This window comes from Streptomyces sp. NPDC087859 (assembly GCF_044742595.1).
GTDB classification, from domain to species: Bacteria; Actinomycetota; Actinomycetes; order Streptomycetales; family Streptomycetaceae; genus Streptomyces; species Streptomyces canus_F.
The window spans coordinates 509,440-621,741 of record NZ_JBIUUU010000002.1; the positions used below are offsets into that span (position 1 = coordinate 509,440).

The 112,302-nt window shown below is 69.6% G+C and carries 110 protein-coding genes, 1 tRNA gene and 1 pseudogene (2 of these 112 cut by a window edge); 67 read left to right on the forward strand and 45 right to left on the reverse strand.

Going from position 1 to position 112,302, the window contains the following annotated elements; genetic code table 11:
- On the forward strand, positions 1-561 hold the 3' portion of the coding sequence (locus ACIOHP_RS06235) for a tryptophan 2,3-dioxygenase family protein (protein WP_361550483.1). Its footprint begins 279 nt before the window's first position; 561 of the gene's 840 nt are visible here — the last part of the coding sequence; its start codon lies beyond the left edge, outside the window; it ends in the stop codon at positions 559-561.
- Complete coding sequence (kynU, locus tag ACIOHP_RS06240; RefSeq protein WP_401883839.1) at positions 554-1,765, forward strand: kynureninase; 1,212 nt, start codon at positions 554-556, stop codon at positions 1,763-1,765. The genes ACIOHP_RS06235 and kynU overlap by 8 nt, the downstream gene beginning before the upstream one ends.
- Positions 1,766-1,840: 75 nt before the next feature.
- Here the strand turns inward: kynU and ACIOHP_RS06245 are convergent, their stop codons facing one another.
- A complete protein-coding gene (locus tag ACIOHP_RS06245; protein ID WP_401883840.1) occupies positions 1,841-2,449 on the reverse strand; it encodes a TetR/AcrR family transcriptional regulator in 609 nt (202 codons plus the stop codon).
- Positions 2,450-2,647: 198 nt separating this feature from the next.
- Between ACIOHP_RS06245 and ACIOHP_RS06250 the strand changes: the two genes are divergently transcribed.
- From ACIOHP_RS06250 to ACIOHP_RS06290, 9 genes are all read left to right on the forward strand, one after another.
- Complete coding sequence (locus ACIOHP_RS06250; protein ID WP_401883842.1) at positions 2,648-3,547, forward strand: alpha/beta hydrolase; 900 nt, start codon at positions 2,648-2,650, stop codon at positions 3,545-3,547.
- 338 nt (positions 3,548-3,885) lie between these two features.
- Positions 3,886-4,875 carry an alpha/beta hydrolase gene (locus ACIOHP_RS06255; RefSeq protein ID WP_401883844.1) on the forward strand — a complete coding sequence of 330 codons (990 nt, stop codon included), beginning with the start codon at positions 3,886-3,888 and terminating at the stop codon, positions 4,873-4,875.
- Positions 4,868-6,112, forward strand: a complete 1,245-nt coding sequence (locus ACIOHP_RS06260; protein WP_401883846.1) for an acyltransferase — start codon at positions 4,868-4,870, stop codon at positions 6,110-6,112. Before ACIOHP_RS06255 ends, ACIOHP_RS06260 begins: the two co-directional genes overlap by 8 nt.
- Positions 6,105-7,442: a sensor histidine kinase gene (locus ACIOHP_RS06265; RefSeq protein ID WP_401883848.1), complete on the forward strand. Its 1,338-nt coding sequence runs from the start codon at positions 6,105-6,107 to the stop codon at positions 7,440-7,442. The genes ACIOHP_RS06260 and ACIOHP_RS06265 overlap by 8 nt, the downstream gene beginning before the upstream one ends.
- On the forward strand, positions 7,439-8,113 hold the full coding sequence (locus ACIOHP_RS06270; protein ID WP_361550473.1) for a response regulator transcription factor: 675 nt from the start codon (positions 7,439-7,441) through the stop codon (positions 8,111-8,113). Before ACIOHP_RS06265 ends, ACIOHP_RS06270 begins: the two co-directional genes overlap by 4 nt.
- 123 nt (positions 8,114-8,236) lie before the next feature.
- A complete protein-coding gene (locus tag ACIOHP_RS06275) occupies positions 8,237-9,577 on the forward strand; it encodes a sensor histidine kinase (RefSeq protein ID WP_401883851.1) in 1,341 nt (446 codons plus the stop codon).
- Complete coding sequence (locus ACIOHP_RS06280) at positions 9,574-10,248, forward strand: response regulator transcription factor (protein WP_361484311.1); 675 nt, start codon at positions 9,574-9,576, stop codon at positions 10,246-10,248. The genes ACIOHP_RS06275 and ACIOHP_RS06280 overlap by 4 nt, the downstream gene beginning before the upstream one ends.
- Positions 10,249-10,312: 64 nt before the next feature.
- Positions 10,313-10,750 carry a VOC family protein gene (locus tag ACIOHP_RS06285; protein WP_401883853.1) on the forward strand — a complete coding sequence of 146 codons (438 nt, stop codon included), beginning with the start codon at positions 10,313-10,315 and terminating at the stop codon, positions 10,748-10,750.
- An 82-nt stretch (positions 10,751-10,832) separates the two neighbouring features.
- Complete coding sequence (locus ACIOHP_RS06290; RefSeq protein ID WP_401883855.1) at positions 10,833-12,035, forward strand: cytochrome P450; 1,203 nt, start codon at positions 10,833-10,835, stop codon at positions 12,033-12,035.
- On the opposite strand, the gene ACIOHP_RS06295 is transcribed toward ACIOHP_RS06290, so the two are convergent.
- The 3 genes from ACIOHP_RS06295 to ACIOHP_RS06305 all read right to left on the reverse strand — a co-directional run bounded on the left by ACIOHP_RS06295 (position 12,018) and on the right by ACIOHP_RS06305 (position 14,830).
- Entirely contained in the window at positions 12,018-12,293 is a 276-nt protein-coding gene (locus ACIOHP_RS06295; RefSeq protein ID WP_401883857.1) for a hypothetical protein, read from the reverse strand. The genes ACIOHP_RS06290 and ACIOHP_RS06295 overlap by 18 nt on opposite strands.
- A 72-nt stretch (positions 12,294-12,365) precedes the next feature.
- Positions 12,366-13,934 carry an ABC transporter permease gene (locus ACIOHP_RS06300; RefSeq protein WP_361550463.1) on the reverse strand — a complete coding sequence of 523 codons (1,569 nt, stop codon included), beginning with the start codon at positions 13,932-13,934 and terminating at the stop codon, positions 12,366-12,368.
- Entirely contained in the window at positions 13,931-14,830 is a 900-nt protein-coding gene (locus tag ACIOHP_RS06305; protein ID WP_401883859.1) for an ATP-binding cassette domain-containing protein, read from the reverse strand. The genes ACIOHP_RS06300 and ACIOHP_RS06305 overlap by 4 nt, the downstream gene beginning before the upstream one ends.
- Before the next feature lie 73 nt (positions 14,831-14,903).
- Here ACIOHP_RS06305 and ACIOHP_RS06310 point away from each other — a divergent pair, with 73 nt between their 5' ends.
- Entirely contained in the window at positions 14,904-15,401 is a 498-nt protein-coding gene (locus ACIOHP_RS06310; protein ID WP_401883861.1) for a GbsR/MarR family transcriptional regulator, read from the forward strand.
- Here the strand turns inward: ACIOHP_RS06310 and ACIOHP_RS06315 are convergent, their stop codons facing one another.
- Entirely contained in the window at positions 15,402-16,910 is a 1,509-nt protein-coding gene (locus ACIOHP_RS06315; RefSeq protein WP_401883863.1) for an APC family permease, read from the reverse strand.
- A gap of 160 nt (positions 16,911-17,070) precedes the next feature.
- On the opposite strand from ACIOHP_RS06315, the gene ACIOHP_RS06320 reads away from it, so the two are divergent.
- Together ACIOHP_RS06320 and eutC are read left to right on the forward strand one after the other, a co-directional pair.
- The gene (locus tag ACIOHP_RS06320; protein ID WP_361550455.1) at positions 17,071-18,450 is read left to right on the forward strand and encodes an ethanolamine ammonia-lyase subunit EutB; all 1,380 of its coding nucleotides are present in this window, start codon (positions 17,071-17,073) and stop codon (positions 18,448-18,450) included.
- Positions 18,447-19,190: an ethanolamine ammonia-lyase subunit EutC gene (gene eutC, locus ACIOHP_RS06325; protein ID WP_361550453.1), complete on the forward strand. Its 744-nt coding sequence runs from the start codon at positions 18,447-18,449 to the stop codon at positions 19,188-19,190. Before ACIOHP_RS06320 ends, eutC begins: the two co-directional genes overlap by 4 nt.
- Here eutC and ACIOHP_RS06330 read toward each other — a convergent pair.
- Positions 19,187-19,603 carry a DUF6086 family protein gene (locus ACIOHP_RS06330; protein ID WP_361550451.1) on the reverse strand — a complete coding sequence of 139 codons (417 nt, stop codon included), beginning with the start codon at positions 19,601-19,603 and terminating at the stop codon, positions 19,187-19,189. The two genes, eutC and ACIOHP_RS06330, sit on opposite strands and share 4 nt — an antisense overlap.
- 82 nt (positions 19,604-19,685) lie before the next feature.
- Entirely contained in the window at positions 19,686-20,558 is an 873-nt protein-coding gene (locus ACIOHP_RS06335) for a diacylglycerol kinase (protein WP_361550449.1), read from the reverse strand.
- A 210-nt stretch (positions 20,559-20,768) separates the two neighbouring features.
- Here ACIOHP_RS06335 and ACIOHP_RS06340 point away from each other — a divergent pair, with 210 nt between their 5' ends.
- From ACIOHP_RS06340 to ACIOHP_RS06355, 4 genes are all read left to right on the forward strand, one after another.
- Entirely contained in the window at positions 20,769-22,052 is a 1,284-nt protein-coding gene (locus ACIOHP_RS06340; protein WP_327718394.1) for an adenylosuccinate synthase, read from the forward strand.
- A 138-nt stretch (positions 22,053-22,190) separates the two neighbouring features.
- Positions 22,191-23,999: a bifunctional metallophosphatase/5'-nucleotidase gene (locus ACIOHP_RS06345; RefSeq protein WP_401883865.1), complete on the forward strand. Its 1,809-nt coding sequence runs from the start codon at positions 22,191-22,193 to the stop codon at positions 23,997-23,999.
- Between the two features lie 23 nt (positions 24,000-24,022).
- Complete coding sequence (locus ACIOHP_RS06350; RefSeq protein ID WP_401883866.1) at positions 24,023-24,865, forward strand: sigma-70 family RNA polymerase sigma factor; 843 nt, start codon at positions 24,023-24,025, stop codon at positions 24,863-24,865.
- A 125-nt stretch (positions 24,866-24,990) separates the two neighbouring features.
- A complete protein-coding gene (locus ACIOHP_RS06355) occupies positions 24,991-25,284 on the forward strand; it encodes a hypothetical protein (protein WP_361550441.1) in 294 nt (97 codons plus the stop codon).
- Positions 25,285-25,295: 11 nt separating this feature from the next.
- On the opposite strand, the gene ACIOHP_RS06360 is transcribed toward ACIOHP_RS06355, so the two are convergent.
- The 3 genes from ACIOHP_RS06360 to ACIOHP_RS06370 form a co-directional block, all read right to left on the reverse strand.
- Positions 25,296-25,946: a hypothetical protein gene (locus ACIOHP_RS06360; RefSeq protein WP_361484343.1), complete on the reverse strand. Its 651-nt coding sequence runs from the start codon at positions 25,944-25,946 to the stop codon at positions 25,296-25,298.
- 144 nt (positions 25,947-26,090) lie between these two features.
- Positions 26,091-26,795: a GntR family transcriptional regulator gene (locus ACIOHP_RS06365; RefSeq protein WP_361550439.1), complete on the reverse strand. Its 705-nt coding sequence runs from the start codon at positions 26,793-26,795 to the stop codon at positions 26,091-26,093.
- Between the two features lie 122 nt (positions 26,796-26,917).
- Positions 26,918-28,273 carry an aspartate aminotransferase family protein gene (locus ACIOHP_RS06370; protein ID WP_401883869.1) on the reverse strand — a complete coding sequence of 452 codons (1,356 nt, stop codon included), beginning with the start codon at positions 28,271-28,273 and terminating at the stop codon, positions 26,918-26,920.
- Positions 28,274-28,442: 169 nt separating this feature from the next.
- On the opposite strand from ACIOHP_RS06370, the gene ACIOHP_RS06375 reads away from it, so the two are divergent.
- From ACIOHP_RS06375 to ACIOHP_RS06390, 4 genes are all read left to right on the forward strand, one after another.
- A complete protein-coding gene (locus tag ACIOHP_RS06375) occupies positions 28,443-29,042 on the forward strand; it encodes a type 1 glutamine amidotransferase family protein (protein ID WP_401883871.1) in 600 nt (199 codons plus the stop codon).
- Positions 29,039-29,518: a MarR family transcriptional regulator gene (locus ACIOHP_RS06380; RefSeq protein WP_361550433.1), complete on the forward strand. Its 480-nt coding sequence runs from the start codon at positions 29,039-29,041 to the stop codon at positions 29,516-29,518. Before ACIOHP_RS06375 ends, ACIOHP_RS06380 begins: the two co-directional genes overlap by 4 nt.
- Positions 29,519-29,607: 89 nt before the next feature.
- Positions 29,608-31,602 (forward strand): protein kinase, encoded by a 1,995-nt coding sequence (locus ACIOHP_RS06385; protein WP_401883873.1) that lies wholly within the window; start codon positions 29,608-29,610, stop codon positions 31,600-31,602.
- Positions 31,603-31,726: 124 nt separating this feature from the next.
- On the forward strand, positions 31,727-33,172 hold the full coding sequence (locus ACIOHP_RS06390) for a M28 family metallopeptidase (RefSeq protein ID WP_401883875.1): 1,446 nt from the start codon (positions 31,727-31,729) through the stop codon (positions 33,170-33,172).
- Here ACIOHP_RS06390 and ACIOHP_RS06395 read toward each other — a convergent pair.
- A complete protein-coding gene (locus tag ACIOHP_RS06395; protein WP_361550427.1) occupies positions 33,169-33,774 on the reverse strand; it encodes a response regulator transcription factor in 606 nt (201 codons plus the stop codon). The two genes, ACIOHP_RS06390 and ACIOHP_RS06395, sit on opposite strands and share 4 nt — an antisense overlap.
- The gene (locus ACIOHP_RS06400) at positions 33,771-34,946 is read right to left on the reverse strand and encodes a sensor histidine kinase (RefSeq protein ID WP_401883877.1); all 1,176 of its coding nucleotides are present in this window, start codon (positions 34,944-34,946) and stop codon (positions 33,771-33,773) included. Before ACIOHP_RS06400 ends, ACIOHP_RS06395 begins: the two co-directional genes overlap by 4 nt.
- 136 nt (positions 34,947-35,082) lie before the next feature.
- On the opposite strand from ACIOHP_RS06400, the gene ACIOHP_RS06405 reads away from it, so the two are divergent.
- Together ACIOHP_RS06405 and ACIOHP_RS06410 are read left to right on the forward strand one after the other, a co-directional pair.
- Positions 35,083-35,487, forward strand: a complete 405-nt coding sequence (locus ACIOHP_RS06405) for a hypothetical protein (protein WP_361550423.1) — start codon at positions 35,083-35,085, stop codon at positions 35,485-35,487.
- A complete protein-coding gene (locus ACIOHP_RS06410; RefSeq protein WP_401883879.1) occupies positions 35,484-36,035 on the forward strand; it encodes a hypothetical protein in 552 nt (183 codons plus the stop codon). Before ACIOHP_RS06405 ends, ACIOHP_RS06410 begins: the two co-directional genes overlap by 4 nt.
- A 97-nt stretch (positions 36,036-36,132) precedes the next feature.
- Here the strand turns inward: ACIOHP_RS06410 and ACIOHP_RS06415 are convergent, their stop codons facing one another.
- The gene (locus ACIOHP_RS06415) at positions 36,133-36,885 is read right to left on the reverse strand and encodes an SLATT domain-containing protein (RefSeq protein ID WP_307027950.1); all 753 of its coding nucleotides are present in this window, start codon (positions 36,883-36,885) and stop codon (positions 36,133-36,135) included.
- Positions 36,886-37,141: 256 nt separating this feature from the next.
- On the opposite strand from ACIOHP_RS06415, the gene ACIOHP_RS06420 reads away from it, so the two are divergent.
- The 3 genes from ACIOHP_RS06420 to ACIOHP_RS06430 are packed head-to-tail and all read left to right on the forward strand — an operon-like array spanning position 37,142 to position 38,790.
- On the forward strand, positions 37,142-37,480 hold the full coding sequence (locus tag ACIOHP_RS06420) for a YbaB/EbfC family nucleoid-associated protein (RefSeq protein ID WP_361484364.1): 339 nt from the start codon (positions 37,142-37,144) through the stop codon (positions 37,478-37,480).
- A gap of 58 nt (positions 37,481-37,538) precedes the next feature.
- Positions 37,539-38,138 (forward strand): recombination mediator RecR, encoded by a 600-nt coding sequence (recR, locus tag ACIOHP_RS06425; protein WP_266824222.1) that lies wholly within the window; start codon positions 37,539-37,541, stop codon positions 38,136-38,138.
- Positions 38,131-38,790 carry a DUF5063 domain-containing protein gene (locus ACIOHP_RS06430; RefSeq protein WP_361484366.1) on the forward strand — a complete coding sequence of 220 codons (660 nt, stop codon included), beginning with the start codon at positions 38,131-38,133 and terminating at the stop codon, positions 38,788-38,790. The genes recR and ACIOHP_RS06430 overlap by 8 nt, the downstream gene beginning before the upstream one ends.
- Positions 38,791-38,832: 42 nt before the next feature.
- On the opposite strand, the gene ACIOHP_RS06435 is transcribed toward ACIOHP_RS06430, so the two are convergent.
- The gene (locus tag ACIOHP_RS06435) at positions 38,833-39,552 is read right to left on the reverse strand and encodes a TSUP family transporter (protein WP_401883883.1); all 720 of its coding nucleotides are present in this window, start codon (positions 39,550-39,552) and stop codon (positions 38,833-38,835) included.
- A 143-nt stretch (positions 39,553-39,695) separates the two neighbouring features.
- Here ACIOHP_RS06435 and ACIOHP_RS06440 point away from each other — a divergent pair, with 143 nt between their 5' ends.
- The gene (locus tag ACIOHP_RS06440) at positions 39,696-39,878 is read left to right on the forward strand and encodes a hypothetical protein (RefSeq protein ID WP_361550416.1); all 183 of its coding nucleotides are present in this window, start codon (positions 39,696-39,698) and stop codon (positions 39,876-39,878) included.
- Positions 39,879-40,038: 160 nt separating this feature from the next.
- Positions 40,039-40,545, forward strand: coding sequence for an SgcJ/EcaC family oxidoreductase (locus ACIOHP_RS06445; protein WP_401883885.1), 507 nt, complete (start codon positions 40,039-40,041; stop codon positions 40,543-40,545).
- Here ACIOHP_RS06445 and ACIOHP_RS06450 read toward each other — a convergent pair.
- The 4 genes and pseudogenes from ACIOHP_RS06450 to ACIOHP_RS06465 all read right to left on the reverse strand — a co-directional run bounded on the left by ACIOHP_RS06450 (position 40,511) and on the right by ACIOHP_RS06465 (position 43,680).
- The gene (locus ACIOHP_RS06450) at positions 40,511-41,899 is read right to left on the reverse strand and encodes a sensor histidine kinase (RefSeq protein ID WP_401883887.1); all 1,389 of its coding nucleotides are present in this window, start codon (positions 41,897-41,899) and stop codon (positions 40,511-40,513) included. The two genes, ACIOHP_RS06445 and ACIOHP_RS06450, sit on opposite strands and share 35 nt — an antisense overlap.
- Entirely contained in the window at positions 41,896-42,585 is a 690-nt protein-coding gene (locus ACIOHP_RS06455; protein WP_361550410.1) for a response regulator transcription factor, read from the reverse strand. The genes ACIOHP_RS06450 and ACIOHP_RS06455 overlap by 4 nt, the downstream gene beginning before the upstream one ends.
- Before the next feature lie 23 nt (positions 42,586-42,608).
- Positions 42,609-43,304 (reverse strand): hypothetical protein, encoded by a 696-nt coding sequence (locus ACIOHP_RS06460; protein WP_401883889.1) that lies wholly within the window; start codon positions 43,302-43,304, stop codon positions 42,609-42,611.
- 20 nt (positions 43,305-43,324) lie between these two features.
- A pseudogene (locus tag ACIOHP_RS06465) lies at positions 43,325-43,680 on the reverse strand (tRNA-dependent cyclodipeptide synthase).
- Between the two features lie 380 nt (positions 43,681-44,060).
- On the opposite strand from ACIOHP_RS06465, the gene ACIOHP_RS06470 reads away from it, so the two are divergent.
- From ACIOHP_RS06470 to ACIOHP_RS06485, 4 genes are all read left to right on the forward strand, one after another.
- Positions 44,061-45,338, forward strand: coding sequence for an aspartate kinase (locus ACIOHP_RS06470; RefSeq protein ID WP_266824190.1), 1,278 nt, complete (start codon positions 44,061-44,063; stop codon positions 45,336-45,338).
- Entirely contained in the window at positions 45,338-46,402 is a 1,065-nt protein-coding gene (locus ACIOHP_RS06475; protein ID WP_361550403.1) for an aspartate-semialdehyde dehydrogenase, read from the forward strand. Before ACIOHP_RS06470 ends, ACIOHP_RS06475 begins: the two co-directional genes overlap by 1 nt.
- A 406-nt stretch (positions 46,403-46,808) precedes the next feature.
- Positions 46,809-47,486 carry a SigE family RNA polymerase sigma factor gene (locus tag ACIOHP_RS06480; RefSeq protein WP_095046635.1) on the forward strand — a complete coding sequence of 226 codons (678 nt, stop codon included), beginning with the start codon at positions 46,809-46,811 and terminating at the stop codon, positions 47,484-47,486.
- 125 nt (positions 47,487-47,611) lie between these two features.
- On the forward strand, positions 47,612-48,652 hold the full coding sequence (locus ACIOHP_RS06485) for a hypothetical protein (protein ID WP_401884130.1): 1,041 nt from the start codon (positions 47,612-47,614) through the stop codon (positions 48,650-48,652).
- A 48-nt stretch (positions 48,653-48,700) separates the two neighbouring features.
- Here ACIOHP_RS06485 and ACIOHP_RS06490 read toward each other — a convergent pair whose 3' ends face one another.
- Positions 48,701-49,492, reverse strand: coding sequence for an SURF1 family protein (locus ACIOHP_RS06490; RefSeq protein ID WP_401883892.1), 792 nt, complete (start codon positions 49,490-49,492; stop codon positions 48,701-48,703).
- A gap of 43 nt (positions 49,493-49,535) precedes the next feature.
- Positions 49,536-49,910, reverse strand: coding sequence for a nuclear transport factor 2 family protein (locus tag ACIOHP_RS06495; protein WP_401883894.1), 375 nt, complete (start codon positions 49,908-49,910; stop codon positions 49,536-49,538).
- 109 nt (positions 49,911-50,019) lie between these two features.
- Between ACIOHP_RS06495 and ACIOHP_RS06500 the strand changes: the two genes are divergently transcribed.
- Positions 50,020-51,843, forward strand: a complete 1,824-nt coding sequence (locus tag ACIOHP_RS06500) for a S9 family peptidase (protein WP_401883896.1) — start codon at positions 50,020-50,022, stop codon at positions 51,841-51,843.
- Positions 51,844-52,054: 211 nt separating this feature from the next.
- On the opposite strand, the gene ACIOHP_RS06505 is transcribed toward ACIOHP_RS06500, so the two are convergent.
- Positions 52,055-53,962, reverse strand: a complete 1,908-nt coding sequence (locus ACIOHP_RS06505; protein ID WP_401884132.1) for an NAD-binding protein — start codon at positions 53,960-53,962, stop codon at positions 52,055-52,057.
- A gap of 178 nt (positions 53,963-54,140) precedes the next feature.
- Here ACIOHP_RS06505 and ACIOHP_RS06510 point away from each other — a divergent pair, with 178 nt between their 5' ends.
- Together ACIOHP_RS06510 and ACIOHP_RS06515 are read left to right on the forward strand one after the other, a co-directional pair.
- Positions 54,141-55,235, forward strand: coding sequence for a permease (locus ACIOHP_RS06510; protein WP_401883898.1), 1,095 nt, complete (start codon positions 54,141-54,143; stop codon positions 55,233-55,235).
- The gene (locus ACIOHP_RS06515) at positions 55,232-55,933 is read left to right on the forward strand and encodes a TIGR03943 family putative permease subunit (RefSeq protein WP_361550391.1); all 702 of its coding nucleotides are present in this window, start codon (positions 55,232-55,234) and stop codon (positions 55,931-55,933) included. The genes ACIOHP_RS06510 and ACIOHP_RS06515 overlap by 4 nt, the downstream gene beginning before the upstream one ends.
- Before the next feature lie 21 nt (positions 55,934-55,954).
- On the opposite strand, the gene ACIOHP_RS06520 is transcribed toward ACIOHP_RS06515, so the two are convergent.
- Positions 55,955-56,800, reverse strand: a complete 846-nt coding sequence (locus ACIOHP_RS06520) for a helix-turn-helix domain-containing protein (RefSeq protein WP_401883900.1) — start codon at positions 56,798-56,800, stop codon at positions 55,955-55,957.
- Between the two features lie 99 nt (positions 56,801-56,899).
- Here ACIOHP_RS06520 and ACIOHP_RS06525 point away from each other — a divergent pair, with 99 nt between their 5' ends.
- Positions 56,900-57,667, forward strand: coding sequence for an NAD(P)H-dependent oxidoreductase (locus ACIOHP_RS06525; protein ID WP_401883902.1), 768 nt, complete (start codon positions 56,900-56,902; stop codon positions 57,665-57,667).
- Positions 57,668-57,686: 19 nt separating this feature from the next.
- Here ACIOHP_RS06525 and ACIOHP_RS06530 read toward each other — a convergent pair whose 3' ends face one another.
- Positions 57,687-57,971, reverse strand: a complete 285-nt coding sequence (locus ACIOHP_RS06530; RefSeq protein WP_307027915.1) for a zinc-ribbon domain-containing protein — start codon at positions 57,969-57,971, stop codon at positions 57,687-57,689.
- A gap of 902 nt (positions 57,972-58,873) precedes the next feature.
- Positions 58,874-60,907 (reverse strand): WD40 repeat domain-containing protein, encoded by a 2,034-nt coding sequence (locus tag ACIOHP_RS06535; RefSeq protein ID WP_401884134.1) that lies wholly within the window; start codon positions 60,905-60,907, stop codon positions 58,874-58,876.
- A gap of 623 nt (positions 60,908-61,530) precedes the next feature.
- Between ACIOHP_RS06535 and ACIOHP_RS06540 the strand changes: the two genes are divergently transcribed.
- The 6 genes from ACIOHP_RS06540 (at position 61,531) to ACIOHP_RS06565 (ending at position 69,625) form a co-directional block, all read left to right on the forward strand.
- Positions 61,531-61,752 carry a hypothetical protein gene (locus ACIOHP_RS06540; RefSeq protein WP_401883904.1) on the forward strand — a complete coding sequence of 74 codons (222 nt, stop codon included), beginning with the start codon at positions 61,531-61,533 and terminating at the stop codon, positions 61,750-61,752.
- Positions 61,753-62,447: 695 nt separating this feature from the next.
- Positions 62,448-63,752, forward strand: coding sequence for a DNA cytosine methyltransferase (locus ACIOHP_RS06545; protein ID WP_401883905.1), 1,305 nt, complete (start codon positions 62,448-62,450; stop codon positions 63,750-63,752).
- Between the two features lie 137 nt (positions 63,753-63,889).
- Positions 63,890-64,531, forward strand: coding sequence for a very short patch repair endonuclease (locus ACIOHP_RS06550; protein ID WP_401883906.1), 642 nt, complete (start codon positions 63,890-63,892; stop codon positions 64,529-64,531).
- A gap of 426 nt (positions 64,532-64,957) precedes the next feature.
- On the forward strand, positions 64,958-67,294 hold the full coding sequence (locus ACIOHP_RS06555; protein ID WP_401883908.1) for an ATP-binding protein: 2,337 nt from the start codon (positions 64,958-64,960) through the stop codon (positions 67,292-67,294).
- Positions 67,295-67,304: 10 nt separating this feature from the next.
- The gene (locus tag ACIOHP_RS06560; protein ID WP_401883910.1) at positions 67,305-68,957 is read left to right on the forward strand and encodes a DEAD/DEAH box helicase; all 1,653 of its coding nucleotides are present in this window, start codon (positions 67,305-67,307) and stop codon (positions 68,955-68,957) included.
- Between the two features lie 11 nt (positions 68,958-68,968).
- Positions 68,969-69,625 carry a hypothetical protein gene (locus tag ACIOHP_RS06565; protein ID WP_401883912.1) on the forward strand — a complete coding sequence of 219 codons (657 nt, stop codon included), beginning with the start codon at positions 68,969-68,971 and terminating at the stop codon, positions 69,623-69,625.
- A 735-nt stretch (positions 69,626-70,360) separates the two neighbouring features.
- Here ACIOHP_RS06565 and ACIOHP_RS06570 read toward each other — a convergent pair.
- Positions 70,361-72,013: an HNH endonuclease family protein gene (locus tag ACIOHP_RS06570; protein ID WP_401883914.1), complete on the reverse strand. Its 1,653-nt coding sequence runs from the start codon at positions 72,011-72,013 to the stop codon at positions 70,361-70,363.
- A 674-nt stretch (positions 72,014-72,687) separates the two neighbouring features.
- On the opposite strand from ACIOHP_RS06570, the gene ACIOHP_RS06575 reads away from it, so the two are divergent.
- Entirely contained in the window at positions 72,688-74,031 is a 1,344-nt protein-coding gene (locus ACIOHP_RS06575) for a Fic family protein (RefSeq protein WP_401883916.1), read from the forward strand.
- A gap of 208 nt (positions 74,032-74,239) precedes the next feature.
- Here ACIOHP_RS06575 and ACIOHP_RS06580 read toward each other — a convergent pair whose 3' ends face one another.
- The 4 genes from ACIOHP_RS06580 to ACIOHP_RS06595 all read right to left on the reverse strand — a co-directional run bounded on the left by ACIOHP_RS06580 (position 74,240) and on the right by ACIOHP_RS06595 (position 76,088).
- The gene (locus ACIOHP_RS06580) at positions 74,240-74,761 is read right to left on the reverse strand and encodes a hypothetical protein (protein ID WP_401883917.1); all 522 of its coding nucleotides are present in this window, start codon (positions 74,759-74,761) and stop codon (positions 74,240-74,242) included.
- Between the two features lie 64 nt (positions 74,762-74,825).
- Entirely contained in the window at positions 74,826-75,206 is a 381-nt protein-coding gene (locus ACIOHP_RS06585; protein WP_401884136.1) for a hypothetical protein, read from the reverse strand.
- Entirely contained in the window at positions 75,206-75,634 is a 429-nt protein-coding gene (locus ACIOHP_RS06590) for an ATP-binding protein (RefSeq protein ID WP_046260705.1), read from the reverse strand. The genes ACIOHP_RS06585 and ACIOHP_RS06590 overlap by 1 nt, the downstream gene beginning before the upstream one ends.
- Positions 75,635-75,680: 46 nt before the next feature.
- On the reverse strand, positions 75,681-76,088 hold the full coding sequence (locus tag ACIOHP_RS06595; protein ID WP_361554245.1) for an NUDIX hydrolase: 408 nt from the start codon (positions 76,086-76,088) through the stop codon (positions 75,681-75,683).
- 107 nt (positions 76,089-76,195) lie between these two features.
- On the opposite strand from ACIOHP_RS06595, the gene ACIOHP_RS06600 reads away from it, so the two are divergent.
- The 10 genes from ACIOHP_RS06600 (at position 76,196) to xerC (ending at position 83,101) form a co-directional block, all read left to right on the forward strand.
- Positions 76,196-76,984, forward strand: coding sequence for a GntR family transcriptional regulator (locus ACIOHP_RS06600; RefSeq protein WP_401883920.1), 789 nt, complete (start codon positions 76,196-76,198; stop codon positions 76,982-76,984).
- 168 nt (positions 76,985-77,152) lie between these two features.
- Positions 77,153-77,512, forward strand: coding sequence for a hypothetical protein (locus ACIOHP_RS06605; protein ID WP_046260708.1), 360 nt, complete (start codon positions 77,153-77,155; stop codon positions 77,510-77,512).
- A complete protein-coding gene (locus ACIOHP_RS06610) occupies positions 77,512-78,888 on the forward strand; it encodes an FtsK/SpoIIIE domain-containing protein (protein WP_401883922.1) in 1,377 nt (458 codons plus the stop codon). The genes ACIOHP_RS06605 and ACIOHP_RS06610 overlap by 1 nt, the downstream gene beginning before the upstream one ends.
- Positions 78,889-78,973: 85 nt before the next feature.
- Positions 78,974-79,597 (forward strand): DUF2637 domain-containing protein, encoded by a 624-nt coding sequence (locus ACIOHP_RS06615; protein WP_401883924.1) that lies wholly within the window; start codon positions 78,974-78,976, stop codon positions 79,595-79,597.
- A gap of 12 nt (positions 79,598-79,609) precedes the next feature.
- Positions 79,610-79,801, forward strand: coding sequence for a mobile element transfer protein (locus ACIOHP_RS06620; RefSeq protein WP_401883926.1), 192 nt, complete (start codon positions 79,610-79,612; stop codon positions 79,799-79,801).
- A gap of 15 nt (positions 79,802-79,816) precedes the next feature.
- Positions 79,817-80,011 (forward strand): hypothetical protein, encoded by a 195-nt coding sequence (locus ACIOHP_RS06625; protein ID WP_055523542.1) that lies wholly within the window; start codon positions 79,817-79,819, stop codon positions 80,009-80,011.
- Between the two features lie 25 nt (positions 80,012-80,036).
- A complete protein-coding gene (locus ACIOHP_RS06630; RefSeq protein WP_401883928.1) occupies positions 80,037-80,282 on the forward strand; it encodes a SpdD protein in 246 nt (81 codons plus the stop codon).
- 142 nt (positions 80,283-80,424) lie between these two features.
- Positions 80,425-81,750: a replication initiator gene (locus ACIOHP_RS06635; RefSeq protein WP_401884138.1), complete on the forward strand. Its 1,326-nt coding sequence runs from the start codon at positions 80,425-80,427 to the stop codon at positions 81,748-81,750.
- Positions 81,747-81,935: a helix-turn-helix domain-containing protein gene (locus tag ACIOHP_RS06640; RefSeq protein ID WP_093721939.1), complete on the forward strand. Its 189-nt coding sequence runs from the start codon at positions 81,747-81,749 to the stop codon at positions 81,933-81,935. Before ACIOHP_RS06635 ends, ACIOHP_RS06640 begins: the two co-directional genes overlap by 4 nt.
- Positions 81,935-83,101 (forward strand): tyrosine recombinase XerC, encoded by a 1,167-nt coding sequence (xerC, locus tag ACIOHP_RS06645; protein ID WP_401883931.1) that lies wholly within the window; start codon positions 81,935-81,937, stop codon positions 83,099-83,101. Before ACIOHP_RS06640 ends, xerC begins: the two co-directional genes overlap by 1 nt.
- Positions 83,102-83,180: 79 nt before the next feature.
- Here xerC and ACIOHP_RS06650 read toward each other — a convergent pair.
- The 3 genes from ACIOHP_RS06650 to ACIOHP_RS06660 all read right to left on the reverse strand — a co-directional run bounded on the left by ACIOHP_RS06650 (position 83,181) and on the right by ACIOHP_RS06660 (position 85,164).
- A tRNA-Pro gene (locus tag ACIOHP_RS06650) sits at positions 83,181-83,254 on the reverse strand.
- 42 nt (positions 83,255-83,296) lie between these two features.
- The gene (locus ACIOHP_RS06655; protein ID WP_401883933.1) at positions 83,297-84,094 is read right to left on the reverse strand and encodes a Pr6Pr family membrane protein; all 798 of its coding nucleotides are present in this window, start codon (positions 84,092-84,094) and stop codon (positions 83,297-83,299) included.
- A gap of 143 nt (positions 84,095-84,237) precedes the next feature.
- Complete coding sequence (locus tag ACIOHP_RS06660) at positions 84,238-85,164, reverse strand: metallophosphoesterase (protein WP_401883935.1); 927 nt, start codon at positions 85,162-85,164, stop codon at positions 84,238-84,240.
- Between the two features lie 109 nt (positions 85,165-85,273).
- On the opposite strand from ACIOHP_RS06660, the gene ACIOHP_RS06665 reads away from it, so the two are divergent.
- Positions 85,274-85,741, forward strand: a complete 468-nt coding sequence (locus ACIOHP_RS06665; protein ID WP_361552965.1) for a GatB/YqeY domain-containing protein — start codon at positions 85,274-85,276, stop codon at positions 85,739-85,741.
- A gap of 84 nt (positions 85,742-85,825) precedes the next feature.
- Here ACIOHP_RS06665 and ACIOHP_RS06670 read toward each other — a convergent pair whose 3' ends face one another.
- The gene (locus ACIOHP_RS06670) at positions 85,826-88,099 is read right to left on the reverse strand and encodes a transglycosylase domain-containing protein (protein ID WP_401883937.1); all 2,274 of its coding nucleotides are present in this window, start codon (positions 88,097-88,099) and stop codon (positions 85,826-85,828) included.
- A 493-nt stretch (positions 88,100-88,592) separates the two neighbouring features.
- Here ACIOHP_RS06670 and wblA point away from each other — a divergent pair, with 493 nt between their 5' ends.
- Entirely contained in the window at positions 88,593-88,931 is a 339-nt protein-coding gene (wblA, locus tag ACIOHP_RS06675) for a transcriptional regulator WblA (protein ID WP_063757766.1), read from the forward strand.
- 33 nt (positions 88,932-88,964) lie between these two features.
- Here wblA and ACIOHP_RS06680 read toward each other — a convergent pair whose 3' ends face one another.
- Together ACIOHP_RS06680 and ACIOHP_RS06685 are read right to left on the reverse strand one after the other, a co-directional pair.
- Positions 88,965-90,281: an ArsA family ATPase gene (locus tag ACIOHP_RS06680; RefSeq protein WP_401883939.1), complete on the reverse strand. Its 1,317-nt coding sequence runs from the start codon at positions 90,279-90,281 to the stop codon at positions 88,965-88,967.
- On the reverse strand, positions 90,278-91,255 hold the full coding sequence (locus ACIOHP_RS06685) for an ArsA-related P-loop ATPase (protein WP_361552956.1): 978 nt from the start codon (positions 91,253-91,255) through the stop codon (positions 90,278-90,280). The genes ACIOHP_RS06680 and ACIOHP_RS06685 overlap by 4 nt, the downstream gene beginning before the upstream one ends.
- A gap of 95 nt (positions 91,256-91,350) precedes the next feature.
- Between ACIOHP_RS06685 and ACIOHP_RS06690 the strand changes: the two genes are divergently transcribed.
- From ACIOHP_RS06690 to ACIOHP_RS06705, 4 genes are read left to right on the forward strand one after another with little or no spacing between them, the layout of a single operon-like run.
- On the forward strand, positions 91,351-91,509 hold the full coding sequence (locus ACIOHP_RS06690) for a DUF4177 domain-containing protein (protein ID WP_003967454.1): 159 nt from the start codon (positions 91,351-91,353) through the stop codon (positions 91,507-91,509).
- Positions 91,506-91,973, forward strand: a complete 468-nt coding sequence (locus ACIOHP_RS06695; RefSeq protein ID WP_046260287.1) for a RidA family protein — start codon at positions 91,506-91,508, stop codon at positions 91,971-91,973. Before ACIOHP_RS06690 ends, ACIOHP_RS06695 begins: the two co-directional genes overlap by 4 nt.
- Positions 91,974-92,027: 54 nt before the next feature.
- The gene (locus tag ACIOHP_RS06700) at positions 92,028-92,897 is read left to right on the forward strand and encodes an NUDIX hydrolase (RefSeq protein WP_401883942.1); all 870 of its coding nucleotides are present in this window, start codon (positions 92,028-92,030) and stop codon (positions 92,895-92,897) included.
- The gene (locus ACIOHP_RS06705) at positions 92,894-93,724 is read left to right on the forward strand and encodes an MBL fold metallo-hydrolase (RefSeq protein WP_361552950.1); all 831 of its coding nucleotides are present in this window, start codon (positions 92,894-92,896) and stop codon (positions 93,722-93,724) included. Before ACIOHP_RS06700 ends, ACIOHP_RS06705 begins: the two co-directional genes overlap by 4 nt.
- 36 nt (positions 93,725-93,760) lie before the next feature.
- Here ACIOHP_RS06705 and ACIOHP_RS06710 read toward each other — a convergent pair whose 3' ends face one another.
- The gene (locus ACIOHP_RS06710) at positions 93,761-94,582 is read right to left on the reverse strand and encodes a nucleotidyltransferase domain-containing protein (protein ID WP_401883944.1); all 822 of its coding nucleotides are present in this window, start codon (positions 94,580-94,582) and stop codon (positions 93,761-93,763) included.
- A 235-nt stretch (positions 94,583-94,817) separates the two neighbouring features.
- A complete protein-coding gene (locus tag ACIOHP_RS06715) occupies positions 94,818-95,492 on the reverse strand; it encodes a Crp/Fnr family transcriptional regulator (protein ID WP_266824125.1) in 675 nt (224 codons plus the stop codon).
- Positions 95,493-95,768: 276 nt separating this feature from the next.
- Between ACIOHP_RS06715 and nth the strand changes: the two genes are divergently transcribed.
- The 3 genes from nth (at position 95,769) to ACIOHP_RS06730 (ending at position 98,742) form a co-directional block, all read left to right on the forward strand.
- Complete coding sequence (gene nth / locus ACIOHP_RS06720; RefSeq protein WP_401883946.1) at positions 95,769-96,713, forward strand: endonuclease III; 945 nt, start codon at positions 95,769-95,771, stop codon at positions 96,711-96,713.
- Between the two features lie 91 nt (positions 96,714-96,804).
- Positions 96,805-97,494, forward strand: coding sequence for a CoA pyrophosphatase (locus tag ACIOHP_RS06725; protein ID WP_361552943.1), 690 nt, complete (start codon positions 96,805-96,807; stop codon positions 97,492-97,494).
- 48 nt (positions 97,495-97,542) lie between these two features.
- Positions 97,543-98,742, forward strand: a complete 1,200-nt coding sequence (locus ACIOHP_RS06730; protein ID WP_361484420.1) for a MarP family serine protease — start codon at positions 97,543-97,545, stop codon at positions 98,740-98,742.
- Between the two features lie 20 nt (positions 98,743-98,762).
- Here the strand turns inward: ACIOHP_RS06730 and ACIOHP_RS06735 are convergent, their stop codons facing one another.
- The 5 genes from ACIOHP_RS06735 to acs all read right to left on the reverse strand — a co-directional run bounded on the left by ACIOHP_RS06735 (position 98,763) and on the right by acs (position 104,112).
- The gene (locus tag ACIOHP_RS06735; protein ID WP_361552940.1) at positions 98,763-98,945 is read right to left on the reverse strand and encodes a hypothetical protein; all 183 of its coding nucleotides are present in this window, start codon (positions 98,943-98,945) and stop codon (positions 98,763-98,765) included.
- A gap of 127 nt (positions 98,946-99,072) precedes the next feature.
- Entirely contained in the window at positions 99,073-99,999 is a 927-nt protein-coding gene (locus ACIOHP_RS06740) for an alpha/beta fold hydrolase (RefSeq protein ID WP_401883949.1), read from the reverse strand.
- The gene (locus ACIOHP_RS06745) at positions 99,996-100,484 is read right to left on the reverse strand and encodes a phage holin family protein (RefSeq protein ID WP_361552934.1); all 489 of its coding nucleotides are present in this window, start codon (positions 100,482-100,484) and stop codon (positions 99,996-99,998) included. The genes ACIOHP_RS06740 and ACIOHP_RS06745 overlap by 4 nt, the downstream gene beginning before the upstream one ends.
- Positions 100,485-100,560: 76 nt before the next feature.
- The gene (gene nhaA / locus ACIOHP_RS06750; RefSeq protein ID WP_401883951.1) at positions 100,561-101,997 is read right to left on the reverse strand and encodes a Na+/H+ antiporter NhaA; all 1,437 of its coding nucleotides are present in this window, start codon (positions 101,995-101,997) and stop codon (positions 100,561-100,563) included.
- Between the two features lie 156 nt (positions 101,998-102,153).
- Entirely contained in the window at positions 102,154-104,112 is a 1,959-nt protein-coding gene (gene acs / locus ACIOHP_RS06755) for an acetate--CoA ligase (RefSeq protein ID WP_401883953.1), read from the reverse strand.
- Between the two features lie 245 nt (positions 104,113-104,357).
- Here acs and ACIOHP_RS06760 point away from each other — a divergent pair, with 245 nt between their 5' ends.
- Both ACIOHP_RS06760 and ACIOHP_RS06765 read left to right on the forward strand, forming a co-directional pair.
- Positions 104,358-104,954, forward strand: a complete 597-nt coding sequence (locus ACIOHP_RS06760; RefSeq protein WP_401883955.1) for an RNA polymerase sigma factor — start codon at positions 104,358-104,360, stop codon at positions 104,952-104,954.
- Positions 104,951-105,538: a hypothetical protein gene (locus tag ACIOHP_RS06765; RefSeq protein ID WP_401883957.1), complete on the forward strand. Its 588-nt coding sequence runs from the start codon at positions 104,951-104,953 to the stop codon at positions 105,536-105,538. Before ACIOHP_RS06760 ends, ACIOHP_RS06765 begins: the two co-directional genes overlap by 4 nt.
- Positions 105,539-105,587: 49 nt before the next feature.
- Here the strand turns inward: ACIOHP_RS06765 and ACIOHP_RS06770 are convergent, their stop codons facing one another.
- The gene (locus ACIOHP_RS06770; RefSeq protein WP_401883959.1) at positions 105,588-108,041 is read right to left on the reverse strand and encodes a bifunctional SulP family inorganic anion transporter/carbonic anhydrase; all 2,454 of its coding nucleotides are present in this window, start codon (positions 108,039-108,041) and stop codon (positions 105,588-105,590) included.
- Positions 108,042-108,339: 298 nt separating this feature from the next.
- Between ACIOHP_RS06770 and ACIOHP_RS06775 the strand changes: the two genes are divergently transcribed.
- Positions 108,340-109,608 (forward strand): hypothetical protein, encoded by a 1,269-nt coding sequence (locus tag ACIOHP_RS06775; protein ID WP_401883961.1) that lies wholly within the window; start codon positions 108,340-108,342, stop codon positions 109,606-109,608.
- A 46-nt stretch (positions 109,609-109,654) separates the two neighbouring features.
- Here ACIOHP_RS06775 and ACIOHP_RS06780 read toward each other — a convergent pair whose 3' ends face one another.
- Positions 109,655-110,635, reverse strand: coding sequence for an ATP-binding protein (locus ACIOHP_RS06780; protein ID WP_401883963.1), 981 nt, complete (start codon positions 110,633-110,635; stop codon positions 109,655-109,657).
- Positions 110,636-110,736: 101 nt separating this feature from the next.
- Here ACIOHP_RS06780 and ACIOHP_RS06785 point away from each other — a divergent pair, with 101 nt between their 5' ends.
- Complete coding sequence (locus tag ACIOHP_RS06785; RefSeq protein ID WP_361552910.1) at positions 110,737-111,561, forward strand: oxidoreductase; 825 nt, start codon at positions 110,737-110,739, stop codon at positions 111,559-111,561.
- Between the two features lie 364 nt (positions 111,562-111,925).
- On the opposite strand, the gene ACIOHP_RS06790 is transcribed toward ACIOHP_RS06785, so the two are convergent.
- Positions 111,926-112,302, reverse strand: the end of a protein-coding gene (locus ACIOHP_RS06790; protein WP_361484442.1) for an HAD family hydrolase. The gene runs 457 nt beyond the window's last position; 377 of the gene's 834 nt are visible here — the last part of the coding sequence; its start codon lies off the right edge, out of view; the stop codon is at positions 111,926-111,928.

Sequence of the window (112,302 nt, forward strand, 5' to 3'; positions counted from 1 at the left end):
GAGGCCCTGAACGCCTCCTGGAGGCCGCTCGGACAGCTCACGCCGGCCCAGTTCAACTCCTACCGGGCCGCCCTCGGCGAGGGCTCCGGCTTCCAGTCCGCGATGTACCGCCGGATGGAGTTCCTGCTCGGCGAGAAGTCCGCGTCCATGCTGGTGCCCCACCGTGGCGCGCCGCGTGTGCACGCGGAGCTGGAGAAGGCGCTGCACGAGCCGAGCCTGTACGACGAGGTGCTGCGGCTGATGGCGCGGCGCGGACACGGCATTCCGCAGCCGGTGCTCAGCCGTGACGTGTCGCGGCGGTACGAGCCGTCGGCCGAGGTCGAGGCGGCCTGGACCGCCGTCTACTCCGGTGACGCCACGGACGAGGTCGCCCGGCTGGGCGAGGCGCTGACCGATGTCGCCGAGCTGGTGTGGCGCTGGCGCAACGACCACCTGGTGGCCACGCGGCGTGCGATGGGCGCCAAGGCGGGCACGGGCGGTTCGGCCGGGGTGGCCTGGCTGGAGAAGCGCGCGCAGAAGAACGTGTTCCCCGAGCTGTGGACGGCGCGGTCCCATGTCTGAACTCATCGCGCGCGCCGAGAAGGCGGACGCCGCCGACGAACTGGCGCCCCTGCGTGCGCAGTTCGTGCTCGACACTGTGTCTGATCATGCGGCTGACGCCGCGGGGGTGTACCTGGACGGGAACTCGCTCGGTGCGCTGCCCGCCGCCGTCCCGGGGCGGGTCGAGGACGTCGTACGACGGCAGTGGGGTGCGTTGCGCATCCGGTCCTGGGACGAGAGCGGCTGGTGGACCGCGCCCGAGCGGATCGGCGATCTGATCGCCCCGCTGGTGGGGGCGGCGGCCGGGCAGATCGTGGTCGGTGACTCCACAAGTGTCAACGTCTTCAAGGCACTTGTCGCGGCGGTCAGGATGGCGGGGCCCGGCCGGGACGAGATCGTGGTCGACGCGACCACCTTCCCCACCGACGGGTACATCGCCGAGTCCGCGGCCCGGATGACCGGGTGCACACTGCGGCCCGTGACACCGGCCGAGGTGCCGGGGGTGCTGGGCGAGCGTACGGCGGCCGTGCTGCTCAACCACGTCGACTACCGCACGGGCCGGCTGCACGACCTGCCCGCACTGACGGCGGTCGTGCACGCCGCCGGTGCCCTGGTGGTCTGGGACCTGTGCCACAGCGCGGGCGCGCTGCCGGTGGGGCTGGACGAGCACGGGGTCGACCTGGCGGTCGGCTGCACCTACAAGTACCTGAACGGCGGGCCCGGTTCACCGGCGTACCTCTATGTGCGCTCCGGTCTCCAGGACCGTTTCGACTCCCCGCTGCCCGGCTGGAACTCCCACGCGGAGCCCTTCGGGATGCGGCCCGACTACGAGGCGGCGCCGGGTGCGCTGCGCGGGCGGGTCGGGACGCCGGACATCCTGTCGATGCTGGCGCTGGAGGCGGCCCTCGAGGTGTGGGACGGCGTCTCGGTCGAGGCGGTGCGCGCCAAGTCCCTCGCGCTGACGGACTTCTTCCTGGAGTGCGTCGCCGCGTATGTGCCCGAGGGGCGGGTGGAGTCGGTGACTCCGGCGGCCCACGCGGAGCGCGGCAGTCAGGTGGCGTTGCGCTGCGACGACGCCGGGGACGTGATGAAGCGGCTGATCGAGCGGGGTGTGGTCGGCGACTTCCGGTCCCCGGACGTGCTGCGGTTCGGGTTCACACCGCTGTACGTCGGGTTCGCGGACGTGGAGCGGGCGGCCCGGGTGCTGGGCGAGGTCGTGGCCTGAGGGAGTGCTGTCGCGGTTCGGCGGCCGCCGGTTGAGCGCCGGGTCGCGACAGCCTGCCGGTGCGGGGCACGCCGGTCACCTGGCGGTGGCGTACACCCCCGCCAGGGCCGCCGCGTGGGCCGCTCGGGCGGCGCGGTCGGCCGCTGCCGGGTCCGGGGGTGTTCCGGTGGTCAGCAGCGCGTAGTAGAGCGGTGCCGACACCGCTCGTACGACGGCCCCCGCGTCGGTGTCCTGCGGCAACTCCCCGCGCTGTACGCCCTGTTCGACGCAGGGGGCCCACTCCGCGACCCGGACGTCGTAGAAGCGGCGCAGGGCCTGTGCCGTACGTTCGTCGCAGGCGGCCGCCGCGATCACCGCGCGGAACAGGGCGCCCTGGCGGGGGTCGGCGAGCGTGCGCTGCACCAGGCGGGAGTTGGCCTGGAGGTCACCCAGTACGGACCCGGTCTCCTCGCGCGGCAGCGACTGCTCGGCCATGTCGGCGAGCAGATCGGCGACCAGCGCGGTGACGGAGCCCCACCGCCGGTACACGGTGGTCTTGCCGACCTCGGCCCGGCGGGCGACGTCCGCGAGATCGAGATGCGCGAATCCCCGCTCGGCGAGCACGTCACCGGCCGCCCTCAGCACGGCCGCGCGGACACGTGCGGTACGCCCTCCGGGACGCAGGGTGCCGGGCTCGGCGGACATAACGGCCTCCTTGGTGCGCGCTGGGCTTCCGGCGCCAGAGTAACGACACAGCAGAACCGTTTACCCCTCACCGAGCGTGACATCCGCGTTGTCCGTGCACGTCACCGGCCTGGTACCGTCCCCGCCAACGGCCGAGTTCTCTCCAGGTCCGCCACATCCGTCTCGTCCAAATACGTTACGTCGCTGAGAGGTTGGAGCATGCCGGACGACTCCGCAGCAGCCCGCGCCGCCGCCGAGGAGGAGTCGGCCTTCTCCCACCCGCCCGTCGACCCCGACGTCAGCGCGGCGTACGGGGACCACCCCGACCAGGTGATCGACTTCTACACACCGAAGGGTGACGTCAGCCTGGCGCCGCTCGTGATCGTGCTGCACGGGGGTGCGTGGCGCGCTCCGTACGACCGGCGCCACATCACCCCGTTCGCGGACTTCCTGACGCGGCGGGGATTCGCGGTGGCCAACGTCGAGTACCGCAGGGGCGCGGTGCTGCCGGGGCAGGGCGGGCCCGGGCAGGACACGGGGTCCGGCGCGGGGCCTGTCGCGGGGCGGTGGCCGGACACGTTCGACGATGTCGCGGCGGCGCTGGACGCGCTTCCCGATCTCGTACGGCAGCTCCTGCCGCAGGCCGATCCGCGGCGCATGGTGATCACCGGGCACTCGGCGGGCGGTCACCTGGCGCTGTGGGCGGCGTCGCGTCATGTGCTGCCCGCGGACGCCCCGTGGCGCACGGACCGGCCCACGCCGCTGCGGGGCGTGGTGGCGCTGGCTCCGATCGCGGACTTCACGGTCGCCGGGAAGCTGGACGTGTGCGGAGGTGCCGCACTGCAACTCCTCGGCGGCGAGGCGCACTTCGGGGAGCGCCAACCGTATGCGGACCCCGCGCTGCTGCTGCCGACCGGCATCGCGACGACGCTCGTCCAAGGGCGTACGGACGTGGTGGTGCCGGAGGCCGTCGCCGAGGCGTACGCGGACGCGGCGGCGAAGGCGGGGGAGGTGGTGGGGGTGACGTTGCTGGAGGATGTCGGTCACTTCCCGCTGATCGATCCGGCGGCGGACGCGTGTGCGGTGGTCGTGGAGGAGATCGCGCAGCTGGCGTGGTGACGGTGCCCGGCCCTGTGACGGCACCTGCGGCGGTGCGGAGCCGGGGCTGACCCGGCGCTGAACCGGCGCCTCTGATACCCGTAGTACCTGAGAGCTACCTCGCGAATTGGCTCCCCGGCGTGACGTGGACGACGTGGTCGGATCCGTAACTTCCCCACCAGACAAGCCCGATGGACGGGCGGACTGGGAGGGAGGCGGCCGTGGGGTTCGCGACGGGGGTCAGGGCAGCGGCGGCGAGGGGGGCCGCACGGGTCCGACGCGGCGGCGGGCGGGCACGGCCGCGCAGCGATGAGCCGTCGCCGCCGCGCACCTCGACGGCGCCGGCGTCGGTGTCTGCGGTGTCAGCGAGCGCCCCCGCCCCCGCCCGGTCCCCACACCGCCGCACCCACCGATGGCGCCGAGCCACCCTCGCCGCCCTCATCACCGGCGCCGTGGTGCTCCCTCTCTCCGCCGCCACCCGGGCCGAGATCCCGGCCCCGGCCCCCGCGACCCTCGCCCCCCTGACGGCAACCACCCTGGACGAGGCCTACTCGGCCAACCGCGCCAACGCCGCGGAGGCGTCCCGCATGGCCGCGGCCCACGGCGACGACGCGAGGGCGGCCGCCGACCGAGCCCTGGCGGCCCCCTCCCGGCACTTCCTCCACTTCGACGGCCGGGGCTCCGGCCGGGCCACGGAGGTCTTCGGCGACCTCGCCCACGCGGACCACATCGCCGTCCTCGTCCCCGGCTCCGACACCTCCCTCGACACCTACGACCGCTTCCGCGGGGCCGCGGCCGCCCTCCACGAGCAGCTGACCCGCACCGACTCCCGCACGGCCGTCATCGCCTGGCTCGGCTACGAAACCCCGGCCACGATCAGCCCGACCGTCACCACCACCGGCCGAGCCGACCAGGCCGCCCCTCACCTGCGCGGATTCCTGCGCCAACTCCACGGCATAGCCGGCCGGAAGGCCACCGTCTCCCTCCTCTGCCACAGCTACGGCTCGGTCGTCTGCGCCCGAGCCGCCACCGGCCTGGGCGCGACCGACCTGGTCCTCCTCGGCAGCCCCGGCACCGGCGCCGACGACGCCGCGGCCCTGCACACCCGCGCCCGCGTCTGGGCGGCACGCGGCAGCGACGACTGGGTGGCCGAGGTCCCGCACGTCAGGACCGACCTGTTCGGCATCACGGTCGGCTTCGGCACCGACCCCGTGTCCCCGGCCTTCGGCGCGCAGGTGTTCGCCGCGGGCGACGGCGGCCACAGCGACTACTTCACCCCGGGCTCGGTCTCCCTGACCAACCTCGCCCGGATCGTCCTGGGACACACCTCGGAGGTGACCCGTGCGTGACACGACCCCACGCCCCACCAGCGGCATACGACAAGGCTGGGCGGCCGTACGCGAGGGCGCCGCCCGCGTCGACGAGGCCACGCCCGCCGGCCGCGACCGTGCGGTGGACGCCCTGCGCGCCTTCGCGATCCTCGGCGTGGTCCTCGGCCACTGGCTGGTGACCGCCCTGGTCGCCGACGGCCGCGCCCTGCACACCGCGAGCCCGCTCCAGCACCTGCCCTGGCTCGCCCCCATCTCCTGGGCCTTCCAGACACTCGCGGTGTTCTTCCTGGTCGGCGGCCATGTGGCGACCAAGAGCCACACCTCCGCACGGGCGCGCGGCACGACATACGGCGAGTGGCTGACCGCCCGGCTGTCCCGGCTGTTCAAACCGGTCGCAGCCGTCCTCACCCTGTGGACGGTGATCGCCGCCGGCCTCCTGCTCACCGGCGCGGAGTTCGGGACGGTCCACACCCTGGTGAAGCTGGCCCTGTCGCCCCTGTGGTTCCTCGTCGTGTTCGCCGCGCTCACGGCGGCGACCCCCTGGCTGACCCGGCTGAGCCCCCTGTGGCCGCTGGCCGTCGTCCTCCACGTCGACCTGCTCCGCTTCGGCCTCGGCGGCCCGTCCTGGCTCGGCTGGGTCAATGTGGCGGCGGGCTGGCTCGTCCCGTACACCCTCGGCGCGGCCTGGACCCGCGGCGAACTGGACCGCCGACGCTCGGGCTGGATCCTGCTGACCGGCGGCGCGGTGGCGACCGCGGCCCTGGTCGCCTGGGCCGGGTACCCGGCATCGATGGTCGGCGTCCCCGGCGCCCCGGTCTCCAACCTGAACCCGCCCACGCTGGCCGCCGTCACCTTCGGCCTGGCCCAGTGCGGTCTGGCCCTGCTGCTGCGCGACCGGCTGCGGCGGGCGATGCGCCGCCCGACGGCCTGGGCGGCCATCGCCCTGGTGAACCTCTCCGCGATGACGATCTTCCTCTGGCACCAGACGGCCCTGATGGCGACCACGGCCACCGGCCTCCTCGCCGGCCGCCTGCCCGGACTGCACACCGTCCCGGACGGCCTCGGCTGGGTCGCCGCCCGCCTCGCCTGGCTCCCGGTGTTCGCCCTTGTCCTCACCGTCTGCTGGACCGCGTTCCGCTCCTGCGAACAGGGGGGCCGCCGGAGCCGGACGCCGCGGATGGCGAGCAGCTCACGGGTGGTCCGGGCACACCGTCCGTCCGACCGGGAGACATCGGTGGGGGTGACCCGTGTCTAGGGTGGGGCGCGTGACGGAAACGGGGATCCAGCACGTGGTCATGGGCCGTGTGCTGCGTTGGCTGCGCCTGCTACGCGAAGACCTGTGGACCACCCGCCCGGATCCGCTGCCCCCGTCGGTGTGGCTGCGCTGGCTGCCGCACGGTCTGCTCATCCTGGCCGCGTTCGGCGTCACGGCCGGCGCGCTGGGCCAGCTCCAGGACAGCGCCGGACAGGCCTTCGGGTGGGCCTTCGTCGTCGCACTCGGCCAGGGCGGCGCGGTGGTCCTCGCGATGTGGCAGCCGATCCCGGCGTGGTGGCTGTCCCTGACGGCCACCGTGACGGGAGCCATCGCCGTGCACGGCGAACTCGGCGGGCCGGCGAAAGGCTTCACCTGGCCCTGGACGGCGGCCGGGATCATCGCCCACCTGCTCGTGCTCCTGCTGCTCGCCCTGCGCGTCCGCACCCGGGTCGCCGCGGAGGCGCTGGCCCTGACCGCACTGGCCACCTACGCCCTGCAGGGCGTGTGGGGCGGCGCGCACTATGAGTCCACCGGGGTCCTCGCGGTCGCCCTGTCCCTGGTCGTCGTGGTGCTCGGCATCGCCCTGCGGGGCCGCCGCGAGGCCCGTCAGGAGCTCGTCGAGCAGACCACCCTCACCACCGAGGAGCGGGCCCGGCGCACCCTACTGGAGGAGCGCAGCCGGATCGCCCGCGAACTGCACGACGTGGTCGCCCACCACATGTCGGTGATCTCCATCCAGGCCCAGGTCGCCCCCCACCTGGTCGAGAACCCGTCCGAGGAGCTCAAGGAGAACCTCGCCGGCATCCGGCAGAACGCGCTGGAGGCGCTCACCGAACTCCGCCGCGTCCTGGGCGTCCTGCGCTCCGAGCACCCCGACTCCCCGGACCCCGTCGAGCCCGGCACCGGCACCGCCCCGCACACCCCGCAGCCCACCCTCGACCGGCTCGACGCGCTGGTGGAGAACACCAGGGCGGCCGGACTGCGCGTCGAGGTCGACGTGCGGGGCGAGACCCGCACGCTGCCGCCCGGCCTGGAGCTGTCGGCGTACCGGATCGTGCAGGAGGCGCTCAGCAATGTCCTGCGGCACGCACCCGGCGCGGTCGCCCATGTCGAACTCCGGTACACCGCCTACGGGTTGATCGTGGAGGTCGTCAACTCACCGCCAACACGGTCCGCGGCGCCGTCAGCCGGCGCCGGGCACGGGCTGCTCGGCATGCGGGAACGGGTCGGGATGCTCGATGGTTCCATGACGGCACACCCTCTTCCGGACGGCGGCTACAAGGTGTTCGCGTTCCTCCCGACCGGCGATCTCAAGGACGGCACCGTATGACGAGCAGCCCCATCCGCGTACTCATCGCCGACGACCAGCAGATGGTCCGGCAGGGCTTCACCGTGCTGCTCAACACCCAGCCGGACATCGACGTGGTCGGCCAGGCGGTCGACGGCCTGGACGCCGTGGCGAGGGTCGCCGAACTCGCCCCGGACGTCGTGCTCATGGACATCCGCATGCCCGAGCTCGGCGGCATCGAGGCCACCCGCCGCATCACCCGGGCGACCCCGGAGATAAGGGTGCTCGTGCTGACCACCTTCGACCTCGACGAGTACGTCTACGAGGCACTGCGCGCCGGCGCCTCCGGCTTCCTCCTCAAGGACGCCTCCGCGGACCAGCTGGCCGAGGCGGTCCGGGTGGTGGCGGCCGGCGACGCCCTCCTCGCGCCCGGCATCACCCGGCGCCTGATCACCGAGTTCTCCCGCCTCGGCGACCGCCCCCGCAGCCCGCTCAAGGAACGCGTCGGCGACCTCACCGAACGCGAGACCGAGGTCCTGGCGCTCATCGCGGCGGGCCTGTCGAACGCGGAGATCGCCGAGCGGCTGGTGGTGGCGGAGCAGACGGTGAAGACCCATGTGGGGCGGATCCTGGTGAAGCTGGGGCTGCGGGACCGCACCCAGGCGGCGGTGTTCGCGTACGAGTCGGGGCTGGTGCGGCCTTCGGGGTACTGAGCGCCCGCCGGCGGGCCGTCCTGGCCACGGGCCGGGCAGGACCCGTAGTACCTGAGACGGATCCCGAAGGACCCCTCTCACTGGTGACGACCGCGGCCCCCGCCTCCGCCTACGGTGCTGTATGTGACCGAGACGACCCACATGCAGACACCGCCACCGGGGGACGGGGCCAAGCCGCGCAGCCCGGAGTACCGGCTGGCCGCGAACGCCCTGCGCGGGCTGCGGCAGGACCTGTTCCACGACGCCTTCGCCTACCGGCCGCTGCCCCGGATGCGGGTCGACGGGCCGCTGACCCGGCGGCTGCCCGGCCGCCTGCGCGAGTACGTGGTCTGGACACCGCACGCCGTGATCGCCACGGGCGCCGTGATCACGCTGCTCATGGCCACGGTGGACTCCGGCGACGCGGCCCTCCTGCTCGGTCCGCTCGCCGTGCTCCCGATCCTGCTGAGCATGCTCCGGCCGGTCGGAGCGTTCTGGCTGTCCATGGCCGCCACTCCGGTCAGCCAGTTCTTCGGCAACACCTATGACGGCTATCCCTGGCTGCCCGCCAGCTTCGTCTGCCACCTGACCGTGCTGACGGTCGTGGCCATACGCACCAGACCGCGCACGGCCGCGTATCTGTGGGCCGTCACCGCGGCGTACGGCTTCGTGGCGGACGTGGCCTTCGGACCAGGCTTCTACTACGGCGACGACACCGCCCCCATGCTGGTCTTCTCCGCACTGGTCCTGCTCGTCGTCGCCGTCTGGCACACCCGCAGGGAGGCCCGGCAGGAGGTGACCGCGCAGCAGACGGTGACCGCGCAGGAGCGCTCCAAGCGGACCCTGCTGGAGGAGCGCACCACCATCGCCCGCGAACTGCACGACGTGGTCGCCCACCACATGTCGGTCGTCGCCATCCAGGCCGAGGCCGCGCCCTACCGGGTGGAGAACCCGCCGCCGGAGCTGGAGCGGGCCTTCGCGACGATCCGGGAGAACGCGGTGGCGGCGCTCACCGAACTCCGCCGCGTCCTGGGCGTGGTCCGCGCCGAGGACTACGAGGCCCCGGACGCCCCCCAGCCCACCCTCGCCGACCTCGACGTGCTGCTCGCCAATGTGCGGGACACCGGCCTGAGCGTGGAGAAGACGGTGACCGGGGCGGTGCGTGAACTGCCGCCGGGCGTGGAGCTGTCGGCGTACCGCATAGTCCAGGAGGCCCTGAGCAACACCCTGCGTCACGCGCCCGGCGCGAGCGCCCGGGTGGAGATCGGCTATGTCCTGGGCGGTCTGGGCCTGCGCATAGTCAACGACCCGCCGCCCGCGCGGGCGCTGCTGAAGCCCTCGCCCGGCGCCGGGCATGGCATCACGGGCATGCGGGAGCGGGTGTCGATGCTCAACGGCGAGATGACGGCGGTCCCGACGGACGACGGAGGTTACGAGGTGACGGTGTTCCTCCCCGTCGCCCTGGCGAGCGAAGGTGAGGCATGAGGCAGGGCACCATCCGCGTGCTGATCGCGGACGACCAGATGATGGTGCGCGAGGGTTTCTCCGTCCTGCTCAACGCGATGCCGGACATCGAGGTCGTCGGCGAGGCGGTCAACGGCCGCGAGGCGGTGGACCGGGTCCGTGAACTCGCCCCGGACGTCGTGCTGATGGACATCCGCATGCCCGAGCTGAACGGTATCGAGGCGACGAGAGAGATCGTCGCGGCGGACGGTGCGGCGAAGGTGCTGGTGCTGACGACGTTCGACCTGGACGAGTACGTGTACCAGGCGCTTCGGGCGGGCGCCTCGGGCTTCCTGCTGAAGGACGCCTCGGCCCGTCAACTGGCGGACGGTGTGCGGGTGGTGGCCTCCGGCGAGGCCCTGCTGGCGCCCTCGGTCACCAAGCGCCTGATCACGGAGTTCTCGAAGCTCTCCGACTCCCCCCGGCTGATGTCCTCCGCCCACGCGGCGTACGGCGAACTCACCGAGCGCGAGACGGAGGTCCTGGTCCTGATCGCCCAGGGGCTGTCGAACGCGGAGATAGCCGAGCGCCTGGTGGTCGCGGAGTCCACGATCAAGACCCACGTCAGTCGGGTCCTGGTCAAGCTCGGGCTGAGGGACCGCACCCAGGCGGCGGTCTTCGCGTACGAGGCCCGCCTGGTGACGCCGGGCTAGCCGGATCCGCCGGTCACCGCGATGCGGCCTGTCACGGGCGGGCGGAGGTCCTTACCCTCCAGGTATGGAACAGAGAGTCACTCTCATCACCCTCGGTGTCTCCGATCTCGGCCGGGCCAAGGCCTTCTACGAGGCTCTCGGGTGGCGGGGGCAGGAGGTCCAGGAGACCGTCTTCTTCCAGGCCGGCGGGCTGGGTCTGGTGCTGTGGGGGAGGGACGAGCTCGCGGAGGACTGCGGGCTGGAGGCCGGTTCACCGGGCGGTTTCGGAGGGATCGTCCTCGCACACAACGTGCGGTCCGAGACGGAGGTCGACGAACTGCTCGCCGCGGTGGAGCGAGCCGGCGGGACGGTGACCAAAGCCGCCGCCGTGAACGCCATCGGGTTCTACTCCAGCGCCTTCACCGACCCGGACGGCCACGCCTGGGAGGTCGCGCACAACCCGGGCTTCCCGCTCGCCGAGGACGGCACGGTCACCCTGCCGGACTTCGGCACCGGCGACTGATCGTCCCCGTCCGCCTCGCCGTGCCGGTGATCCGCTGAGACACCCCTGGTCAGGAGGGGGGCCGTCGGTCTAACGTCCGTCCATGGCAGCCTTCGACCCGTGGGACCCGGCGTTCCTCGCCGACCCGTACCCCTCCTACGCCGACCTGCGCGGCAAGGGCCGCGTGCACTTCTACGAGCCCACGCGGCAGTGGCTCGTCCCGCACCACGCCGATGTGTCGGCGCTGCTGCGCGAGCGACGGCTCGGGCGGACCTATCAGCACCGGTTCTCGCACGAGGACTTCGGGCGGACGGCGCCTCCCGCCGAGCACGAGCCGTTCCACACACTCAACGACCACGGAATGCTCGACCTGGAACCGCCGGACCACACCCGGATCCGGCGGCTGGTGTCGAAGGCGTTCACACCCCGGACGGTGGAGCAGCTCAAGCCGTACGTGAGCCGGCTGGCCGGTGAGCTGGTGGACCAGCTGGTGCAGAAGGGCGGCGGCGATCTCCTCACCGATGTCGCCGAGCCGCTCCCGGTCGCCGTCATCGCCGAGATGCTGGGCATCCCGGAGGCCGACCGGGCGCCGCTGCGCCCCTGGTCGGCGGACATCTGCGGGATGTACGAGCTCAACCCGCCGCAGGACGTGGCGGCGCGGGCCGTGCGGGCCTCGGTCGAGTTCTCCGGGTATCTGCGGGAGCTGATCGCCGAGCGGCGCGAGAACCCCGGCGACGATCTGATCTCCGGGCTCATCGCCGCCCACGACGAGGACGACCGGCTCACCGAGCAGGAGATGATCTCGACCTGTGTCCTGCTGCTCAACGCGGGGCACGAGGCCACGGTCAACGCCACCGTCAACGGCTGGTACGCCCTCTTCCGCAACCCCGACCAGCTCGCGGCCCTCCGCGCGGACCACACCCTGGTCCCGTCCGCGATCGAGGAGCTCATGCGCTACGACACCCCGCTCCAGCTCTTCGAGCGCTGGGTGCTGGACGACATCGAGATCGACGGGACCACCATCCCGAGGGGCGCGGAGATCGCGATGCTCTTCGGCTCCGCCAACCACGACCCGGCTGTCTTCCAGGCCCCCGAGAAGCTCGACCTGGCCCGCAAGGACAACCCGCACATCTCCTTCAGCGCCGGTATCCACTACTGCATCGGTGCCCCGCTGGCCCGTATCGAGCTGGCGGCGTCGATGACGGCACTGCTGGAGAAGGCGCCGGCGCTCGCCCTCGCGGCCGAGCCGGAGCGGAAGCCGAACTTCGTGATCAGGGGGCTGGAGGGGCTAGCCGTGGAGGTCTGACCGCCGGCCCACCAGATACGCGATCACGAGGGAGACAAGCGCCGGCGGGAGCGCTCCGGCGAGGGCGACGAGGGGGAGCTCGACGAGGACGGCGCCGTAGTCGGTGCCCTCGCCCTCGAAGCCGCCGCCCATATGACGTGCGGTGCGGGGCGAGGCGGCCCACACCAGGGTCGCCACCAGCGCGCCCACCGCCGACAGCAGACAGCCACCGCACGTCACCGCGTTCCGTCGATCCCGGGGTTCCGGCCGCTGTCCCATGCCCGCAGGGACGCGCCCGCTCCTCCCGCGGTTCTCACAGGAGGAGCGCGCGGCCCCCGCCACCCCGCCCCGTCACGTCGTCATGTCCCGCCTCCGCAGCCCCGCCAGCCCGGCGGCCACCAGCACCACCGCCAGCCCGACCAGCACCAGCACAGGGCCCCAGCTCATCTCCCCGCCCGGCAACTTCGGCAGATGCCCGAACGGCGACACATCCAGCACCGCCTGCGGAGCGTCCAGCGCCGGTCCGACCCAGCCGATGAGCAGGACCGCGCCCGCGACGCCCCAGGCCGCCGGTGCCAGGCGCGGCAGCAGCCCGTACAGCGCGACCGCCAGTCCGCCGATCACCCACACCGCGGCCACCTGGACCAGGCACGCCCCGAGGATGGGCCCGACCTGTCTGCCGTAGCCCACGGCGAAGCCCAGACCGGTGAGCAGCATGATCAGCACCACCCCGCCGAAGGCCACGGTCAGGTGGCCGGCGGCCCACCGCATCCGGCCCACCGCGTTCGCCAGCACCGGCTCCGCACGGCCCGAGGTCTCCTCGCCGTGCAGCCGCAGCACCGAACCGACCACGTACAGGGCCGCGATCAGACCCATCATGCCGACCATCGAGGCCAGGAACGCGTCCGTCAGACCGCTCTGGCCGCCCATCCGCTCGAAGACCTCGCGGGCGCCGGCGTTGTCGCCGACCAGGTCGGCCACGCCGTCCGTCAGACCGCCGTAGACGACGCCGACGACGAAGAAGGCGAGACTCCAGCCGTACACACCGCCCCGCTGCAACCGCCAGGCCAGCGCGCCCGCACTGCCCAGACGGCCCACAGCCGGTCCCGGGCGGGTCGGCAGGAAGCTCATGCCCAGGTCCCGGCGGCCCGCCAACCCGTAGGCCACCGCGCCCTGCACGGCCACCGCCGCGGCGAACAGCGCGAGCACCCACCAGCGTTCGCCGGCGTACGGGCGCAGGTTCTCCAGCCAGCCCAGCGGGGAGAGCCAGGTCAGCACCGAACTGCCGTCGTCCGTCGCCGAGTCGCCCGCCGCCCGCAGGACGAAGGCCGCACCCAGCACCCCGGCCGTCAGGCCCCGGGCCAGCCGCGCGCTCTCCGTCAGCTGCGCGACGATCGCGGCCATCGTGGCGAAGACCATACCGACGCAGGCGATCCCGAGACCGAGGGCCAGGGCCCCGGTGAAGCCCTGTCCGGCCAGGCCCGCCGTCACCAGCAGCGCCAGTACGGCGTTCGCGACCCCCGCCGCCAGCAGCGCCGCCGTCAGGGACGCCCTGCGGCCCACCACCCCGGACGCCACCAGCTCCTGGCGGCCGCTCTCCTCCTCGTCCCGGGTGTGCCGTACGACGACCAGCAGGCTCGTCACGGCCGCGAGCAGCCCCGCGTAGACGCCGACGCGCCACGCCGTCAGGGCGCCCAGCGAGGTGTCGAAGACCGGTCCGATCAGCGCCCGGAAGGAGGCGTTGGTCGCCACCTGGTGGACGAGGTCGGAGCGTTCCGCCGGGGTGCCGTACAGGTTCTTCAGGCTGCTCGGCATGGAGAGCACCATCAGCGCGTTCACCGCGACCCAGACCGGGACCATCACCCGGTCGCGGCGCAGGGAGAAGCGCAGCAGCACGCCCGTGCCCGCGAGGGTGCTCATCGGGCCGTCGCCTCTTCCTCCTGGTAGTGGCGCAGGAACAGTTCCTCCAGCGTGGGCGGGGTCGAGGTCAGGGACCGTACGCCGGACTCGCTCAACGACCGCAGTACGGCGTCGAGTCTGTCGGTGTCGACCTGGAACCGGACGCGATGGCCCTGGACGTCGAGGTCGTGGACGCCCGGCAGCTGAGCCAACCCGTTGGGCGGGCCCGCGAGTTCGGCCGTCACGCTGGTGCGGGTGAGGTGGCGCAGCTCGGTCAGGGAGCCCGACTCCACCGTGCGCCCGCGCCGGATGATGCTGACCCGGTCGCACAACTCCTCGACCTCGCTCAGGATGTGGGACGAGAGCAGGACGGTCCGTCCACGGTCCCGCTCCTCCTCCACGCACCGCTGGAAGACCTCCTCCATCAGCGGGTCGAGGCCCGACGTCGGCTCGTCCAGGATCAGCAGGTCCACGTCCGAGGCGAACGCGGCGACGAGGGCGACCTTCTGGCGGTTGCCCTTGGAGTAGGTGCGGCCCTTCTTGGTGGGGTCCAGCTCGAAGCGTTCGAGCAGCTCGGCGCGGCGCCCGGTGTCGAGGCCGCCGCGCAGCCGGCCGTACAGGTCGATGACCTCGCCGCCGGACAGGTTGCGCCACAGGGTGACGTCGCCGGGGACGTACGCGATCCGGCGGTGCACCTCGACCGCGTCCGCCCACGGGTCCCGGCCGAGCACCTGCGCGGCGCCCGAGTCGGCGCGCAGCAGGCCCAGCAGGACGCGGATGGTGGTCGACTTGCCGGAGCCGTTGGGGCCCAGGAAGCCGTGGACCTCGCCGGTCTCGACGTCCAGGTCGAGTCCGTCCAGTGCGTGCGTCTTGCCGAAGGACTTGTGGAGCCCCGAGACGCTGATTGCCTTGGTCATGTTTCCGAACGTACGCTTCTTTCAGAAATTTGTGAAGTTAAGGAAGTGTATGAAGCCCGGATAGGATGACGGCATGACGGAAACAGCTGGTGGTGGGCGGGACGCGGAGGCGGTCTCGAAGTTCGTCGAGTCCTTCGCGGCGCAGCTCGTCGAGGCCGGGATGCAGCGCATGGCGGCGCGGGTCTTCGCCGCGCTCCTCTCCTCCGACGAGGGCGTCATGACCTCCGCCGAGCTGGGCGAACAGCTCCGGATCAGCCCCGCGGCCGTCTCCGGGGCGGTGCGCTACCTGGCCCAGACGCACATGGTGTCCCGCGAGCGGGAGCCCGGTTCACGCCGGGAGCGCTACCGGGTGCACGGGGACCAGTGGTACGAGGCCCTGACCAACCGCGAGGCCGTCCTCAAACGCTGGGAAGGCGCCCTCCGCGAGGGCGTCAGCAGCCTCGGCGCCGACACCCCCGCGGGACGCCGCATGGCCGAGACGCTCGCCTTCTTCGAGTTCGTCGACGGCGAGGTCGCGGCCATGATGGAGCGGTGGCGGGCGCACCGCCAACAGATCTTCGGCGAGCAGTAGTTACCGCTCCTTCGTCTCCTCCAGCACCGTCCGTCCCAGCAGCAGATACCGCTCCGGTGACCGCCGCTTCAGATACTGCGCGTATCCGATCCCGCCCGCCGCGACCAGTGCCACCAGCCAGGGCGTCGCCTTCAGTACCAGTGAGCCGGACTCGGTGCCCGCCGCCGCGCCCATGTTGGACACCAGCAGCGCGACCACCGCGAGCATCGCGGCGCCGCCGAGGAGCGGGGCGGTGAAGGTGCGGAACCAGTGCCGGCTCTCGGGGTGGTGCTTGCGGAAGTAGGCCAGCACCGCGAAGGAGCAGACGGCCTGCACGACGAGGATCGCCATGGTGCCGAGGATGGCGAGCAGGACGTACGTACCGGTGTACGGGTCCTTGCCCGCCGCCCAGAACGCGATCAGCAGCAGGGCGGTCACCAGGGTCTGGACCAGGCCCGCGATGTGCGGGGAGCCGTGCCGGGCGTGGGTGCGGCCGAGGGTGTTCTTCAGGGAGGGGAGGACGCCCTCGCGGCCCAGCGCGTACATGTAGCGGGCGGCACAGTTGTGGAAGGCCATGCCGCAGGCGAGCGAGCCGGTGATCATCAGCCACTGCATGACGTCGACCGCCCAGTGGCCCACGTACTGCTCGGTGGGGCCGAAGAAGAGGGCGAGGGGGTTCTCGGTGGCGACCTTCACGGCGTTCGCCTCGCCGGTGCCGGTGATCGCCATCCACGAGACGAAGACGTAGAAGACGCCGACGCCGAGGACCGAGATCATCGTCGCCTTGGGGATGATCTTCTTCGGGTTGCGGGACTCCTCGCCGTACATCGCCGTCGACTCGAAGCCGACCCACGACCAGAAGGCGAAGAACAGTCCGAGCCCGGCGCTGGTGCCGTGGAAGGCGTTGACCGGGTTGACCGGGTCGAGGCTGAAGCCGTCCGGGCCGCCGCCGTGCAGCGCCACGGAGATCGCCATGGCCGCGAGGATCGTCACCTCGGTCGCGAGGAGGACGACGAGCAGCTTCTCGGCGACCGAGACGCCGAACCAGGTGCCGGTCGCGTTGACCGCGAGCATCAGTGCCGCGAACGCCCACCAGGGGACGGAGACCCCCGTCTGGTCCTTGAGCGTCTCCGTCGCGAAGGTCGAGAAGATGCCGATCAGCGCCGGCTCGAAGACGACGTAGGCGAAGGTCGCGAGGAGTCCCGAGGCGAGGCCGATCGTGCGGCCGAGGCCGTAGGAGATGAAGCCGTAGAAGGCTCCGGTGGAGGTGATGTGCTTCGCCATCGACGTGAAGCCGACGGAAAAGATTGCCAGGACGACCATTGCGACGAGGTAGCTCGCCGGGGCGCCGATGCCGTTGCCCGCCGACACCATGAACGGCACGTTGCCCGTCATCGCGGTGATCGGCGCGGCGGTCGCCACGGCCATGAAGACCACGCCGAGCAGCCCGATGGCATTGGGCTTCAACCGGTGGACGGTGCCGCCCTCGTCTGTCCGTGCCGCCGGGGCGACTCCCTCGTCCACTGCCATCGAGATGGCCCCTCTCCTACCGGTGTGCTGGTGTGCTCGACCGGAACTCTGTAGGCGAAATGAGTCGGCCAAGGGTCTCGGGGCGTTAAATGTTTGTCAACCAGACCTTTAGAAATCTGACGCAATCTGTCGGCAACACACGGCTCGTACGGTCCCCGGCATGAGCTACACGTCCACCCTCGGCGGCGAACGCCACCGCTTCGACTCCCTCGCCCGCCTCCTCGCCGCCGCGAGCCCGGAGCGTTCCGGCGACCATCTCGCCGGGCTCGCGGCGACCAGCGCACGGCAACGGGTCGCGGCACGCTGGGCGTTGGCCGAGGTGCCGCTCACGACGTTCCTGACCGAGCCGCTGATCCCGTACGAGAGCGACGACGTGACCCGGCTGATCCTGGACACGCACGACACGGCGGCCTTCGCGCCGGTGGCCGGGCTGACGGTGGGGGAGTTCAGGGAGTGGCTGCTGACGGCCGACTCCCCCGCACTCACGGCCGTGGCTCCCGGGCTCACGCCCGAGATGGTGGCGGCCGTCTCCAAGCTCATGGGGAACGCCGATCTGGTGGCGGTCGCGCGGAAGGTGCGGGTCGTCACGGGGTTCCGGTCCACGATCGGGCTGCCCGGGCGGCTCGCGACCCGTCTGCAGCCCAACCACCCGACCGACGACCCGGCGGGCGTGGCGGCGGCCCTGCTGGACGGGCTGCTGCTGGGATCGGGAGACGCCGTCATCGGCATCAACCCGGCGACGGACAGCCCGAAGGCGGTACGGGAGCTGCTGGAGCTGCTGGACGGCGTCATCCAGCGGTACGCGATCCCGACCCAGTCCTGCGTGCTGTGCCACGTCACCACGAGCGTGGACCTCATGGAGCGCGGCGCCCCGGTGGACCTGGTCTTCCAGTCGATCGCGGGAACGCAGGCGGCGAACGCGTCCTTCGGCGTGACCCTGGGCCTGCTCGACGAGGCGTACGAGGCCGCCCTCAAGCTGGAGCGGGGCACGGTCGGCCGGAACGTCATGTACTTCGAGACCGGCCAGGGCGCCGCGCTCTCCGCCGACGCGCACCACGGGGTGGACCAGCAGACGGTCGAGGCGAGGGCGTACGCGGTGGCACGGCGCTACGACCCGTTGCTGGTCAACACGGTCGTCGGCTTCATCGGCCCGGAGTACCTGTACGACGGCCGCCAGATCCTCCGCGCCGCCCTGGAGGACCACTTCTGCGGCAAGCTGCTCGGTCTGCCGATGGGCCTGGACATCTGCTACACCAACCACGCGGACGCCGATGACGACGACGTGGCGACCATGCTGACCATGCTCGGTGTCGCCGGTGCCTCCTTCGTGATCTGCACACCGGGCGGCGACGACATCATGCTGAACTACCAATCGGCCTCGTACCACGACGCGTTGTACCTGCGGGAGGTGCTGGGGCTGCGCCCGGCGCCGGAGTTCGAGACGTGGCTGGAGTCGATGGGGCTGCTGGACGAACGCGGCGGCATCCGCGAGGTCGGCTCCCACGCACTGACCGCCATCGGAAGGGAGCTCGCGGCATGAGTGAAGTGGCCCTGGACAACGACGAGTTGTGGATCGCGCTGCGCCGCCACACCCAGGCCCGCATCGGCCTCGGCCGCTCCGGGTCCGCGCTGCCGACCCGGCACCGCCTGGAGCTCCAGACCGCGCACGCGGCGGCCCGGGACGCGGTGCACTCGCCGTTCGAGCCGGACACGGTCGCGGCGGGACTGGCGGGGATGGCGACGGTACGGGTGCGCAGTGCGGCCGGTGACCGGCTGACGTATCTCCAGCGCCCCGATCTGGGCCGCCGGCTCGATCCCACCGACCGGGCGCATCTGCCGGCGGGGGAGTGGGACGTGGCGTTCGTCGTCGCGGACGGGCTGTCCAGCCGGGCGGTGCACGAGCACGCGGCGGCGGTGGTGCGGGGGACGGCTGCGCTCCTGGCCGGGTGGCGGATCGCCCCTGTCGTGCTGGCCGAGCAGGCCCGGGTCGCGCTGGGGGACGACGTCGGGGCGGCGATGGGCGCGGAGATGGTGGTCGTGCTGGTGGGGGAGCGGCCCGGGATGTCGGCGGCGGACTCGCTGGGGGCGTATCTGACGTACCGGCCGGTGCCGGGGGTGACCACGGACGCCGACCGGAACTGTCTGTCCAACATCCGGCCGCCGCTGGGGCTGACGTACGAGACGGCTGCCGGGAAGCTGGCCGCGCTGATGGGGCGGGCACGGGAGTCGGGGGCGACGGGGGTGGGGCTGAAGGACGAGTCGGACGCGCTGCCGGTCTAGACGGGCATGGCGCGCCGGAGGAGGCCGGCCCGCTCGCGCAGCCCGGTGTCCCCGTCCCGCGCGTCGGGCAGCGGCACCTGGATGTCCGACAGCCCCTCGAGTCCCGAGCCGCCGGCGGGGCGCCGCACCTCGACGCCGGCCCGCTCCGCGAGCACCAGCACGGTGGCGACGAACCCCTCGGAGAGCGCGTCGACGACCGCGTGCCGGGTGCGGTCGCGCCGCTCCAGCAGCGCGTCCACGAACGCCCCGAAGACGGCCGGGTCGATCTTGCACTCGTCGCTCTCCATGGGCCCGAACCCCGAGGGCACCCCCAGCTCCTCCTCGTACAGCCGCACATGGCGCAGGAACAGCCGGGCCGCCCCGTTGGAGGGGTTCCACAGGGTCTCGTCACCGACGTCGAAGTACTGGCTCATGGCTGCCCCTCCCGGCCGTGCTCGCGGAAGGGCACGGTAACCGCCTGACCCACCCGTGACCGGCCCCGGGCCCCGGCCCCGGTCAGTCCTCGTCAAGCCTCGGCCAGTCCCCGGGAAGCGTCAGTCCCAGCGCCCCCTCCCACACCGTCCACGTCCGCCTCCGTACCGGCCCCCACACGCCCGAGTCCGCCCGGTACCGGAAATCCGCTCCCGACACCGTCACCCGCCGCCCACGGGCCAGCAGGGGCGACGCCTCCGCGCCCACCGACACCGGTCGCACCTCCACCGCCGCCGCCCCGGAACCCCCCGGGGTCACGGACACCGTCTCCACGGGCTGGTCCAGGTCGACGAGGATCTCCCCGTCCACCTCGACCCGCAGCCGGGTGGGGCCGGCCACGGGGGACGGCTGGGCGGGCCGGAGCGGACGGGCGGGCACCAGGGTCCGGACCAGGGACTGGCAGGTCCGCAGCCAGGGCCGGCCGGCGTCCTCCGGCTCCTCCCGCGGAGCGAGCGGCGGGATCCGCAGCGTGCCCAGGACCACACCGTCGCTGTCGTCGACCAGCAGATCGAGCCGCCGTTCCGCCCCGTCCAGGACCGCCCGCGCCGCCGCCACCGCACCCATGGGCACGCCCAGGGAGCGCGCGACGGTGAGCACACCGCCCACCGGCACGACCGACAGCACACATCCGGCCAGCTCCCGCTGCCGGTGCAGCAGGGACACCGCCCGCAGCAGCGCGCGGTCGTCGCCGACGACCACCGGCCGCCGCGAACCGCGCCGGGCCAGCACCCGGGCGAACTCCTCCGGGTCCGCCGGCAGACACACCTTCGTCCCCGCCGCACCCGCGCTGAGCACGTCTTTCGCGATACGGACGGACTCCCCGTCCATCCTGCGGGCAACCGGATCGATGACCACCAGCAGCTGATCTGAAGACGCTGAAGTCGCCACCTCGGTCATGCCTCGCTTCCTCGGGTAGCATCTTTGTGCAAGAGCCCCTTGCGCTATTGCGCCAGGGGCTTCGTCTATTCCGGGGCATCCGGGTCCGACGGGTTCACGGCCGACCACGGCCGTCGGTGGCCGAAGCAGGTCGCCAGGGTACGAGGCACAAGGCCGTGTCGCGTACGCCCCTGACCTTGGACATGCCCCGCCCGGAAGGGGTGTACGCGCGTGCCCGCACTTGTGCTGCTCGGTGCTCAGTGGGGTGACGAAGGCAAGGGAAAGGCGACGGACCTGCTCGGCGGATCCGTTGACTATGTGGTGCGCTACCAGGGCGGCAACAACGCCGGCCACACGGTAGTCGTGGGCGATCAGAAGTATGCCCTCCACCTGCTCCCTTCCGGAATCCTCACCCCGGAGTGCACTCCGGTCATCGGCAACGGTGTCGTCATCGACCCGTCGGTCCTGTTCTCCGAGCTGAACGGGCTGAACGAGCGCGGCGTCGACACGTCCAAGCTCCTGATCAGCGGTAACGCTCACGTCATCACGCCTTACAACGTGACCGTGGACAAGGTGACGGAACGCTTCCTCGGGAAGCGGAAGATCGGCACCACCGGACGGGGCATCGGGCCCACCTACGCGGACAAGATCAACCGCGTCGGCATCCGGATCCAGGACCTGTACGACGAGTCGATCCTGACCCAGAAGGTGGAGGCGGCCCTCGACGGCAAGAACCAGCTCCTCACCAAGGTCTTCAACCGCCGCGCCATCGAGGTCGGCCAGGTCGTCGAGGAGCTGCTGTCCTACGCGGACCGGCTGAAGCCGTACGTCGCCGACACGGTCCTGATCCTCAACCAGGCCCTGGAGGACGACAAGGTCGTGCTCTTCGAGGGCGGCCAGGGCACCCTCCTGGACATCGACCACGGCACGTACCCCTTCGTGACGTCGTCGAACCCGACCGCGGGCGGTGCCTGCACCGGCGCCGGTGTCGGCCCGACGAAGATCAGCCGCGTGATCGGCATCCTGAAGGCGTACACGACCCGTGTCGGCTCGGGCCCGTTCCCGACGGAGCTCTTCGACGAGGACGGCGAGGCGCTGCGCCGCATCGGCGGCGAGCGGGGCGTGACGACCGGCCGTGACCGTCGCTGCGGCTGGTTCGACGCGGTCATCGCCCGCTACGCGACCCGCGTGAACGGCCTGACCGACTTCTTCCTCACCAAGCTCGACGTCCTCACCGGCTGGGAGCAGATCCCGGTCTGCGTGGCCTACGAGATCGACGGCAAGCGCGTCGAGGAGCTCCCGTACTCCCAGACCGACTTCCACCACGCGAAGCCGATCTACGAGACCCTCCCCGGCTGGTCCGAGGACATCACCAAGGCGAAGTCCTTCTCCGACCTCCCGAAGAACGCCCAGGCGTACGTCAAGGCGCTCGAGGACATGTCCGGCGCCCCGATCTCCGCGATCGGCGTGGGCCCGGGCCGGGACGAGACGATCGAGATCAACTCGTTCATCTAGGACGCGGCACACATGGGCCGGTCAAGGATTTCCTTGACCGGCCCATGGCCTTTTCCTGGTTCCGCCCGGAAGCGGGGGAACGCAACTATCTACGCGGGTAGTTGTGCCCCTCCCCCTCTCCAGTCCCAGGAGCCCCATATGCCCGTCAGTCCCATGAACCGTCGCGAGTTCGTGCAGAAGTCGGCCGTCACCGGTGCGGCCGTGGCCGTCGCGGGAGCGGTCGCGGCGCCTGCCGCGCAGGCCGCCGAGCACAAGCCCGCCGCCAGGGCGCCGAAGACCTGGTCGTTCTCCGTCCTCGGCACCACCGACCTGCACAGCCACGTCTTCGACTGGGACTACTACAAGGACGCGGCCTACAGCGACGCCAAGGGCAACTCCGTCGGCGTCGCGCGCGTCGCCACGCTCATCAAGCAGCAGCGCGAGGCCAAGGGCGAGGAACGGGTGCTGCTGGTCGACGCCGGCGACATCATCCAGGGCACCTCGCTCGCGTACTACTTCGCGCGCGTGCAGCCCATCACCGGCAAGGGCGTCAAGCATCCGATGGCCGTCGCCATGAACCACATGCGCTACGACGCCGCCGCCCTCGGCAACCACGAGTTCAACTACGGCATCGAGACGCTGCGCAGGTTCGAGAGCCAGTGCCGCTTCCCGTTGCTCGGCGCCAACGCGCTGGACGCCAAGACCCTGAAGCCCGCCTTCGCGCCGTACACCGTGAAGCGGATCTGTGTGCCGGGCGCCCCCGACATCAAGGTCGGCATCCTCGGCCTCACCAACCCGGGCATCGCGCTGTGGGACAAGGACAACGTCAGCGGGAAGATGGTCTTCCCGGGACTGGTCGAGCAGGCGAAGAAGTATGTGCCCCGGCTGCGGGCGCTCGGCTGTGACGTGGTCTTCCTGACCGACCACTCGGGTCTCGACGGATCGACGTCCTACGGCGACGCGCTCCCGTACGTCGAGAACGCCTCCAACCTCGTCGCCGAGCAGGTCCCGGGCATCGACGCGATCCTCGTCGGCCACACCCACGTCGAGGTGCCCTCGTACACCGTGAAGAACGCCGAGACCGGCGACGAGGTGCTGCTGTCGGAGCCGTACTGCTGGGGCTACCGGCTGAGCGTCTTCGACTTCGAGGTCGAGCTGGAGCACGGCCGCTGGAAGGTCACCAAGAAGACCGCGCAGACCCTCGACCCCAAGTCCGTGGACGAGGACCCGGAGATCAAGAGGCTCCTGGAGGCCGACCACGAGCTGGTGGTGAAGTACGTCAACACCGCCGTGGGCACCTGCACCGAGGACCTCTCGGCCGCCGAGTCCTGCTGGAAGGACGTCCCCATCATGGACTTCATCCACCAGGTCCAGATGGACACGGTGAAGGCCGGCCTGTCGGCGTCCGACGCGGCCCTCCCGCTGATCTCGGTCGCCGCGCCCTTCTCCCGTACCGCCGACATCCCCGCCGGCAGCGTGACCATCAAGGACATCGCCGGGCTCTACATCTACGACAACACCCTGTACGGCAAGAAGCTCACGGGCGCGCAGCTCAAGGACTACCTGGAGTTCGCGGCGAAGTACTACCACCAGGTGCCCGGCGGCACGAAGGTCGACACCGCGACCCTCACCAACGCCAACAGCTTCTGGGACTACATGTACGACACCGCCGCGGGCGTCTCGTACGACATCGACATCGCGGCCGCCGAGGGTTCGCGGATCAGGAATCTGACCTACGGCGGCACGGCGGTGGCCGACGACCAGGTCTTCGTCGTCGCCGTCAACAACTACCGGGCCAACGGCGGTTCGGGGTACCCGCACATCGCGGCCGCGGACATCGCGTACAGCTCGACGAACGAGATCCGGCAGCTCATGATCGACTACGTGACGGCGAAGGGCGCCCTGGACCCGGCGGACTTCGCGGTCACCAACTGGAAGCTGACGCAGGGCGGGACGGCCGTGTTCTAGGGTCCAGGGGTGGACGGGGGATCATGACCGAGGAGTTCGAGGCGCACCGGGCGCGGCTGCGTGCCGTGGCCTACCGCATGCTCGGGTCGACCGGCGAGGCCGACGACGCCTTGCAGGACGCGTGGTTGCGGGTCAGCCGGGCGGACACGGGGGACGTCGAGAACCCGGCGGCGTGGCTGACGACGGTGGTCGCGCGGGTGTGCCTGAACATGCTGCGCTCGCGTGAGCACCGGCGCGAGGAACCGCTGGAGCGCGCCGCGGCCGTGGGGGTTGCCGACCCCGAGGAGGAGGCGCTGCTCGCCGACTCGGTGGGCCTGGCCCTGCTGGTCGTCCTGGACACCCTCGCCCCCGCGGAACGGCTGGCCTTCGTCCTCCACGACATGTTCCAGGTGCCCTTCGACGAGATCGCCTCGCTGATCGAGAAGACCCCGGCGGCGACACGGCAGTTGGCGAGCCGTGCCCGCCGCCGCGTCAAGGGGGCGCCGTCACCCTCGGCCGACCTGCCGCGGCAGCGCCGGGTGGTCGGCGCGTACCTCGCCGCGACGCGCGGCGGCGACTTCGACGCGCTGCTCGCCCTGCTCCACCCCGACGTGGTCCTGCGCGCCGACCGCGCGGTCGTTCCCACGCCCGAGCCGGTCCTCGTCTCCGGCGCCCAGCCGGTGGCGAAGGGGGCCATGGCGTCCCTGGGGCGGGCACAGCTCGCCGGCCTCGTCCTGGCCGACGGCCGGATGGCCGTGGCGATGCTGGTCCACGGCCGCCTGCGTGTCCTGCTCCGCTTCACCTTCGACGGCGACCTGATCTCCGGGATCGATGTGGTCGCGGAGCGGGAGCGGCTGGCGGAGATCGAGGTGGGGATGCCGGGGTGAGCGGCGGGCAAGGAGGCACCCGCTGTACTCCCCGAGGGCTGTTTCACGCATGTCGTGCAGGCCGAACGTGTACCTACCAACGGGATGTATCGGGCATACGCTGACCGTGGAAGAAGGTGACTGCCATGCGCGTGTTGCTCAAGGTGTCCATGGACACGGAGAAGGCGAACGAGGCCATCAGCAACGGCACTCTGCCGAAACTGATCGAGAGCTCGCTGGAGCAGATCAAGCCCGAGGCGGCTTATTTCACCAGCGAGAACGGTCAGCGCACCGCCTACCTGGTTTTCGACATGCAGGACAGCTCGCAGATGCCGGTGATCAGCGAGCCGTTCTTCATGAACCTGGGCGCGAAGATCACGTATACCCCGGTGATGAACTACGAGGACGTGCAGAAGGGTCTCTCCCAGCTGGGGCGCTGACCTCGCTGACCTCAGCTGAAGATGATCATCGAGCCCTGTGCCAGGCTCCGGGTGGCCGCCGCGTGCAGGCCCAGCCACACATGCCGCTCACGGGCGAAGGGGCTGGGGTCGTACGGCGCGGGGACGGCCGGCTCCTCCAGTTCCGTGGGGCCCAGCGGGGGTTGGGGGGCGGCCGGAGGGTTGGCCGGGTCGATGCCGATCGCGGGGGCCACCAGCTCGAGCTCCCGCAGCAGCGTCTGGGAGGAACCCAGGGGGCCGCCGCCGGCCAGGAGTTCTTCGTTGGCCAGCGGGTGCGGGAAGTCCACCGGGACATAGGCGCCGGCGTGGTCGTAGTGCCAGACCAGATGGGACTGCTGGGCCGTCGTCTCGAACATCTCCAGCAACTGCTCGTAGTCCCCGCCCAGTTCGTCCACCGGTGTCACCTGCAGACCGCACATCTGGAGGAGATACGCGCGGCGCAGGAAGTGCAGCGCGTCGTAGTCGAAGCCGGCCACCGGGGCGACCTCACCGGACAGGCCCGGCATGTACTGGTACACCGGCACCGGCGGCAGCCCGGCCTCGGCGAGCACCTTGTTGTATTGCGCGAGTTCCTCGGCGAACGGGTTGTCGGGCGTGTGGCACAACACGTCGACGAGCGGTACCAGCCACAGGTCACAGGCCAAAGAAGGCTCCTCGCATAGCACGGTGTAGCGAAGCGGTCAGGGAAGAGTAATCGGTCCGGCGTGCCGTGGCTTCCCCCTGGGCGGGATCAGCCGCTCTGCTGGAGGTCCCATACCCACACCCGCCGCAAGCTCACGTGGAGCGGCTCATCCGCCGGCCAGCCGCTCGACCACCGCGAGCGAGTGCGCGTTGTACGCGGCCACTATCTCCCGCGCCGCCGTGGTGTCCCGGTGGACGAGCGCGTCGACCAGTTCGGTGTGCTCGGCCCACAGCTGTCCGCGCAGATCCGTGAGGCGGCGCAGGTGCTGTACCGCGCACACCCAGGACTGGACGCGCAGCCGGTGCAGGAAGTCGGCGAGGTAGGGGTTGCCGAACACGGCGCTCAGCTCGCGCCAGAACCGCAGGTCGTAGCCGATCAGCACGATGATGTCCCCGGCGAGGGCGGCCCGTTGCGCCTCCTCGCCCCGCCGTCGCACCCCGGCGAGGGCGGCGAGGACACGGGAGTTGTCGGGGTCGTGGACGAACCCCTGGTGGCCGCCGTCCAGCGCGTGGAACATGCCGTCGATGACGAGGCTGCGGGCCTCGATGATGCCCCGGTAGTCGGCCAGGGAGTACTCGTGCACCCGGAAACCGCGGTGCTGGTCCGCCTCCAGGAGTCCTTGAGCGGACAGGTCGACGAGCGCCTCGCGGACCGGGGTCGCGGAGACCCCGTACTGCTCGGCGATCTCCTTGACCGTGAACTCCTGACCCGGCTGGAGACGCCCCGCGAGCACCTCGTCGCGGAGCGCGTCGGCGATCTGCTGCCGCAGGGTGCTGCGGGTCACGGCGCCGTTGCCGCTGCTGCCGGGCATGGTCGGCCTCTCCCTGATGGCGGTCGGGTGGTGTGCTCGTACACGTATGTCTACGAGCACGCCACCTTACGCGTTCGGGTTTTCGGCGTTTACCCGCGTAGCGTCCGTCACAGGGCCCGCGACTACCGCGTGTGCTCGTCCGCCACGGAGAGCGCCGCGTCCAGTGCCGAGAGGCCTTCCTTCAGCTCGGCCTCGGTGATGTTGCACGGCGGCACGACATGGGTGCGGTTCATGTTGATGAACGGCCAGATGCCGTGCTTCCTGGCGGCGGCGCCGAACGCGAGCATCGGGGCGTTGGCCTCACCGGCGGCGTTGTACGGCACCAGCGGCTCGCGGGTCTCCTTGTCCTTGACCAGGTCGAGCGCCCAGAACATGCCGACACCGCGGACCTCGCCGACCGACGGGTGGCGCTCCGCCAGCTCCCGCAGCGCGGGCTCGACGACCTCGGAGCCGAGCCGGGCGGCGTTCTCGACGACACCTTCCTCCGCCATCACGTTGATCGTGGCGACGGCGGCGGCACAGGCCAGCGGGTGCCCGGAGTACGTCAGACCACCCGGGTAGGGCCGCTTGCCGAAGGTCTCCGCGATCTCGCCGGAGATGGCGACACCGCCGAGCGGCACGTATCCGCTGTTCACGCCCTTGGCGAAGGTCATCAGGTCGGGCGTGACATCGAACAGGTCGGCCGCGAACCACTCGCCGGTCCGCCCGAACCCGGCCATGACCTCGTCCAGGATGAAGACGATCCCGTACTTGTCGCAGATCTCGCGCACCCCGGCGAGGTAGCCGGGCGGCGGGACCATGATCCCGGCGGTGCCGGGGATCGTCTCCAGGATGATCGCGGCGACCGTGGCCGGCCCCTCGAAGGCGATCGTCGTCTCCAGGTGCTCCAGCGCCCGCGCGCACTCCTGCTCCTCCGTCTCCGCGTAGAAGCGGGAGCGGTACAGGTACGGCGCCCAGAAGTGGACGACGCCCGCGGAGGCGCTGTCGGAGGCCCAGCGGCGCGGGTCACCGGTGAGGTTGATCGCCTGCTGGGTGCCGCCGTGGTACGAGCGGTAGGCGGCGAGCACCTTGGACCGGCCCGTGTGCAGGCGGGCCATGCGCACGGCGTGCTCCACCGCGTCGGCACCGGCGTTGGTGAAGAAGATCTTGTCCAGGTCGCCGGGCGTCCGCTCGGCGATCAGCCGGGCCGCCTCGGAACGGGCCTCGACGGCGAAGGCGGGCGCGAACGTGGACAGGGTCGCGGCCTGTTCCTGGATCGCGGCGACGACCTTCGGGTGCTGGTAGCCGATGTTGGTGTAGACGAGCCCGCTGGTGAAGTCGAGGTACTTGTTGCCGTCGTAGTCCCAGAAGTACGACCCCTCGGCGCCGGCGACGGCGAGCGGGTCGATGAGCTCCTGCGCGGACCAGGAGTGGAACACATGAGCGCGGTCCGCGGCCTTGACGGCGGCGCCGACCTCGGGGTTTGGCTGAGGGGTCATGCGGGTGAGCGTAAATGTCCGCGATACGGAAGCGGTATCGGCGTCCTGTCTGTGGACGCGGGCTTTCCGCGACAGGTTGTCCAGGGAGGTTCAGACGATTCATTGACAGCATCCTGTCGAAGTGACAGCATGTTGTCATCGAAGGTTGATGACGACCGAGGAGGCAGCCATGAGCCGCAAGCCCGTGCATCTCGCCGTGTACGACACCTACGCCGACTGGGAGACCGGCCACGCGACGGCGTATCTCGCCCGCGCCGGGTACGAGATCCGCACGGTCGGCCCGAGCCGCGAGCCGGTGACCTCCGTCGGAGGGCTGCGGGTCCAGCCCGCGGACGCCCTGGACGACGTACGACCCGACGACAGCTCCCTGCTGATCCTCCCGGGCGCCGATCTCTGGGACACGAGCGACCGGTTGGCGTCCTTCGCCCGCAAGGCGCGGGAGTTCCTGGCCGCCGGGGTGCCCGTCGCCGCGATCTGCGGGGCGACCGCGGGACTCGCGCGGGAGGGGCTGCTCGACGACCGGGAGCACACCAGCGCGGTCTCCTTCTATCTGGCGGCCACGGAGTACAAGGGCGGTTCCCGCTACGTGGACGCCGACGCCGTCACCGACCGCGGACTGATCACCGCCGGGCCCACCGAGCCGGTCGCCTTCGCGCGGGAGATCCTCGGGCTTCTCGGGGTGTACGAGGGCGAGGTGCTGGACGCCTGGTACCGGCTCTTCCACGACTCCGACGTGACGGCGTACGCCGTGCTGGAGGGGGCTCGGTGAGCGGGGAGCGGCAGGAACTGCTCAGTCGCGGTGCGCTCGGCGTCTTCCGGCTCAACGGGCAGTTCCTGGGCGTCGCCGACGAGCTGGCGAAGCCCGCCGGGCTCACCGCCGCCTGGTGGCAGGTACTGGGGGCCGTGCTCGGGGAGCCGTTGCCGGTGTCCGGGATCGCCCGGGCGATGGGGATCACCCGGCAGAGCGTGCAGCGCATCGCCGACCTGTTGGTCGAGCGCGGGCTCGCCGAGTACCGCGACAACCCCGCCCACCGCCGCGCCAAGCTCCTCGCGGCCACCGAGGAGGGGCTCGCGGCGGTCCGGCGGATCAACCCCGGGCACGCGGCCTACGCCGACCGGCTCGCCGAGGCTTTCGGCGCGGACGAACTGGCGGACGCCGTACGGCTCATGGAACGGCTGTCGAAGGTCCTGGAACAGATCGGCCCGCCGGTGACGCAAACGGAGCGGTCCGTTACGGAACCGTAGAACGCGCGTCGCCGAGCCCCCCGTACGCCCGCACTATCGTGGTCAGTCGCACTGGGGCACGCACGGGGGAGTTCGGGGGAGGGGCTGCGATGGAGAGCCTGGGGGCGGGGGATCCGCAGAGGATCGGGGCGTACCGGCTGCTGGCGCGGCTCGGGGCCGGCGGCATGGGGCAGGTGTATCTCGCCAGGTCGGACCGGGGCCGCACCGTCGCCGTCAAGCTGGTGCGCGAGGAGCTCGCCGCGCAGGAGGAGTTCCGGGCGCGGTTCCGGCAGGAGGTGCAGGCCGCCCGGCAGGTCGGCGGGTACTGGACCGCACCCGTCCTGGACGCCGACACCGAGGCCGGCGTGCCCTGGGTCGCCACCGGGTATGTCGCCGGGCCCAGCCTCCAGCAGGTCGTCGGACACGACCACGGGGCGCTGCCCGAGCGGTCGGTGAGGATCCTCGCGGCCGGGCTCGCGCACGCGCTCGAGGACATCCACGCGGCCGGGATCGTGCACCGGGATCTCAAGCCGTCCAATGTGCTGGTGACGATCGACGGCCCCCGCGTCATCGACTTCGGCATCGCACGGGCCCTGGAGACGGTGACCGACGGGGGGCTGACGCGGACCGGCGCGCTCGTCGGATCGCCCGGGTTCATGGCGCCCGAGCAGGTGCGGGGCGACCGGATCACCCCGGCCTGCGATGTGTTCTGCCTCGGCTCGGTGCTCGCGTACGCCGCCACCGGGAAGCTTCCCTTCGGGGCCGGGGGGAGCGGGGTGCACGCCCTGATGTTCCGGATCGCCCAGGAGGAACCCGACCTGGAGGGCGTGCCCGAGGGGATCGCCGAGCTCGTCCGCGACTGCCTGAAGAAGGACCCGGCGAAACGGCCGACGCTGGACCAGGTGCTGGAGCGGACCGGGGCCGAGGACACGGTGTCCGACGGGCGCTCGCGGGACCCGTGGCTGCCGAGCGCGCTGGTGGCACAACTCGGGCGGCACGCGGTGCAGTTGCTGGACACGGAGGATCCGGAGGGACCGGGTGCGGAAGCCGGTGCGGGCGCGGGCTCCGGCCCTGGTGCGGCCCCCGGCTCCGGCTCCGCCGAGGCCTCGCCCGAGCACGCGCCCGCGCCCGCCGACGGCACCCCGCCTTCCCCGGGCCGGCCGGGCGGGGGTGCGCCGCTGAACCACCTGCCCACGGTCGTCGTGGGACAGGGCACCCGGACTCCCCCGCCGGCGCCGACGAGCGAGCCGGGCCGGCCACAGCCCCCGTACGGCCCGTCGCCCGCCCACCCCGGATACGGCGCCGACCCGCAGACGCCCCCGCCGTACGGCCCCGCGCCCGGTCACCCCGCCTACGGCCATCCCCAGCCGCACCCGCAACACCCCCAGGCCCAGCCCCCGGCGTACGGATACCCCCAACAGCCGCAGACCCCGGCGTACGGCCACCCGTCCCCGCCCGGCGTCCCCTCGCCGTACAACCCCTACGGCGGCCCCGGCCACACCCCGCCCTACGGCCCCGGCCCCGGCTTCACCCCGCCTCCCGAACCCCAGCGCCGCAACGGCCGTTCCACCGCCGCCCTGGTCGTCGTCGCGCTGGTCGTCGCGCTCGGCGCGGGTGGCTCGGTCTACGCGCTGATGAACAGCGACGGCGGCGACGACGACAAGGCCGGCCCCACTCCCACCCCCACCGCGAGCGCCCCCACGACACCGGGCCCCACCACCCCGGAGCCCTCGCCGACGCCCACCACCTCGGCTCCGGCGGACGGCAGCGTCCCGGCCGGCTACCTCGGCACCTGGACCAGCACCATCGACAACGCCGACGGCTCGCACGCCCGTCAACTCACCATCCAGGAGGGCGAGGTGGGCGACGCCATCCTCTCGCTCGTCGCCGACGGCCCCGACTACCACTGTGTGTTCGAGGCTGCCCTGACCGAAGAGCCCGCGGACAACGGCCCGTTGCGGATCGGCCCGTCCACGGTGACGGTCGGCGAGCCCGCCTCCTCCTGCTCGCCGGGCGCGGCCAGCGAGGTCACCCTGCTGTCGAACGGCACCCTGGAGCGAGTGAACACGAGCAACGGGGAGAAGCTGACCTACACGAAGCAGTGACCCGAACTCCGGCTGCCCATAAGGCTGTTGGGCTCACGCCCGTCATCCGCGAGCACGGCCGTCTTCCGTGCGAGCGGCAAGAGGGGTTGGGTGGAGGACGGCATCCCCGATCCCAGGAGGACGCATGCGTCCCAGCAGGAGAACGGTTCTGACCGCGACGGGCGCGGCGACGGCCGCCGCCTGCACGAGCGGCGGTACGGCCGAGGCGGCCCCCTCGGCAGGCTCTTCCTCCGCCGTGGCCTCGTCGGCCGGTACGGCGGCACCCCCGGGCAGCCGCCCCCCGGCCACCGCCCAGCCCCCGACCCGTGAACTGCGCGCCCTGCTCCGGGAGATCGACCCGGACCGCATCGAGGCGACGGTCCGCACCCTCGTCTCCTTCGGCACCCGCCACACCCTCTCCGCCCAGGACGACCCGGCCCGCGGCATCGGCGCCGCCCGCGACTGGCTGCTGGCCGAGCTGCGCTCGTACGCCGAGGCCTCCGGCGGCCGGATGACCGCCGAACTCCAGTCGTACGTCCAGGAACCGGGCCCCCGGATCCCGGCACCGACCCGCATCACCAACGTCGTCGCGACCCTGCGCGGGTCCGTCACACCGGAGCGGATCTACGTCGTCTCCGGGCACTACGACTCCCGGGTCACCGACGTCATGGACGCGACCTCGGATGCGCCGGGCGCCGACGACGACGCCTCCGGTGTGGCGGTGGCGCTGGAGCTGGCGAGGGTGATGGCGAAGCGGCGCCCCGCCTCGACGATCGTGTTCGCGGCCGTGGCGGGGGAGGAGCAGGGCCTGTTCGGATCGGCGTACATGGCCCAGCGGTTCAAGGCGGCCGGGGCGGATGTGCAGGGCATGTTCACCAACGACATCGTCGGCAGTTCGACCGCCGACGACGGTACGAGGGACCCGTACACCATCCGCCTGTTCGCGGAAGGCGTCCCGTCCTCCGAGACCGCCGAACAGGCCGCGATCCGTCGCTCGGTCGGCGGCGAGAACGACTCGGCGACGCGTCAACTCGCCCGTTTCGTAAGGGACGTGGCCGACAACGACGCCACCGGCATGAACGTCCGGGTCATCTACCGCCGGGACCGCTACCGCCGTGGCGGCGACCACATCTCCTTCCTCGAACGGGCCTATCCGGCCGCCCGCTTCACCGAGCCCGCCGAGGACTTCGCCCACCAGCACCAGGACGTACGCGTCGAGGACGGCAAGCAGTACGGCGACCTGCCCGAGTTCTGCGACTTCGCCTTCATCGCGCGGGTGGCCAGGGTGAACGGCGCCGCCCTGTGGACCCTGGCCCAGGCCCCCGGCACCCCCAGGGGCGCGAAGATCGTCACGACGAACCTCACCAACGCCACGGAACTGGTGTGGACCCGGGGCACGGAACCGGATCTCGCGGGCTACGAGGTCGTATGGCGGGAGACGACGGCGCCCGAGTGGATGCATGTCGTCCCGGTCGGCGATGTGACGAGGCACGAGGTGGACCTGTCGAAGGACAACGTGTTCTTCGGGGTGCGGGCGGTGAACGCGAAGGGGCTGAAGAGCCCGGTGGCGTTCCCGGATCCGCAGTCCTAGATCCACCCCTGTTGCCAGGCGTGATGGGCCGCCGCGTGCCGCGTGGTGGCCCCCAGCTTGGACATGGCGGCCGAGAGGTAGTTGCGAACGGTCCCCTGGGCCAGATGTACCTGTGCCGCGATCTCGGCCACCGACGCCCCCGTACGGGCCGCCCGCAACACCTCCAACTCCCGCTCGCTGAGCGGACAGTCGTCCTCCGTCAGCGCGGACGCGGCGATGTCCGGATCGACGTAGCGGCGCCCGGCGGCGATGTCGCGGAGGATCTCAGCGAGCCGGGCGGCGGGGGTCGTCTTGGGCACGAACCCGCGGACCCCGGCGGCCAGCGCGCGGCGCAGGACGGCCGGCCGGGCGTGCCGGGTCACGATGACGACGTGGGTGTCCCGACGGGCGGCCCGGATCTCCTCGGCGGCCCGCAGCCCGTCCGTGGGCGGCATCTCCAGATCCAGTACGGCGATGTCGGGCCGGTGCTCCAGGGCGAGCCGTACGGCATCGGTGGAGGTGGCGGCCTCCGCGACCACCGTGAGGTCGTCCTCCAGGGAGAGGAGTGCGACGAGGGCGCCGCGCAGAAGGTCCTCGTCGTCGGCGAGGAGGAGCCGGATCACTCTTCGCTCTTCTGTACGGGCAGGGTCGCGGTCACCACGAAACGGTCGCCGTCCTCCCGTTCCCAGGTCAACTCCCCGCCCGCGGACCGCAGTCGCTCGGCGAGACCGACGAGGCCGGTGCCGTCGCCGGTGCCGGAGTGTGCGTGGGCCTGGTCGTTGCTGATCGTCAGCAGGGCCTGCTCCCCGCTGACGCGGTAGTCGACCTCGGCGTGCCGGGCCTGACTGTGGCGGAGCACATTGGTGGTGGCCTCGCGCATGACGAGGCCGAGCAGCTGACGGTCCGGGTCGCCCAACTCCCGCTGAAGGGCGGCTGGTTCCAGGTTCATGCGCGCGTCGATGCCGGCCGCCGCCAGCACCCGGGTGGCGTTGGCGATCTCGCCGTCGAGGGTGGTCCGGCGCATGCCCCGCACCACGGCGCGCGTGTCCCGCAGCGCGTCCGCGCACAGCCGCCGTATCTCCTGCATCTCGCCGGAGGCGCGCGCGGGGTCGACCTCGGCGATGCGTGAGGCCAACTCCGCCTTCAACGCGATGACCTGCAGATGATGCCCCTGGATGTCATGGAGGTCGGAGGCGAACCGCAGCCGCTCGTCCTTCACCGCCAGCTCCGCCTCCAGCCGCCGCGCCCGGTCGAGCCGCCCCGCGATCCGCCAGGCCCACAGCGGCCCGAGCACGGTCCACACGGTGAACGCGGTCAGACAGGCCGGGAAGAGAGCGGCGTACGCCAACTCCTCGTCCCCCGCGACCAGGTTCACCGCACTGCCCGGCACCAGCGCGAGGACGACGGCACCGCCGATCAGCCACCGCCTCCCGGCCGCGGAGAGATAGACGGCCACGATCGCCACGGTCACGGCCGGGGCGACCGCCCACAGTCCGTAGTTGTGCCGGACCAGCGGCAGCGCGGCGAGCGCCGCCGCGGCGAGACAGGCGGTGACCAGCCACCCCGCGAGCGGCCGCAGGACCGGCGTGCGGTCCTCCATCGCCCCGCCGAGGAGCACGGCGGCGGCGACGGCCTGGACGCCCAGCGCCGGGACCACCGGCACCCGCGCCCACAGCGGCACGTCACCGTCCAGGGCCCAGCTCCCGTACGCCAGCACCAGCACACAGACGACGGTCCCCGGCACGGCCCACCACGTGTAGCGCCGGAAACTCGTGAGCCCCGCCCCGTTGTCCACGCGGCCATTGTGGCAGCGCCCGGATGACAGATGTCATACGACGACGTGCACGGCCGGCACTACTGGCGCTCCCTCGGTCCCGCCACTCTGAAGGACGTGGGGAGATACCCCACCCCGGTACTGCCGAGGAGGCGCCATGCATCACGTACGGCACGACGTACGGCACCACGGATTCGCCCGCCACTACGTCGAGATGATCCTCGCGATGCTGGCCGGCATGCTCGTCCTCGGCGCGGCCCTGCGGGGCGTCCTGGCGCTCACGGACGTCACGTACGGCATGTCCCGCCACCCCCGGCTGGTCACGCTGGAAATGGCGTTCACGATGTCCGCCGGCATGGCGTTCCGGATGCGCCGCCGCGGCCACGCCTGGCCCGGCATCGGCGAGATGTGCGGGGCGATGTTCCTTCCCGCGCTGGTCCTCCTGCCGCTGCTGTCCCTGGACGTCGTGGACCCCGGCGCGGCGATGACGTGGGAGCACCTCGCGATGCTGCCGCTGATGTTCGCCGTCATGCTGCGGCGGCGCACGGAGTACGGCGCGTGAACGCCCGCGCGGTGACCCGCCGTTGGCCCACCTGCCTGGCTGTCGCGATCTGGGCCGCCCAGGCCGCCGCGAGCGCCTCCGACACCCTGGACGAGTCGGTCACCGGCTTCGGCGAGGTCCTGCCGCTGCTGCCGCTGCTGTACGTGGTGATCAACCAGCTCGGCACGCCCCGGTCGACCTGGCCGGTGCTGGGCGGGGGCCTGGTGCTCGTGTTCGGCCTCCAGGCACTGGACCTGGTGTCACCGGCGGGGGTGATGGTCGGGATCGCGCTGGGGGTGCTGCTGTGGGGGACGGTACGGGGTGCTCCACACCCGCTGGCCGTTCAGGCCGTAGGGGTGGCCGTCTTCGGGACGCTGGCCGTGACCGGCCTCCTGGTCGACCCGGAGGCGTGCCGCTGGCTGGTGGCGGCCGGCTGGTTCTTCCACGGGCTGTGGGACTTGGCGCACCTGACGCTGGAGAGATTGAAGGGGGTGGTGGCGCCAAGCTTCGCGGAGTGGTGCGCGGTGGTGGACGTGCTGGTAGGGGTCGAACTGTCGCTCCTACGGTGACTGCATGTTTCCAAGGGGCGCGGGGAACTGCGCGACCAGCCACGACGGCGCCGCACCCCTACGACGCGCCCAGCCCCTACGGCGATGGCGCCCCCCGTCACCGAGGCTCCGGCGGCCGCTGCCGAGGCATGTTCGGCCGCGCACCCCCTGCACCGGGCGGCAACGGGAACCGCCCCTGGACCACGTTTCCGTCCCCCCGGGCCGCCCCCGCGACACCCCCCTGAATCCCCAACGGCGCCGACCCCGTCCGGAACTCCACCATCCAGTCCGCGGTCTCCACCCGCACCAACTCGGTCACGTCCTCGGAGAACCTCCGCAGCACCCCGAGACACCGGTCGGCCGCCTCCCCCGCGGTCCCCTCGGCCGGCCCCAGAACCTCCCGCACACTCTCCGAGGCCCAGTCGAACTGGAGCACCTGCAACCGCCGCTGCACGGCCTGCGCGGTGGCCACATCCCTTATCCACCCGGACGTCACCCCGAAGAACCGGTCCACGGCCACGCACGCGACGGCGAGCAGCAGCGCCAGATACCCCCAGCCCGCGCCCCCGCCGACGACCCCCGTGAGGTCCAGCAGCGGCAGCGAGGCGCCGGCCACCGCCCCGGCCGCGGCCCCGCACCGCAGGGCCCGCGCACCCCGCCGCTTCCACACCCGGTCCGCGAGGTACCACGCGGCGGTGTCGAGCGCCCCGCGCTCCACCCACCGGTACAGCTCGTCGAGACGGAGCGCGGGTTCGCCCCAGTCCCCGAGCGGAAACGTCCGTCCTGTCAGGTCGCCCGGCCGCGGCCCGACCGCCTCCCCGCCCCGCCCGTCCTGAGGCGGACCCTCGGGCTGCATCTCCGGCTGACCCACCCGGCACTCCCTACTGATCACGGCCGATCACGCTGTGTGACGCATGGTGCTGACGCGCCGGGTCTTTCCTACCGCCCAATGGGTGGCGAAGGGACGGCTTTCACTCCTTTTCCGCCCGGAAGTGGGCCTTGATCAGGTATAGGACTCGACAACATCTCACTCGAAAGAGTGCCGGGGCGATGGCTGCGTGGAGCACGTAGGCTCGTCACAGAGGACGAGACCCGGAAAGACCCAGACCTATGAGCGGGAGCTGATCGTGATCCCCGGTGGTGGCCAGCCCAACATGCAGCAGCTGCTCCAGCAGGCCCAGAAGATGCAGCAGGACCTGGCGAACGCGCAGGAGGAACTGGCGCGGACCGAGGTCGACGGCCAGGCGGGCGGCGGCCTGGTCAAGGCGACGGTCACCGGCTCCGGTGAACTCCGCGCCCTGAAGATCGACCCGAAGGCAGTGGACCCGGAGGACACCGAGACCCTCGCCGACCTGGTCGTCGCGGCCGTACAGGCGGCCAACGAGAACGCGCAGACGCTCCAGCAGCAGAAGCTGGGCCCGCTGGCCCAGGGCTTGGGCGGCGGTATTCCGGGTCTGCCTTTCTAAGAAGGGCGTCCGCCAACTACCGTACGTACCCAAGGAACCCAGGAAGGACGGCAGTCCGTTGTACGAAGGCGTGGTGCAGGACCTCATCGACGAACTGGGCCGGCTGCCCGGCGTCGGTCCCAAGAGCGCCCAGCGGATCGCCTTTCACATCCTGCAGGCGGAACCGACGGACGTACGGCGGCTCGCGCAGTGCCTGATGGAGGTCAAGGCGAAGGTCCGCTTCTGCGCGACCTGCGGAAACGTGGCACAGGAAGAGCTGTGCAACATCTGCCGCGACACTCGCCGCGATCTCTCGGTCATCTGCGTGGTGGAGGAGCCGAAGGACGTGGTGGCCATCGAACGCACCCGCGAGTTCAGAGGCCGCTATCACGTGCTCGGCGGAGCGATCAGCCCCATCGAAGGTGTGGGTCCGGACGACCTGCGTATACGAGAACTTCTCGCGCGGTTGGCCGACGGGACGGTCACGGAGCTGATCCTGGCCACGGACCCGAACCTGGAGGGCGAGGCCACGGCCACGTACCTCGCCCGCATGATCAAGCCCATGGGCCTCAAGGTCACCCGCCTGGCCAGCGGCCTCCCGGTGGGTGGCGACCTGGAATACGCGGACGAGGTGACCCTCGGCCGCGCCTTCGAGGGGAGACGACTCCTAGATGTCTGACGCCACACTGCACGCGACTGCGCACAACCCGGACGACTTCGCGGTCCAGATCGCGGACCAGGTGGAGAGCTTCCTGGTGGCCGTCACCGAGGTGGCAAGGGGCGACGAGCCGGACTCCGCCGTGCCCTTCCTCCTCCTGGAGGTCTCCCAGATCCTCCTGGCCGGCGGCCGCCTGGGCGCCCACGAGGACATCGTTCCCGACGAGCGCTACGAGCCCGACACGGGCCCGGACGCCGACGTGGACGAACTCCGCGAGAACCTGGCGAGGCTGCTGGACCCGATCGACGTCTACTCGGAGGTCTTCGACCCCTACGAGCCCCGCAAGGCCCCGGTTCCGGCGCGTATCTCCGACGACCTGACCGACGTCATCACCGACCTCCGCCACGGCATGGCCCACTACCGCGCGGGCCGCACCTCGGAGGCCCTGTGGTGGTGGCAGTTCTCCTACTTCTCCAACTGGGGCTCGACGGCGTCCGCGACGCTGCGCGCCCTCCAGTCGGTGGTCGCGCACGTGCGGCTGAACCAGCCCCTGGCGGAGCTGGACGGCCTCGACACGGACCAGTCCGTGGGCGACGAGACCCTGGAGTTCGAGGCGGGCAAGGTCATGGTGGAGGAGATCGCCGAGCCCCTGGGCATGCGCCCGGTCAAGTGACCCGGCAGCCGGCAGGGCAGCCGGCGGATCCGTCCCGGGAGGTCACAGGCCCCACATCCCCTTGCCGACGGCCGTGATCCCGCCCGTCAGGGCGAGCAGCAGTACGAGCAGCCGGGCCCGCTTCTCGGGTATGCGGGAAGCGAGGCCCCTGCCGATCAGGCCGCCGACGGTCATCGCCACGACCACCCAGCCCCACCGCGCCCCGCTCAGTTCCGGCACCCCGTTCGCCGCCACGGAGAACGCGTTGACGACGACGCCGTAGAACATGGCGTTCGGCACGAACTCCCGTACCGTCCAGCCCGCGTTGAGGGCGTACAGGGAGACCGGCGGCCCGCCCACCCCCGCCGCCGCGTTCATGAACCCGCCCGCCGCACCCGCCGCGACCGCGCCCTTCGTGCCGCGCAGCGCGGGCACGCGCACGCCCCGCATGACCAGCAGCACGGCGACGGTGACGAGTCCGCCCATTACCAACAGCAGGACCGGCTCCGGCAGTTGGCGGGTCATCCAGGCCCCAGCCGGTACCGTGCACGCCGCCGCCACGCACAGTGGCACCATCGCGCCCGGACGTACCTGACGCCAGCCGCCCGCCAGCCCCACCACACAGATGGCCCCGGAGGCGCAATTGGCCAGGACCACCCCCTGGGTGGGCCCGAGGAGCAGGATCAGCGCCGGTACGGCGACCAGGGCGAAGCCCATGCCGGTGAGCCACTGGACGGAGGAGCCGAGCAGCACGATCCCCGCGAGAAGCACGTCGGCGGTCATGGTTCGGCTCCCTCTCCTCGGCCCACCCCAGGTGTAGCCCGCTACACCCCCGCTTCGGGAGAGCACTCCCTAGTGTGGGCCCCCGCGCCACGGGATCGTTGATCTCACCAGGTCACCGCCCCCGTAGCGAAGGAATCGCCCCCATGAAGAACCTCCTCTCCTCCAAGCCCGTCCTCTGGTTCCTCTTCCTCTTCAACGCCGCCGTCGCCGCCGTCGCCCCCTTCGTCGTGGACGGCAGCCAGGGGGTGATGACCGCCGTGGGCATGGGCGTCGTCGCGGCCGGTGCGGGAGTGAGCCTCGTCCGGGACAGGAGTGTCGCCAAGTAGTCCCCCGCTCACGCTCCGCGAGTTGGATCACTCCTGGCCGTTCCCTGTACGACGCCTGCACGGCCCCTAACCGGTGTCACGCGAGTCTGGAGTCACTTCCTCCACAGGAACCGCAGACAGAGCGGAGGAAGCAACCCCCTTCGCCCGCACTGGAGATGACATGACCCGTCGCCCGATAACCAAGCGTGCAGCCATCGTCACCGCTGGTGCCCTCGTCGCCGTCGGTACCTTCGCCGCCGGCGTCGGCGTCGCCGGAGCGGACAAGCACAGCGCCAAGAAGCCCACCAAGGCGGAGATCGCGGCCCAGTTCGACGGCTGGAACAAGGCCCTGCAGACCGGCGACGCCCAGAGAGTCGCCGACCGGTACGCCAAGGACGCCGTCCTGCTGCCCACCGTCTCCAACAAGGTCCGCAGCGACCGCGCCGAACGCGTCGACTACTTCGAGCACTTCCTGCTGAACAAGCCGGTCGGCAAGAAGATCGAGACGCACATCAACATCCTCGACAGCAACTCCGCCCTGGACGCCGGCGTGTACGAGTTCACGCTGACCGACCCGGACACCGGCACCAAGCGTGTCGTCGAGGCCCGCTACACCTTCGAGTACGAGAAGCGCAACGGCGAGTGGAAGATCGTCAACCACCACTCTTCGGCGATGCCCGAAGGCTGATCCGCACCTCCAGCCCGCCCCCGGGCGCGTCCCCGAGCGTCACCGTCCCGCCGTCGTCGGTCACCAGCTGCTTGACGACGGCGAGGCCCAGCCCGGAGCCGGAGCGCCCGGTCAGGCCCTGGCCGCGCCAGAAGCGGTCGAAGGCGCGGGACTTCTCCGCGTCGGACATGCCCGGCCCCTGGTCGAGGACCGACAACAGGGCCTCCTTGCCCCGCGATTCGGTCCGGACGGTGATCGTGCCCCCGTCCGGTGACACCTCCAGGGCATTGGAAAGCACGTTGTCCAGCACCTGGTCCAGATGACCGGGGCTGGCCATCACCAGCAGCCGGCCGTCGGCGTTACTCCCCCCAAGCGCGATGGTGACTCCGCGCTCGTCGGCGGCCGGCCTCCACACGTCCAGACGTTCCTCGATGATGTCCGCCAGCAACAGCGGCTCCGCGGCCGTGACCTTCGCCTCTGCCCGCGCCAGCACCAGCAGCCCGTTGACCAGACGGCTCATCCGGACCACCTCGGCGGTCGCCTGCTCCACGTCCTCCCGTACGAACTCGTCGTCGGTGCCGTCCGCGATGTTGTCCAGCGACAACCGCAACGCCGTCAGGGGGGTGCGCAGTTGATGGGAGGCGTCCGCCACGAAGATCCGCTGCGAGGCGACCAGCGTGTCGAGACGTTCCGCACCCTGGTTGAGGGTGCGCGCCAGCGTCTGGGTCTCCGGCGGGCCCGTCACGGGGGAGCGCGCGGTGAGGTCGCCGTCGCTGAACTTGCTGGCCATGGCGTTGAGTTCCCGCAGGGGGGCGGTGATCCGGCGGGCGGCGAACGCGCCGATCGCGGCGGCGGCCGCGAGCACGAGCACGGCCAGCGCGGCCCGGAAGCCCCAGATGTTCCACAGCCTGGTGGTCATGCCTGAGGTCGCGTACACGATCCGTACGGCCCCGACGACCGGCCCCTTGCCGGTCTCGCCGTCGGCCGTCGGCCGGTACGCGGGGACGGTGATCACCAGATGCTTGCCCCAGATGAACCTCGAGCCCCAGTCAGTGGTGGGCTCCCCGTCCTCCAGCGCGGTGGTCAGCGCCTTGTCCCGCGCGGGGTCGGGGAGTTCGGGCGCACAGTTCCGGTCGCCGGCCTTCGTGTACAGCTCGACGTCGTCGTGGTAGGCCTCGGCCATCTGGTTCAGCGCGTTGCACGAGGCGGTGTCGCCGGAGCCCAGCAGCTGAGCCATGGTCTGGGCCTCGCGTAGCACCGACGCCTCGGTGTCACCCCGCAGTTGGTCGGTCAGCGTGAACGCCACCGGCACCGTGAACAGCAGGATCGCGACCGCGACGAGCAGGATGTAACTCCGGATGAGCTGGCGGTTCATGAAGCGTCACTACCGCCGTTGACGATCAGCCGGAAGCCGACCCCCCGCACCGCCTCGATCGTGATCGCCCCCGCCAGCTTCCGCCGCAGCGCCGCCACATGGACGTCCAGGGTCTTCGTCGGCCCGAACCAGTTCGCGTCCCAGACCGCCTCCATGATCTGCTCGCGCGACATCAGCGCCCCCGGCTCCTCGGTGAGGAAGGCCAGCAGGTCGTACTCCTTGGGGGCCAGCGCGACCTCCGCGCCGTCCAGGTGGACCCGGACCGCCTTGCGGTCGATCGTGAGACGGTCGCCGTAGCGGTCGGGACCGGCGGGCTCGGCGGACGACGTACGTGGCTGGGCGCGCCGCATCACCGCCCTTATCCGCGCGATGACCTCCCGGACCCCGAACGGCTTGGAGACGTAGTCGTCCGCGCCGAGTTCGAGGCCGACCACCCGGTCCGTCTCGTCGCTCCGCGCGCTGATCACGATGATCGGCACGTCCCCGCGCTCGCGCAGCGCCTTGCACACGTCGAGACCGTCGGTGTCGGGCAGCCCGAGGTCGAGGAGTACGACGTCGTAGGGCTCCTCGTGCTGCAGTGCCGCCCCGCCCGTGGCGACCCAGGTCACCTCGAAGCCGTAGCGCAGCAGTCCGCGCCGGAGTGACTCGGCGACCGGCTCATCGTCTTCCACCAGCAGTACGCGCACAGGCGAACCCTAATGCTTGAACTTTAAGACGACCGCTCGCCGACCCCCTCAACACGCGGCTGCCACATGACCGGCAGCCGCTCCGGGATCCGCTCCATGAACCCCGCCCGCCACGCCAGCCGCCCGACCGGCACGGCGAGGGCGAGCCGGGGCATGCGGTCCAGGTCGACGGTGCGCGGGTCGGGGAAGGCAGCCGGGTCGAAGTTCGCGCCCTCGACCAGCACCAGCACCAGGTCGCCCGCCGCCACTTCACGTCCCCGAGGACCACGTCCTCCCAGATTGATCCGCAGCGGCTCCTCCACGGCCGCCGGAATCCGCCCGGGGTGGGCGACCAGCTCGGCCGGGAGCCCGGGGTGCTGGATCAGCTCCAGCAGGGCCATGGTCAGGAACCCGGCGGTGGAGACGACGCCCGCCCCGAACATCGTCACGCCGACCGTCCCGAGCATCTCGTCGGTGAGGTGCGCGTGGTCGGGGTCCGTGCGCAGGGCGGCCAGCGCGGCCATCAGGCCCGTCGTCGCCGGGGCGTCCAGCCGCTCGGTCATGCACGCGATGTCAGGGCTCCGCATCAGCCTTGGCGCGTCCTGCTGCGGGATGCCGAGGAGCCGGCAGTGCATGCCGGCCGAGTACGGATCGGCGAAGCCGCCCCGCAGACCCGCCGGGGCGCCCTCACGGGCCGGCGCGTCGATCGGCTGACCGGCGTACGACCGCATCCACTCCACGAGCCCGGGACTCCTTCCGGTCAACGGCACTCCGTGGCCCTCCCCCCGAGGGCTGGGCGGGCGTTCGATTGGTGGTTCAGGGAGGACGGCACCCCCAGGACGGCCGGGGTGTCCGGGAAGAGCGGGGCCTCGGCGCAGACGTACGCCATGCAGACCTCGCGCTGGGCCTCGGTGACGCTCTCCGTCCTGTCGGCCTGTCGGCGAGGAAGGTGCCGACGAGCTGTTCGCAGGTCGTGCGGAACTCCTCGTCGGTGCAGAGGCGGGCGGTGAGGTGCTCGTGGAGGTCGCGGTACGCCGGATTCGCGCGGAAGTTCGACATGGCGTGGGCCCGCAGACGGGTGCCGCCGGGGGCGACGGCCCGGACGGTGCCCAGCACCTTGGCCCGTACGCCGCGCAGGCGGCGAGCCCCCGGCGGGCCAGGTCCAGGACCCGGCGGGCGGAGAAGTAGCTGTTGCCGGGGGAGACGCCGATGAGAGGTCGGTGGGGTGACGTGCTGGATCTCTGAGACGGTCGCAGTCGTCAAGGAAGGAGAGCCCTTCGCGTCGATGCGAAGTCACCGGGCGGCTACGGAGAGCGTCAACGGGTGACCTGGCCCACTTTGCCGAGTGTTCACCGCGCGGATGGGCAGGGTCGTGCTGGGCGTCCGGGTCTCACCATGTGGTTTCACGAAGGTCGATTTCGGACGCTCGTTAGACTGAGCCGACCGCAGTACATATACGTATGTGCGGATAGTGACTGACTGAGCGAGGAGCGCACGTGGGCCTTGTCGTGCAGAAGTACGGAGGCTCCTCCGTAGCCGATGCCGAGGGCATCAAGCGCGTCGCCAAGCGAATCGTGGAAGCGAAGAAGAACGGCAACCAGGTGGTTGTCGTGGTTTCCGCGATGGGCGACACGACGGACGAGCTGATCGATCTCGCCGAGCAGGTATCTCCGATGCCGGCCGGCCGTGAGTTCGACATGCTGCTGACCGCCGGAGAGCGGATCTCCATGGCCCTGCTGGCCATGGCGATCAAAAACCTGGGCCACGAGGCCCAGAGCTTCACCGGCAGCCAGGCAGGCGTCATCACCGACTCGGTCCACAACAAAGCGCGGATCATCGACGTCACGCCCGGCCGTATCCGGGAGTCCCTGGACCGGGGCAACATCGCCATCGTCGCGGGCTTCCAGGGCGTCAGCCAGGACAAGAAGGACATCACCACGCTGGGCCGCGGCGGCAGCGACACCACGGCCGTGGCCCTGGCCGCCGCCCTCGACGCCGAGGTGTGCGAGATCTACACCGACGTGGACGGCGTGTTCACCGCCGACCCGCGCGTGGTGAAGAAGGCGAAGAAGATCGACTGGATCTCCTTCGAGGACATGCTGGAGCTGGCGTCGTCCGGCTCCAAGGTGCTGCTCCACCGCTGTGTGGAGTACGCCCGTCGCTACAACATCCCGATCCACGTCCGGTCCAGCTTCAGCGGACTCCAGGGCACGTGGGTCAGCAGTGAACCGATCAAGCAAGGGGACAAGCCGGTGGAGCAGGCGATCATCTCCGGTGTCGCGCACGACACCTCCGAGGCCAAGGTCACGGTCGTGGGCGTGCCGGACAAGCCGGGCGAGGCCGCCACGATCTTCCGCACGATCTCCGACGCCGAGATCAACATCGACATGATCGTGCAGAACGTGTCCGCCGCCTCCACCGGTCTGACGGACATCTCCTTCACGCTGCCGAAGACCGAGGGCCGCAAGGCCATCGACGCCCTGGAGAAGAACAAGGCGGGCATCGGCTTCGACTCCCTGCGCTACGACGACCAGATCGGCAAGATCTCCCTGGTCGGCGCGGGTATGAAGACCAACCCGGGCGTCACCGCCTCCTTCTTCGAGGCGCTCTCCGACGCGGGCGTGAACATCGAGCTGATCTCGACCTCGGAGATCCGCATCTCGGTCATCACGCGCGCCGACGACGTCAACGAGGCCGTCCGCGCCGTGCACACCGCCTTCGGGCTCGACTCCGACAGCGACGAGGCCGTCGTCTACGGGGGCACGGGACGCTGATGGCCGGGACAGGGTCCGTGCGACCGACGCTCGCGGTCGTGGGAGCGACCGGAGCCGTGGGTACGGTCATGCTCCAGATCCTGTCCCAGCACGCGGACATCTGGGGCGAGATCCGTCTGATCGCCTCGCCGCGCTCGGCCGGCCGCAAGCTGGCCGTGCGCGGCGAGCAGGTCGAGGTGGTGGCCCTGACGGAGGAGGCCTTCGACGGGGTCGACGTCGCCATGTTCGACGTCCCCGACGAGGTCTCCGCGCAGTGGGCGCCGATCGCCGCCGCGCGCGGTGCCGTCGTCGTGGACAACTCGGGCGCCTTCCGGATGGACCCGGAGGTGCCCCTCGTCGTCCCCGAGGTCAATGCGCACAGGGCGCGTGTCAGGCCGCGCGGCATCATCGCCAACCCCAACTGCACGACCCTCTCGATGATCGTGGCCCTCGGCGCACTCCACGCCGAGTTCGGGCTGCGCGAGCTGGTGGTGTCCTCGTACCAGGCGGTGAGCGGCGCGGGCCGGGCCGGCGTCGAGACCCTGCGCCAGCAGCTGGCGCTGGTCGCCGGCACGGAACTGGGGACCCATCCCGGAGACGTACGGCGGGCCGTGGGCGACAACACCGGGCCGTTCCCGGAGCCGGTCGCGCTCAATGTCGTCCCGTGGGCCGGATCGCTGCGCGAGGACGGCTGGTCGTCGGAGGAGATGAAGGTGCGGGACGAGTCCCGCAAGATCCTCGGCCTGCCCGAGCTGCCCGTCGCGGTCACCTGTGTACGGGTTCCGGTCGTCACCACGCACTCGCTGACCGTCCACGCCCGCTTCGAGGGCGAGGTCACCGTCGCCAAGGCGCGTGAGATCCTCGCCACCGCGCCGGGCGTCGTGCTCTTCGACAACCCGGCCGCCGGGGAGTTCCCGACCCCCGCCGACGTGGTCGGCACCGACCCCACGTGGGTGGGCCGGGTACGGCGGGCGCTGGACGACCCGACCGCCCTCGAACTGTTTGTTTGCGGCGACAACCTGCGCAAGGGCGCGGCCCTCAACACCGCGCAGATCGCCGAGCTCGTGGCGACCGAGTTCATGTGACGTTTCCCGGATTTCCTTCTGTGAGCCGGAAAAGCACTGGCCTGCGGACAGTCGCTTTGTAGGATCTGTGAGCGACTTGTGGTGCGGACGATGGTCCGGACCACTTGATCCGAGCCGCCTCGGCGTCCGAAAATTTGCCTCCCCGCTCTCCGCAACCGCGCGAAGGGCGGGGAGCGTCTTTGCGAACGCCCTTCAGGGGGTGCGGGGATGCTTCAAGGGGCGTGGGGACGCCCCGAATCATTCAGGACACAGGGGAAGAGCGGGTAGGCATGAGGGCGCTTGACGCACGGTCAGTAGTGCTGCCTGACACAAGACGGAAGGCGGTCTCGTGCGGCATGCGGCCGTCCGACGCAAAAGTGACGCCCGGCGCGTACAACCCTTACGGGGGTAGGCGTGTCCAACTGGCGTGGCAGAGGTTCTCGATTTCACAGCGGTCTCGCGCGGTACGGCCCTCCGGCCGCCGCGCCCCACGGCCGTACGACCCCGCAGGGCCGGTACGCCCGGTGGCATGCCGGTGATCGCGCCGATGCCCGCAGCGCGGCCTACCCGCATACCCAGTCAGCGTGACGGTGCCGAGGACGTGGCTGCCGCAGGCACCACCGTCGACCACCTCACCGAGACCTACCGGGCGCACTACCGCTCGTTGCTCGGTCTCGCAGCCCTTCTCCTCGACGACACCGCCTCCTGCGAGGACGTCGTCCAGGAGGCCTTCATCCGCGTCCACTCCGCGCGCAAGCGCGTCCGGGATCCGGAGAAGACGCTCGCGTATCTGCGCCAGACCGTCGTCAATCTCTCCCGCTCGGCCCTGCGCCGCCGCATCCTCGGACTCAAGCTGCTGTCCAAGCCGATGCCGGACATGGCGAGCGCCGAGGAGGGTGCGTACGACCTGCTGGAGCGCGACTCGCTCATCAAGGCGATGAAGGGACTCCAGCGCCGCCAGCGCGAGGTCCTCGTCCTGCGGTACTTCGCGGACATGACCGAGGCGCAGGTCGCCGAGACGCTCGGGATATCCCTCGGCTCGGTGAAGGCGTACGGCTCCCGCGGTATCGCCGCCCTCCGGGTCGCCATGGAGGCACCGGCATGAGCGGCCCAGGAGAGGACGACGGGCGGCGCCACGCGCATGTCCCGCACGAGCCCTACGAGTGGCGCGAGCCGGGTGGTGCGGACGCGCCGCACAAGCCGAAGCAATCAACTGCTGGGAACGGAACTGTGAACCACGGCCTCGACGACCAGAGCCCCTCGGGAGGGCTCGACTCGGACGAGCTGGCACTGCGCCGCATGCTGCAGCACGCGGTCGAGGAGATCGAGCCGCGCGACGGCACGCTCGACCATCTGCGCACCGCGGTACCCGCCCGACGGGCCCGCAAGCGGCAGGCCCTGGTCGGCATGGCGGCCGCCGCGCTCTTCGTCGGCACCGCCGTCCCCGCCCTGCTGCATGTCTCGGGCGTCACCGGCTCCGACGCCGACCCCCAGAACGCCGGCCACTACTCGCAGACCCAGGGCGGCGCGAGCCAGGGCAAGGGCCCGGACGGCGGTGAGAGCACCTCCGGCGGTTCCTCCGGCAAGGTCGAGGACAAGGACAAGGGCAGCTCGAAGGACGACAAGGACAAGGGCTCCGGCTCCGGCACCGGGGGCAGCGACAGCGCCGGTCCCTCGGCCACCAGCACGGCGGGCGTCCCCGCGTGCACGGCCACGGACCTCGGTGTACCGACCGCCAGCGTCGACCCCGCCGACTCGGCGGGCGCGGTGTACGGCACGTTCACCTTCACCAACGGCTCGACCGCGGCCTGTCTGGTCACCGGTCCGGGCAGCGTGGGCACCACCACGGCGGGCGCGGCGGACTCCACCAAGGTCGCCCCGCAGCGGCATGTCTCCGGCGACGCGGCGGTCTCCCTGCCCGACCCGTCCCTCGAACTCGCCTCCCTGAGCCTGCAGCCCGGCGCCTCCTACATCGTGAGGTTCGCCTGGGTCCCCTCGGAGACCTGCCCCGTGGAGAACGGCACCGGCGATCCCACCGGCGATCCCACCGCCACGCCCAGCCCCACCGAGAACTCCGGCAGCACGGAGGGCACCTCCACGGGCGGCGACACCGGCACCTCGACTCAGCTGATGACGGCGGACGGCACGGTGGACGGCAGCGTGACGATCACCGGCACGGCCGAGGGCGGCAGCCCGTCGACCTCGGTGACGGTGTCGAACGCGTGCGCGGGCACGGTGTACTGGACGGGTGTGCTGACGCCGACGGCGTAGCACAGGCGGCGTGGAGCCGGTGCGGCAGGAGACCGGTCGGACTCGGCGTCACACCGACGCGGGCTGATCGCCCGGCTCCGGCTCGGGCAGCAGCCCGAGCTCGGCATCCCGGATGAACTCCACCTCGCGCCGGATCAGCCGGAACCACATGAAGACCACGAACCCGGCGAAGACGAACCACTCGCCGGTGTAGCCGAGGTTCTGGAACGCCTTGAGATTCAGCCCGGTGTCCGGAGCCGCGGCCGCGGGCACCGCCTTCATCCCGGAGTCCCCGGTGTTGAGGGTGACCCAGGCGTCGTACACGTCGTACGACACCAGGTTCACCAGGGAAGCCGCGCTGATCGCCGACGTCTGCCCGGCCGGCAGCCCGCCCTGTGCGCTGACCCCGTTCTCACCGGGCTGCTCGGACGCCTGCAGGGCTCCCGTGACGGTGACCTCGCCCGAGGGCGCGGCCGGAGCCTTCGCGGCGTCCGCGGTCCCCGGCAGCCATCCCCGCACCACGGGCAGCGCCTTGCCGCCGTCGGTCCGCAGCAACGTCAGCACGTAGTAGCCGTTCCTGCCGTCCAGCTCCCGGCCCGGTACCAGCAACTGCTTCCCGTACCGCCCGGTCGCGGTGGCCTGCGCCCCGGACGTCTCCTTGTCCACCGGCAGCAGGCCGGCCAGCGGTCGCGCGGCATCCCCCGCGTCCGTCGCCACCTGCGAGGTCGCCCGGTCGTGATCGGCCATCCGGTCCTCGAACCGGCTCAGCTGCCAGGACCCCATGAACACACAGAAGGGGATGGCGAGCAGCACGAAGACGTTGATCCCCCACCAACGGGGCGTCAGCAGAAACCGGTACACACCTCAACGGTACGGGGCAGTCCGTGAGCACCGGCCCGCGGGGTCAGTACCTCTCGACGAGATGCTCCCGCCCCGCCGGCGGCTCGTACGGCTCCGGCCAGAAGTCGGTCATGGCGGATATCCGGCCGTGTTCGTCCCCGGTGAAGAACGCGATGCCGTACATCTCCTCCAGCCCCACCGTGAAGTGGGCCCAGCTGACCACCTGCCCCGGCTCGGCGACGATCCGCTCGATCCGCAGGTGCCAGTCACCGGGATACTCCCGGTTGAACTGGACGAAACGCTCGCGTCCGCTGATCCGCTCGCGTGTCTGCGGCAGCGTGTACACCACGTCCTCGGCCAGCGTGCCCGTGAACGCGTCCCAGTCCCGGGCCTCGGCGGCGGCCCAGAAGGTTTCGACTGTCTTGCGCAGATCTGTCATGCGCTCGAGTCTGCACCCGGCCACTGACAATGGGGTCCCGCGGTGGAGGTTGTCCACAGGCTGGGGACCTCGGCGGCACATTGTCGTCGGGGCCAGGCACTATGGGGCCATGACTGAGAGCAACGGGTCCGTCTCGCCCGAGCAGAACGAACCGACGCCGGACTGGGAGAAGCGCTTCCGGGCGCCCCGGGTGTCCCTGCCCGACTGGGCGGAGGACGCACCGGACCGCTCCCTGTTCGTGTCGAACGCGACGGGGACGTACGAGCTGTACGCCTGGGACCGCGCCACGGACGAGCAGCGGCAGGTGACCGACCGGCCGAACGGCACGACGGACGGGGTGCTCTCCCCGGACGGCGCGTGGATCTGGTGGTTCGACGACAAGGACGGCGACGAGTTCGGTGTCTGGCGCCGACAGCCGTTCGCGGGCGGCGAGGACGACCTCGCGGCACCGGGCCTGGACGCCTCCTACCCGGCGGGCCTCGCCCTCGCCCGGGACGGCCGTACGGCGGTGGTGGGCCGCTCCACCGACGAGGACGGTACGACGATCTATGTCGTCCGCGAGGGCGAGCAGCCGGTGGAGATCTACCGCCACCGCGAGTCCGCCGGCGTCGGGGACCTCTCCCACGACGGCTCGCTGATCGCCCTGGAGCACACCGAGCACGGCGACGCGATGCACTCGGCCCTGCGGGTGGTCCGCCCCGACGGCACGGCGGTCGCCGACCTCGACGACACCAAGGGCGGCACCCAGGAGCGGGGCCTGGAGGTCCTGGGCTTCGCCCCGGTCGACGGCGATCCGCGCCTGCTGATCGGCCACCAGCGCCGGGGCCGCTGGGAGCCCCTGGTGTGGGACGTCTCGACCGGCGAGGAGACCGACCTCGCCCTCGACCTGCCCGGTGACGTGAGCGCCGAGTGGTACCCGGACGGCACCGGACTGCTCATCGCGCACAGCTTCGAGGCCCGCAGCGAGTTGTTCCGCTACGACCTGGCGACCCGTGACCTGGAGCGGATCCCGACCCCGCCCGGCTCGGTCTCCGGCGCGACCGCCCGCCCCGACGGCAGCGTGGAGTACCTGTGGTCCTCGGCCGCCGAACCGTCGACGGTCCGCTCGACGACGGGCCGGGTCGTCCTGGACCCGCCGGGTCTGAAGTCCCCGGGCTCGGTCCCGGTGGAGGACGTCTGGGTGGAGGGCCCGGGCGGCCGTATCCACGCCCTGGTCCAGAAGCCGCGGGGCGCGACGGGCCCCCTGCCCACGGTCTTCGACATCCACGGCGGCCCGACCTGGCACGACAGTGACGCGTTCGCGGCCGGCCCGGCGGCATGGGTCGACCACGGGTACGCGGTGGTGCGGGTCAACTACCGCGGCTCGACGGGCTACGGCCGTGCGTGGACGGACGCGCTGAAGTACCGGGTCGGTCTGATCGAGCTGGAGGACATCGCGGCGGTCAGGGAATGGGCCGTGAGCACCGGCCTGGCCGACCCCACCCGGCTGATCCTGACCGGCGGCTCCTGGGGCGGCTACCTCACCCTCCTCGGCCTCGGCACCCAGCCCGACGCCTGGACCGTGGGCATCGCCGCCGTCCCCGTCGCCGACTACGTCACGGCGTACCACGACGAGATGGAAGCCCTGAAGGCCATGGACCGCACTCTCCTGGGCGGCACCCCGGAAGAGGTCCCCGAGCGCTTCGAGGCGAGCTCCCCCCTCACCTACGTCGACCAGGTCAAGGCCCCGGTCTACATCTCGGCCGGTGTCAACGACCCCCGTTGCCCCATCCGCCAGATCGACAACTACGTCAAGCGCCTGGAGGCCCGCGGCGCGGTCCACGAGGTCTACCGCTATGACGCAGGCCACGGCTCACTGGTCGTGGACGAACGCATCAAGCAGGTAGCCCTGGAACTGGACTTCGCGACCCGCCACCTGCCCCCCACCCCCTGACCCACCGGTCCCCGACGCCGTCCTGGCGTCGGGGACACCATGACCACGCCACCTCGTGTCTTTCAGCCCGTCCGGCGTTTGAGGACGAGGCCCTTTCGGGGCCGGCGGGGGTCTGGGGGCGGAGCCCCCAGGGGCCGGGGTCGAAGGGGCAGCGCCCCTGGAGGACGGGACGGGTAGGGGCGGCGGGGGCGAAACAACCCGCCCCGCACCCCTACATCGCGGCCCGCTCCCGAGCCCGCCTCCCCAGCAACTCCGCCAACCCACGCCGAGTAGCCGCCAGCACCACCCGGTCCGCCCCCTGCAGCAGATACGTATCGGGCAGATCCCACACCAGCCCCGATGGCGACCCGACCTCCTCGTACGCCCCCTCCACGGCCGACTCCTCCCGCCGCCCGGAGTACGCCGTGTCCAACGCCAGCACCCGCCACGCCCCCGCCCGGAACGCCTCCCCGACCGTCTTCCCCTCCAACTGAGGATGCCCACCCACCTCGACGGCGGCGAACAACAACACCCGCCGCTCCACCGGAATCGCCCCCAGAATCTGCCGCCCCATCATCGCCCCGGCGAACGCGGGCGCAGCCAGATGGGACACACTCCGGCTCCGGGTGGAAGCCTGCGGATGAGCGGCCCGCAAGGTCCGGTACACCGCGGTGGCGAAGTCGTCGTCGTACAACCGCAGCACCACCCGAAGATCCGGCCGCACGGACCGCGCGTACAACGCGGCCTCCAGATTCGTCGTATCCGCACTGGTCACCGACAGCAGCGCGTGCGCCCGATGCACCTTGGCGGCCTCCAGCACCCCTTCCTGAGTGACATCCCCGAGCACCACGGGCACCCGCAGCCGCCGGGCGGTCGCCAGCCCCCGGGCCTCGGGATCGGACTCCACGCACACCACGGGGATGTTCAGCTCCCGCAGCCGCGTCAGCACCCGGGTGCCGATCTTCCCCAGCCCGAGCAGCACCACATGCCCGCCCAGCCCCCGCGGCGGCTTGCGCAACGCGGACGCGGTCCGAAAGGTACCCAGCGCCTCGAGCACCGCGGCCAGCAGCACCGGCAGCAGGAGCAACCCGACGAGCCCGGCGAGGAGTTGCAGGACCTGGCGGCCGGTGGACGCCCCGAGCGCGGGGTCGTTGATGGCGAAGAGGTCGAGAAGGGTCATGTACGTCGCGTACAGCGGATGGTCCCCGGTCACCACGGTGAGCGCGACGGCGAGCGCGGCCACACACCCCACCAGCCCGGCCAGCGACCACCGCAGCCGCCGCGAGAAGAGCGAGGCGAACGGCGGCACGACACTGCGCCCCGGGGACATGGAGGGCGCCGCGTACGACACCTGCTCCAGCACCACGGTCCCGCGCTCACCGGCCGCCCGTACCGCCGCGGCGTCCGGCAGCAGCTCGGGCCCCTGCTCGGCACCGCCCGGATCGGCACCGTCGGGCCCCGCCGTGCCGTTGCCGCTCGCGGACAGCAGCGCCAGCGTGGCCCGCCCCGAACCATCGGCCCCCGGCGGCAGCTCCACGGCCCGCAGCAACAACCCGTCCGTCTGCACGACCTTGCTGGTCCCGGCGACGGCACTGGCCACCAGCGCCGGTGCGGCGGTGTCGGCGTCGGACAGGACGGTCGTCGACGCATCGAAACCGGACCCGGAGTCGGACCCGGAGCCCGCGTCGGAGCCGTCCCCGGAAGCCAAGGCCGACGCCTGATCGAGGAGTTCCTCGATGTACTGCCCCAACCGCCGGTTGTAGAGCCGCAGAACGAGCCGCAGCCGGGGATTGAGCCGGCGGGCGGTCAGCGCGGCACGGATGTTGGTCTCGTCGTCGTCGTACACGAGCGCCAGCGCGGCGGCCCGCTCCACCCCGGCGTCGGCGAGCACGGCCTCGGTCGCCTCGGCGGCCTCCAGCAACCGTTCACCACCGGCGGGTTCGGCCGCCCCCGTCCGGCCACCGGCGGCACTCACCATCCGGTCCAGCAACGCCGCCGAAGCCGCCCGCGCCCGCCCCACCACCGGCGGCCGCACACTCCGCTCGGACGCGGGCACGACGAGCGTGACCTGCTCCCCGTACACCCCCCGCAACTCGGCTGCCAGCCGATGCGCGAGCCCGTCGTCGCCGCAGACCACCATGTGCGTGGCGGCGGCACCCTGTTGACCTTGATTCGGAACGCTGCCCACGAGGGGAAAGAGTGCCTTACCGGGACGGGGGGTTCCAGGACGGGGCCGGTCGGCGGCGCCGGTTCCCGCGGTTCGTAAGGTTCCCGTCATGATCCGGTGCCGAGTTGAGCAAGGGCGCCAGAATGCCCGTATGGGAGGAAAGGCACCGCACACCGAGCCCGGAGGTACCGCGCCCGTGGCCCTCACCAAAGCCGCGCCGAACCGGCCCGACGCCACCCCGAGCCCAAGCGACGCCACGCCCGGCGAGCCGAAGGCCCCGCAGCCGCAGGACCAGGCCCGCCACCTCAACTCCCCGCTCCTGCTCACCATGCTTCTGCTCCTGGTGCTGCTCATGCAGGGCCCGATCCGCGGGCTGCTCGCCGCCCCGGTGATGCAGAGCTGGATGACGGTGTTCGTGGCCGTGGTCGTCCAGGCGCTCCCCTTCCTCGTGCTCGGTGTGATGCTGTCGGCGGCGATCGCGGTGTTCGTACCGGCGTCGTTCTTCGCCCGCGCGCTCCCCAAACGCCCCGCCCTGGCGGTCCCGGTCGCGGGCGCGGCGGGCGCGGTGCTGCCCGGCTGCGAGTGCGCGTCCGTCCCCGTGGCCGGAGCCCTGGTCCGCCGGGGCGTCGCCCCCGCCGCCGCCCTCGCGTTCCTGCTCTCCGCCCCGGCGATCAACCCGATCGTGCTGACGGCGACGGCGGTCGCGTTCCCGAACAACCCCGAGATGGTCCTGGCCCGTTTCGTCGCCAGCCTGTTCGTGGCGTGCGCGATGGGCTGGCTGTGGCTGCGCCTCGGCCGCGCCGACTGGCTGCGGCCACCGGCCCGCGCGTCGTACGACGGCCAGAGCAAAGGTGCGGCGTTCTGGGGGTCGGTCCGGCACGACGTGATGCACGCCGGCGGATTCCTCGTCGTCGGCGCGATGGCGGCGGCGACGCTGAAGGCGGTCGTACCGGAGGAGTGGCTGCGCGCGGCGGCGGGGAATCCGTTCGTCTCCGTGCTCGCCCTCGCCGTACTGGCCGTCCTGCTGTCGATCTGCTCGGAGGCGGACGCGTTCGTCGCCGCGTCCCTGTCCCAGTTCTCGCTCACCGCACGACTCGCGTTCCTGGTGGTCGGCCCGATGATCGACCTGAAGCTGTTCGCGATGCAGGCCGGCACCTTCGGCCGCGGTTTCGCGCTGCGCTTCGCGCCCGCCACCTTCGTCCTCGCCGTCCTGGTGTCGGTGCTGACCGGGGCGGTGCTGCTGTGAACCGGCACGCGCAGTCGGCGGTGATGTTCCTGCTCGGCGCGACCCTGCTGCACGCGGGCAGCACCGATCTGTACCTCCGCTACGTCAAGGCGGGCCTGCGCCCGCTGCTGTTGCTCTCCGGCGCGGTCCTGATCGCGGCGGCGGTGGCGACGCTCTGGTACGAGCGGCGCGCCGGCCACGCGGAGCATCACCACGAGCCCCGGATCTCCTGGCTCCTGGCCCTCCCCGTCCTCGCCCTCGTCCTGGTCGCCCCACCGGCCCTCGGCTCGTACAGCGCGATGCGCACGGGTACGGCCCTGCAACAGGCGTACGGCTATGACGACCTGCCCGCCGAGGGGCCGCTCCGCCTCGGCGTGGCCGACTACGCGGGCCGCGCGGTCTACGACCACGGGCGATCCCTGAAGAACCGCGAGATCAAGGTCACCGGCTTCGTCGCCCTGGACCGGGCGGGCCACCCCTATCTCGTCCGCATGGCCCTCAACTGCTGTGCCGCCGACGCCCAGCCGGTGAAGGTGGCCCTCACCGGCACGATCCCGCCGGTCCTGCGCCCGGACGCCTGGCTGGAGGTCACCGGCACCTACACGCCCCAGCGGACCGAGGACCCGGTGAACCACGGCCCGATCCCGTATCTGAAGGTCACCTCGTCGCGGCCGGTGACGGCGCCCGCGGACCCGTACGACGAGACCTGGAACAAGTGACGGTCACGTAAGGCGTGACGGTCAGGTGAGGCGCGCGAGGGCGGCGGCCTCCGCGGTGCCCTCCTCCGCGCTGAACACATGCAGCACGAGCCCGGACTCGCCCGGCCCGGCGGGCACATGCAGCGTCTCGAAGTCCAACTCCATCAGCCCTGCGACGGGATGCCGCAGCCGTTTGCGTCCGGCGGCGCACATCGTGACCTCACCGGAGTCCCAGATCCGCCGGAAGTCACCGCTCTCGGCGCCCAGTTCGGCGATCAGCGCGCCCAACTCGGCGTCGCCCGGATACCGCCCGGCGGAGACCCGCAACTGCCCCACCGCCTCGGCGGCCCGGTCCTGCCAGTCGGGATGGAGGTCACGGGCGGCGGGATCGAGGAAGAGGAACCGGGCGTTGTTGGGATCGCGCCGCCCCGGCACGTCGAGGCCACCCATGAGCGCGGCCCCCAGCCGGTTCCAGGCCACGACGTCAAGACGGTGGTCGGTGGCGAAGACGGGCAGCCGGTCCATGGCGTCGAGCGCGCGCCGCAGCCCGGGCCCGATCCGGGTGGCCGGCACGGGCTCGTGCCGGCCGGCGGCGAGGGTGTCGAGATGCCGCCGCTCCGCCGCGTCGAGACCGAGCGCCCGCGCCAGCGCGTCCAGCACCTCGGCGGACGGCTGGGTGGCCCGCCCCTGCTCGAGACGGACGTAGTAGTCCACGCTGATCCCGGCGAGCTGCGCCAACTCCTCGCGCCGCAGCCCCTGCACCCGGCGCCGCTTGTGCCCGCCGGCCCCGGCCGCACCGCCGACCCCCGCCTGCTCCGGCGCGACCCGCCCGCGACGGGCCCGCAGAAACCCACCGAGGGCCCGCTGACCGTCGTAGCTGACATCCATGAACTCCAGTATGCGTGGCCCTGCCAATACCAGGATCGAGGATCCGACGGTCGAAGGGGGTTCTGGCCGGCCCCGGGGGAGCCGGGCGAACCTGACGGCATGAAGAAGATCCTGATCGTCAGCGCCCACCCCGACCCGCGTTCCCTGAACAGCGAGTTGACGACGTTCGCGGCAGACCACCTGCGCCAGGCGGGCCACGACGTACGGCTCTCCGACCTCTACGCGATGAAGTGGAAGCCGACGGTCGACGCCGACGACTACCCCGACCACACCCCGGACCACCGCCTCCACGTCATGGCAGCCTCCGAACGGGCCACGCTGGAAGGCCGCTTGTCCCCCGACGTCGCCGCGGAGCAGGAGAAGATCCGCTGGTCGGACGCGGTCGTCCTGCAGTTCCCGATGTGGTGGTTCTCGGCACCGGCGATCCTGAAGGGCTGGATCGACCGGGTCTTCACCAGCGGCTTCGCCTACGGCCCTCAGGTCCCGCCGCCGTACGCCGAGAGCGCGTTGACGGGCCGCCGGGCCCTGTTGTCGGTGACGCTGGGCGCCAGGGAGACGTCCTTCTCGGACCGGGGCATCCACGGCCGCCTCACGGACGTACTGCACCCCCTGCAGCACGGCCTGTTCTGGTTCACGGGCATGACCCCGCTGGAGCCCTTCGCGGTCCACGACGCCAACGAGCTGCCGGACGACCGCTTCCAGACGGCCCGACAGGCGTACGCGAGGCGCCTGGACACCCTCTTCACCGCCGACCCGGTCCCCTTCCGGTCCCTGACGGGCGGGGACTACGACCGAGCCATGCGGCTGCTGCCGGGCAGGGAGCGACCGGGGACGACGGGCCTGGACCTGCACGTCCGCCAGCCGTAAGGAGCCTGCTGGAGGTCGCTCAGTGCTGGTAGGGCTGCTGCTGCGGCTGCCCGTACGCCTGCTGCCCACCCGCGGCCTGCGCCTGCAACTGCTCCGCCTGCTCCTTGGTGATCTTCTGCTCCGCACCGCAGAAGGTGCACTGCGTCGTGAACTTCGTCGAGAACGGGAAGAGCGGCACGAAGAACAGCGTGAACTTCGTGACCCGCTTGCGCAGTGTGTGCGCGGCGGGGTTGCCGCACTGGCCGCAGACGAGCGTGAGTATCGCGAGCTGGTAGAGGTAGCCCTTGGTGCCGAAGATGATCATGCGGGGTCCTTTCGGGGTGCTGCCCACCTGTCTGCCTGCCGACAAAGGTTACGGCCGACCCCTGTGGACCATCAGCGCCCGAGCCACGCCAGACAAAACAGGCGAGGCACCTAGGAACGTTCCTAGGTGCCTCACCTGATGTTTCGGCTGTCGGGGTGGCGGGATTTGAACCCACGACCTCTTCGTCCCGAAGCAACTTGGGTGGGGGTGTTGCCTTGGGCTGGTGTGGCTCTCACCTGCGCCGATGGTCCGTAGACGTTCGCGCTCGTCCGCTGGTGTTCGTCGGCGTTGTCACGCAGTTAGACACTCACGCTCCGATGGCTTCGGTCGCAGAGTTCTGGCACATGCGTAGCGACGTTGGTTGAATGTCGGCTTCACTACGTGGCATGGAACTTCAGTGGTTGGGTCCGTGGGCGGAAGACCACCACCGCATGGACACAGCATCGGCGCGGGGCGAGTGTTCCTGGGCTGCGCCGTGCCCCGCGCCTGCAATGTGGAGCGTTCGCGTCGTGGACACTGGCGGCGAGAGCAGGTGGGCTGTCTGCGCGGAGCACGCTGCCTCTTCTTCGGTGCTGTCTTCTGGCTTGCCGACTGACTAAGCACACGGCTCCGGAGGCCGCCGCATCTACTGCACCAAGGCCTGGTCAGCGAGGCCTACCGTACTTTTCTTTAGGGTCTCGTCCACGGCTGGTCCACAGGAGAGTTCCCGACGGGCGCGGTGGGTCGAAGCCTTCGGGCCGCCACCCTGAGCCTGAGTGTCAAGTTGACGGCCCTTTTGATCGCTCGTCCGGTCAAGGCTCTGAACACTGGCAATGAGGGCACCGACTCCAAGGCGGTCCACTTACCAACGCTTCCATCGCAGTCTTGGACCTCTGCTGAGCATTATTCCGGTCCCTGTCGGATCAGCCGTGACGCCCGGCGAGACTGGTCACTGCTGGAGGCACCCACAGCCGAACGGTGCGGTCGAGGCTGGCGGTGGCGAGCACGGAGCTATCCGGCGAGAAGGCGACTGCAGTCACGGCGTCGTGGTGGCCGGTGAGAGGCTCGCCGACGAGTTGGTGGGTGGCCGGGTCCCACAAGCGCACGGTGTGATCGTTGCTGGCTGTAGCGATCAGACTGCCGTCGGGAGAGAAAGCCAGGGCCACGACGGCGTCATCATGCCCGGTCAGGGGCTTCCCGTCGGGCTGGTAGGTGGCCGCGTCCCATAGTTGAATCGTGTGGTCGTCGCCAGCGGTGGCGATCAGACTGCCGTCCGGGGAGAACGCGACAGAGCTGACGGAGCCTCTGTGGCCATCCAGGAGCTCGCCTGTTGGCTCGCGGCTAGTGGAATCCCACAGGGGAACTGTGCCGGCATCCGTGGCGGTGGCGATCAGATTGCCATCGGGAGAGAACGCGACCCCAGTGACGAGCCCGTGATGGCTGGCCAGTGGGGGACCGGCGGTTTGTCGGGTAGCAGGCACCCACAGTCGTGCGGCAGCACCATCATTGGCGACGGCGAGCAGGGTGCCGGTGGGCGAGAAAACCACCGACGTGATGGGGCCGAGGTGGTCGGCCAGGGGGCTACCCGCCGCCGGTACCCGGGTAGCCGCGTCCCACAGACGTACCGAGCCGCTGCGGTCCGCGGTGGCGATCAGAGTGCCGTCGGGGGAGAACGCCACCGCCCTCACGGAGTCTCGGTGATTCGTCAGAGGCCTGCCGATTGGTTGCCGGTTGGCTGGATCCCAGAACCGCACCGTATCGTCGGCACTCGCTGTAGCGAGTTGCGTTCCGTCGGGGGAGAACACCACGGACCAGACCGCGTCGCGATGTCCGATCAGAGGTGCCAGAGATATGCCTTCGCCGTTCTTCAGCGCGGTGAGGACACTTCTGCTGGCGAGGCCGCGCGAGGTCAGCAGGTTCAGGCGGGTGCGCAGTTGGGCGTTCTCGGCGACCAGGTTCTCATGTGAGTCTTCTTCGTGCCGTGCACGCTGTGCCGAGGCAGGCGCTGGCTGGGCGTCCTCGGCTTTCCACAGCCGCACCGTGTGATCGAAGCCGGCGGTGGCGAGCAGGCCGCCGTCGGGGGAGAACGCGACGGCTGTGGCGTTGCCGGTGTGGCCGGTCAGTGGCGATCCGACGGTCTGGTGAATGGCCGGGTCCCAAAGACGCACCGTGCCGTCGACGTCGGCGGTAGCGAGCAGGCCGCTGCTGGGAGAGAAGGCGACGGCTGTGGCGGAACCGGTGTGGCCGTTCAGTGGCGATCCGACGGTCTGATGGGTGGCCGGATCCCAAAGACGCACCATGCCATCATCGCTGGCGGTGGCGAGCAGGCCCCCGCTGGGGGAGAACGCCACCGATCTGACGGGGCCGTCATGGCCGATCAAGGGCTTCCCGACCGCTTGGTGGGTGGTCGGGTCCCAAAGACGCACCATTCCGTCGAAGCTGGCGGTGGCTAGTAGGACGCCGTCGGCGGAGAACGCGACGGCCGTGACGGGGCCGGTGTGCCCGGTAAGTGGCTTGCCGACCGCTTCATAGGTGTACCGATCCCAGAGGCGTACGGTGCGATCGTAGCTAGCGGTGGCTAGTAAAGCGCCGTCGGGGGAGAAAGTAACGGCCGTGACGGCTTCCTGCTTCATGGTCGGGAGCACTCCGACCGTTTCATAGGTTGTTGGATCCCAGAGTCGTACCGTGCCAATGTCGCTGGCGGCAGCAAGCAGACCCCCATCCGGGGAGAACGCGACGGACCTCACGGTGCTTGTGTGGCCGGTCAGCGGCTTACCGACCGCTTGGTGGGTGGCTGGATCCCAGAGCGCCACCATCCCGGCGGCGCTGCCGGTGGCCATCAAGTTGCCGTCGGGGGAGAAGGTCACCGACCATACGAAGCCAGAGTGGGGCAGGACCGGCGGTATGTGACGAAATCTCAGGAGCTGTCGGTTCTCGAGTGGCGCGGACGCGTTCATCGGCGGTGCCGGTGTTGCGGGCACCTGGGCCGAGGGTCGCAGGCCGCCATTTACGACCGGCGGCGGCACCGACTGGGGTGCGGGCGGCGCGTGGCGGGCCTCGTCACGTAGGTTCGCGAGTCGGGTCCACTCCGCACGCCAGGGCTCGACCCTTGGATCATTCCGGCCCACAGGGGACTGGTTGTCGTTCGCGAGTGTGAGTAGCGTCCGGACGAGGGCGATCAAGAAGTCGACGCTAGGCAAGCGTTTTCCCCCGAGAGTCTCGCTGATCGCGGAGACCGAGAGGGACTGCCCAGAGGGTGCGGCACTGCTGATGTTGCGCTGGGAGGGGTTGCCGCATCCGATCCGCAGTTTCCGGAGCTTGGAGGCGAAGACCTGAAGTTCCCGCTTATACGCGGCCGCAGAAACGTCCTCACGCGCCACGTACGTCCCCTCGATGGTCTGTGGGACTCAGCGTATGACGCTGGTTGCCGAACATCACCGAATTCCGCCGAACACCACCATACATAGTGGGTGTTCGCCCGGAGTGCCATGCGTTACGGCGATGGCCTGCGACGATCGGACTTATCCGGGTCTGTTCGTGCTAGTCGGGGCATAGCGGATGAGGCTGGTGTGCTGGGCGCATGGATGAAATTGAAGAGCCCAGCTCGCCCGCCATTCCCATGTCCGGGTCGGTGCCGGAGGCACCGACCCGTGATCGGCTACTTGACCTGGTCGCGTTGCTGGTCCTGATCACGCTGGTGACGGGCGTCTTCATGCTGGCTGGCCCCGAGGCGTTCACCGCGGTCACCAGCGTCGGGCTGGGCCTCTTCGCTGCCTGGCGTGGCAGGCCGCCGCGCCCGTGAACCGCTCGGTAGGCGGGAGCGGCGGCGAGCTCGGTGGTCACTGCGGGGCCTCGCCGCAGACCCGATTCAGGGCCTTACGCGCGGGCGGCCGCCAGGCCGCGCGCGCGTGATCTGTCGACCAGTGCCGGACGTGTGCTGGAACGGGCCCGTTTGGCGCCGACGCCATTTCCCGACGGTCTGTTCGGCGCTCCGCAGCCTCATCTGGTGGATCGGGCGGCCGGCGGCGTCAGGCTAGGTGTGAGGCGACCTTCACGAACAGCGCCGGTCGGCCCAGCTACGCCGGTCTCCGACGAGCGCGGGACCGCTGGCGGTGGGCTGGGATGACTCACATGACTGAGTCGTCGCCCAACCAGGCCGACCACAGTCGGGGTGCCTGACCTCTCGTGACCTTGGCCATCCGCGATGAAGGTTTGGGGCTGAGGCGCCTACGGATGATCTCGTTGGGCCGCTTGATCGCCGGTCGTGGAAGTACGTGAGTTGGAAGGCCCCGGTCCCCTCGCTGACCTGGTCACGCTCCTTGCGGATCTCGCTCGGTCTCGGATCCCGATAGCCCAACCCCTGGTCTCACTGCTCGACGAGGGACGACGATAACGGCTTGGGATCCAGGACCGGACCATCCTCGGCCTGCCGTGAGAATGGGGTGAACTTTCTCGACGCGGTCACACCAACGACGATTTCCGCGGTATGCTTTCGCAATGTCTGAACTGCAAGAAGAGCCAAAGCGAGATCGCACCGGGGTTGAGCTGTTCGCGGGCGCGGGTGGCCTGGCGATGGCGGTCCATGGGGCGGGCTTCCGGCCATTGCTGTTCAATGAGTTCGCCCCTCGGGCGTGTCAGACCCTGGAAGCGAACGGGGCGAAGCCCCGAGGGGACGAGGAGCGCATCCCTGAGCCCGGGGAGCCGTGGCCGCTGGTGGCGGGGGACGTCCAGGACCTGGATATGAGCTATCTGCTCGGTCGTGTCGACGTGCTCGCCGGCGGCCCCCCGTGCCAGCCGTTCAGCCTGGGTGGGATTGCCAAGGGGGACGAGGACAAGCGCAACATGTTCCCGCAGATGTTCAAGGCGATGCGCCAGATCCGACCTAAGGCCGTCATCTGCGAGAACGTCGTGGGACTGCTCAGGCCATCGTTCAAGCCGTACCTCGACTACATCTTGCGCGAGATGGAGATGCCTTTCGAACTGCGTGATCCGCAGATCCCTTGGCGGAAGCACGATGAGTCGCTCGTTGAGGCCAGGAATAGGGCCGCCAGCGACCCGTCGGAGCGCTACAAGGTGGTGATGACGCGCGTGAACGCCGCCGATTACGGGGTCCCCCAGATCAGGCACCGCATCATCATCGTTGCCTTTCGGGAGGACCTCGGGGTCGACATCGACCAGTTCAGGGAGGACGTGCTTCCCCAATACTCAGAGGAGGCGCTGTTCCGGTCCATGCTCGATGGCTCCTACTGGAAGCGCCACCCCGATGTTCCCGCGCATGTGCGCGCCCGGGCTATGGCCAAGATCCGTACGGACGTTCCCCTTGTCCCGGACGGTTCGAAGCCCTGGCGTACCTTCCGGGACGCTATCGCCGGCGTCGATGAGAACGAGGGTAAGCCCCTGCCTAAGATCCCCTGGAACAGGCTCGACCGCCGTGAGTATCGCGCCGGGGGGTTCACTGACCACATCGGATGGCCCGACGCCCGGATCTACAAGGGTCACACGCCCAATGAACTGGACCGTCCCGCCAAGACAGTGAAGGCCGGCGTGCATGGTGTCCCTGGCGGAGAGTCGGTGATGCTGACCGATGATCTGGAAAGCCCCAGTGGCACTACCTACAGGCACAGGTATATGACCGTGCGTGAGACCGCTCGCGTCATGACCTTCCCTGACGACTGGAAGCTGGAAGGTCCTCGTGGGGAGAAGATGCGGCAACTGGGCAACGCGGTCCCGGTGAAGCTAGGTGCGGTCTTCGCCGATGCGGTAGCCAAGGCCCTCGATAGGACGTCGGGGCCAAGGTCGTGAGCGGTGTGTCGAAACCACCACAAAGCCGTTGGAACGATAAGCTGCCCCCCGACCGCGCCTGGAAGGGGCGTCCGGGGCGGACTCGGAAAGCTCTGTCCGCTGAACAGGACAAAGCGGCGGGCGGCCGCCATCGGCGTGTGGTTGACCTGGGTGACGGCCGCGTGGCTCACGCCTCAGTATCGTTGAGGGTCCTGCCCAAGACGCGGCGCATCCGCGCGTCACTGCGGTGGGGCGACGGAAGGAAGTCCCCTGAGCGCTACCTGGGCGAGGTTGAGCATGAAACCCGTGCGGCCAACCTCGCTGAGGGCTGGCGGCTGGCCTGGGCTAAGGGCCTCTTGAAGGAGGAGACTCTTCCCGAAGACTCGACAGCTTCGACTCCAGCGGTCCGTGCCTCAATGAAAGGCAACCGTGGAAGGGACACGAAGCCTGAGAAAGTCCTCCGGTCGCTTCTCTTCAAGGAAGGACTTCGCTACTTGGTCAACGCACCGCCGATCCAAGGCCTCCGGCGTAGCGCCGACGTGCTGTTCCCGAAGGCGCGAGTCGCCGTCTTCGTCGACGGTTGCTTCTGGCACGTCTGTCCGGAACATCACCGACCAGCGACCAAGAACACGGACTTCTGGACGGAGAAGTTCGCCGACAACCAGCGGCGGGACGCTGAGACCAACCGGATCCTGGAGGAAGCGGGCTGGACGGTCATCAGGGCTTGGGAGCACGAGGCGCCGGAGGACGTGGCGCGGCGGGTCATCTCAGAGGTCCGCGGTGTGACCGGCGAGGCGTAGTTACAGCTCCTCGCCGAGCAGTAGGTCATCGATGGCGTGCGTCAACCTGCGCAGAACGATACGACCATCCTCATCGCTGTACGCGAGGACGGGACTGTCTGTATCGAGACCTGCCTCGGCGAGAATCCCCAAGGGAATCTGCACCCGGCCGCTCACATTGATGGTGACTTGCGCGGGTTACCGGATCATGAGGCGAGTCTCGCACGCGCGTGAAGCTCAGAGGCACGTCTCGTAGCGGGGTACCAGTAGGGGTATCGAGATCTTTGTCCCGCACGTGTGGGTGCCGCCCATTAGGGTTGACGGCATGCTGATGGATGCTCCACGACCGTGCCTGACCGGGGACGACGGTGGGCAGCTTGACACTGGTGGGCGCGCTTTAGGTCCTGCCTGCCAGGCATGTGTTCATGACGAAGAGGGGGGCCGGCTGTGACCGAGAACCAGTACATCAATGTCACCCCACACCCGCGCATCTTGGGTGTGCTCGGCGACATCGAGTTCTCGCACTGGCAGTGCCTGGCCGAGTTGATCGACAACTCCTTCGACGAGTTCCAAGCAGCCGGCGAGACGGTGGACCGGCCCTCGGTCGCGGTCTCGCTGCCTCCGGCGAACTCGAAGCGTGCGACGGCTGAGATCACGGTGCAGGACAATGGCCGGGGCATGAGCCTTGAGGCTGTCACCAACGCCATCAGCGCGGGCTGGACGAGCAATGGTCGACACGGTTCCCTCGGCTTGTTCGGCATGGGCTTCAATATCAGTACAGCCCGACTCGGCCGACGTACCACTGTGCGTACCAGTCGGGCGGGCGACCCGGACTGGATCGAGGTGACCCTGGACCTGGTGCAGATCGCCAACTCATCTAGGTACCAGGCGCCGTACCGCACGGTGCCCAAGACCAATCGTGAAGTGCATGGCACCACGATCACCATCAGCGACCTCAAGCAGGAGCAGTACGCCACGCTCTGTCGCCCGCAGACGCAGAACGTGATCCGGGAGAAGCTCGGAGATGTCTACAGCTACCTGCTGTCGGAGAAGGGCTTCCTGCTCACGCTCAACGGCAAGAAGGTCAGGCCGCGCCTGCCTTGTGTCTGGGACGAGAAGCGGACCGTCACCCGCCAGGGCGTGGAGATCCATACGGTTCAGAAGATCAACCACGTGCTGAGCCCCAAGAACGCCTGCATGGCCTGCGGGTATTGGAGTTCTGCCGATGCCGAGCGATGCGAGGAATGTGGGCAGGACCGCCTGGAACTGAGAGAGCGCAAGATCTGGGGGTGGATCGGGATCCAGCGGTACGTCCACCGCACCGACTACGGCCTGGACTTCCTCCGCAACGGCCGCAAGATTCTTCTCAAGGACAAACGGGTCTTCTACTGGGAAGATGAGGACAGCCTCGCTGAGGCTGAGCTTGAGTACCCCATCGACTCCGGAGCCGTGCAGATGGGCCGGATCGTCGGTGAGATCCACTGCGACCACGTCGCTCCGAACTACCAGAAGACCGCCTTCGAGTTCGAGACAGCCGAATGGCGTCAAGTCCTGCGTGAGGTCCGTGGTAACAGTCCCCTGCGCCCAAAGATCGCGAAGAGCCTTGGGCTGCCGGAGAACCGCAGTCCCCTTGGCCTGCTCTACGCGGGCTTCCGTCGCCAGGACCCGGGGCTCAACTATCTGATCCCGGGCGACGGACGCAACGCTCTCCACGAGACGGCGGCGAAGTGGGCCGGGCTGATGCGGATGGGCGGCTACGAATACCAGACCGACGAGGTGTGGTATCGCGCTGCGTACCAGCACGACAACCCAATAGCCGCGGAAACGCAATTGGGGAATGATGACATCCTCCCCGGGCTCGGGGCAGGTTTCCTCGACCCGGATGACGAGACCGGAGGCGGTTCGGAGTCCGACACGACCACGGCGGGCCAGGAAGCGTCCGAGGACGACGCCGCACCAGTCGAGACGTTGGACCAGCGGCTCCAGCGATACCGAGATCACGCCGACCCCATCGTGGACCTGACGGGCCCGTACTACCTCGAAGACCTGGGCCGCGTGGATCTGACGGCTTGGGCGGTTAGCGGCCAGAATCTGGTCACCAAAGACGGGCAGCCCGCGCCTGTGATCGTCTCGATGGTCCGAGCCCCACACTTGGAGGTATTCGTCGACACTGGCCACTCGCTTTTCCGTGAATACGGGACGGACATGCGCGACTTGGCGCTCGTCGAGGTTGCGGAGTTCATGCGGGTACGGGCGAACAACGTGTCGATGCCCCTGAGTGAGATCGTCGCGCAGCTTAAGACTCACACCTCCAGCCCTAGGCTGACGCCGGCGGCGATGGCGGAGGAATCCGAGCGGCTCCTCGAACAGGTGCGTATGGCCATGGTGGCGCCCGTTGCGGCGAACCCGGCTGTGCACTGGCTGCTGCTCACGAAGGATGAACGAGCGGACGCCGAGCGCCGCTTCGCGGTCGAGGCTGGTGGGGCGTTCCCTTGGAACGACGCGATCTCCAATGGGGAGTTCATCCGCTATGTGCCGGCCAGCGCCGTCATCCGTATCCTTCAGGACTCCCCGGAGACCTTCCTCGATGGTTGTGTCTTCAAGCGCGGGTACATCGCTCTAAGTGATCCTGGGGCGCGAGAGCTCGTCGTGGAGCGACTGGTCAACCCCCTGGGCGACCTCGCGCTGCTGGAACAGCACCGTCCACGCCTCGACGTGGAGGAGTTGGCCCGGATCAGGATCAGCTGCCGTCTCATCGCGCGCGACCTCGCTGACAACACGTAGGGAGAGCGGTATGCGGTTCCTGGACGCAGCCTCCCTGCTGGACTCCGGCCCACTGCAGTTTCCTCGCCGCATCGAACGCCTCCTGTGGCACCTGGGCTTCTCCGATGTGTCGAACATCGACGGTTCCGGTGACGAGGGTGGCGACATTCTCGCATTCCACAAGGGCGAGACTTGGGTGGTCCAGTGCAAGTGGAAGCGACGCGGAGCCGTAGGGGCCGATGCGGTGGATGAGGTCGCTCGCGCTCGGGATCACTACCGAGCCCACAAGGCGATCGTCGTCACCAACACTCGTTTCAGCCCGGACGCCCGGCAGCGTGTGACGACTCTGGGGCGCCTCGGCCCTGAAATCCTCTTGTGGGGCGGAACAGACCTAACAACCAGCTTCGACCGGATACCGCCCCGCTTTGGACGGGTGACGCCTCGGCCGTACCAGGCCGAGGCGTTGCAGGCGCTGACCGCCGATCTCGATGCCTCTGGTCGTGCGCTGCTGGTGCTGGCCACGGGCCTGGGTAAAACGGTCGTTGGAGGCGAAGTGATCGCGGCGCACCTGCGTCGCGCTCCCCAGGACCAGGTTTTGGTCGTCGCTCACGCCAAAGACCTCGTCCAGCAACTAGAGCGGGCGCTCTGGCGGCACCTACCCAAAGACGTTCCAACGCGGCTCCTCACGAGCGACACACGCCCTGATGACCTCTCCGGCCTCACCTGCGCGACGGTCGGCTCGGCGTTGTCCGTCGCACGCTTCGGATACCGCCCAGGACTCGTCATGATTGACGAAGCCCACCACGTGGGCGAAGAAGGCCAGTATGACGATCTGTTGGAACTCCTCAGCTCGGCACGCCATCTGGGCGTCACCGCGACCCCATGGCGCGGTGACAAGCACGACATCACCCATCAGCTCGGCGCTGCCAGCTTCAGCCTAGGTATCGAGGAGGGAATGCGGCGTGGCTACCTCGCTCAGGTCGACTACCGCCTGTTGGTCGACGACATCGACTGGGACGTCGTCCGCGAGGCCAGCGACCACTCATACGGACTGGCCGAACTCAACGCGAAGCTCTTTCTGCCGCAGCGAGACGAAGCCATCCGCGACGAGCTGGCCACCGCATGGGCTGCCACACGCAACCCCCGGGCCATCGTTTTCTGCCGCACTATCGAACACGCTGAGCGGCTCGCTGACATGTTGCGGCGTACCCCCCTTTGGTCAGGTGCCCTCTCCATCCACGCAGGACTCGCCAAGAGGGAACGGCAGAACCGCCTGCTCGCTTTTCGTGCTGGCGACGTGCCCATCCTGACAGCGGTCGACATCCTCAACGAGGGCGTCGATGTGCCGGACGTCAATATCCTCTGCTTCGCACGAGTCACGCACTCCCGTCGAATCTTCGTTCAGCAGCTTGGGCGTGGGCTCCGCCTGCGCGAGGGAAAGGAGCGAGTCACGGTGTTGGACTTCGTCAGTGACCTCCGCCGCATCGCTGCCGCACTCAAGCTGAAGAGGGCGCTTGACGGTGATGGTGACATCGAGACTCTAGCGAAGATCGCCCCGTCGAATATCGACTTCAGCGACCAGAAGGTGGCCACGCTCATGGACGAGTGGATCAAGGACGCGGCCAGTCTTGAGACCGCGTACGACGAGCACCGACTCCAGTTTCCCGCCACCCGTGCCCCCTAGGAGTAATCACCGTGGCCTTGCAGCACTTGCCTGCACCCATTCGCGAACGCCTCCTTATTGAGATCTACCAACAGGCCAATGACCTGGACTGGGAGTTCTTGAGCAACACCGAGAAGACGAACCAGTACCGGAGATGGATCGAGGATCCAAAGGTCGGTGGAATCCTGCTCTCCTACGGGCCGGAGAAGGATGCCAGGGTCTGGATCAAAGACGTCCCCATGAAGGAGTACGCCCGAGCACAGGAGGGGATCGGAAACTATGTTCGCTATGCAGTAAATCGGTTCCAGGGGCCGGAGGAAGTCGTTCGCGCGGCATGTGGCAGCGGCTGGGTGATGAAGCACAACTCGGTTGGAGAGAAGCCGAATCACTGCTACGCCATCGCTGGAGACGCCACTCGGTACATTTGCTGGGGCCGCACCGGAACCTTTCGTGACCTTGTCTGGGCCGCGCTGAACGAAGCCATCGAGTCGGCTGAGCGGCCCGCGATCGTCATCACTACCCGCAACGGTGAGACCATTTCTACGGCCGAGCGCACGCGCCAGGAACGGCTCGCTCTGCGTTGTGGCGCGGACCTTCGGTACCTCCACCGCGAGATGATCCCGAACCCTGACTACCTTGGAGCGGTGGGCGGTGGCCATGGTCAATCGCAACCCACCCTCGTCGACTAGCCTTCAGGCGGCTCTCCGCTAAGGGGCGCCGATGAGCTGGACGAGGTCATCGGCCTGTTCGACCCGGCCGTGTCCGTTCACAACAGCCAGTGGACGAAAATGCGCGACGAACTGGCGGCGCCGGGATCGGCCGGGGAGGGACGGCAGCTAGTGGTGAGCGGGATTTGGATGTAGGCCCCCAACAGCCGCCCTTCACGGAAGGGGGAGCGTGGTGACGACGGACTAGAGAGGCAACAAAGCCCAAAGTACTGGCCTTCTTGGTGAAGCTATGGTTGACCGTGGGGTCGCTGCGTGCCATTGCGCCACCAGGGCAGGCGGGGCCGGTTCGGGCGCTGACCTGGCTAAACGGCAGACGTGGGGTCCCGCTGGGCTCTGTTGCTTTCACTGCGGTTCCCCGGTGTTCCCCGCTCCATCTGGTGCGCTTGTGGTGCGGTCCTGGAGGATCGACCTGTGCCTTCTCTCGGTATGCCCAGCCGGCACTTGAACGTTGCTCCGCAACGCCTGGCGGCCCCGCAGTGGCAGGTTCCCCGCAATCCTCAGAGGTCGGCAACTGATAGTTGCCGACCACGCCCGGTGCCGCTCGGGTGGCCGACCGCCTATGAACCGGTACCTGCGGAGCGTCGAAGGGCCAGTCCATAAAGAAAGTCTTCTGGACTGGCCCTTCGACTGCGTTCGGGCTAAATCTGATCTACTTACATTCTCTTTACGGACCCGATGCCGCAGAGGGAGTGTTGATCATTTTGACGGATACTGCGAAGCCTGACGGCTCTCTTTGTAGCCAGAGTTGCAGTAGGGGTGAGTGAGTTGACCATTGCTTGGTGCTCCCGTCCCTCCGTCTTCCTTTCTGATTTTGTGATCGATTGTTGCAGACCTGAAATGCAAGCGCGAGTGGCAGATTTCACATTTCGGAGAATTTTCGAGTGCGGATTTTAGAATGATCGAATTTTTTGTTTCGGCCGAAAAATTGCGTCCGTGCGTTCGGTCTTCTTCCGTGACGATCTTCACATGAGATCGCAACAGCGGATGATCTTGCAGTTTGAGGACGGCTTGCTCCTCTGTGCCGCCACTGCTGAGCACATCGAAAAGAGTGCGATACATTTCGAGGATCGGTGTAACTGACCGCTGCATACTGCCATAATGTCGCACGATCTGGTTCAAGAAATATTTGTATTTAACCAAGAATTCTTCAAACTCGGCCCGTTTTTCGGTGAACCTCATCAGGCGGCGCTTTTCGACTAGTTCTTGAACGAATGATACGGCAGCCAAGAAGGCGGCTGGCTGGAACCGCCCGGTAGCGCTGTAGAAGTAAACCGCAGGGTGGAGGCCCAAAGACGCAGGCTCGTTCCCGGCGATTTTTCCTGCAGCTTTCCTTACCGCCCGCATGAATTCTAGGGTTTTAGCCCCGTCCTCATCGTCAGCCAGCCGCCGTACCTCTCCTTGGGTAGTACTCTTCCGGCGTCGCTTTTGATTTTCGTCGCGCCACATGTCGGGCTGCAGATCATTCACAAAGTTAACGAGCTCGAACACCATCTTCACGCTATCGGCCGAGTAGCCCCTCCCGGCAATAGGGAGATCGGAAGAGCGAATGGAGAGCTCCAGGTTAGGCTTAAAGATCAGGTCGTATACGCTCTTGGCGATCGACTGGATTTCGGACCTAACGCTCTCATCAAACGACGACCAGTATTTATGTCCCGTCCCGGCGCGAATGAAGGCGCGCGCGGCGAGAGCATTCGGCTTGTGGCGCGCCTTAATCATGTCCAATTCTGTACTGTCGATTGGAGTTGCCTGCTGGTTGATGCGGAAGAATGAACTTTCGGCCTTTTCTGCCTCACCATTGACCCACTGTAGGTGGATCGCGGTAGCGCTGAGGTTCCTTGCGATCTGTAGCCGTTCTTTAGAGGTTGTGTCAGGGTTCATGAGCGCAAGTTTCAAATCGGTGTACGATCCGACGCTTCCTTGAATCAGCTTGCGGGTTGCTTCAGCGGCTTTCCGTTGTTCAGAAGGGATGACGCTGTCGAAAAAGCGCATAGAGGTATGACTATCACCGTAGTCGTCCTGTACCCACGCAATGAGAGCGCTTAGCCGGTGGGCTCCATCAATCACAAAGATGTCTCCGCTGATGTTCGAGCGCCACAGGATGATGGAGGGGATGAGATCGCCCTCCAAAAAACTGCTTACTAGGGCAGAGATCTTTTCTGGATTCCAATTTGCGGTTTCTCGCTGAAAATCGGGCTTGCGGAGTACATTGTAAATGAAGCTTTCCTTCTCCAGGTCCGTGATTTTCAGCGTGGCGCTAAGAATTGATGGCTGAGTCGATGGCTCTGAGGTTACTGTCTCGAAGTCTTCCCGGGGGATGAGGGCGTCAAGGTTGACCATGTGAGTTGCCATGTCCCGCTCCTGGATTTCTTCTATGGCTGTGGAGAGACAAGCCTAATTTTGCTGACGGTGTGTAAGCGTAGCGGGGCAACGAGGTGCGTGGTCACGGATTGATGGAAGCGTGGCGTTCGCGCATTGGGGGCACGGGTGATCTACTCAATTAGTGAGAAAATGCCTATTCCGGAATAAGGGGGGTAAGTGGCCCTCGGCCGCTGTAAGTGACGAGTAAATCGTTCGTGGATGAGGTGCGGCTCGAGGGCAGTCGAGACCGGTGGAGTCTCGATGTGTGAGCCAACCCCATAAGCGATCTTGAAAACCGTCGCGACTGTACTCACGTGCGCCGCCCGGCAATCACCGTGTGGGTCCCCGCAAGTTCTAGGTCGACAGGGCATGGAGGGGCGCGGACGGTCCTATGGCGGTCGGGGGTCTGCACTTGCTCGATCCTCAGCCGACGACAGCCCGCCACGACGGTGGTGCGGCGAAAGATTAGGCGCGCGTATGCCTCGCGGTGCCCACCACGAGCCTCAGCCATGGTGTCGTGCTTGTGTTGTCGCCTCCAGCCGGCCGCTCTAGCCGCTGGGGGGAGGAGAGGTTCGGGCAGGTGGACTGAGACGCCGTCACGCGGCAGGAGCCATTACTCCTGATCTGCTGGCGCCACGCGGCGTCAAGGCTCTATTGTCTAAGTTATGGACCGTATTGAGGCGATGTTCTCAGGGACTCCCTATTTGGTTGCGGAAGACGACGTTTCGGTTGCGCGCTTCACCGTGGTTCAAGAGAGATCTGAACGGTCACGGGAAAAGTCCATTTCAGTGCAGGAGCGCATTGCAGCCGAAGGGCAGGAACTCTTTGAGCCGTATGTGCGTGCGATTAGGTCACGCCTGGTGGCAGAAAGCAATAAAATCGAGGGTTATGACTGGACGCATGCACAAGTGAATGAAGTGGCTCTTACTTATAAGGAGCTGCTAGAGGCGCCTGTTGGATCACTCATGCAAGCAGTAAGACAAGACTCTCGGGTTTACGAAGCTCTCGGTCTCTACAAAGCGCATGAAATTGCCGACGAGTGGGCGCGTGCGTCAGAGCGCCCCTACGAGTACGAAATTAGATCGCTGCACGAACTGATCACCTTCGGAGAGGCGTACGCAGGACGCTACAAGCAGGTAGAGAACAAAATTGGTGGCACCAGCCTGCGAACAGCTGCCCCATGGGACGTGGGTCTGCATATGCGTGAGCTATGTGACTGGTGGCAGGGGTGTGATGTGAATCCTGCCCTGGAAGCGACCATTCTTCACGCGTGGCTTACTCATATTCACCCCTTCGAGGATGGCAACGGAAGAATGGCGCGTCTTCTTGCGAATATGTCGCTGGCGAGAAATGGATTCCCGCCGCTTCTTGTCAGATCGCAGGTCGATCGCGGGCAGTACTATGACGCTCTGGCCCGCAGTGACGACGGCGACATTCTCCCACTGTATGATCTATTCGTCAAAATCCTAAACCGTACAGTCCGGCTCATGTCGAGGCCGGATTATGTTAAGGAGATCATCAAGGATCGACTCCTCTCCACCGTCAGGGATCGGTATGCCCTATGGAAACCTTTGCCGGATCAGTTCTTTAGAGCGCTCTCTCTGGAGCTAAAGTCTCGTGGATGGTCAGTCTTGCTTCAGGGAAATCCAGACCTTGGGTCTTTCGCGCTCCTGGCCGAATGCGATCCTGAGGGAAATTCCTGGTTCGGCAAGGTTGTTGATGGAGAGAGGGTGCCGAAATGGCTTCTTTGGTACGGCTTCAATAGTGAGGCATTGAGCGACTTGGCCGGTGCTGTCACCTCGTATCCGTCTATTTTCGTCTCTGTTCGAGATCGTGATCCTCAAGCGCTCCATCCGTACCGCCCGTTGCAGGTCGGTGAAGGGGGGATCGAGGAGATCGTTCTCCGGCCGTTGGAGGGCAAGACTGCCCTCATCAGATCCGGATACGATCTACGGGAAGTGGATATTGCAACGGCTGCGTCACTTGTTGCGGATGACTTGATTACGTAGGTCGGTGGGAATCGTGGTGCTAGCCGCCTGACTCGCGACGTGACCCTTCTGTGCGACTGCCAGCTGATGCTGTGCGTGGCGCGGTTGCCGGCCGGGCTGGAGCGGGACGGAGGCAGGAGCGCAGGCCCGGCCGGGGGCCGCGCCACGCGCGGGGAGCGGAGCGAGCCGCCTTGAACCAGTAGAGAAAGTTGTAACTCAGTCAGGCGCTCTACGGCTCGTGCTCGGCTTGCCGTGCTGCTTCGATGAACGACTCGACCGAAGCCAAGTAGGCAGTGACGGCCTCACGGAAGGCGTCGGCCTCGCGGATGTCCTCCTCGACGGCGATGAGTCGCGTGTATGCCACGGTGGAGGCCACGTGGACTGCTCTTGACGCCTCTATTGGCCTCTGGCGGCATTCCAACGAGACGATGGCCAGGGAACGCATGAAGGGTTCGTAGGAGTCACGTAGTTGATCCCGGAGGCCCGTGAGGGATGCCTGGCGTGCTTCCTGGTTCTCTACCTTCAGGTACTTGGGGATCCTGAGGTACAAGATCCCCATCACATTGGCCTGTTGGATGAACCCGAGATGTGTGGCTCTGCGTGCCTCTTGCTTGTGGGCGACGCGCGCGGCTTCGGCAGCTGCCTCGGCCTGGACTCTAGCGGCTTGCGAGTTACCCCTACTGGTGACCCAGCTGGCGACTACCGCTGTAGCAGCGGTCAGCAGGGCTACCCACAGAGCGCTGTTGTCCATGAAGGAAGTGTGCGGGGCGCTGGGCAACTTGCACAGAGCGTCTCGGAAGGCATGCCGAGTGCGCTTAGCTACTGGCCTTCCAGGGCTTGAAGTCGTTTGTGCAGGCTGGGAGTTCGACGCCTTGGCGGTGGGCGAGCGGTAGGAAGAGCACCGGTCGGATCGTCCATGTGATGCGGGTCTGGGCATGGGTGATCGTGACTGCGCAGGGCTCGGAACGTAAGAGGGCTTGCCGGGTTGCGATGCGCCCCTGAGAGAGCCAGGCCCACGCCGTGTCGGAAGCGTCGGAGTCCAGAGCCGGGGAGATGGTGCGGAGCGTCACCGCAACCCATCTGTCTGCCTGGGAAGCCGAGTAAGCATCCAGGGATGCTCGGAGCGTCGGCCGTTCCTCCTCGGTGAGGTCCTGGGTCCAGCACTCGCACCAGTAACCGTGGCGGGGTCCGTTCATCAGCACGGGTGGCCTCCCGTACGTACGTCGGTGAAGAGCTCCGCGGTGACCGTGTGGCCGCCGTCGCTGTCGTGGACCACAACCCGGTGGGCGATCGCGGTGACCATGCCGAGGCCCCGGCCGTGCTCGGCCTCCTGGTCCTGGTGCTCGACCTTCGGGACCGCGCCGGCCCCTCCGCCATCCGTGACCGACAGGGCGATCACCTGAGCCGACACCGCCAGAGCCAGATGGAAGCTGCCGGAGTCCCGGCCGCTGGCCGTGTGCAGGATCGCGTTCGCGCTCAGCTCGCTCACGATCAGCTCGGCGTCCTCCGCCAACGGCGATCCGCGCAGGATGTCGCGGGTCCAGCGGCGGGCCCGGCTCACCTCTTCTGGGAAACCTGGGCAAGTGAGCCCCCAGACCCGGGCTGCACTCGTATACTCGTGCATACAAGTTCCTTCGTGCTGGTAGGCCGCCATGTGCAGCGGGTTCGGGCTAGACGAGCTTCACGCCGTCGTGGGCGCGGATGGCCGGCGGGGACGTCGCGTCGAGTGCGTCCAGGACGCGGATGGCGTACGCCTCGTCGGAGAGTTCGGAGACTTCTTCGCGGGTGGCCCAGCGCAGGGCGCGGGTTTCGTCGCCGGTGGTGGGCGTGCCGTCGGCGGCTTCGCAGCGGAAGACCAGCGAGACGATCAGGCCCGTCATGTTCTTGTAGACGCCGGTCAGGGTCGCGGGAAGTGCGATCTTGATGCCGGTTTCTTCGAGGACTTCGCGTTGGAGGGCCTCGGGGATGGTCTCCTCGCGTTCGAGGACGCCGCCCGGCGGTTCCCACTTGCCGTTGTCGCGGCGCTGGATCAGGAGGGCCCGGCCCTGGGCGTCGACGACCACTCCGGCGACGCTCACGGAGTGCGGTCGGTCAGTGCTCACGTTCCTCGGCCCTCTCGGCTGGCTAGGCTCTCCACCGTAGCAACAAGACTCGCCCACTCGTCTAGATACCTAAAGGAGTACGCGTGAGCCCTCTTTCTTCCGGCCTTCTCGGCGATCTCGACCCCACGAGCGATCGTGCGGTCTTCCGGCAGATCGCCGACCAACTGCGTGAGGCCATCGACCGTGGGCGATTCCGCGAGGGCGACAAGCTGCCCTCGGAGGCCGAACTCGTCGATCATTACGGGGTATCCCGTATGACCGTCCGAAACTCCTTCTCCATCCTCCAGGGGGAAGGGCTCGTGCACGCCGAGCACGGCAAGGGCGTCTTCGTCCGGCCCCGGCCGCCCGTGCGCCGTCTCGCCTCCGACCGGTTCGCACGGCGGCACCGCGAGCAGGGCAAGTCGGCCTTCATCGTGGAAGCCGACGCGGCCGGCAGTCACCCCCAGGTCGACAGCCTTGAGGTGAAGGAAGAGAAGGCCGGTCAGGACATTTCCACGCGGCTCGGCTCCGTACGGCGGGTGCTGGCCCGGCGGCGTCGGTATCTACTCGACGGGCGGCCGGTTGAGTTCGCCACCTCCTACCTGCCCCTCGACATCGCCCGCGGCACTCAGATCGCCGAACCCAATCCCGGGCCCGGCGGCATCTACGCCCGCCTCGAAGAGCTCGGCCACCGCCTCGACCACTTCGAGGAGGAGATCCGTGCCCGGATGCCCTCGCCGGCGGAAGTGAAGACGCTCCGCCTGGCCTCCGGCGTACCCGTGATCCACCTCGTCCGGACCGCCTTCGACACTGAGGGGCGGGCCGTCGAGGTCTGCGACACCGTCATGGCTGCTGACGCATACGTGCTGTCGTACCAGCTTCCCGCGACCTGATCGTCATGGTTTGGGGTGGTGCGCGGGGGCGGTTCTCGGACTCGTACACCTCAACAGGCATACTCGTATAGACGAGTGGGCAAGTTGAGTGGCAGAGTGGTCCGCGTGATCCCGAAGATCGGGTTCGCAGGACGCATCATGTATAGACGAGTAGATAGGGGAACTCCCTTGCGCACCATCCGTGTTGAGGCCTCCGCCGCGACGATCCTGCTGACCGAGGCTCCGGAGCCGAAGGTTCGCGACCGTCAGACCGGCGAGCGGGCCATGGACACCGTCAGCGGTGAGCCGCTGATGACGATCGGCGTCGTCTACATCGAGGAGGGGGAGTCGTCGCTGATCAAGGTCACCGTTCCTGAGGGCGGTATCTCGGAGGGGCTGGCGCTCGGTGCGCCGGTCTCGCTGCCGGGGCTGATCGCCCGGCCGTGGGAGAGCGTGTTCAACGGGCAGCAGCGCCACGGGATCGCCTTCCGTGCCGCCGCTGTCACCCCGGCCGCATTCCCCGCTGCTGCTACCGGGGCCGCAGCCTGATGTCCGACCTGACGACGCTCCTGGAGGTGGGTGGTCCTGTCGCCGCACTCGGCGGTGGGGCCGCCTACGCCCGGGCCAAGCACCCCGGGGTCTATTGGTCGACCGTCGGCCTGCCGATATCCACGGCCCGGCTGCTCAGCTCGTACAGCTCAGTCATGGAAGCGTGCGGCCTGACCGTCGCGCCGTCCCGACTGCGCATGCTGGCAGTCAAGGCCACCACCCGACGCGAGATACGGCCCGTACCGCCGCGTCGAGGCATCATCCGTCCTACGTCGACCGGGCTCCGGTTGCGGCTCCGGCTCGCCCCGGGGCAGGAACCCGCCGACGTCGCCGCCTCCGCCGAACGGCTGCGGCACGCCTGGGGCGTTCACGCCGTGTACGTCACCACCGTCAAGCCCGGTGTCGTCGAACTGCGGCTCGTCGGCTTCGACGTCCTGCGGCAAGTCCGGATGCCGCGCAAGGTCGACTCCGGGTACCTGCGCATCCCGGTCGCCCTCCGTGAGGACGCCACCGCCTTCGTACGCGACTACCGCACCATGCCGCACCAACTCACCCTCGGCGCCACTCTGTCCGGCAAGTCCATGTACCTGCGCCACCTCATCACCGGACTCGCCCCGCAGTCGGTCGCCCTGGTCGGCATCGACTGCAAGCGGGGCGTCGAGCTGGCGCCGTTCGCGTCCCGGCTCTCGGCCCTCGCCACCGATCCGGAGCAGGCTGCCGAGCTGTTGCCCGTGCTCGTCAAGGAAATGGAGGGCCGCTACGACCTGATCAAGGCCCGGCAGGGCATCGCCCCCGGCATCCCCGACGAGGAGATCACCTCCGACATCTGGGGCCTGCCCGAGCACGAACGCCCCACCCCCATCGTGCTGTTCGTCGACGAGGTCGCCGAACTCTTCCTCGTCGCCACCCGCAAGGACGAGGAACGGCGCGACGAGATGGTCACCCAACTCATCCGCCTCGCCCAGCTCGGCCGCGCCGCCGGCATCTACCTGGAAGTCTGCGGACAGCGCTTCGGCGCCGAACTTGGCAAGGGCGCGACCATGCTGCGCGCGCAGCTGACCGGCCGGGTCTGCCACCGCGTCAACGACGAGGCCTCCGCCAAGATGGCCCTCGGCGACATCGCCCCCGAGGCGGTCATGGCCGCCTGCGCCATCGCCCCCGAACGCCCCGGCCTGGCAGTCGCCGGTGACACCTCCGGCGGCTGGTCCCGCATCCGCACGCCGTACCTCTCCCTCGGCGACGCCGCCGAGACCTGCCGCGACTCCGCGCACCTGGTCCCCGACCTGCCCGCACTCAAGCCCTTCCGGCCCCACGTGCCCGTGCGACCGGTCGAAGCGTCGGTACCGCAGGTCCACCCGCGCCCGGTCACCGACTGACCTTCTCCCCTCCCCAACCGGTCGGCGTGACCGCCTCACGCCAAGCCCCTACCCCTCCCATGCCTGAACCCGGAAGGAGCCGCTCATGCGCGCCCAACTGGCCCGCGTCGACGCGGTGCTCGTCCAGGCGCTGATCGCCGCCGCGCTGTCCTTCGCCCACATCCACGACATCGCCTCGGCGGCCGGACAAGACGGATGGAAAGCGTGGGCCTACCCCGTCTCCGTCGACCTGCTGCTCGTCGCCGCATGGCGTCGACTCCGGTCCGGTGAAGCGAAAGCGTCCGGGTGGTGCTGGTTCGTCATCGCACTCGCCGCCTCCCTCGGCGCGAACGTCGCCACCGCCGGACTCCTCGACCTGGACCAGGTGCCGGCCTGGCTGCGCATCCTCGTCGCAGGCTGGCCCGCGGTCGCCTTCCTCGGCGGAACGCTCCTCGCCCACTCCACCCCGACGACACCGGCCAACGACACCGGGCTCATCGAGGACCAGGAGGACGCGCCCGAACCCACCCCCGAGCCACCCGCCCAACCAGCCATCGAAGCCCCGCCCGAGCGCCCCGCCGTACCCGTCCCGACCGCCCTGGTCGACCACGCCCGCAAAGTCGCCGCCGAACACCACACCCGCACCGGCTCCCCGATCGACACCCCAACCCTCCGCGTCCGCCTCGGCGTTCCCGCACCCATGGCCGAAGCCATCGCCGCACAGCTCTGAGAGGAGACCCGTATGCCCGCCAACCGCCGCTTCCGCAACGTCACCCGCATCGGCCCCGTCCAGGTCGCCACCTCGTACGACCAACGCGGCCGCGAGAAGCACACCGCCGCCTGCACCGCCCCGCGCTGCGGCTTCTCCACCGACTACGACAGCCGCGCCGCCGCCGAGCTGGCCGCCCGCACCCACCGCTGCCCCGTCCGCTGAAAGGACCTGCACACCGTGACCGTCAGCCTGCCGCTTGTCGTCGTCCTCGGCTTCTTCGCCTGGGGAGCGGTCAAGTTCCTCGGCGTCCGCACCTGGGTCGTCGTACTGATCGCCCTCTTCGGCTTCTGGCTCTCGCAGACCTTCTTCGCCCCCGCCATCGAGTCCGGCACGCGCACCGGCGTGGACGTCATAAACGGCTCACATGCCTAGACGAGTAGATGAGGAGAGTTCCGCCGTGTTCCTGCCCAAGTACCCCGACAACCCGACCCCGCCGCCCGCGCACACCCACGTCCCGGCCGACCCGATGCCCGTACGGCGCTCGCTCCCGTCGGTCTCCATTGATCAGAAGACCGTCGTCGCCCTGGTCGTCGGCGGAGTCGTCCTCACCGCGCTCCTGGCCGCTGTCGCCATTACGGCCATCTCCGTTGCCGTGGCCGCCGTGGTCCTGCGCTCCCTGCTCCGCGAGCAGCACCGGCGCTGAGCACTCACCTGACCTCCGGGGCGGCGTCGCTCGACAAAGCATCACGCCGCCCCGGGGCCTGTTCCTCCCGACCTAGCCAGCCAGAAGGAGAAACGCCATCTTCACCCGCACCACTCCGGCCCCACTCCCGGAACTCGCGAACCTGGCCTCGCAAGGCACCCTCCCGGGTATCCTCCGCCAGCTCTCCACCCTCGGCGGCTGCACCCACCCCATCCGCCTCGACGGTCACCGCACCGAGTACGACGTCGACACCACGACCGGCGAGATCGGCGCCGCCCTCCACCACCTCGACTCGACCAGCCTCCCGGCCGGCCAACTCCTCGTCCGCTGCAACAACCGCCGTACGACCCGCTGCCCGGCCTGCGCGGAGGTCTACCGCCGCGACACCTTCCACCTGATCACCGCCGGACTGCGCGGCGGCAAGGGCACCCCGGAACAAGTCGGCGCCCACCCACGCGTCTTCGCCACCTTCACCGCCCCCGGCTTCGGCCCGGTCCACAACCGCCGCACCGACGGCCGCCCCTGCCGCTGCGGTGCGCACCACGACCAGGACGACGAAGCACTCGGCACCCCGCTCGACCCGGACGCCTACGACTACGAAGCCGCCGTCCTCTGGAACGCGCACGCCGGTCAGCTCTGGCGGCGCTTCTCGACGTACCTGCGCCGTGAGGTCGCGAAGCGCGCGGGCCTGTCACAGCGCAGGCTCCGCGACCACGCCCGCGTGTCCTTCGCCAAGGTCGCCGAGTACCAGAAGCGCGGCTCCGTCCACTTCCACGCGGTCATACGCCTCGACGGTCCAGGCGGAGGAGACACCCCACCCCCTGTCTGGGCCACCGCCGAGCTGCTCACCGACGCCATCGACGCTGCCGCGACCAAGGCCAGCGTTGACGGCCCGGTCATCGACGGCCGCGCCCACACCTTCACCTTCGGCCGCCAACTCGACGTCCGCACCATCCGATCCGCCGATTTCAACGACGGCCAAGAGCTGACCGAGCGAGCCGTAGCCGCGTACATCGCCAAGTACGCGACCAAGGGTGCCGAGACAGCAACGGGAGCTCTCGATCGCCCACTCAAGTTCGCCGCCGAGCTGGCCCAGTTCGACATCAGCGACCACGCCCGCCGCCTGGTCCGAACCGCCTGGACCCTCGGCGCCCGCAAAGACCTGGAACACCTCCGCCTACGCGCCTGGGCCCACATGCTCGGCTTCCGCGGCCACTTCTCCACCAAGTCCCGCCGCTACTCCACCACTCTCGGCGCCCTCCGTGACGCCCGTGCCGAATGGCGCCGCGCACAAGCCGCAACCGCCAACACCCCCACCACCGACACCACGTACGTCCTCGCGCACTGGGTCTTCGCAGGTACGGGCCTCTCGCCCACCGAAGCCTGGCTCGCCGCGAGCCTCCACGCTGACGCGGCTCCCTCAGAACCCCACTCCAGCCGCCCCGACCAGGAAGGAACCGTTGCATGACCACGGCCGCGCCTGAACTGCTCACCGTTCCGGAGGTCATGACGCGGCTCAAGCTCGGCCGCACCAAGGTGTACGACCTCATCCGCACCCGGCGCCTGGTCTCCATCAAGGTCGACGGCTGCCGCCGCATCCCCGACACCGCCGTACGCGCCTTCATCCGGGGCCAGATGGGAGAAGCGGCCTGATGACGAAGCGCCGTAGCCGCGGTGACGGCGGTCTGCACTGGGACGAGAAGAGACAGCGCTGGATCGCCACGGCGAACCTCGGCTTCGACCCGAGCGGCAAGCGAATCGTGAAGCGGGGGAGTGGCAAGACCAAGACGGAGGCGAAGAACAAGCTCAAGGAAGTACTGCGGGACCACGAAGACGGCCTCGCCATCGCCCCCACCAACTACACGGTCAAAGACGCGGTGACGGACTGGCTCACGTACGGCCTGGCCGGTCTCGACCCCAGCACCGTCGAGACCACAACCCTCCTCAGCCAGAAGCACGTCATCCCGTCGCTCGGCGCGCGCAAGCTCCGTGACCTCAGCGCGGAGGACGTAGACCGCTGGTTGGCCACCAAGGCGAAGACGCTCAGCACGCGCACGCTCCAGGGCCTTCACTCCTGTCTGAACCGCTCGGTCAAGCGAGCCATGGCGCGAGACAAGGTGAAGCGCAACGTCGTCGAGCTCTGCTCGGTGCCTCAAGGCCAGGCCGGTCGCCCGTCCAAGGCGCTCACGTTCGCCCAAGCTGAGGCAGTACTCAAAGGGGCCGAAGGAACCTCGATGTACGCATACATCGTCGTCGCCCTGCTGACCGGCGCCCGTACCGAGGAACTGCGCGCCCTCACTTGGGATCACGTCTTCCTGAAGGGGCGTCCCGACTTCGATCCGCCGCAGCCTCCGCACATCGCCGTCTGGCGGTCTGTCAGGCGGAGCGGGGACACCAAGACCCGCAAATCCCGGCGCACCCTCGCCCTGCCGGCGCGCTGCGTCGAAGCTCTCTGGCAACAGTTCGAAGATCAGGGATGGGATCGGCTCGCCGCCGATGACGCCTGGGAGGAACACGGCCTTGTCTTCTCCTCGGCCGTCGGGAAGCCGCTCGACGCCGCCAACGTCCGCCGCGCCTTCCGCCAAGCACTCAAGGACATCGACGGGGTCGACGCTTCCGAGTGGACACCCCGGGAGCTCCGGCACAGCTTCGTGTCGCTGCTCTCCGACCGGGGCGTCCCGTTGGAGGAGATCTCCCGGCTCGTCGGACACTCCGGTACGGCGGTCACCGAGGAGGTCTATCGCAAGCAGATCCGGCCCGTGATCCAGACCGGTGCCGTGGTCATGGATGGCATCTTCGAACGCGGCCCAAAGCGGTAGTCACGCAGATAGACACGCACGCAGAAACAGGTGAGGCACCTACCGAAATCGGTAGGTGCCTCACCTGCTGTTTTGGCTGTCGGGGTGGCGGGATTTGAACCCACGACCTCTTCGTCCCGAACGAAGCGCGCTGCCAAGCTGCGCTACACCCCGATGTCGCTGCTTGTCCTGCTTGTCGCGGCGACGACGTTTACTTTAGCCCACTGGTGGCTGGAGACGAAATCCGGTTTTCGCGCGGTGATGGGCGCGATGGCGGAGGGGGTTCGGGCGGGCGTGGTCGAGGGCTACGAGGAGGACGGCGAGGGCGTAGAAGGAGAGGCCGAGGAGGAGGGCGTTGCCGAGGACGCTCTTGTAGCCGTGGAGGTCGACGTCGAGGAAGGCGTAGAGGTAGCGGGCCGGGGTGCCGGGGAGGAGCAGTTCGCCCCGGGTGAAGGAGAAGGCCAGATAGGCCATGGGGTAGAGGAGCCAGGTCGCCGCCCGGCGGAGGCGGAAGCCGCCGGGTGCGGTCAGGAACAGCCAGTCCACGACCGCCGCGATCGGCAGCCCCGTGTGGAGGGCGTGGTTCGCCAGGGACTGCCAGCCGGTCGGGGGAGCCGTCCCGCCCGTCATCGAGAACGGGGTCGTCGCGTCGGCCAGAAGCAGGTGGTACACCGAGCCCGCGATCAGGACGTACAGGAGCGTCGCGCCCGTCAGGGCGGCCGGCAGCGGGCGGCGGGCGCTCCACGCGCGCTTCGCCGACAGCACGGACACCAGCGCCAGCAGGATCGCGCTCTGGATCGAGAAGTAGCTCAGCACACGGGCCGGGCTGCCGAGGAGCAGGTCGATCGTCACGGCCGCCGCGGCCGCGAGAGCGACCAGCAGGCGGTACACGGCGGCCAGGGGGCGGCGTACGGGGGCCACCACCGCCGTGGCGGGGACGGCGGAGGGCAGCAGCGCGGGCACGCCCGGGATCGCGGGGAGGTCCGGGATGTCCCTGGGTATCGGGGTGGTCATGCCGTCACGCTAAACACCCCCGACAAAAGGGGCGATACGGGCGGGCCGTGCGGGTTACCCCACGGCCCGGCACCCACGGCCCCCGCCCGGCACCCACGGCCCCCGCCCGGCACCCGCGCCCCCGCCCGGCACCCGCACGGCAGCTACCCCCGCGCCACCAGCGTCAGCAGCGTCGCCTCCGGCGGGCACGCGAACCGTACCGGCGTGTAGCGGTTCGTCCCGCACCCCGCCGAGACATGCAGATACGACGTCCGGCCCTCGGCCGTGTGCGTCGACAGACCCTTCACCCGTTCCGTGTCCAGGTCGCAGTTGGTGACCAGCGCCCCGTAGAAGGGGATGCACAGCTGCCCGCCGTGCGTGTGGCCGGCGAGGATCAGGGGGTAGTCGTCGGCGGCGTACGCGTCCAGGACGCGCAGATACGGCGCGTGGACCACGCCCATCGAGAAGTCCACGGAGGACGACGGGCCGCCGGCCACCTCCGCGTACCGGTCACGCTTGATGTGCGGGTCGTCCAGGCCGGTCAGCTCGATCGACATGCCCTCGACCTTCAGGGTGCCGCGGGTATTGGTCAGGTTGAGCCAGCCCGCGGTGTCGAAGGCGTCCCGCAGGTCCTCCCACGGGTTGTGGACCACGCCTACGGCGGGCGGGTTGCCGTTCAGGCCGTGGCGGCCGCTCGCCTTCTCCAGCAGATAGCGGGCGGGGTTGCGGGGCCTGGGGCCGTAGTAGTCGTTGGAGCCGAAGACGTACGCCCCCGGGAACTCCATCAGCGGACCCAACGCGTCCAGGACCTCAGGGACGCCCTCGGGGTCCGAGAGGTTGTCACCCGTGTTGATCACGAAGTCGGGGCGCAGGCCCGCCAGCGAACGCAGCCAGCGCTGCTTCTTGCGCTGACCGCCGACCATGTGGATGTCGGAGACCTGGAGCATGCGCAGGGGTCGCATGCCGGCAGGGAGAACGGGGACCGTCACCCGTCGGAGGCGGAAGGAGCGGGCTTCGAAGCCCGCCGCGTACACCAGACCGGCGGCGCCAGCCGCCGCGATCGACAGAGGTACTCCGTATCGCGCGCGCATGGCCCCATCGTGTCAGACCCGGCAAGTACCCTGTCGCCCGCCGTCCTTTGAAGCCGGTCGCCTTAAATCGATGGGCGTCCGGCCTCGCGCACCTGCGAGAATCAGTCACATGACCACCAAGCTCAAGTCGAAGCTGCAGGAAGACCTCACTGCCGCGATCAAGGAGCGCGACGAGCTCCGCTCCTCGACGCTGCGCATGACGCTCGCCGCGATCACCAAGGAGGAGGTCGCGGGCAAGGAGAAGCGCGAGCTCTCCGACGACGAGGTCCTCAAGGTGATCACCAAGGAGGCGAAGAAGCGCCGCGAGGCGGCGGACGCCTTCGCCGAGGGTGGTCGTGCCGAGTCGGCCGAGCGGGAGAAGGCGGAGGGCGAGGTCCTCGCCACGTACCTGCCCAAGCAGCTGTCCGACGAGGAGCTGACCGACATCGTCGCCCAGGCCGTCGAGGAGGCGAAGGCGGCGGGCGCCGAGGGGCCGCGGGCCATGGGCGCCGTCATGAAGATCGTGAACCCGAAGGTCGCGGGCCTGGCGGAGGGCGGCCGAGTCGCCGCCACCGTGAAGAAGCTGCTGGCCGGCTGACCGACCGCGCCGAACGGCGAACGGCCCCTTCACCGTCGTACAGAGATCTCTCTACGACGGTGAAGGGGCCGTTTCGTCTAGCTGCTAGCCGTTGCGGCCGCCGTTCCCGTTGTTGCCCTGGAACAGGTCCTCCGGGATGGAGAAGGTCGGGTCCGGGAAGGCGCCGCCGTCCGTGCCGCCGTTGTCCGAGCCGCCGTCGTTGTCGCCGTTGTCCCCGTCGCCGTTTCCGTTGCCATTCCCGTTTCCGTTGCCGTTCCCGTCGCCGTCCCCGTTGCCGCGGTCCGGGTTGTCGGGGGGAAGCTGGATGTAGTTGAACTGCGGGGCGTCCTTGCCCGCGAGGGCGCCGGTCATGGCGTCCTTCCAGATCGGGCCCGGGACCTTGCCGCCGTAGACGAGGTCGTTGTACTCGCCGCCGATCGTGATGTTCTTCATCTCGACCTTCTGGGAGGCGCTGCCGACCCAGACCGCGCCCGACAGGTTCGGCGTGTAGCCCACGAACCAGGCGTTCTTGCGGGAGTCCGTCGTACCCGTCTTGCCGGCGTTGTCACGGTCGGAGAGGCCCGCCGTCTGGCCGGTACCGGAGTCGACCACGCCCTTGAGGAGCTGGTTGACGGTGTCCGCGGTCGTCTCGGACATGGCGCGCGAGCAGGTCGACTTGGGCACCTCGAGCGACTTCTGCTGCTGGGCGACGCGCTGGGTGATCGACTCGATGGCGACCGGCGTGCAGTACATGCCGCGGGAGGCGAAGGCCGCGTACGCGGTCGCCATCGTCAGCGGGGAGATGCCCTTGGAACCCAGCGCGATCGCGGGCACCTCGGGGAGCTTGTCGCCGTTGCCCTGCACGACCTGGAGCTTGTTGGTCATGTTGACCACGGGGCACAGGCCGATGTCGGAGATCATCTGCACGAAGTAGGTGTTGACCGACAGCTCCATCGCCTTGCGCAGGCGGTAGGGGCCCTTCTCCGACTCCGACTCGTTCTCCAGCTTCTCGCCGTTCAGGTTGACCCACGGCTTGCTGTCACAGGTCTGGACGGGGCTCGGGTACTCCATCTGGTACGGCGACGAGTACTCCTGGTTGGCCGGCCGGCCCTCCTCCAGCGCCGCCGCCGCGACGAACGGCTTGAACGTCGAACCGGTCGGGAAGCCGTAGTTGGAGCCGCCCATGCCGTAGCCGACCGAGTAGTTGATCTCGGTCTCGTTCTTGCCGTAGCCGTACGGCTTCGACTGGCCCATGCCGATGATCTTGCCGGTGCCGGGCTCGACGAGGGTGGCCGCGGCCGCGACCTTGTCCGACTTGTAGACGTGGTCCTTGAGCGAGGCCTGGACCGAGTCCTGCGCCTGCGGGTCGAGGGTGGTCTTGATCGTCAGACCGCCCTGGTTCCAGACCTTGGCGCGGTCCTCCTTGGTCTTGCCGAAGACCGGGTCGCTCTTGAAGACGGCCTCGACGTACTTGCAGAAGAAGCTGGCGCCCTTCACGGCGGTGATGCAGCCGTTCTTGGGCTGGCTGACCTTGAGGCCGAGCTTCTCCTCCTGGGCCTTGGCGGCCTCCGCGCGGGAGATGTCGCCGACCTCGGCCATGCGCTGCAGCACGATGTTGCGCCGCTTGATCGCCTCGGCCTCGTCGTTGATCGGGTCGTACCGGCTGGGCGACTGGACGATGCCCGCGAGCAGCGCCGACTGGGCGAGGGTGAGGTCCTTGGCGGACTTGGAGAAGTAGCGCTGAGCGGCGGCCTCGACTCCGTAGGCCTGCTGGCCGAAGAACGTGATGTTCAGGTAGTTCTCGAGGATCTTCTTCTTGCCCAGCTCCTCCTCGACCTGGATCGCGTACTTCAGTTCGCGGATCTTGCGGCCGAGGGTCTGCTGGGTGGCCTGGGCGACCTTCGTCGGGTCGTCGCCGGCCTCCTCCACGAAGACGTTCTTCACGTACTGCTGGGTGAGCGTGGACGCGCCCTCGGCCACCCCGCTGCTCTGCACGTTCTTGTTGAGCGCGCGCAGCACGCCCTTCAGGTCCACCGCGCCGTGCTGGTAGAAGCGCGAGTCCTCGATCGCGACGATCGCCTTCTGCATGTACGGCGAGACGTCCTTGAGCTCGACGACCGTGCGGTCGCGCGAGTACACCGTGGCGATCTGGCCGCCCTTGGCGTCGAGGATCGTGGTCCGCTGGCTCAGCGGCGGCGTCTTCAGATTGGCCGGGAGCTCGTCGAAACTGTCGACCGACCCCTTGGCCGCGAGCCCCAGTGCACCGAAGGCGGGCAGCGCGATGCCCGCCAGCACCGCACCCGAGAGCACGCTGACACCGAGGAACTTGGCGGCCTGCTGGGCGGGGGACAGGCCACCACCGGAGCGCTTCTTCGACATGGGGGCAGCCTAATCCGTACTCATGAGCGTTCGGAGGGAGCGCTTGCTCCTCGGGATGTTCGGCGGCCTTTTCGCGCGCATGGCAAAGAGAGCGCCTACCTTCTCATTCGCCGGACACGCGCGCAGGCCTTGGCCTAAGCTGCTCTCAACTGTCACAGCAGTGCGGCCACGTATCAATACGTCCGGCGACCCCGAATCGTTCCGGATGTTCCCCAAGTTTTTGATGGGGACGTGTCCGAATCCGCCTTGTGTGTCACCTGGTGCCCGTTGTGACTCAACTGAACTGTCCCGCTTTGTCGGGATGATCACGCATGTCGCCAGCTCACTCCCCCGGGTGATCTGCCGCTTACGCATAGTCCGTTCGGGCCATTCAAGATTGGGCCCGAAGGGGGTGTTGCGCTGTGCCCACCTTCCGTAACGTCCTCAACTGGCGGCGGTGAATATGCCGCTGCCGCCGTGGGGGAGCCTCGATTCGGGAGAGGACGGCGCCGGTATGGGCTGGGTAACCGACTGGAGTGCGCAGGCGGCCTGCCGCACTACCGATCCAGATGAGCTGTTCGTTCAAGGAGCAGCGCAGAACAGGGCCAAGGCGGTGTGCACCGGATGCCCGGTGCGCACGGAGTGCCTGGCCGACGCGCTCGACAACCGCGTCGAGTTCGGCGTGTGGGGAGGCATGACGGAGCGGGAACGCCGTGCGCTGCTGCGCAGGCGGCCCACTGTGACCTCCTGGCGCCGGCTCTTGGAGACCGCGCGTACGGAGTACGAGCGAGGGGTCGGCATTCTGCCCCTCGACGACGATGAGGTGTACGAGAACTACGCGGCGGTGGGCTGAGGGCGAGCCCCCTGGGGGTCCGTCCGCTCCGGCTCAGCCGTCCGCGGTCTCGGGCAGCTCCGGCCGGCCGGCCGCGAGCCGTGTTCCGATGTCTCGCAGCCCCGCGAGGTCGTGTACGTCGCCGGGCAGCGCGGCCACCTCTGCCACCGCCACTTCGGGGTGGAGCGCGGTGAAGCGGTCACGCGTGCGCTGCTCGCGGGAGAGCAGCCGCATACGCTCGGCATGCAGCCTCAACAGGCCTGCGGTGAGTTGTTCGACGGTCCGGTCCGCGGCAGGGGAGCCTTCGGCGGACACCGGATCGGATGCGGGGGACTCTGAACTGCCGTCTGTGTCGGGAGAGTTACGAACTCCAGCTTTCCCGTCCTCCTGATCGACAATGCGGGACTCCTCAAGATTTTCCGCGGCGGCGAGTGCCCGCTCGGCCGACAGCCGGGCGGCGCCGCTGCCGTGGACCCGGTTGAGCACCAGCCCCGCGAGCGGCATGTCCTCCGCGGCCAGCCGCTCCACGAAGTACGCGGCCTCCCGCAGCGCGTCCCGCTCCGGCGCCGCGACCACCAGGAACGCCGTGCCGGGCGCCTGGAGCAGTTTGTACGTCGCGTCCGCGCGCGTGCGGAACCCGCCGAACATCGAGTCCATGGCGGACACGAACGTCTGGACGTCCTTGAGCAGTTGTCCACCGAGCAGCTTGCCCAGCACGCCGGTCATCATCGACATCCCGACGTTCAGGAACTTCATGCCCGCCCGGCCGCCGACCTTCGCGGGGGCCAGCAGGACGCGGATCAGCTTGCCGTCGAGGAAGGACCCGAGCCGCTTGGGCGCGTCCAGGAAGTCCAGCGCGGACCGGGACGGCGGGGTGTCCACGACGATGAGGTCCCACTCGTCGCGGGCCCGCAGCTGGCCCAGCTTCTCCATCGCCATGTACTCCTGCGTGCCCGCGAAGCCCGCCGAGAGCGACTGGTAGAAGGGGTTGGCGAGAATCGCGGACGCCCGCTCGGGGTCCGCGTGCGCCTCGACGATCTCGTCGAAGGTGCGCTTCATGTCGAGCATCATCGCGTGCAGCTCGCCGTCGCCCTCGACGCCCTTCACACGGCGTGGGGTGTTGTCGAGGGAGTCGATGCCCATGGACTGGGCGAGCCGGCGGGCCGGGTCGATGGTCAGGACGACGACCTTGCGGCCGCGCTCGGCGGCCCGGAGGCCCAGCGCCGCCGCGGTCGTGGTCTTGCCGACGCCGCCCGAGCCGCAGCACACCACGATGCGCGTCGCCGGATCGTCGACCAGCGGGTCCAGGTCGAGCATGCGCGCGGGGGAGAGGCGGTGCTTCCGGGCCTGCCCCTCGACGACCGGACTCATGACATCCCCTGCTTCCGCAGTTCCGTGGCCAGCTCGTACAGACCCGCCAGGTCCATGCCCTCGGCGAGCAGCGGCAGTTCGTGCAGCGGCAGGCCCAGTTCGGCGAGCACCGCGCGCTGTTCGTGCTCCAGCGCGTACCGCTCGGCGTACTCCTCGGCCTGGGCCAGGAGCGGGTCCACCAGCCGCTCGGCATGCCCGCCGCGCCGCGCCCCGCCGAGCCCGGCGGCGGACAGCGACTGTGCGAAGGAGGAACGAGTGGTGCCCCGGACGAGTTCCACCTCGTCCGCGTCCAACACCTCCGGGCGCACCATGTTCACGATGATCCGCCCCACCGGCAGCTTCGCCGCCCGCAGTTCGGCGATCCCGTCCGCGGTCTCCTGGACGGGCATCTCCTCCAGCAGCGTCACCAGGTGCACGGCCGTCTCCGACGACTTCAGCACCCGCATCACCGCCTGCGCCTGGTTGTGTATCGGCCCTATCTTCGCGAGTCCCGCCACCTCGTCGTTGACGTTGAGGAAGCGGGTGATGCGTCCGGTGGGGGGTGCGTCCATCACGACGTAGTCGTAGGCGAACCGCCCGGACTTCTCCTTGCGGCGCACCGCCTCGCACGCCTTGCCGGTCAGCAGGACGTCCCTGAGACCGGGCGCGACCGTGGTGGCGAAGTCGATGGCGCCGAGCTTCTTCAGGGCGCGTCCGGCTCCACCGAGCTTGTAGAACATCTGGAGGTAGTCCAGAAGGGCCAGTTCGGGATCTATGGCGAGGGCGTACACCTCCCCGCCGCCCGGTGCGACCGCGATTTTTCTCTCCTCGTAGGGCAATGCCTCCGTCTCGAAGAGCTGTGCGATGCCCTGGCGGCCCTCGACCTCGACGAGAAGCGTGCGCTTCCCCTCGGTGGCCAGGGCCAGCGCGAGGGCCGCGGCCACCGTCGTCTTACCGGTGCCGCCCTTGCCACTGACGACCTGGAGCCTGCTCACGTCTTCGAGCGTAACCATTCGACGCGGGTACCAACCGGCAGGCTGTGCATAACGCGGGCGGAGCCTGTGTGTGGTCAGCGGCTAAAGTCGGCCACATGACCAAGTGGGAATACGCAACCGTGCCGCTGCTCGTCCATGCCACGAAGCAGATTCTGGACACCTGGGGCGAGGACGGCTGGGAGCTCGTCCAGGTCGTGCCCGGGCCGAACAACCCCGAGCAGCTGGTGGCCTACCTGAAGCGGGAGAAGGCGTGAGCGCGGTCGAGGCGAAGCTCGCCGAGCTCGGGCTGACGCTGCCGGAGGTCGTCCCGCCGCTGGCCGCGTACCAGCCGGCCGTGCAGTCGGGCGTGTACGTGTACACCTCGGGCCAGCTGCCGATGATCGAGGGCAAGCTCCCGGTCACCGGCAAGGTGGGCGCGGAGGTCACCCCGGAGGAGGCCAAGGACCTGGCCCGCACCTGCGCGCTGAACGCGCTGGCGGCCGTCAAGTCGGTCGCCGGTGATCTCGACCGCGTCAAGCGTGTGGTGAAGGTCGTCGGGTTCGTGGCGTCGGCGTCGGACTTCACCGGCCAGCCGGGTGTCATCAACGGCGCGAGCGAGCTGCTGGGCGCGGTCCTCGGCGACAAGGGCGTCCACGCGCGCAGTGCGGTCGGGGTGGCGGTGCTGCCGCTGGACGCACCGGTGGAGGTCGAGGTCCAGGTGGAGCTCACCGAGGCATAGCCGCACCTCCGGGCACCTCTCGAACATTCGCGCACCACGGGATAGCCTCCGCCCATGGCGAATGGGCAGTGGTTTCCGCAGGACTGGCCGGAACGTATCCGTGCGCTCGCCGACGGCACGCTCACCCCGGTCGTCCCCAAGCGCGCGGCCACGGTCATGCTCCTCAAGGACACCACCGCGGGTCCCGTCGTGCACATGCTGCGCAGACGCGCCTCCATGGCCTTCGCCGGAGGCGCGTACGCGTATCCGGGCGGCGGTGTGGACCCCCGCGACGACGACCACCAGATCCGCTGGGCGGGCCCCACGCGCGCGTGGTGGGCCGAGCGGCTCGGCGTCGACGAGGCGGAGGCCCAGGCCATCGTCTGCGCGGCCGTACGCGAGACGTACGAGGAGGCGGGCGTCCTGCTCGCCGGGCCGGCCCCGGACTCGGTGGTCGGTGACACCACGGGCGAGGAGTGGGAGGCGGACCGCGAGGCCCTGGTCGCGCGGGACGTGAGTTTCGCCGAGTTCCTGGAGCGTCGCGGCCTGGTGCTGCGCTCGGACCTGCTGGGCGCCTGGACCCGCTGGATCACCCCGGAGTTCGAACCCCGCCGCTACGACACCTGGTTCTTCGTCGCCGCCCTCCCCGAGGGCCAGCGCACCCGCAACGCCTCCACGGAGGCGGACCGAACGGTGTGGATCGGACCGGCCGAGGCGGCGGCGTCGTACGACAAGGGCGAACTGCTGATGATGCCGCCCACGATCGCGACCCTGCGCCAGCTGACGCCGTACGACACCGCGGGCGAGGCCCTCGAGGCGGCCCCCGCCCGTGATCTGACCCCCGTCCTGGCCCGGGCGCGTCTGGACGGTGACGAGATCGTCCTGTCCTGGCCGGGGCACGACGAGTTCACCAAGCACATCCCGACCGGTGGAGCCCCCGCATGACGGACGCCGCAGCCCTTCCCGGCCAGCCGAGGGGCGGGGTGCTCTCGGGCCCCGCCACCCCGAGGGCCGTCAACGTCCTGGCGCCCAACGCGTCCGCGATGACCCTGGACGGCACGAACACCTGGATCCTCGCCGAGCCCGATTCCGAACTGGCCGTCGTGGTCGACCCCGGGCCGCTGCACGAGGGGCATCTGCGCAACGTCGTGGACACCGCAGAGAAGGCCGGCAAGCGCATCGCCCTGACCCTGCTGACGCACGGTCACCCGGACCATGCCGAGGGCGCCGTGCGGTTCGCCGGGCTGACGGGCACGAAGGTGCGCGCGCTGGACCCGGCGCTGCGGCTGGGCGACGAGGGTCTGGGCGCCGGGGACGTGGTCGGGGTCGGCGGCCTGGAGCTGAGGGTCGTACCGACGCCGGGGCACACCTCGGACTCCCTGTGCTTCCATCTCCCGGCCGATCAGGCGGTTCTGACGGGGGACACGGTCCTGGGACGCGGTACGACGCTCGTGGCGCACCCTGACGGCCGCCTGGGCGACTATCTGGACTCCCTGAGGCGTCTGAGGTCCCTCACGGTCGACGACGGCGTCCACACCGTCCTCCCGGGCCACGGACCCGTCCTGGAGGACGCACAGGGGGTGGTGGAGTTCTATCTCGCCCACCGCGCCCACCGGCTCGCCCAGGTGGAGACGGCCGTGGAGGACGGGTACACGACGCCGGGCCAGGTCGTCGCGCACGTGTACGCGGACGTGGACCGGTCCCTGTGGCCGGCGGCGGAACTGTCGGTGCGGGCGCAGCTGGACTATCTGGAGGAGCACGGGCTGATCTAGCCGGGTGGGGCGCCTGCGCGGCACGCGCGCGTACGCCTAGTCCGGACGCGGCGCCTTCACCCCGTGCACGCGCGTGTACTCCTCCGCCAGCCACGGCCCGAGATCGTCGACGTACGACATGAGCACGTCCCGGTCGCCGCGCGGCGCGTACCCCCGCACCGCTGCCGCCCGCATCCGCGCGGCCCGCTCCGGGTAGTACGCGCCGAACGCCTCCGCCATCTCCGTCAGATCGCTCGTCCAGCCGTTCCAGCGGGGCATCACGAGGGTGAAGCCGGTGCGGACGAGGTGGCGGGACATGAAGCGCACGAGGGGGCGCAGGGCCTCCTCGGAGTCGCCCGCGCGGGAGATCCGCTCGCGCCAGCGCGGCAGCAGCAGGGCGAGGTCGCCGTTGGTCTCGCGGGCGAGCCGTGCGTCGGGGCGGTAGCGCGGCAGGTACTCGGCGAGGTCGTCGCCGAGCAGCGGGGTGCACAGACAGGCCACGAACCACCCCAGGTCGTACGTCTCCGCCTCGCTCAGCAGCCGCGCCCGGCTGTGGAGCAGCGTCCCGGCCCCGTCGATCTCCGGGAAGTCCTTGTCCAGCTCCGTGTCGAGCGCCCGGGCCGCCTCGCGGTCCGCGTCCGTCGGTTCCTCGTGGAGGGCGACGAGCAGGTCGAGGTCGCTGCGGCCCACACGCGCGGTGCCGCGCGGGATCGACCCGTAGAGGTACGCGCTGTGCAGTCGCGCTCCGAACAGGTCCAGCAGCCGGTCCCGCGCCACGGCGACGACCGGCCGGAAGGCGTGCGGCACGCGCGCGAGGGATCCTTCGCGCTCGAGGTAGCCCTGGACGTCGAGACCCTTGCGCAGAACGGTTTCGGCCATGGGCTCACTGTGCCGCCACAAGGGGGCAGGAGCGGCGGATTTACGGCGCGGCCGAACGGGCGTCGGTCTCTTTGCGCCGGTCCGGGAAATCTCAGCCCGTCCGGCGATCGAGGACGAGGCCGTTCAGGCCGAAGAGGAGTCTGGGGGCGCAGCCTCCAGACCTCACGGCCACACGGGCGAGGGCCCGCCTCTCAGTGAGACGGGCCCTTCGAAGTCGTACGGCCGGGACCGAGCGTCAGCGGGAGCGCTTCGCGAGTCGCTCCACGTCCAGCAGGATCACCGCGCGGGCCTCCAGGCGGAGCCAGCCGCGCTGGGCGAAGTCGGCGAGGGCCTTGTTGACCGTCTCGCGGGAGGCGCCGACCAGCTGGGCGAGCTCTTCCTGCGTGAGGTCGTGGACGACGTGGATGCCCTCCTCGGACTGCACGCCGAAGCGGCGCGAGAGGTCGAGGAGCGCGCGGGCGACGCGGCCGGGGACGTCCGAGAAGACGAGGTCGGACATCTGGTCGTTGGTCTTGCGCAGTCGGCGGGCGACGGCGCGCAGCAGCGCGGTGGCGACCTCGGGGCGGACGTTCAGCCAGGGCTGGAGGTCGCCGTGGCCGAGGCCGAGCAGCTTGACCTCGGTCAGCGCGGTGGCGGTCGCCGTGCGCGGGCCCGGGTCGAAGAGCGACAGCTCGCCGATCAGCTCGCCGGGGCCGACGACGGCGAGCATGTTCTCGCGGCCGTCGGGGGAGGTGCGGTGGAGTTTGACCTTGCCCTCGGTGACGACGTAGAGCCGGTCGCCCGGGTCGCCCTCATGGAACAGGGAGTCGCCGCGCGCGAGGGTCACCTCACTCATGGAGGCGCGGAGCTCCGCGGACTGCTCGTCATCGAGCGCCGCGAAGAGCGGGTTGCGCCGCAGAACGTCGTCCACGAGTTCTCTCCTTGTCGACCTGCTCAGGGGATCTTGCTCCCCCTTGGTACCAGGGGACCGTGTTCCCCATTTTGCCGGACGGTCCAAACAGTGTGATCTGTCACAAGGATGCCGCACAGGTGTCCCGGGGTAAGCGGCAGGGGTCCAATCGGGCGCCGATCTTCCGGGTCCGGGGCGATTGTCGGTGCCGGGCTCTAGGCTGGCCGGGTGTCCAAATCGCCGGTGAGAGCACAGGCCAAGGGGGCTGGGCGGGTGGCTGTACGTCGAGATTCCGCTGTGGGCGAACAGAACCCCGGTGGCGGAAAGAAAACGGCAAAAGTGACAAAGAAGGCTGCGGTGAAGAAGGCTCCGGCGGTGGTGAAGCAGGCGGCCGAGAAGAAGGTCCCCGTGAAGAAGGCCGTGGCGGGAAAGGCTCCGGCCAAGACCGTCGCCGCCAAGCCGGCGAAGGCCGAGTCGCCCGCCGCGCTGGTGCGCCGGGCCCGCCGGATCAACCGCGAACTGGCCGAGGTGTTTCCGTACGCCCACCCGGAGCTGGACTTCGAGAACCCCTTCCAACTCGTGGTCGCCACGGTGCTGTCCGCCCAGACGACCGACCTGAGGGTCAATCAGACGACCCCCGCGCTCTTCGCCAAGTACCCGACCCCCGAGGACCTGGCCGCCGCCAATCCCGAGGAGGTCGAGGAGATCCTCCGTCCGACCGGCTTCTTCCGGGCCAAGACCAAGTCGGTCATAGGGCTGTCCAAGGCGCTGGTGGAGCAGTTCGGCGGCGAGGTCCCGGGTCGCCTGGAGGACCTCGTCAAGCTGCCCGGCGTAGGCCGCAAGACGGCGTTCGTCGTCCTCGGCAACGCCTTCGGGCGGCCCGGCATCACCGTGGACACGCACTTCCAGCGGCTGGTGCGGCGCTGGCAGTGGACCGCCGAGACCGACCCCGACAAGATCGAGGCCGCGATCGGCGCGCTGTTCCCGAAGAAGGACTGGACGGACCTCTCGCACCACGTCATCTGGCACGGCCGCCGCATCTGCCACGCCCGCAAGCCCGCCTGCGGCGCCTGCCCCATCGCCCCGCTCTGCCCGGCGTTCGGCGAGGGCGAGACGGACCCGGAGAAGGCGAAGAAGCTCCTCAAGTACGAGAAGGGCGGCTTCCCCGGGCAGCGGCTCAACCCTCCGCAGGCCTACCTGGACGCGGGCGGGAAGGCGGCGCCGCCGCTGGGGGCCGGATGAGGGGCGGCACCGGGGGCACGGGCGGGCCGGCGCGGCTTGAGGAACGATCTCGGGGCGGCCGGGCGTTGGACTCGCAAGGACGGGGGTGGCGATGACGCGCGCGAGCAATGCACAGGGCGTGGCGCTCAGCAAGGAGGGTCTGCCGCAGTGGCTGGACCCGGTGGTGCGGGCGGTGGAGACGGTCGAGCCGGTGCAGCTGAGCCGGTTCCTGCCGCCGGCGGACGGGGCGGGGCGGCAGTCGGCCGTGCTGATCCTGTTCGGCGAGGGGGAGCGCGGGCCCGAGCTGCTGCTCATGGAGCGGGCCAGCTCGCTGCGGTCCCATGCCGGGCAGCCCTCCTTCCCCGGCGGTGCCCTCGACCCCGAGGACGGCGACCCGAAGGGCGACGGGCCGCTCAGGGCCGCCCTGCGCGAGGCCGAGGAGGAGACCGGGCTCGACCCGGCGGGCGTGCAGCTCTTCGGCGTGCTGCCCAAGCTCTACATCCCGGTCAGCGGCTTCGTCGTGACCTCGGTGCTGGGCTGGTGGCGCGAGCCGACCCCGGTCGGAGTCGTGGATCCGAACGAGACGGCGAGAGTCTTCACCGTTCCCGTGGCGGATCTCACCCATCCCGACAACCGGGCCACCACCGTCCACCCCAGCGGCCACCGAGGCCCGGCATTCCTGGTCGAATCGGCCCTGGTCTGGGGCTTCACGGCCGGAATCATCGACCGCCTGCTGCACTACTCGGGATGGGAGCGCCCCTGGGACCGGGAGAAGCAGGTCCCGCTCGACTGGCGGTCATGACAGGGTGTCTGCCGTGTTGTGTCGTGTGATGAGGCGAGGCCTGAACCGGTGAACGTGCTGGACATCCTGTTGCTGGTCGCCGCCGTGTGGTTCGCGATCGTCGGCTACCGCCAGGGCTTCGTCGTCGGCATCCTGTCGGTGATCGGCTTCATGGGCGGCGGTCTTGTCGCCGTCTATGTGCTGCCCGTTGTCTGGGACGCCCTCACCGACAACTCGGAGGTCAGCACGACCGCCGCCGTCGTCGCGGTCGTCGTCGTCATCGTCTGCGCCTCCGTCGGCCAGGCCCTGACCACCCACCTCGGCAACAAGCTGCGCCGGTACATCACCTGGTCCCCGGCCCGCGCCCTGGACGCCACCGGCGGCGCCCTCGTCAACGTCGTCGCGATGCTCCTCGTGGCGTGGCTGATCGGCTCCGCCCTCGCCGGCACCACCCTGCCGACCCTGGGCAAGGAGGTCCGTAACTCCAAGGTCCTCCTCGGCGTCGCACGGGCCCTGCCCGAGCAGGCCAACACCTGGTTCGCGGACTTCTCCTCGGTCCTCGCGCAGAACGGCTTCCCGCAGGTCTTCAGCCCGTTCTCCAACGAGCCGATCAACGAGGTCCAGCCGCCCGACCCGGCGCTCGCGGGCAGCCCGGTCGCCACCCGCGCCAAGAAGTCCATCGTCAAGGTCATGGGCACCGCCCAGAGTTGCGGCAAGGTCCTCGAAGGCACCGGCTTCGTCTTCGGCGAGCGCCGCGTCATGACCAACGCGCATGTCGTGGGCGGCGTCGACGAACCCACCGTCCAGATCGGCGGCGAGGGCAGGAAGTACGACGCGACGGTCGTCCTCTACGACTGGGAGCGCGACATCGCCGTACTCGACGTACCGGATCTCAAGGCGCCCGCCCTGGAGTTCACGTCCACGGACGCCAAGAGCGGCGACGACGCGATCATCGCGGGCTTCCCGGAGAACGGCGGGTACGACGTCCGGGCCGCGCGCGTGCGCGGACGCATCCCGGCCAACGGACCGGACATCTACCACCGCGGCACCGTGCACCGCGACGTGTACTCCCTCTACGCGACCGTCCGCCAGGGCAACTCCGGCGGCCCGCTGCTGACCGCCGAAGGCGAGGTGTACGGCGTGGTCTTCGCCAAGTCCCTGGACAACGCCGAGACCGGATACGCGCTGACCGCGGACGAGATCCAGGAGGACATCGCCAAGGGGCGCACCGCGAACCAGCAGGTGGACAGCGACAGCTGCGCGCTTTGAGATGTGAGGTGTGGGGTGCGTCAGCCTCGAGGGTGACGCAGCCGTACCGAGACCCAGCGGGCCCGGCGGCGCAGAATGTGCGGAATGCCCACCCGGAGATCCGTGACCTGCATCTGCGGGGCCCCTCCTCGCTGGTGGGGGCTCAGACCATGGCCCGAGCGGCGATTGCGTGCTGCGTCACTGTAGTCGTGCGTCCAGCCCATACCCCGACGTGTGCCCCTGCCCCAAGGTCGATAACCGCCCCCAGGGCCCCCAATTGGCCTATGCGCCGGGCAAGTGGCTGTTCGTCGGACAGGTGTTCAGATCCGGATACCGGGCGCGTCCACACGGTCACCGATCGGGCTCGGGATCCTTCAGCCAGTTGATCAGCTCGGTCGAGAAGGCGACAGGGTCTTCCTCATGAGGAAAGTGCCCGAGTCCGTCGAACAGCCGCCAGCGGTACGGCGCTTCGACGTACTCGCCGGACCCGGCCGCGCTCCGCGTCCGCAGCACCGGGTCCAGCGAGCCGTGCAGATGCAGCGTCGGTACCCGCACCGGCCGCTTCATACGGCGGTTGAACTGGATGCCGTCGGGGCGGGCCAGGGAGCGCACCATCCAGCGGTACGGCTCGATCGAGCAGTGCGCCGTCGACGGGATGCACATCGCGCGGCGGTACGTCTCCACCGCGTCGTCGTCCGGCAGGACAGGGCCCGACCAGTCCCGCAGCAACCGGGCGACCAGCGCGCCGTCGTCCGCGGTGAGCTGCCGCTCCGGGACCCAGGGGCGCTGGAACCCCCAGATGTAGGAACCGGCGCGTGTCTGCTTGACGTCCGAGAGCATCGCCGAGCGCCAGCGGCGCGGATGGGGCATCGAGGCCACCGCGAGCCGCCGTACGAGCTTCGGACGCATCGCCGCCGCCGTCCACGCCAGATAGCCGCCCAGGTCATGGCCGACCAGCGCGGCGTCCGGCTCGCCCAGGGAGCGGATCACGCCGGTGATGTCGAGGGCGAGGTTGGCCGGGTCGTAGCCGCGCGGGGTGCGGTCGCTGCCGCCGACGCCCCTGAGGTCCATGGCGACGGCCCGGAACCCGGCGTCGGCGAGCGCGGGCAGCTGGTGCCGCCACGTCCACCAGAACTGCGGGAAGCCGTGCAGCAGCAGGACCAGCGGGCCGTCGCCCATCTCGGCCATGTGGAAGCGGGCGCCGTTGGCGGCGACCTCGCGATGGGTCCAGGGGCCGTCCGGTCGTACTACTGAGGCAGGTGTGGCGGGGTCCGTCATGACGACGAGCGTGCCACAGCTTCGATGGCCTCCGGGACACGGTCCTGCGTCAGCTCCGGCCGCGGATGCGGCTTGGCGTTCTGCAGGACGCTCGCCGACTCCTTCATCGACGCGGCGGTCTTCTGCGCGCCGCCGCTCTGCTTCGCCTTCTTCGCGAAGACCACGCCGATCAGCGCCAGCAGGCCCGCGACGAGCACGTTCGCCGCGAAGGACAGCAGGAAGCAGACCGCCAGGTTCCAGTCGCTCCAGGTGCGGATGCCGTACGCCAGGGCGAAGTTCAGCATCGGCAGCGAGAACACCAGCACCCCGCCGGCCACCATGAACGCGCCGCCGCTCGTCGCGCCGCGCTTCACGTCCCGCTTGAGCTGCGCCTTGGCCAGCGCGATCTCGTCGTGCACCAGCGCGGACATCTCGGTCGTCGCCGAGGCGAACAGCTGGCCGATGCTGCGTTCGGCGCCGACCGGGCCGCCGTCGGGTGCGCTCATCGCGTTCTCCCTGAATCTGCCGTGTGCCCGACTGGGAAGTCTTGGGCCGGAAAGTCTTTTGTACCGTCCCGTCAGATCATGCCCGACGGTCGTCCTCCTCGCCTGCCCCGCCCGTCACTTCGGCAAGCCCTGTTCGCTCGGCTGCCTTGAGTTCGGCGATCCTGCGGTGCTCGGCGGCCTTGCTCTCGTGGATCGCGGCCATGCGCAGGTGGTACGCCGGGTCGTCCTCCTCGTAGATGTCCGGGATGCCGTCGAGGTCGTCGTCGCGCTCCTCGGCCTCGACCATCCGGCGGTACTTGGCGTTCCGGATCTTCAGCAGCACGGTGGCGAAGGTGGCCGCGATGAGCGAGCCCATCAGTACGGCCGCCTTGATCTCGTCCGTGAGCGTCGCGTCCCCGTCGAAGGCCAGCTCCCCGATGAGCAGCGACACCGTGAAGCCGATGCCGGCCAGGGCGGCGACCGCGAAGACGTCCGCCCACTCCAGGTCGTCGCTGAGCGAGGCGCGGGTGAAGCGTGCCGTCAGCCAGGTCCCGCCGAAGATGCCGAGCGCCTTGCCGACGACGAGACCGAGGACCACACCGAGCGTCTCGGGCTTGGTGAACACATCGCCGAGCGCCCCGCCGGACACGGAGACACCGGCGCTGAACAGTGCGAACAGCGGTACGGCCAACCCCGCCGAGAGCGGACGTACGAGATGCTCGATGTGCCCGCCGGGAGAGTGCTCCTCGCCCTCCCGAGGTGTGCAGCGCAGCATCAGGCCCATCGCGACGCCCGCGATGGTGGCGTGGACGCCGCTGTTGTACATCAGGCCCCAGATGACGAGCGCGAGCGGCACGTACACGTACCAGCCGCGTACGCCCTTGCGCAGCAGCAGCCAGAAGACGGCCAGGCCCACCACCGCGCCGCCCAGGGCGGCGAAGTCGATGTCCGCGGTGAAGAACACCGCGATGATCAGGATCGCGAAGAGGTCGTCGACGACGGCGAGAGTGAGCAGGAAGGCGCGCAGCGAGCTGGGGAGAGAGGTGCCGATGACCGCGAGCACGGCGAGTGCGAAGGCGATGTCGGTCGCGGTCGGGACCGCCCAGCCGTCGAGGGAGCCGCCGCCGGTGAGGTTGGTCAGGACGTAGACGAGGGCCGGTACGGCCATGCCGCACAGGGCCGCGACGACCGGCAGCGCCGCCGCCCTGGGGTCCTTGAGGTCACCGGCGACCAGCTCGCGCTTGAGTTCGATGCCGGCCACGAAGAAGAAGATCGCGAGGAGTCCGTCGGCCGCCCAGTGCTCGATCGAGAGGTTCAGGCCGAGCGCTTCGGGGCCGAGGTGGAAGTGGCTGACGCTCTCGTAGCTGTCGTGCAGCGCGGGGACGTTCACCCAGATCAGCGCGGCGACCGCGGCGACGAGGAGCAGGACACCGCCGACGGTCTCGGTGCGCAGCGCGTCCGCCACGAAGGTCCGTTCCGGCAGGGAGAGCCGTCCGAGGACCTTACGGGTGGGGGTGGTGCGGGGCGCGGCCATCGGGAGACCTCCGGTCGGTGGGTAGGGCGAAGCTGCTCGCCGACCAGACTTCCCGGCACACCTGTGGGGTCACGCTTGTTTTTCTTAGTTTACCTAAAAGGGGGCGCCCGGCGCGTCTTCCTGCGCCGGGCGCCCCCCTCTGGCGGGCTCGGTGGCTCAGTCCTCGCTGGGCGCGGCCGGCAGCTTCGCCTGGATGAGGTCCATGACCGTGGAGTCGGTCAGGGTGGTGACGTCTCCCAGCTGGCGGTTCTCGGCGACATCCCGCAGCAGGCGGCGCATGATCTTGCCGGAGCGGGTCTTGGGCAGCTCGGCCACCGGGAGGACCCGCTTGGGCTTGGCGATCGGGCCGAGGGTGGCGCCGACGTGGTTGCGCAGGTCGTTGACGAGGCCCTCGTCCTCGGCGTTCGCCGTACCGCGCAGGATCACGAAGGCGACGATGGCCTGACCGGTGGTCTCGTCGGCGGCGCCGACGACGGCGGCCTCGGCGACCGACGGGTGGGAGACGAGCGCCGACTCCACCTCCGTCGTGGAGATGTTGTGGCCGGAGACGAGCATGACGTCGTCCACGCGCCCGAGGAGCCAGATGTCCCCGTCCTCGTCCTTCTTCGCCCCGTCACCGGCGAAGTACTTGCCCTCGAAGCGCGACCAGTACGTGTCGAGGAACCGCTGGTCGTCGCCCCAGATGGTGCGCAGCATCGACGGCCACGGCTCGGTGAGGACGAGGTAGCCGCCCCCGCCGTTCGGAACCTCGCCGGCCTCGTCGTCGACGACGGTCGCGGAGATGCCGGGCAGCGGGGTCTGTGCGGAGCCCGGCTTGGTCTCGGTGACACCGGGCAGCGGCGAGATCATCATCGCGCCGGTCTCGGTCTGCCACCACGTGTCGACGATCGGCGTCCGGTCGGCACCGATGTGCTTGCGGTACCAGATCCACGCCTCGGGGTTGATGGGCTCACCCACGGAACCGAGGACGCGCAACGACGACAGGTCGAACTTCGCGGGGATGTCGTCGCCCCACTTCATGAACGTACGGATGGCGGTGGGCGCCGTGTACAGGATGGTGACCCCGTACTTCTGCACGATCTCCCAGAAGCGGCCCTGGTGCGGGGTGTCCGGGGTGCCCTCGTACATGACCTGGGTGGCGCCGTTGGCGAGCGGCCCGTAGACGATGTACGAGTGCCCGGTGACCCAGCCGACGTCGGCCGTGCACCAGTAGACGTCGGTCTCCGGCTTGAGGTCGAAGACGGCGTGGTGGGTGTACGCGGTCTGGGTGAGGTAGCCGCCGGAGGTGTGCAGGATGCCCTTCGGCTTACCCGTCGTGCCCGACGTGTAGAGGATGAAGAGCGGCTGCTCGGCGCCGAAGGCCTCGGGGGCGTGCTCGGCGGACTGCCGGTCGACGATCTCGTGCCACCAGACGTCACGGCTGTCGTTCCAGGCGACGTCCTGGCCGGTACGGCGGACCACGAGCACGTGTTCGACATTGCCCGCCTTGTCGGCGGCCTCGTCGACGGCCGGCTTGAGCGCGGACGGCTTGCCGCGGCGGTAGCCGCCGTCGGAGGTGATGACGACCTTGGCGTCGGCGTCCTGGATACGCGTGGCGAGCGCGTCCGCGGAGAAGCCGCCGAAGACGACGGAGTGCGCGGCGCCGATGCGGGCGCAGGCCAGCATCGCGACGGCCGTCTCCGGGATCATCGGCATGTAGACGGCGACCCGGTCGCCCTTCTGGACCCCGAGCTCCAGCAGGGCGTTCGCGGCCTTGGAGACCTCGTCCTTCAGCTCGGCGTAGGTGATCGCGCGGCTGTCGCCGGGCTCGCCCTCGAAGTGGATGGCGACCCGGTCGCCGTTCCCCGCCTCCACGTGCCGGTCGACGCAGTTGTACGCGACGTTGAGCTCGCCGTCCTCGAACCACTTGGCGAACGGCGGGTTCGACCAGTCCAGCGTCTTGGTCGGCTCCTTGGCCCAGGTCAGCCGACGGGCCTGTGCGGCCCAGAAGCCGAGCCTGTCAGCCTTGGCCTGTTCGTACGCCTCCGCCGTGACATTGGCGTTCGCTGCCAGGTCTGCGGGCGGCGCGAACCTGCGCTCTTCCTTGAGCAGGTTGGCCAGGCTTTCGTTGCTCACGACATCTCCCTTTCCCAGGGTGTCCGTTGTGTCCCAGGCCACAGCTCATCAGACCGGAGGGTGCGCTGACAAGGGCCGATGGAAAATTGGTTTAGACCTTTGCGTGCATCGAGGTCGGCGGCCCGGGTTCATTCGTACCCACGGACGCCGACCAGGCAGAGTTCAGTGCTTGTAACGCCTTTCACACTCCCGCCCAAGTACGGGTGAAGCGCCACCGACGAGTCACCGACGTGAGGGGAGACCGAGTGGAAGGGATACGGGGCGGACCGCAGGCGGCGGCCCGCGACCCTGAGCTCTTCGAGGAGTTCTACCGGCGCCATGTGGACGCCATGACATCTTTCGTGGCCCGGCGTGTCGCGGATCCGCACACCGTGGCCGACCTGACGGCCGAGATCTTCCTGGCGGTCCTGGACTCCGCTCACACCTACCGTCCCGGCCGGGGCAGCGAGACGGCATGGCTCTACGGCATCGCCCGCAACCTCGTCTCCTCGGAGCACCGGCGCGTGGCCCGCGAGACCGCACGCGACCGCCGTGTCTCGGGCCGCCGGCTCCTGGAGCCCGACGACATCGCCCGGCTCGAGGACAAGCTCGACGCACAGAGCCCGGGCCGCCGTGCCCTCGCCGCTCTGGAACGGCTCCCCGCGGGGGAGCGAGCCGTCCTGGAACTGGTCGCGGTCGACCAGCTCACGGTCGCGGAGGCCGCCGCCGCGCTGGGAATCAGCCAGGTCGCGGCACGGGTACGGCTGCACCGGGCACGCAAGTCGCTGCGCGCGGCGGCGGATGCGGCGGGTGCGGATCTGCGAGGGACATCGCTGTCCTGTGTCACCGGGGGAGAGGCATGACGATGAAGACGACGTTCGAGGACCGGCTGCTCGCCGAGCTGCAGGGTGAGATCGAGCGACGGGAGGCCGACTTCCCGGTGCCCGCCGCGCGGCCCCGCGTGTTCACGGGCCGTCGGCTCGCCCTGGCCGCCGCGGCCTGTGCGGTCGCCGCGCTCGCGGTGGTGCTGGTGCCGGGCTCGCCGGCCGACTCACCGGCGTACGCGGTGGAGCACAACGGCGACGGCAGTGTCACCCTCACCCTCAAGGACCTTGAGCCGACGGTCGAGTCCCAGCGCGAACTCGCCGAGCGGCTCCGCCCGAGCGGTATCCACGTGGACATCCAGAACCTCGACGCCCACCACGTGTGCGGGCGGCCTCGCGGTGAACAGCTCCCGGAGGGCAAGCCGGTCCACCCCGGGGAGGCGTGGAGGATCACGCTCCGTCGTGGCGACTCCGTGGCCTTCGAGAACCACGAGATCACCCACGGGAAGACGTGGGCCGTGGCCTTCTACGCGGTCAAGGGCACGATCGAGCCCTGCGTGCGGACGGAGACCACCAAGGACTTCCTGGAGGTGACGGCCTCCCCCTCGTCCGTCGGGCGATGACACCGTACGGGACGGGCGGCCACCGGAACCGGGGCCGCCCGTCCCGTCGTCACGCCGACAGATCCGCCGCCTCCACATGGTCGAACAGCTCGTCCCCGCTCACCCCGGTGAGCAGATACGCCTGTGCCTCGCCCACGTGGAAGTACATCCCGTGCAGCTCCAACTCCCGCTTCCGCAGCGCCCGCGCCACCGACTCGTGCGCGCTCAGATGCTCCAGCTGCTGGATCACGTTGGTGAGGGACAGCTGCTCGACCGCGTCCGCGGGCGCCCGTCCGGCGAGCCGGGCCCATGGACGGCTGTCGTCGGCCATGCGCTCCAGGCTCGGCAGCCCGTGCCGCAGCCACCGCTTGAGCGGCGTCCGGGCGCCCCCGGGCTCGGAGTTGAGCAGCGCCTGCATGGCTCCGCACCCCGAGTGACCGCAGACCGTGATGGACCGCACCTTCAGCACGTCCACCGCGTACTCGATCGCGGCCGCCACCGAGTCGTCACCGCTCTCCTCGCCGGGCATCGGCACCAGGTTGCCCACATTGCGGACCACGAACAGGTCGCCCGGACCACTGGAGGTGATCATCGACGTGACCAGCCGTGAGTCGGCGCAGGTGAGGAAGAGCTGCGCCGGGCGCTGCCCTTCACGGGCCAGCCGGGCCAGCTCGCCCCGCACCAGGGGAGCGGTGTTGCGCTGGAACGCGCTGATGCCGCGCGCCAGTTCATGTCCGCTGGGACTGGACGGACCGGTCCCGTCGGCCTTGGCGAGGCCGCCGGAGTCGCTCGGGTGCCCGCCGGGCGGGGGTGTGGACCGCGGGTCCTCGCACTGGTGGTTGCGCCAGGGCGTCCAGGGGCGGCAGCGGCAACCCGCCGAGGCGGCGCGGTCGGTGTACCCGGTGCCGGCCCCGACGCCGTTTCCGCTCCCGATCCCGAGTGCGGTGTGAGCGTCGGGGACGTCCCCCGGCTCGGCGATCCGGACCCCGGCGCGACGGCCGGTCAGCTCGACGGTGCCGCCCTGCGCGATGTACGTGTTCTGCCAGTCCTGCAATGCCTCGAACGCCGCGTGGTCCATGAAGGATCCGTCCAGCTCGACGACGACCCGCGCGCCCTGGGGCACGAGATGCAGGGCCCGGCTGAGGCGGGGCACGGCGAGGAACGTCAACTGTCCTCGCACGTGTACGTGATGGACTCCGTCCTGCTCGTCGTGGGTGATGCGGGTGCGGGCGAGGCGGTGCAGGGCGACGGCGACGGCCACGGCGATGCCGAGCACGACGCCCTCCAGGACGCCGAGGAACACCACGCCGACGGTGGTGACGGCGTAGACGAGGACTTCTCGGTGGCGGGTCACCGTGCGGATGTGGTGCAGGGACACCATCTGGATGCCGACGGCCATCACCAGGGCGGCGAGCGAGGCGAGCGGGATGAGCTCGAGCACCGGGACCATCAGCAGCGCGGCGATCACTACGAGAACGCCGTGCAGCATCGTGGAGTTCCGGCTCACGGCACCCGCGTGCACATTCGCCGCACTGCGCACGGCGACACCGGCGACCGGGAGCCCGCCGAGCGACCCGGAGACGATGTTGGCGGCGCCCTGGCCCAGCAGTTCGCGGTCCAGGTTGGAGCGTCTGACACGGGCGGTCAGTCCGGGTCGGCCGGCGGCCATCTTGTCCACGGCGACCGCGCCGAGCAGCGACTGCACGCTGCACACCAGCGTGGTGGTCAGCACGGCGGCGACCAGACCGAGCACGGGACCTTCGGGGAGCCCGGCCAGGGCGTGGCTGCTCCACGAGGGCAGGTCGACCCTGGGCAGCGTCAGCCCGGCGAGCGCGGCGGCCGCGCTGGCCCCGGCGACGGCGACGAGCGCTGCCGGGATCCTGCGCAGCAGACGGCCGGCCCGGCCGGGGATGCGGGGCCAGAGCAGCAGCAGGGCCAGGGTCAGCGCGCTCACCGACACGGCCGCGGGACGTACCTGGGCCAACTGGGCGGGCAGGGACTGGAGGTTGGCCAGGACGGAGCTCTGCGGAGTGCCGCCGAGGACGATGTGCAGCTGGGCGACGGCGATGGTGACGCCGATACCGGCGAGCATGCCGTGCACGATGGCGGGGCTGACGGCGAGCGCGCTGCGCGCCACGCGCAGGCAGCCCAGGCCCAGTTGGGCGAGGCCCGCGAGAACCGTGATGGCACAGGTCGTACGCCAGCCGTAGCGGTGGATCAGGTCGGCGGTGACGACCGTGAGCCCGGCCGCGGGACCGCTCACCTGGAGCGGGGCACCGCCGAGCCGGCCGGCGACGAGTCCTCCCACGGCGGCGGCGACGAGGCCTGCCTGGAGGGGCGCGCCGGTGGCCAGGGCGATGCCGAGGGACAGGGGCAGGGCGATCAGGAAGACCGCGATCGAGGCCGACACGTCGGCGCCCGCGACACGGAAGCGGCGGGGCCCGGACGGCGGTGGGCTGTGGGGTCGGTGGATGCGCTTGGTCCGACTCGGGTCGGTGGCGCGGGTGGGGACGCAGGCGGACATGGTTCCCGTCTCCTCCGGGGCAGCGCGGTCGCGGAACAGGTGGTCCCCCGCCAGGGCGGGGGGTCGGGTCGCGGCCGTGGGTCACGGCGTACAGCGGCGGGATGCATCAACGCTGGGTAAACGAATCGTAATTCAGAGTAAAGGCCAGGCATAGACTTTTCTGGCAAATGGCGCAATAAGTCACTCATCAGAGTGATGCGGATATTTCATCGGCTTGTCGTACTAATTCATTCCGGACCTCGTGCGAGCTTGACGGCGCTGTCGTTGGCCCCGAGAGAAGGAAGTAGGTGGGCGGAACATGGCCGCCACCCAGAGGATCGCCGCGGGCGCCGTGGTCGCCGCGCTCTGTGCCGCGTCGCTCGCCGGTTGCGCGCTCGGCGACGGTGCCGAGAAAGGGGCCGCCGGCCCGCAGAAGGCGAAGCCGGCCCAGGCGCCGCCCAAGAGCGCGGTCCGCCTGATCGGCGACGGCTCCACCGCGTACACCGGGGTGCAGCCCCACCTGCCCAGACCCGAGCGCATGAAGCCCGGTCAGAAGCCGCCGCAGTTCGTGGTGTTCTCCTGGGACGGCGCGGGCGAGGACTCCCAGAAGCTGTTCTCCCACTTCCGCAAGGTCGCCAAGGCGAACAACGCGACGATGACCTACTTCCTCAGCGGCGTGTACATGCTCCCCGAGGAGAAGCGCGACCTCTACCGGCCCCCGCAGCACTCCCCGGGCCGCTCCGACATCGGCTTCAACGACGAGAAGGGCATCGCCGAGACCGTCAAGCAGCTGCGCGGGGCGTGGCTGGAGGGCAGCGAGATCGGCACCCACTTCAACGGCCACTTCTGCGGCAGCGGCGGCGGGGTCGGCCAGTGGTCCGTCGAGGAGTGGAAGGACGAGATCGCCCAGGCGAAGCAGTTCGTGAAGTCCTGGAAGACCACCACCGGCATGAGGAACGCGAGCCCGCTGCCCTTCGACTACGACAAGGAGCTCATCGGCGCCCGCACGCCCTGCCTGGAGGGCCAGAAGAACTTCATGAAGGCCGCCCGTGAACTGGGCTTCCGCTACGACACCAGCGGCGTCAACGACCAGCTCTGGCCCCAGAAGAAGGAAGGTCTGTGGGACCTCTCGATGCAGCTGGTGCCGTTCTCCGGGCACTCCTTCGAGCAGCTCACCATGGACTACAACTTCGCCGTGAACCAGTCGGGCACGATGTACGGCGACCCGAACAAACACGAGTTCTGGGGCGACCAGATGCGTGACAGCCTGCTCAAGGGCTTCCACCGGGCCTACGACGGCAACCGCGCGCCCCTGATCATCGGCAACCACTTCGAGTCCTGGAACGGCGGCACCTACATGCGTGCCATCGAGGAGACCATCGAGCAGGTCTGCAACAAGCCCGACGTGCGCTGTGTCTCCTTCCGCCAGCTCGCCGACTGGCTGGACGCCCAGGACCCGCAGGCCCTGACCAAGATGCGGACCCTCGGTGTCGGCGAGGCCCCGAAGCAGAGCTGGGCGTCCTTCCTCTCGGGCCGCCCCGCCCCGGCTCCGAAGGGGGTGCCCGGAGCGCCGGCGGCCAAGCCGTGAGCCCCAGGCGCTGAGTCACGAGTGGTGAGCCCGGGGCGGTGAGCCGTCAGGCGTCCACCACGACGCTCTCGCTCAGTACGAAACCGGGGTCGACCTGCGCCGCCAGGTCGGCCCCGGTGCGCTCGTTGCCCCAGGACTGGGCGTTCTTCAGGTGGAAGTGCACCATCTGGCGTGTGTAGCCCTCCCAGTCCCGCAGGCCGTACGTGGCGTCGACCGCGCTCTGCAGCCGGCGCAGGGAGCCGCGGTTGACGTCCTCCAGGAGCTCGAACCGGGGCGGCCGGCCCTTCTCCATGGCACGCACCCAGTCCGAGTGCCCGACCGTGACCAGCAGGTCGTCCCCGACCTCGGCGCGGAGGAAGTCGAGATCGTCCTGCCCCTGCACCTTGTTGCCGACGACCTTCAGGACGACGCCGAAGTCGCGGGCGTACTCCTTGTACTGGCGATAGACGGAGACCCCCTTCCGGGTCGGCTCGGCGACGAGGAACGTGATGTCGAAGCGGGTGAACATGCCGGAGGCGAAGGAGTCCGAGCCCGCGGTCATGTCCACCACGACGTACTCGTCACGTCCGTCCACCAGGTGGTTCAGGCACAGCTCCACCGCTCCCGTCTTGGAGTGGTAGCAGGCGACCCCCAGGTCGGCGTCCGTGAAGGGGCCGGTGACCATCAAACGGACGCTGCCGCCGTCGAGTTCCACCGGCCGGGCGCAGGCGTCGTACACCGGATTGTCCTCGCGCACCCGCAGCAGTCGTGAGCCCTCGCCCGGCGGGGTCGTCTTGATCATCGTCTCCGTGGAGGCGATGCGCGGGTTGGCGCCGCGCAGGTAGTCCTTGATCAGCGGCAGCCGCTCACCCATCGCGGGCAGTGCCGCGGCCGTCGGCTCGTCGAGACCGAGGGCGGCGCCCAGGTGCTGGTTGATGTCGGCGTCGACGGCGACGACGGGTGCGCCGGTGGTGGCGAGATGGCGGATGAACAGGGACGACAGCGTGGTCTTGCCACTGCCGCCCTTCCCGACGAAAGCAATTTTCATGTTCACGAAGCGTAGTGGCGTGATAGCTGTACGTGTCAGGCGTGCGTGAAGAAGACCACTCCTTCGTGGGGTGTGCGCCGCGGTTGCGTAATGTCGTACTCATGAGTACGACAGGCGCGACCGCCGATCCGCTCGCCGCCCTGGGCTCACTGCCCGGCGTGGCCGACTCCGTGGAGTCCGTGCGCAAGGCCGTGGACCGGGTCTACGGGCACCGGATCATGCGGCGCCGCAGCACCGCGATCACCTCCGAGGCGGCCCTGCGCGGCGCTCGCGGTTCCGCGGCGCTGTCCGGTGCCGACTGGGCCCTCGAAGAGGTGCGCCGCCGCTCCGACTTCAGCGGCGACGACGAGGCACGCGTCGTGGGCGCGGCGCTGAGGCTGACCGCCGAGGCGGGCCAACTGCTCTCCATCTGGCGGCAGTCGCCCCTGCGCGTCCTGGCCCGCCTGCACCTGGTGGCGGCCGCGACCAACGGCGACGAGGTCGGGCGCCCGCGGCAGGCGGGCGAGCCGGTCGACGAGCCGCTGATCGAGCTCGCGGCGCCCGGTGCGGCGGAGGTGCACGGCCGGCTGGAGGGCCTGTCCGAGCTGATCATCGCGGGCGGTTCCGCTCCGGCCCTGGTGACGGCGGCCGTCGTGCACGGCGAGATCCTCGCCCTGCGGCCCTTCACCTCCCACAACGCTCTCGTGGCGCGCGCGGCCGAACGCATCGTCCTGATCGGCAGCGGTCTCGACCCGAAGTCCATCTGCCCGGCGGAGGTCGGCCACGCCGAGCTGGGCCGGGCCGCCTATCTGGCGGCGCTCGACGGCTATGTCTCCGGAACTCCGGACGGCATGGCCGCCTGGATCGCGCACTGCGGCAAGGCGGTCGTGCTCGGGGCGCGCGAGTCGACGGCGGTGTGCGAGGCGCTGCAGCGCGGAGCGGCGTAACCGAGGTGACGGAAAAGGCCCTCCCGAAGGAGGGCCTGAACAGGGTTGCGGCGGTACGAGGACTCGTACCGCCGCTGGCATGTTCACCGGGTTACCAAGCGTCCTCGAAATATTGCCCATCAGGTCGGGACTTTGCCCGTCACCTGGTGCGGCTGGCCCGTAATCGACGGGTCGACGTCGCGTGGGTGCCCAATTCTCATGCGCGGTCCGTGGGGCCAAATGCGTTATTAAGGTGATCCTTTCGGATGTCCTTGGTCTCGCGGGCCGTTGACTCCTTTGTACTCCAGGACCCGGGCAAGCGGAAGTCCTGGCTGCAGTTCTTTACTTTTACTCTCAAACAGTCACCAAAAGGGCACCCGGCACGTCAGAGAACCGTCGACCGGCGCCGACTGGCGTACCAGACGAGGCCCGCGGTGGCCGCGGCCGCTCCTATGGCCGCCGCCGCGACGAGCGCCGGACGGGACGGCGCGGAGAACGCGGGGAGCCGCTGCTTGAGCCGGACCGGCCGGTGGAAATCGAGAATCGGCCACCCGCGCGCGAGTGCCTCGCGGCGCAGCGTGCGGTCCGGGTTCACGGCATGGGGGTGGCCGACGGACTGGAGCATCGGCAGATCGGTCGCCGAGTCGCTGTAGGCGTAACAGCGCTCCAGGTCGTACCCCTCGGACTCGGCCAGCTCCTTGATCGCCTCGGCCTTGGTCGGGCCGTACGCGTAGTACTCCACCTCGCCGGTGAAGCAGCCGT

Bases quoted from the DNA above. Each gene is read 5' to 3' on its own strand.
- ACIOHP_RS06355 (WP_361550441.1), top strand. From the start codon at position 24,991: ATGCGCGTGTTGCTCAAGGTGTCCATGGACACGGAGAAGGCGAACGAG.
- ACIOHP_RS06450 (WP_401883887.1), bottom strand. From the start codon at position 41,899: ATGAACCGCCAGCTCATCCGGAGTTACATCCTGCTCGTCGCGGTCGCG.
- ACIOHP_RS06500 (WP_401883896.1), top strand. From the start codon at position 50,020: ATGACTGAGAGCAACGGGTCCGTCTCGCCCGAGCAGAACGAACCGACG.
- ACIOHP_RS06640 (WP_093721939.1), top strand. From the start codon at position 81,747: ATGACCACGGCCGCGCCTGAACTGCTCACCGTTCCGGAGGTCATGACG.
- ACIOHP_RS06280 (WP_361484311.1), top strand. From the start codon at position 9,574: ATGAGGCAGGGCACCATCCGCGTGCTGATCGCGGACGACCAGATGATG.
- ACIOHP_RS06680 (WP_401883939.1), bottom strand. From the start codon at position 90,281: ATGAGTCCGGTCGTCGAGGGGCAGGCCCGGAAGCACCGCCTCTCCCCC.
- ACIOHP_RS06375 (WP_401883871.1), top strand. From the start codon at position 28,443: ATGAGCCGCAAGCCCGTGCATCTCGCCGTGTACGACACCTACGCCGAC.
- ACIOHP_RS06285 (WP_401883853.1), top strand. From the start codon at position 10,313: ATGGAACAGAGAGTCACTCTCATCACCCTCGGTGTCTCCGATCTCGGC.
- ACIOHP_RS06560 (WP_401883910.1), top strand. From the start codon at position 67,305: ATGCGGTTCCTGGACGCAGCCTCCCTGCTGGACTCCGGCCCACTGCAG.
- ACIOHP_RS06655 (WP_401883933.1), bottom strand. From the start codon at position 84,094: ATGACCACCCCGATACCCAGGGACATCCCGGACCTCCCCGCGATCCCG.
- ACIOHP_RS06270 (WP_361550473.1), top strand. From the start codon at position 7,439: ATGACGAGCAGCCCCATCCGCGTACTCATCGCCGACGACCAGCAGATG.
- ACIOHP_RS06390 (WP_401883875.1), top strand. From the start codon at position 31,727: ATGCGTCCCAGCAGGAGAACGGTTCTGACCGCGACGGGCGCGGCGACG.
- ACIOHP_RS06735 (WP_361552940.1), bottom strand. From the start codon at position 98,945: ATGGGCTGGACGCACGACTACAGTGACGCAGCACGCAATCGCCGCTCG.
- ACIOHP_RS06435 (WP_401883883.1), bottom strand. From the start codon at position 39,552: ATGACCGCCGACGTGCTTCTCGCGGGGATCGTGCTGCTCGGCTCCTCC.
- kynU (WP_401883839.1), top strand. From the start codon at position 554: ATGTCTGAACTCATCGCGCGCGCCGAGAAGGCGGACGCCGCCGACGAA.
- ACIOHP_RS06405 (WP_361550423.1), top strand. From the start codon at position 35,083: ATGCATCACGTACGGCACGACGTACGGCACCACGGATTCGCCCGCCAC.
- ACIOHP_RS06370 (WP_401883869.1), bottom strand. From the start codon at position 28,273: ATGACCCCTCAGCCAAACCCCGAGGTCGGCGCCGCCGTCAAGGCCGCG.
- ACIOHP_RS06785 (WP_361552910.1), top strand. From the start codon at position 110,737: ATGAGTACGACAGGCGCGACCGCCGATCCGCTCGCCGCCCTGGGCTCA.
- ACIOHP_RS06545 (WP_401883905.1), top strand. From the start codon at position 62,448: ATGTCTGAACTGCAAGAAGAGCCAAAGCGAGATCGCACCGGGGTTGAG.
- ACIOHP_RS06525 (WP_401883902.1), top strand. From the start codon at position 56,900: ATGAAGAAGATCCTGATCGTCAGCGCCCACCCCGACCCGCGTTCCCTG.
- ACIOHP_RS06590 (WP_046260705.1), bottom strand. From the start codon at position 75,634: ATGCACGAGTATACGAGTGCAGCCCGGGTCTGGGGGCTCACTTGCCCA.
- ACIOHP_RS06510 (WP_401883898.1), top strand. From the start codon at position 54,141: ATGGGAGGAAAGGCACCGCACACCGAGCCCGGAGGTACCGCGCCCGTG.
- ACIOHP_RS06660 (WP_401883935.1), bottom strand. From the start codon at position 85,164: ATGCGCGCGCGATACGGAGTACCTCTGTCGATCGCGGCGGCTGGCGCC.
- ACIOHP_RS06540 (WP_401883904.1), top strand. From the start codon at position 61,531: ATGGATGAAATTGAAGAGCCCAGCTCGCCCGCCATTCCCATGTCCGGG.
- ACIOHP_RS06300 (WP_361550463.1), bottom strand. From the start codon at position 13,934: ATGAGCACCCTCGCGGGCACGGGCGTGCTGCTGCGCTTCTCCCTGCGC.
- ACIOHP_RS06775 (WP_401883961.1), top strand. From the start codon at position 108,340: ATGGCCGCCACCCAGAGGATCGCCGCGGGCGCCGTGGTCGCCGCGCTC.
- ACIOHP_RS06670 (WP_401883937.1), bottom strand. From the start codon at position 88,099: ATGTCGAAGAAGCGCTCCGGTGGTGGCCTGTCCCCCGCCCAGCAGGCC.
- ACIOHP_RS06705 (WP_361552950.1), top strand. From the start codon at position 92,894: ATGACGGACGCCGCAGCCCTTCCCGGCCAGCCGAGGGGCGGGGTGCTC.
- ACIOHP_RS06320 (WP_361550455.1), top strand. From the start codon at position 17,071: ATGAGCTACACGTCCACCCTCGGCGGCGAACGCCACCGCTTCGACTCC.
- ACIOHP_RS06725 (WP_361552943.1), top strand. From the start codon at position 96,805: ATGACGCGCGCGAGCAATGCACAGGGCGTGGCGCTCAGCAAGGAGGGT.
- ACIOHP_RS06530 (WP_307027915.1), bottom strand. From the start codon at position 57,971: ATGATCATCTTCGGCACCAAGGGCTACCTCTACCAGCTCGCGATACTC.
- ACIOHP_RS06430 (WP_361484366.1), top strand. From the start codon at position 38,131: ATGTCTGACGCCACACTGCACGCGACTGCGCACAACCCGGACGACTTC.
- ACIOHP_RS06350 (WP_401883866.1), top strand. From the start codon at position 24,023: ATGACCGAGGAGTTCGAGGCGCACCGGGCGCGGCTGCGTGCCGTGGCC.
- ACIOHP_RS06495 (WP_401883894.1), bottom strand. From the start codon at position 49,910: ATGACAGATCTGCGCAAGACAGTCGAAACCTTCTGGGCCGCCGCCGAG.
- ACIOHP_RS06245 (WP_401883840.1), bottom strand. From the start codon at position 2,449: ATGTCCGCCGAGCCCGGCACCCTGCGTCCCGGAGGGCGTACCGCACGT.
- ACIOHP_RS06535 (WP_401884134.1), bottom strand. From the start codon at position 60,907: ATGAACGCGTCCGCGCCACTCGAGAACCGACAGCTCCTGAGATTTCGT.
- ACIOHP_RS06710 (WP_401883944.1), bottom strand. From the start codon at position 94,582: ATGGCCGAAACCGTTCTGCGCAAGGGTCTCGACGTCCAGGGCTACCTC.
- ACIOHP_RS06520 (WP_401883900.1), bottom strand. From the start codon at position 56,800: ATGGATGTCAGCTACGACGGTCAGCGGGCCCTCGGTGGGTTTCTGCGG.
- ACIOHP_RS06330 (WP_361550451.1), bottom strand. From the start codon at position 19,603: ATGAGCCAGTACTTCGACGTCGGTGACGAGACCCTGTGGAACCCCTCC.
- ACIOHP_RS06295 (WP_401883857.1), bottom strand. From the start codon at position 12,293: ATGGGACAGCGGCCGGAACCCCGGGATCGACGGAACGCGGTGACGTGC.
- ACIOHP_RS06765 (WP_401883957.1), top strand. From the start codon at position 104,951: ATGACGATGAAGACGACGTTCGAGGACCGGCTGCTCGCCGAGCTGCAG.
- ACIOHP_RS06690 (WP_003967454.1), top strand. From the start codon at position 91,351: ATGACCAAGTGGGAATACGCAACCGTGCCGCTGCTCGTCCATGCCACG.
- ACIOHP_RS06585 (WP_401884136.1), bottom strand. From the start codon at position 75,206: ATGAACGGACCCCGCCACGGTTACTGGTGCGAGTGCTGGACCCAGGAC.
- ACIOHP_RS06365 (WP_361550439.1), bottom strand. From the start codon at position 26,795: ATGCCCGGCAGCAGCGGCAACGGCGCCGTGACCCGCAGCACCCTGCGG.
- ACIOHP_RS06445 (WP_401883885.1), top strand. From the start codon at position 40,039: ATGACCCGTCGCCCGATAACCAAGCGTGCAGCCATCGTCACCGCTGGT.
- ACIOHP_RS06475 (WP_361550403.1), top strand. From the start codon at position 45,338: ATGGCCGGGACAGGGTCCGTGCGACCGACGCTCGCGGTCGTGGGAGCG.
- ACIOHP_RS06745 (WP_361552934.1), bottom strand. From the start codon at position 100,484: ATGAGCGCACCCGACGGCGGCCCGGTCGGCGCCGAACGCAGCATCGGC.
- ACIOHP_RS06290 (WP_401883855.1), top strand. From the start codon at position 10,833: ATGGCAGCCTTCGACCCGTGGGACCCGGCGTTCCTCGCCGACCCGTAC.
- ACIOHP_RS06665 (WP_361552965.1), top strand. From the start codon at position 85,274: ATGACCACCAAGCTCAAGTCGAAGCTGCAGGAAGACCTCACTGCCGCG.
- ACIOHP_RS06505 (WP_401884132.1), bottom strand. From the start codon at position 53,962: ATGGTGGTCTGCGGCGACGACGGGCTCGCGCATCGGCTGGCAGCCGAG.
- eutC (WP_361550453.1), top strand. From the start codon at position 18,447: ATGAGTGAAGTGGCCCTGGACAACGACGAGTTGTGGATCGCGCTGCGC.
- ACIOHP_RS06310 (WP_401883861.1), top strand. From the start codon at position 14,904: ATGACGGAAACAGCTGGTGGTGGGCGGGACGCGGAGGCGGTCTCGAAG.
- ACIOHP_RS06315 (WP_401883863.1), bottom strand. From the start codon at position 16,910: ATGGCAGTGGACGAGGGAGTCGCCCCGGCGGCACGGACAGACGAGGGC.
- ACIOHP_RS06335 (WP_361550449.1), bottom strand. From the start codon at position 20,558: ATGACCGAGGTGGCGACTTCAGCGTCTTCAGATCAGCTGCTGGTGGTC.
- ACIOHP_RS06620 (WP_401883926.1), top strand. From the start codon at position 79,610: ATGCCCGCCAACCGCCGCTTCCGCAACGTCACCCGCATCGGCCCCGTC.
- ACIOHP_RS06345 (WP_401883865.1), top strand. From the start codon at position 22,191: ATGCCCGTCAGTCCCATGAACCGTCGCGAGTTCGTGCAGAAGTCGGCC.
- ACIOHP_RS06580 (WP_401883917.1), bottom strand. From the start codon at position 74,761: ATGGACAACAGCGCTCTGTGGGTAGCCCTGCTGACCGCTGCTACAGCG.
- ACIOHP_RS06770 (WP_401883959.1), bottom strand. From the start codon at position 108,041: ATGTCCGCCTGCGTCCCCACCCGCGCCACCGACCCGAGTCGGACCAAG.
- ACIOHP_RS06385 (WP_401883873.1), top strand. From the start codon at position 29,608: ATGGAGAGCCTGGGGGCGGGGGATCCGCAGAGGATCGGGGCGTACCGG.
- ACIOHP_RS06305 (WP_401883859.1), bottom strand. From the start codon at position 14,830: ATGACCAAGGCAATCAGCGTCTCGGGGCTCCACAAGTCCTTCGGCAAG.
- ACIOHP_RS06780 (WP_401883963.1), bottom strand. From the start codon at position 110,635: ATGAAAATTGCTTTCGTCGGGAAGGGCGGCAGTGGCAAGACCACGCTG.
- ACIOHP_RS06740 (WP_401883949.1), bottom strand. From the start codon at position 99,999: ATGACGGACCCCGCCACACCTGCCTCAGTAGTACGACCGGACGGCCCC.
- xerC (WP_401883931.1), top strand. From the start codon at position 81,935: ATGACGAAGCGCCGTAGCCGCGGTGACGGCGGTCTGCACTGGGACGAG.
- ACIOHP_RS06615 (WP_401883924.1), top strand. From the start codon at position 78,974: ATGCGCGCCCAACTGGCCCGCGTCGACGCGGTGCTCGTCCAGGCGCTG.
- ACIOHP_RS06700 (WP_401883942.1), top strand. From the start codon at position 92,028: ATGGCGAATGGGCAGTGGTTTCCGCAGGACTGGCCGGAACGTATCCGT.
- ACIOHP_RS06610 (WP_401883922.1), top strand. From the start codon at position 77,512: ATGTCCGACCTGACGACGCTCCTGGAGGTGGGTGGTCCTGTCGCCGCA.
- wblA (WP_063757766.1), top strand. From the start codon at position 88,593: ATGGGCTGGGTAACCGACTGGAGTGCGCAGGCGGCCTGCCGCACTACC.
- ACIOHP_RS06575 (WP_401883916.1), top strand. From the start codon at position 72,688: ATGGACCGTATTGAGGCGATGTTCTCAGGGACTCCCTATTTGGTTGCG.
- ACIOHP_RS06570 (WP_401883914.1), bottom strand. From the start codon at position 72,013: ATGGCAACTCACATGGTCAACCTTGACGCCCTCATCCCCCGGGAAGAC.
- ACIOHP_RS06440 (WP_361550416.1), top strand. From the start codon at position 39,696: ATGAAGAACCTCCTCTCCTCCAAGCCCGTCCTCTGGTTCCTCTTCCTC.
- ACIOHP_RS06250 (WP_401883842.1), top strand. From the start codon at position 2,648: ATGCCGGACGACTCCGCAGCAGCCCGCGCCGCCGCCGAGGAGGAGTCG.
- nhaA (WP_401883951.1), bottom strand. From the start codon at position 101,997: ATGGCCGCGCCCCGCACCACCCCCACCCGTAAGGTCCTCGGACGGCTC.